Origin of the sequence: Bacillus sp. N12A5 (assembly GCF_026790125.1) — a bacterium.
In the GTDB taxonomy this organism is placed as follows: domain Bacteria; phylum Bacillota; class Bacilli; order Bacillales; family Bacillaceae; genus Bacillus.
Genome location: NZ_JALAMR010000005.1, coordinates 1 through 111,143 on the forward strand (window position 1 = coordinate 1; position 111,143 = coordinate 111,143).

130 protein-coding genes, 1 other RNA gene, 1 pseudogene and 1 riboswitch (1 of these 133 running past the window's edge) are annotated in these 111,143 nt (G+C 43.1%); of the genes and pseudogenes, 34 read left to right on the forward strand and 98 right to left on the reverse strand.

All coding sequences use genetic code 11. The annotated features are described in order from the left end of the window. Positions 1–40: 40 nt before the first annotated feature. Positions 41–1,378, reverse strand: coding sequence for a sodium-dependent transporter (locus MOC09_RS05870; RefSeq protein ID WP_268362944.1), 1,338 nt, complete (start codon positions 1,376–1,378; stop codon positions 41–43). 217 nt (positions 1,379–1,595) lie between these two features. Here MOC09_RS05870 and MOC09_RS05875 point away from each other — a divergent pair, with 217 nt between their 5' ends. Next, positions 1,596–2,561, forward strand: coding sequence for a bile acid:sodium symporter family transporter (locus tag MOC09_RS05875; protein WP_268362945.1), 966 nt, complete (start codon positions 1,596–1,598; stop codon positions 2,559–2,561). A gap of 50 nt (positions 2,562–2,611) precedes the next feature. Here the strand turns inward: MOC09_RS05875 and odhB are convergent, their stop codons facing one another. The 8 genes from odhB to cdaS all read right to left on the reverse strand — a co-directional run bounded on the left by odhB (position 2,612) and on the right by cdaS (position 14,212). After that, positions 2,612–3,868 carry a 2-oxoglutarate dehydrogenase complex dihydrolipoyllysine-residue succinyltransferase gene (odhB, locus tag MOC09_RS05880; protein ID WP_268362947.1) on the reverse strand — a complete coding sequence of 419 codons (1,257 nt, stop codon included), beginning with the start codon at positions 3,866–3,868 and terminating at the stop codon, positions 2,612–2,614. 15 nt (positions 3,869–3,883) lie between these two features. Beyond that, the gene (gene sucA, locus MOC09_RS05885; RefSeq protein ID WP_268362948.1) at positions 3,884–6,718 is read right to left on the reverse strand and encodes a 2-oxoglutarate dehydrogenase E1 component; all 2,835 of its coding nucleotides are present in this window, start codon (positions 6,716–6,718) and stop codon (positions 3,884–3,886) included. 228 nt (positions 6,719–6,946) lie between these two features. Further along, positions 6,947–8,863 carry a nitric oxide reductase activation protein NorD gene (locus MOC09_RS05890; RefSeq protein WP_268369898.1) on the reverse strand — a complete coding sequence of 639 codons (1,917 nt, stop codon included), beginning with the start codon at positions 8,861–8,863 and terminating at the stop codon, positions 6,947–6,949. A gap of 10 nt (positions 8,864–8,873) precedes the next feature. Further along, positions 8,874–9,764 carry an AAA family ATPase gene (locus tag MOC09_RS05895; RefSeq protein ID WP_268367266.1) on the reverse strand — a complete coding sequence of 297 codons (891 nt, stop codon included), beginning with the start codon at positions 9,762–9,764 and terminating at the stop codon, positions 8,874–8,876. 87 nt (positions 9,765–9,851) lie between these two features. Next, positions 9,852–10,439 (reverse strand): superoxide dismutase family protein, encoded by a 588-nt coding sequence (locus MOC09_RS05900; RefSeq protein WP_268369900.1) that lies wholly within the window; start codon positions 10,437–10,439, stop codon positions 9,852–9,854. A 94-nt stretch (positions 10,440–10,533) separates the two neighbouring features. After that, positions 10,534–11,766: a D-gamma-glutamyl-meso-diaminopimelic acid endopeptidase CwlS gene (gene cwlS / locus MOC09_RS05905; RefSeq protein WP_268369901.1), complete on the reverse strand. Its 1,233-nt coding sequence runs from the start codon at positions 11,764–11,766 to the stop codon at positions 10,534–10,536. A 379-nt stretch (positions 11,767–12,145) separates the two neighbouring features. After that, entirely contained in the window at positions 12,146–13,363 is a 1,218-nt protein-coding gene (locus MOC09_RS05910) for a macrolide family glycosyltransferase (RefSeq protein ID WP_268369902.1), read from the reverse strand. Positions 13,364–13,597: 234 nt separating this feature from the next. After that, a complete protein-coding gene (cdaS, locus tag MOC09_RS05915; RefSeq protein WP_268361062.1) occupies positions 13,598–14,212 on the reverse strand; it encodes a cyclic di-AMP synthase CdaS in 615 nt (204 codons plus the stop codon). A gap of 274 nt (positions 14,213–14,486) precedes the next feature. Between cdaS and MOC09_RS05920 the strand changes: the two genes are divergently transcribed. Beyond that, a complete protein-coding gene (locus MOC09_RS05920) occupies positions 14,487–15,845 on the forward strand; it encodes an MATE family efflux transporter (RefSeq protein ID WP_268361060.1) in 1,359 nt (452 codons plus the stop codon). 15 nt (positions 15,846–15,860) lie between these two features. Then, positions 15,861–16,709: an RsbT co-antagonist RsbRC gene (rsbRC, locus tag MOC09_RS05925; protein ID WP_268361059.1), complete on the forward strand. Its 849-nt coding sequence runs from the start codon at positions 15,861–15,863 to the stop codon at positions 16,707–16,709. A gap of 26 nt (positions 16,710–16,735) precedes the next feature. On the opposite strand, the gene bshB2 is transcribed toward rsbRC, so the two are convergent. The 4 genes from bshB2 to rarD form a co-directional block, all read right to left on the reverse strand. Continuing rightward, positions 16,736–17,401, reverse strand: coding sequence for a bacillithiol biosynthesis deacetylase BshB2 (gene bshB2 / locus MOC09_RS05930; RefSeq protein WP_003220099.1), 666 nt, complete (start codon positions 17,399–17,401; stop codon positions 16,736–16,738). An 18-nt stretch (positions 17,402–17,419) separates the two neighbouring features. Next, entirely contained in the window at positions 17,420–17,770 is a 351-nt protein-coding gene (locus MOC09_RS05935) for a YojF family protein (RefSeq protein ID WP_268361058.1), read from the reverse strand. Next, the gene (locus MOC09_RS05940) at positions 17,767–18,045 is read right to left on the reverse strand and encodes a hypothetical protein (RefSeq protein WP_268361057.1); all 279 of its coding nucleotides are present in this window, start codon (positions 18,043–18,045) and stop codon (positions 17,767–17,769) included. The genes MOC09_RS05935 and MOC09_RS05940 overlap by 4 nt, the downstream gene beginning before the upstream one ends. Positions 18,046–18,120: 75 nt before the next feature. Then, entirely contained in the window at positions 18,121–19,020 is a 900-nt protein-coding gene (gene rarD / locus MOC09_RS05945; RefSeq protein WP_268361056.1) for an EamA family transporter RarD, read from the reverse strand. 98 nt (positions 19,021–19,118) lie between these two features. Between rarD and MOC09_RS05950 the strand changes: the two genes are divergently transcribed. Next, on the forward strand, positions 19,119–19,577 hold the full coding sequence (locus tag MOC09_RS05950) for an Hsp20/alpha crystallin family protein (protein WP_268361054.1): 459 nt from the start codon (positions 19,119–19,121) through the stop codon (positions 19,575–19,577). Here the strand turns inward: MOC09_RS05950 and MOC09_RS05955 are convergent. Together MOC09_RS05955 and MOC09_RS05960 are read right to left on the reverse strand one after the other, a co-directional pair. Further along, positions 19,544–19,810, reverse strand: coding sequence for a hypothetical protein (locus tag MOC09_RS05955; RefSeq protein WP_268369904.1), 267 nt, complete (start codon positions 19,808–19,810; stop codon positions 19,544–19,546). The two genes, MOC09_RS05950 and MOC09_RS05955, sit on opposite strands and share 34 nt — an antisense overlap. An 85-nt stretch (positions 19,811–19,895) precedes the next feature. Then, entirely contained in the window at positions 19,896–21,230 is a 1,335-nt protein-coding gene (locus MOC09_RS05960; RefSeq protein WP_268369906.1) for a gluconate:H+ symporter, read from the reverse strand. A 353-nt stretch (positions 21,231–21,583) separates the two neighbouring features. Here MOC09_RS05960 and MOC09_RS05965 point away from each other — a divergent pair, with 353 nt between their 5' ends. Further along, the gene (locus tag MOC09_RS05965; RefSeq protein WP_268361050.1) at positions 21,584–21,973 is read left to right on the forward strand and encodes a tautomerase family protein; all 390 of its coding nucleotides are present in this window, start codon (positions 21,584–21,586) and stop codon (positions 21,971–21,973) included. Between the two features lie 445 nt (positions 21,974–22,418). Here MOC09_RS05965 and yodB read toward each other — a convergent pair whose 3' ends face one another. Beyond that, the gene (yodB, locus tag MOC09_RS05970) at positions 22,419–22,757 is read right to left on the reverse strand and encodes a transcriptional regulator YodB (protein WP_268361049.1); all 339 of its coding nucleotides are present in this window, start codon (positions 22,755–22,757) and stop codon (positions 22,419–22,421) included. Between the two features lie 129 nt (positions 22,758–22,886). Between yodB and MOC09_RS05975 the strand changes: the two genes are divergently transcribed. Next, positions 22,887–23,495, forward strand: coding sequence for a nitroreductase family protein (locus tag MOC09_RS05975; protein ID WP_268361048.1), 609 nt, complete (start codon positions 22,887–22,889; stop codon positions 23,493–23,495). A 42-nt stretch (positions 23,496–23,537) separates the two neighbouring features. On the opposite strand, the gene MOC09_RS05980 is transcribed toward MOC09_RS05975, so the two are convergent. Both MOC09_RS05980 and MOC09_RS05985 read right to left on the reverse strand, forming a co-directional pair. Beyond that, positions 23,538–24,140, reverse strand: coding sequence for an alpha/beta hydrolase (locus tag MOC09_RS05980; protein WP_268369908.1), 603 nt, complete (start codon positions 24,138–24,140; stop codon positions 23,538–23,540). Positions 24,141–24,156: 16 nt separating this feature from the next. Further along, on the reverse strand, positions 24,157–25,068 hold the full coding sequence (locus MOC09_RS05985) for a ring-cleaving dioxygenase (protein ID WP_268361046.1): 912 nt from the start codon (positions 25,066–25,068) through the stop codon (positions 24,157–24,159). 184 nt (positions 25,069–25,252) lie between these two features. Here MOC09_RS05985 and MOC09_RS05990 point away from each other — a divergent pair, with 184 nt between their 5' ends. Next, positions 25,253–25,453: a DUF3311 domain-containing protein gene (locus MOC09_RS05990; RefSeq protein WP_268361045.1), complete on the forward strand. Its 201-nt coding sequence runs from the start codon at positions 25,253–25,255 to the stop codon at positions 25,451–25,453. Further along, complete coding sequence (locus MOC09_RS05995; protein ID WP_268367268.1) at positions 25,453–26,943, forward strand: sodium:solute symporter family protein; 1,491 nt, start codon at positions 25,453–25,455, stop codon at positions 26,941–26,943. The genes MOC09_RS05990 and MOC09_RS05995 overlap by 1 nt, the downstream gene beginning before the upstream one ends. A 33-nt stretch (positions 26,944–26,976) precedes the next feature. Here the strand turns inward: MOC09_RS05995 and ctpA are convergent, their stop codons facing one another. Beyond that, positions 26,977–28,377 carry a carboxy-terminal processing protease CtpA gene (gene ctpA / locus MOC09_RS06000; RefSeq protein ID WP_268369910.1) on the reverse strand — a complete coding sequence of 467 codons (1,401 nt, stop codon included), beginning with the start codon at positions 28,375–28,377 and terminating at the stop codon, positions 26,977–26,979. Positions 28,378–28,529: 152 nt separating this feature from the next. On the opposite strand from ctpA, the gene MOC09_RS06005 reads away from it, so the two are divergent. Together MOC09_RS06005 and MOC09_RS06010 are read left to right on the forward strand one after the other, a co-directional pair. Further along, the gene (locus tag MOC09_RS06005; RefSeq protein WP_268361042.1) at positions 28,530–29,231 is read left to right on the forward strand and encodes a class I SAM-dependent methyltransferase; all 702 of its coding nucleotides are present in this window, start codon (positions 28,530–28,532) and stop codon (positions 29,229–29,231) included. Between the two features lie 87 nt (positions 29,232–29,318). Then, a complete protein-coding gene (locus MOC09_RS06010) occupies positions 29,319–29,570 on the forward strand; it encodes a hypothetical protein (protein WP_268361041.1) in 252 nt (83 codons plus the stop codon). Positions 29,571–29,647: 77 nt separating this feature from the next. Here MOC09_RS06010 and ldcB read toward each other — a convergent pair whose 3' ends face one another. Beyond that, the gene (gene ldcB / locus MOC09_RS06015; protein ID WP_268361039.1) at positions 29,648–30,469 is read right to left on the reverse strand and encodes an LD-carboxypeptidase LdcB; all 822 of its coding nucleotides are present in this window, start codon (positions 30,467–30,469) and stop codon (positions 29,648–29,650) included. Positions 30,470–30,551: 82 nt separating this feature from the next. Continuing rightward, a complete protein-coding gene (gene deoD / locus MOC09_RS06020; RefSeq protein ID WP_268369912.1) occupies positions 30,552–31,253 on the reverse strand; it encodes a purine-nucleoside phosphorylase in 702 nt (233 codons plus the stop codon). Between the two features lie 200 nt (positions 31,254–31,453). Here deoD and MOC09_RS06025 point away from each other — a divergent pair, with 200 nt between their 5' ends. After that, entirely contained in the window at positions 31,454–31,579 is a 126-nt protein-coding gene (locus tag MOC09_RS06025) for a hypothetical protein (RefSeq protein ID WP_003241588.1), read from the forward strand. A 35-nt stretch (positions 31,580–31,614) separates the two neighbouring features. Here MOC09_RS06025 and yodL read toward each other — a convergent pair whose 3' ends face one another. From yodL to MOC09_RS06040, 3 genes are all read right to left on the reverse strand, one after another. After that, positions 31,615–31,932, reverse strand: coding sequence for a shape determination protein YodL (gene yodL / locus MOC09_RS06030; RefSeq protein ID WP_268361037.1), 318 nt, complete (start codon positions 31,930–31,932; stop codon positions 31,615–31,617). A gap of 60 nt (positions 31,933–31,992) precedes the next feature. Then, the gene (locus MOC09_RS06035) at positions 31,993–32,604 is read right to left on the reverse strand and encodes a phosphatase PAP2 family protein (protein ID WP_268361036.1); all 612 of its coding nucleotides are present in this window, start codon (positions 32,602–32,604) and stop codon (positions 31,993–31,995) included. Between the two features lie 79 nt (positions 32,605–32,683). After that, positions 32,684–32,860, reverse strand: a complete 177-nt coding sequence (locus tag MOC09_RS06040) for a YozD family protein (RefSeq protein WP_003218148.1) — start codon at positions 32,858–32,860, stop codon at positions 32,684–32,686. Between the two features lie 120 nt (positions 32,861–32,980). On the opposite strand from MOC09_RS06040, the gene MOC09_RS06045 reads away from it, so the two are divergent. Next, entirely contained in the window at positions 32,981–33,124 is a 144-nt protein-coding gene (locus tag MOC09_RS06045) for a hypothetical protein (protein ID WP_268361035.1), read from the forward strand. On the opposite strand, the gene MOC09_RS06050 is transcribed toward MOC09_RS06045, so the two are convergent. The 13 genes from MOC09_RS06050 to cgeC all read right to left on the reverse strand — a co-directional run bounded on the left by MOC09_RS06050 (position 33,121) and on the right by cgeC (position 43,553). Beyond that, on the reverse strand, positions 33,121–33,801 hold the full coding sequence (locus MOC09_RS06050) for a hypothetical protein (protein ID WP_268361033.1): 681 nt from the start codon (positions 33,799–33,801) through the stop codon (positions 33,121–33,123). The genes MOC09_RS06045 and MOC09_RS06050 overlap by 4 nt on opposite strands. A gap of 150 nt (positions 33,802–33,951) precedes the next feature. Then, positions 33,952–34,176 carry a YozE family protein gene (locus MOC09_RS06055; RefSeq protein ID WP_003241575.1) on the reverse strand — a complete coding sequence of 75 codons (225 nt, stop codon included), beginning with the start codon at positions 34,174–34,176 and terminating at the stop codon, positions 33,952–33,954. Between the two features lie 85 nt (positions 34,177–34,261). Then, positions 34,262–34,540: a YokU family protein gene (locus tag MOC09_RS06060; RefSeq protein WP_268361031.1), complete on the reverse strand. Its 279-nt coding sequence runs from the start codon at positions 34,538–34,540 to the stop codon at positions 34,262–34,264. After that, positions 34,537–35,952: a lysine 2,3-aminomutase gene (gene ablA / locus MOC09_RS06065; RefSeq protein ID WP_268361029.1), complete on the reverse strand. Its 1,416-nt coding sequence runs from the start codon at positions 35,950–35,952 to the stop codon at positions 34,537–34,539. The genes MOC09_RS06060 and ablA overlap by 4 nt, the downstream gene beginning before the upstream one ends. Positions 35,953–35,981: 29 nt before the next feature. Then, positions 35,982–36,806 (reverse strand): putative beta-lysine N-acetyltransferase, encoded by an 825-nt coding sequence (gene ablB, locus MOC09_RS06070; RefSeq protein WP_268361028.1) that lies wholly within the window; start codon positions 36,804–36,806, stop codon positions 35,982–35,984. Next, positions 36,784–38,094 carry a peptidase gene (locus tag MOC09_RS06075; RefSeq protein ID WP_268369913.1) on the reverse strand — a complete coding sequence of 437 codons (1,311 nt, stop codon included), beginning with the start codon at positions 38,092–38,094 and terminating at the stop codon, positions 36,784–36,786. The genes ablB and MOC09_RS06075 overlap by 23 nt, the downstream gene beginning before the upstream one ends. Positions 38,095–38,102: 8 nt before the next feature. Next, on the reverse strand, positions 38,103–38,756 hold the full coding sequence (locus tag MOC09_RS06080) for a 3-oxoacid CoA-transferase subunit B (RefSeq protein WP_268361025.1): 654 nt from the start codon (positions 38,754–38,756) through the stop codon (positions 38,103–38,105). Next, complete coding sequence (locus tag MOC09_RS06085) at positions 38,741–39,430, reverse strand: CoA transferase subunit A (RefSeq protein WP_268361024.1); 690 nt, start codon at positions 39,428–39,430, stop codon at positions 38,741–38,743. Before MOC09_RS06085 ends, MOC09_RS06080 begins: the two co-directional genes overlap by 16 nt. Positions 39,431–39,436: 6 nt before the next feature. Then, on the reverse strand, positions 39,437–40,771 hold the full coding sequence (locus MOC09_RS06090) for an aspartate aminotransferase family protein (protein WP_268361023.1): 1,335 nt from the start codon (positions 40,769–40,771) through the stop codon (positions 39,437–39,439). A gap of 130 nt (positions 40,772–40,901) precedes the next feature. Beyond that, positions 40,902–41,135 (reverse strand): YjcZ family sporulation protein, encoded by a 234-nt coding sequence (locus MOC09_RS20220; protein ID WP_419900999.1) that lies wholly within the window; start codon positions 41,133–41,135, stop codon positions 40,902–40,904. Further along, positions 41,095–41,874 carry a GNAT family N-acetyltransferase gene (locus MOC09_RS06100; protein WP_268361022.1) on the reverse strand — a complete coding sequence of 260 codons (780 nt, stop codon included), beginning with the start codon at positions 41,872–41,874 and terminating at the stop codon, positions 41,095–41,097. The genes MOC09_RS20220 and MOC09_RS06100 overlap by 41 nt, the downstream gene beginning before the upstream one ends. 28 nt (positions 41,875–41,902) lie before the next feature. Next, entirely contained in the window at positions 41,903–43,183 is a 1,281-nt protein-coding gene (locus tag MOC09_RS06105; protein WP_268367218.1) for a glycosyltransferase family 2 protein, read from the reverse strand. A gap of 64 nt (positions 43,184–43,247) precedes the next feature. Further along, positions 43,248–43,553, reverse strand: a complete 306-nt coding sequence (gene cgeC, locus MOC09_RS06110) for a spore maturation protein CgeC (RefSeq protein ID WP_268367217.1) — start codon at positions 43,551–43,553, stop codon at positions 43,248–43,250. A gap of 208 nt (positions 43,554–43,761) precedes the next feature. Here cgeC and cgeA point away from each other — a divergent pair, with 208 nt between their 5' ends. Together cgeA and MOC09_RS06120 are read left to right on the forward strand one after the other, a co-directional pair. Next, positions 43,762–44,163, forward strand: coding sequence for a spore crust protein CgeA (cgeA, locus tag MOC09_RS06115; RefSeq protein ID WP_268360556.1), 402 nt, complete (start codon positions 43,762–43,764; stop codon positions 44,161–44,163). Positions 44,164–44,169: 6 nt separating this feature from the next. Next, complete coding sequence (locus tag MOC09_RS06120) at positions 44,170–45,123, forward strand: CgeB family protein (protein ID WP_268360554.1); 954 nt, start codon at positions 44,170–44,172, stop codon at positions 45,121–45,123. A gap of 8 nt (positions 45,124–45,131) precedes the next feature. Here MOC09_RS06120 and MOC09_RS06125 read toward each other — a convergent pair whose 3' ends face one another. Next, on the reverse strand, positions 45,132–46,337 hold the full coding sequence (locus tag MOC09_RS06125; protein ID WP_268369914.1) for a phytase: 1,206 nt from the start codon (positions 46,335–46,337) through the stop codon (positions 45,132–45,134). A gap of 350 nt (positions 46,338–46,687) precedes the next feature. Here MOC09_RS06125 and MOC09_RS20225 point away from each other — a divergent pair. Beyond that, positions 46,688–47,711: pseudogene (locus MOC09_RS20225) on the forward strand (polysaccharide biosynthesis protein). A 43-nt stretch (positions 47,712–47,754) separates the two neighbouring features. Here the strand turns inward: MOC09_RS20225 and msrB are convergent. After that, a complete protein-coding gene (msrB, locus tag MOC09_RS06135) occupies positions 47,755–48,189 on the reverse strand; it encodes a peptide-methionine (R)-S-oxide reductase MsrB (protein WP_268360551.1) in 435 nt (144 codons plus the stop codon). After that, the gene (msrA, locus tag MOC09_RS06140) at positions 48,190–48,723 is read right to left on the reverse strand and encodes a peptide-methionine (S)-S-oxide reductase MsrA (RefSeq protein WP_268369916.1); all 534 of its coding nucleotides are present in this window, start codon (positions 48,721–48,723) and stop codon (positions 48,190–48,192) included. Positions 48,724–48,853: 130 nt separating this feature from the next. On the opposite strand from msrA, the gene MOC09_RS06145 reads away from it, so the two are divergent. Next, on the forward strand, positions 48,854–49,279 hold the full coding sequence (locus MOC09_RS06145; protein WP_004398634.1) for a MarR family transcriptional regulator: 426 nt from the start codon (positions 48,854–48,856) through the stop codon (positions 49,277–49,279). A gap of 51 nt (positions 49,280–49,330) precedes the next feature. On the opposite strand, the gene MOC09_RS06150 is transcribed toward MOC09_RS06145, so the two are convergent. From MOC09_RS06150 to ilvA, 7 genes are all read right to left on the reverse strand, one after another. Continuing rightward, positions 49,331–50,668 (reverse strand): MATE family efflux transporter, encoded by a 1,338-nt coding sequence (locus MOC09_RS06150; protein WP_268369918.1) that lies wholly within the window; start codon positions 50,666–50,668, stop codon positions 49,331–49,333. 71 nt (positions 50,669–50,739) lie between these two features. Continuing rightward, positions 50,740–50,934: a protein YpmT gene (ypmT, locus tag MOC09_RS06155; RefSeq protein WP_003230808.1), complete on the reverse strand. Its 195-nt coding sequence runs from the start codon at positions 50,932–50,934 to the stop codon at positions 50,740–50,742. A 12-nt stretch (positions 50,935–50,946) separates the two neighbouring features. Further along, positions 50,947–51,510, reverse strand: coding sequence for a YpmS family protein (locus MOC09_RS06160; protein WP_268369920.1), 564 nt, complete (start codon positions 51,508–51,510; stop codon positions 50,947–50,949). Positions 51,511–51,519: 9 nt separating this feature from the next. Next, positions 51,520–52,287 carry an SGNH/GDSL hydrolase family protein gene (locus MOC09_RS06165; RefSeq protein ID WP_268369922.1) on the reverse strand — a complete coding sequence of 256 codons (768 nt, stop codon included), beginning with the start codon at positions 52,285–52,287 and terminating at the stop codon, positions 51,520–51,522. 77 nt (positions 52,288–52,364) lie between these two features. Next, on the reverse strand, positions 52,365–52,946 hold the full coding sequence (gene scuA / locus MOC09_RS06170; RefSeq protein WP_268360543.1) for a cytochrome c oxidase assembly accessory protein ScuA: 582 nt from the start codon (positions 52,944–52,946) through the stop codon (positions 52,365–52,367). 142 nt (positions 52,947–53,088) lie between these two features. Next, positions 53,089–53,340, reverse strand: a complete 252-nt coding sequence (locus tag MOC09_RS06175) for a YpmP family protein (protein ID WP_003218212.1) — start codon at positions 53,338–53,340, stop codon at positions 53,089–53,091. An 86-nt stretch (positions 53,341–53,426) separates the two neighbouring features. After that, positions 53,427–54,695, reverse strand: a complete 1,269-nt coding sequence (ilvA, locus tag MOC09_RS06180) for a threonine ammonia-lyase IlvA (RefSeq protein WP_268360542.1) — start codon at positions 54,693–54,695, stop codon at positions 53,427–53,429. Between the two features lie 248 nt (positions 54,696–54,943). Between ilvA and MOC09_RS06185 the strand changes: the two genes are divergently transcribed. Both MOC09_RS06185 and trhA read left to right on the forward strand, forming a co-directional pair. Further along, positions 54,944–55,939, forward strand: a complete 996-nt coding sequence (locus MOC09_RS06185; RefSeq protein WP_268360541.1) for a sigma 54-interacting transcriptional regulator — start codon at positions 54,944–54,946, stop codon at positions 55,937–55,939. 20 nt (positions 55,940–55,959) lie between these two features. Beyond that, positions 55,960–56,601: a PAQR family membrane homeostasis protein TrhA gene (gene trhA, locus MOC09_RS06190; RefSeq protein ID WP_268360539.1), complete on the forward strand. Its 642-nt coding sequence runs from the start codon at positions 55,960–55,962 to the stop codon at positions 56,599–56,601. Between the two features lie 32 nt (positions 56,602–56,633). Here the strand turns inward: trhA and MOC09_RS06195 are convergent, their stop codons facing one another. From MOC09_RS06195 to MOC09_RS06245, 11 genes are all read right to left on the reverse strand, one after another. Next, positions 56,634–57,254, reverse strand: coding sequence for a lysophospholipid acyltransferase family protein (locus MOC09_RS06195; RefSeq protein WP_268360536.1), 621 nt, complete (start codon positions 57,252–57,254; stop codon positions 56,634–56,636). Beyond that, positions 57,255–57,761 carry a dihydrofolate reductase DfrA gene (dfrA, locus tag MOC09_RS06200; RefSeq protein ID WP_268369924.1) on the reverse strand — a complete coding sequence of 169 codons (507 nt, stop codon included), beginning with the start codon at positions 57,759–57,761 and terminating at the stop codon, positions 57,255–57,257. Further along, positions 57,758–58,552 (reverse strand): thymidylate synthase, encoded by a 795-nt coding sequence (locus tag MOC09_RS06205; RefSeq protein ID WP_268360533.1) that lies wholly within the window; start codon positions 58,550–58,552, stop codon positions 57,758–57,760. Before MOC09_RS06205 ends, dfrA begins: the two co-directional genes overlap by 4 nt. Positions 58,553–58,634: 82 nt before the next feature. Then, a complete protein-coding gene (locus MOC09_RS06210) occupies positions 58,635–59,168 on the reverse strand; it encodes a phosphatidylglycerophosphatase A (protein ID WP_268360532.1) in 534 nt (177 codons plus the stop codon). Between the two features lie 17 nt (positions 59,169–59,185). Beyond that, entirely contained in the window at positions 59,186–59,800 is a 615-nt protein-coding gene (locus tag MOC09_RS06215; RefSeq protein ID WP_268369925.1) for a YpjP family protein, read from the reverse strand. 276 nt (positions 59,801–60,076) lie between these two features. Next, a complete protein-coding gene (locus MOC09_RS06220) occupies positions 60,077–60,844 on the reverse strand; it encodes a class I SAM-dependent methyltransferase (RefSeq protein ID WP_268360530.1) in 768 nt (255 codons plus the stop codon). Positions 60,845–60,884: 40 nt separating this feature from the next. Further along, positions 60,885–61,319, reverse strand: coding sequence for a bacilliredoxin BrxA (gene brxA, locus MOC09_RS06225; RefSeq protein ID WP_268360529.1), 435 nt, complete (start codon positions 61,317–61,319; stop codon positions 60,885–60,887). Positions 61,320–61,425: 106 nt separating this feature from the next. Beyond that, positions 61,426–63,102 carry a dihydroxy-acid dehydratase gene (gene ilvD, locus MOC09_RS06230; protein WP_268369927.1) on the reverse strand — a complete coding sequence of 559 codons (1,677 nt, stop codon included), beginning with the start codon at positions 63,100–63,102 and terminating at the stop codon, positions 61,426–61,428. Between the two features lie 293 nt (positions 63,103–63,395). Further along, the gene (locus MOC09_RS06235; protein ID WP_268367216.1) at positions 63,396–64,529 is read right to left on the reverse strand and encodes a conserved virulence factor C family protein; all 1,134 of its coding nucleotides are present in this window, start codon (positions 64,527–64,529) and stop codon (positions 63,396–63,398) included. Positions 64,530–64,588: 59 nt separating this feature from the next. Beyond that, entirely contained in the window at positions 64,589–65,197 is a 609-nt protein-coding gene (locus MOC09_RS06240; protein ID WP_268362335.1) for an HD domain-containing protein, read from the reverse strand. A gap of 13 nt (positions 65,198–65,210) precedes the next feature. Then, on the reverse strand, positions 65,211–65,693 hold the full coding sequence (locus MOC09_RS06245) for a glutathione peroxidase (RefSeq protein WP_268362337.1): 483 nt from the start codon (positions 65,691–65,693) through the stop codon (positions 65,211–65,213). A 359-nt stretch (positions 65,694–66,052) separates the two neighbouring features. Between MOC09_RS06245 and metA the strand changes: the two genes are divergently transcribed. The 4 genes from metA to cspD all read left to right on the forward strand — a co-directional run bounded on the left by metA (position 66,053) and on the right by cspD (position 68,782). Continuing rightward, positions 66,053–66,958: a homoserine O-acetyltransferase MetA gene (metA, locus tag MOC09_RS06250; RefSeq protein ID WP_268362339.1), complete on the forward strand. Its 906-nt coding sequence runs from the start codon at positions 66,053–66,055 to the stop codon at positions 66,956–66,958. Between the two features lie 230 nt (positions 66,959–67,188). After that, positions 67,189–68,337, forward strand: a complete 1,149-nt coding sequence (locus MOC09_RS06255) for a diglucosyl diacylglycerol synthase (protein ID WP_268362342.1) — start codon at positions 67,189–67,191, stop codon at positions 68,335–68,337. Positions 68,338–68,419: 82 nt separating this feature from the next. Next, positions 68,420–68,566 carry a hypothetical protein gene (locus tag MOC09_RS06260; RefSeq protein WP_268369929.1) on the forward strand — a complete coding sequence of 49 codons (147 nt, stop codon included), beginning with the start codon at positions 68,420–68,422 and terminating at the stop codon, positions 68,564–68,566. A gap of 15 nt (positions 68,567–68,581) precedes the next feature. Next, complete coding sequence (gene cspD, locus MOC09_RS06265; protein WP_003153604.1) at positions 68,582–68,782, forward strand: cold-shock protein CspD; 201 nt, start codon at positions 68,582–68,584, stop codon at positions 68,780–68,782. 51 nt (positions 68,783–68,833) lie between these two features. Here the strand turns inward: cspD and degR are convergent, their stop codons facing one another. Then, positions 68,834–69,016: a transcriptional regulator DegR gene (gene degR / locus MOC09_RS06270; RefSeq protein ID WP_268362343.1), complete on the reverse strand. Its 183-nt coding sequence runs from the start codon at positions 69,014–69,016 to the stop codon at positions 68,834–68,836. Positions 69,017–69,173: 157 nt separating this feature from the next. Between degR and MOC09_RS06275 the strand changes: the two genes are divergently transcribed. Next, positions 69,174–69,443 carry a DUF2564 family protein gene (locus tag MOC09_RS06275; RefSeq protein ID WP_268362345.1) on the forward strand — a complete coding sequence of 90 codons (270 nt, stop codon included), beginning with the start codon at positions 69,174–69,176 and terminating at the stop codon, positions 69,441–69,443. A gap of 28 nt (positions 69,444–69,471) precedes the next feature. Here the strand turns inward: MOC09_RS06275 and MOC09_RS06280 are convergent, their stop codons facing one another. Together MOC09_RS06280 and MOC09_RS06285 are read right to left on the reverse strand one after the other, a co-directional pair. Continuing rightward, positions 69,472–69,654, reverse strand: a complete 183-nt coding sequence (locus tag MOC09_RS06280) for a zinc-finger domain-containing protein (protein WP_268369931.1) — start codon at positions 69,652–69,654, stop codon at positions 69,472–69,474. Then, a complete protein-coding gene (locus MOC09_RS06285; RefSeq protein WP_268362350.1) occupies positions 69,647–70,327 on the reverse strand; it encodes a ribonuclease H family protein in 681 nt (226 codons plus the stop codon). Before MOC09_RS06285 ends, MOC09_RS06280 begins: the two co-directional genes overlap by 8 nt. Before the next feature lie 82 nt (positions 70,328–70,409). Between MOC09_RS06285 and MOC09_RS06290 the strand changes: the two genes are divergently transcribed. From MOC09_RS06290 to sspL, 3 genes are read left to right on the forward strand one after another with little or no spacing between them, the layout of a single operon-like run. Further along, complete coding sequence (locus MOC09_RS06290; RefSeq protein WP_268369933.1) at positions 70,410–71,099, forward strand: queuosine precursor transporter; 690 nt, start codon at positions 70,410–70,412, stop codon at positions 71,097–71,099. Beyond that, positions 71,099–71,497: a reverse transcriptase-like protein gene (locus MOC09_RS06295; protein ID WP_268362351.1), complete on the forward strand. Its 399-nt coding sequence runs from the start codon at positions 71,099–71,101 to the stop codon at positions 71,495–71,497. The genes MOC09_RS06290 and MOC09_RS06295 overlap by 1 nt, the downstream gene beginning before the upstream one ends. Before the next feature lie 41 nt (positions 71,498–71,538). Then, entirely contained in the window at positions 71,539–71,667 is a 129-nt protein-coding gene (gene sspL, locus MOC09_RS06300; protein ID WP_004397949.1) for a small, acid-soluble spore protein L, read from the forward strand. Positions 71,668–71,675: 8 nt separating this feature from the next. Here sspL and exnP read toward each other — a convergent pair whose 3' ends face one another. The 14 genes from exnP to kdgR all read right to left on the reverse strand — a co-directional run bounded on the left by exnP (position 71,676) and on the right by kdgR (position 86,308). After that, positions 71,676–72,566 (reverse strand): 5'-3' exonuclease ExnP, encoded by an 891-nt coding sequence (exnP, locus tag MOC09_RS06305; protein WP_268367214.1) that lies wholly within the window; start codon positions 72,564–72,566, stop codon positions 71,676–71,678. Positions 72,567–72,661: 95 nt separating this feature from the next. Next, positions 72,662–72,808, reverse strand: coding sequence for a hypothetical protein (locus MOC09_RS06310; RefSeq protein WP_003230761.1), 147 nt, complete (start codon positions 72,806–72,808; stop codon positions 72,662–72,664). A gap of 74 nt (positions 72,809–72,882) precedes the next feature. After that, complete coding sequence (locus tag MOC09_RS06315; protein WP_268362356.1) at positions 72,883–73,140, reverse strand: YpbS family protein; 258 nt, start codon at positions 73,138–73,140, stop codon at positions 72,883–72,885. Between the two features lie 64 nt (positions 73,141–73,204). Continuing rightward, positions 73,205–76,789, reverse strand: a complete 3,585-nt coding sequence (locus MOC09_RS06320) for a dynamin family protein (RefSeq protein WP_268369935.1) — start codon at positions 76,787–76,789, stop codon at positions 73,205–73,207. A gap of 175 nt (positions 76,790–76,964) precedes the next feature. Further along, positions 76,965–77,054: a Fur-regulated basic protein FbpC gene (fbpC, locus tag MOC09_RS06325; protein WP_100069434.1), complete on the reverse strand. Its 90-nt coding sequence runs from the start codon at positions 77,052–77,054 to the stop codon at positions 76,965–76,967. A gap of 70 nt (positions 77,055–77,124) precedes the next feature. Then, a complete protein-coding gene (locus MOC09_RS06330) occupies positions 77,125–77,631 on the reverse strand; it encodes an isoprenylcysteine carboxyl methyltransferase family protein (protein ID WP_268369936.1) in 507 nt (168 codons plus the stop codon). 3 nt (positions 77,632–77,634) lie between these two features. Further along, positions 77,635–78,732 (reverse strand): type III polyketide synthase, encoded by a 1,098-nt coding sequence (locus MOC09_RS06335; protein ID WP_268369938.1) that lies wholly within the window; start codon positions 78,730–78,732, stop codon positions 77,635–77,637. A gap of 71 nt (positions 78,733–78,803) precedes the next feature. Beyond that, the gene (gene pbuX, locus MOC09_RS06340; RefSeq protein ID WP_268362367.1) at positions 78,804–80,120 is read right to left on the reverse strand and encodes a xanthine permease PbuX; all 1,317 of its coding nucleotides are present in this window, start codon (positions 80,118–80,120) and stop codon (positions 78,804–78,806) included. Continuing rightward, complete coding sequence (gene xpt / locus MOC09_RS06345; RefSeq protein ID WP_268362369.1) at positions 80,117–80,701, reverse strand: xanthine phosphoribosyltransferase; 585 nt, start codon at positions 80,699–80,701, stop codon at positions 80,117–80,119. Before xpt ends, pbuX begins: the two co-directional genes overlap by 4 nt. Before the next feature lie 89 nt (positions 80,702–80,790). Continuing rightward, positions 80,791–80,890, reverse strand: a riboswitch (purine riboswitch). Positions 80,891–81,030: 140 nt separating this feature from the next. Further along, positions 81,031–82,536 carry a carboxypeptidase gene (gene ypwA / locus MOC09_RS06350; protein ID WP_268362372.1) on the reverse strand — a complete coding sequence of 502 codons (1,506 nt, stop codon included), beginning with the start codon at positions 82,534–82,536 and terminating at the stop codon, positions 81,031–81,033. A gap of 112 nt (positions 82,537–82,648) precedes the next feature. After that, on the reverse strand, positions 82,649–83,641 hold the full coding sequence (gene kdgT, locus MOC09_RS06355; RefSeq protein WP_014477146.1) for a 2-keto-3-deoxygluconate transporter: 993 nt from the start codon (positions 83,639–83,641) through the stop codon (positions 82,649–82,651). 43 nt (positions 83,642–83,684) lie between these two features. Next, positions 83,685–84,275, reverse strand: a complete 591-nt coding sequence (gene eda / locus MOC09_RS06360; RefSeq protein ID WP_268362374.1) for a bifunctional 4-hydroxy-2-oxoglutarate aldolase/2-dehydro-3-deoxy-phosphogluconate aldolase — start codon at positions 84,273–84,275, stop codon at positions 83,685–83,687. Position 84,276: 1 nt separating this feature from the next. Then, the gene (gene kdgK / locus MOC09_RS06365; protein ID WP_268369940.1) at positions 84,277–85,251 is read right to left on the reverse strand and encodes a 2-dehydro-3-deoxygluconokinase; all 975 of its coding nucleotides are present in this window, start codon (positions 85,249–85,251) and stop codon (positions 84,277–84,279) included. A 37-nt stretch (positions 85,252–85,288) separates the two neighbouring features. Beyond that, complete coding sequence (gene kdgR / locus MOC09_RS06370) at positions 85,289–86,308, reverse strand: pectin utilization transcriptional regulator KdgR (RefSeq protein ID WP_268369942.1); 1,020 nt, start codon at positions 86,306–86,308, stop codon at positions 85,289–85,291. Between the two features lie 221 nt (positions 86,309–86,529). Here kdgR and kduI point away from each other — a divergent pair, with 221 nt between their 5' ends. Next, entirely contained in the window at positions 86,530–87,357 is an 828-nt protein-coding gene (kduI, locus tag MOC09_RS06375) for a 5-dehydro-4-deoxy-D-glucuronate isomerase (protein ID WP_268369944.1), read from the forward strand. A gap of 1 nt (position 87,358) precedes the next feature. After that, positions 87,359–88,123, forward strand: a complete 765-nt coding sequence (kduD, locus tag MOC09_RS06380) for a 2-dehydro-3-deoxy-D-gluconate 5-dehydrogenase KduD (RefSeq protein ID WP_268362381.1) — start codon at positions 87,359–87,361, stop codon at positions 88,121–88,123. 42 nt (positions 88,124–88,165) lie between these two features. On the opposite strand, the gene MOC09_RS06385 is transcribed toward kduD, so the two are convergent. Together MOC09_RS06385 and MOC09_RS06390 are read right to left on the reverse strand one after the other, a co-directional pair. Further along, the gene (locus tag MOC09_RS06385) at positions 88,166–90,091 is read right to left on the reverse strand and encodes an ATP-dependent DNA helicase (RefSeq protein ID WP_268362383.1); all 1,926 of its coding nucleotides are present in this window, start codon (positions 90,089–90,091) and stop codon (positions 88,166–88,168) included. A gap of 102 nt (positions 90,092–90,193) precedes the next feature. Beyond that, the gene (locus MOC09_RS06390; protein WP_268362402.1) at positions 90,194–90,385 is read right to left on the reverse strand and encodes a hypothetical protein; all 192 of its coding nucleotides are present in this window, start codon (positions 90,383–90,385) and stop codon (positions 90,194–90,196) included. Positions 90,386–90,548: 163 nt separating this feature from the next. Here MOC09_RS06390 and MOC09_RS06395 point away from each other — a divergent pair, with 163 nt between their 5' ends. Continuing rightward, positions 90,549–90,701, forward strand: coding sequence for a YpzG family protein (locus MOC09_RS06395; protein WP_010327933.1), 153 nt, complete (start codon positions 90,549–90,551; stop codon positions 90,699–90,701). Between the two features lie 52 nt (positions 90,702–90,753). Here the strand turns inward: MOC09_RS06395 and MOC09_RS06400 are convergent, their stop codons facing one another. The 9 genes from MOC09_RS06400 to MOC09_RS06440 form a co-directional block, all read right to left on the reverse strand. Then, a complete protein-coding gene (locus MOC09_RS06400; RefSeq protein WP_268369946.1) occupies positions 90,754–91,911 on the reverse strand; it encodes a THUMP domain-containing class I SAM-dependent RNA methyltransferase in 1,158 nt (385 codons plus the stop codon). A 101-nt stretch (positions 91,912–92,012) separates the two neighbouring features. Continuing rightward, positions 92,013–92,395, reverse strand: an RNA gene (gene rnpB / locus MOC09_RS06405) — RNase P RNA component class B. Positions 92,396–92,460: 65 nt separating this feature from the next. Continuing rightward, positions 92,461–92,757 carry a cell division regulator GpsB gene (gpsB, locus tag MOC09_RS06410; RefSeq protein ID WP_003225629.1) on the reverse strand — a complete coding sequence of 99 codons (297 nt, stop codon included), beginning with the start codon at positions 92,755–92,757 and terminating at the stop codon, positions 92,461–92,463. A gap of 78 nt (positions 92,758–92,835) precedes the next feature. Then, on the reverse strand, positions 92,836–93,378 hold the full coding sequence (locus MOC09_RS06415) for a DUF1273 domain-containing protein (protein WP_268362386.1): 543 nt from the start codon (positions 93,376–93,378) through the stop codon (positions 92,836–92,838). Positions 93,379–93,466: 88 nt separating this feature from the next. Continuing rightward, positions 93,467–93,694, reverse strand: coding sequence for a spore coat protein CotD (gene cotD / locus MOC09_RS06420; protein WP_080010830.1), 228 nt, complete (start codon positions 93,692–93,694; stop codon positions 93,467–93,469). An 83-nt stretch (positions 93,695–93,777) separates the two neighbouring features. After that, on the reverse strand, positions 93,778–93,906 hold the full coding sequence (locus MOC09_RS06425; RefSeq protein ID WP_268362388.1) for a hypothetical protein: 129 nt from the start codon (positions 93,904–93,906) through the stop codon (positions 93,778–93,780). Positions 93,907–94,006: 100 nt separating this feature from the next. Continuing rightward, entirely contained in the window at positions 94,007–95,260 is a 1,254-nt protein-coding gene (locus MOC09_RS06430) for a ribonuclease H-like domain-containing protein (RefSeq protein WP_268369948.1), read from the reverse strand. A 15-nt stretch (positions 95,261–95,275) separates the two neighbouring features. Beyond that, the gene (mrfA, locus tag MOC09_RS06435) at positions 95,276–97,525 is read right to left on the reverse strand and encodes an ATP-dependent helicase MrfA (protein WP_268369950.1); all 2,250 of its coding nucleotides are present in this window, start codon (positions 97,523–97,525) and stop codon (positions 95,276–95,278) included. A 102-nt stretch (positions 97,526–97,627) separates the two neighbouring features. Next, the gene (locus MOC09_RS06440) at positions 97,628–98,134 is read right to left on the reverse strand and encodes a PTS sugar transporter subunit IIA (protein ID WP_268369952.1); all 507 of its coding nucleotides are present in this window, start codon (positions 98,132–98,134) and stop codon (positions 97,628–97,630) included. Positions 98,135–98,271: 137 nt separating this feature from the next. Between MOC09_RS06440 and MOC09_RS06445 the strand changes: the two genes are divergently transcribed. After that, the gene (locus tag MOC09_RS06445; protein WP_268362393.1) at positions 98,272–98,691 is read left to right on the forward strand and encodes an Hsp20/alpha crystallin family protein; all 420 of its coding nucleotides are present in this window, start codon (positions 98,272–98,274) and stop codon (positions 98,689–98,691) included. A gap of 17 nt (positions 98,692–98,708) precedes the next feature. Here the strand turns inward: MOC09_RS06445 and MOC09_RS06450 are convergent, their stop codons facing one another. Then, complete coding sequence (locus tag MOC09_RS06450) at positions 98,709–99,080, reverse strand: YppG family protein (protein ID WP_268369953.1); 372 nt, start codon at positions 99,078–99,080, stop codon at positions 98,709–98,711. Between the two features lie 184 nt (positions 99,081–99,264). Here MOC09_RS06450 and MOC09_RS06455 point away from each other — a divergent pair, with 184 nt between their 5' ends. Continuing rightward, positions 99,265–99,453 (forward strand): YppF family protein, encoded by a 189-nt coding sequence (locus MOC09_RS06455; protein WP_003225611.1) that lies wholly within the window; start codon positions 99,265–99,267, stop codon positions 99,451–99,453. A gap of 36 nt (positions 99,454–99,489) precedes the next feature. On the opposite strand, the gene MOC09_RS06460 is transcribed toward MOC09_RS06455, so the two are convergent. Both MOC09_RS06460 and MOC09_RS06465 read right to left on the reverse strand, forming a co-directional pair. After that, the gene (locus MOC09_RS06460; protein WP_268369954.1) at positions 99,490–99,861 is read right to left on the reverse strand and encodes a YppE family protein; all 372 of its coding nucleotides are present in this window, start codon (positions 99,859–99,861) and stop codon (positions 99,490–99,492) included. A gap of 44 nt (positions 99,862–99,905) precedes the next feature. After that, positions 99,906–100,151: a DUF5446 family protein gene (locus MOC09_RS06465; protein ID WP_268369955.1), complete on the reverse strand. Its 246-nt coding sequence runs from the start codon at positions 100,149–100,151 to the stop codon at positions 99,906–99,908. 197 nt (positions 100,152–100,348) lie between these two features. Here MOC09_RS06465 and sspM point away from each other — a divergent pair, with 197 nt between their 5' ends. After that, on the forward strand, positions 100,349–100,453 hold the full coding sequence (sspM, locus tag MOC09_RS06470; RefSeq protein WP_003225606.1) for an acid-soluble spore protein SspM: 105 nt from the start codon (positions 100,349–100,351) through the stop codon (positions 100,451–100,453). Between the two features lie 24 nt (positions 100,454–100,477). On the opposite strand, the gene MOC09_RS06475 is transcribed toward sspM, so the two are convergent. Then, positions 100,478–101,437: a DUF2515 domain-containing protein gene (locus MOC09_RS06475; protein WP_268369957.1), complete on the reverse strand. Its 960-nt coding sequence runs from the start codon at positions 101,435–101,437 to the stop codon at positions 100,478–100,480. 41 nt (positions 101,438–101,478) lie between these two features. Here MOC09_RS06475 and recU point away from each other — a divergent pair, with 41 nt between their 5' ends. Together recU and MOC09_RS06485 are read left to right on the forward strand one after the other, a co-directional pair. Then, positions 101,479–102,099, forward strand: a complete 621-nt coding sequence (gene recU, locus MOC09_RS06480) for a Holliday junction resolvase RecU (RefSeq protein WP_268362409.1) — start codon at positions 101,479–101,481, stop codon at positions 102,097–102,099. Positions 102,100–102,120: 21 nt separating this feature from the next. Continuing rightward, entirely contained in the window at positions 102,121–104,877 is a 2,757-nt protein-coding gene (locus tag MOC09_RS06485; protein WP_268369959.1) for a PBP1A family penicillin-binding protein, read from the forward strand. A 75-nt stretch (positions 104,878–104,952) separates the two neighbouring features. Here the strand turns inward: MOC09_RS06485 and MOC09_RS06490 are convergent, their stop codons facing one another. From MOC09_RS06490 to dinG, 8 genes are all read right to left on the reverse strand, one after another. Further along, positions 104,953–105,447 carry a YpoC family protein gene (locus MOC09_RS06490; protein WP_268360341.1) on the reverse strand — a complete coding sequence of 165 codons (495 nt, stop codon included), beginning with the start codon at positions 105,445–105,447 and terminating at the stop codon, positions 104,953–104,955. Continuing rightward, positions 105,444–106,103: an endonuclease III gene (gene nth, locus MOC09_RS06495; RefSeq protein WP_003225594.1), complete on the reverse strand. Its 660-nt coding sequence runs from the start codon at positions 106,101–106,103 to the stop codon at positions 105,444–105,446. The genes MOC09_RS06490 and nth overlap by 4 nt, the downstream gene beginning before the upstream one ends. 18 nt (positions 106,104–106,121) lie before the next feature. Further along, positions 106,122–106,820 (reverse strand): DNA replication protein DnaD, encoded by a 699-nt coding sequence (gene dnaD, locus MOC09_RS06500; RefSeq protein ID WP_268367309.1) that lies wholly within the window; start codon positions 106,818–106,820, stop codon positions 106,122–106,124. A gap of 94 nt (positions 106,821–106,914) precedes the next feature. Then, positions 106,915–108,207, reverse strand: coding sequence for an asparagine--tRNA ligase (asnS, locus tag MOC09_RS06505; RefSeq protein ID WP_268360339.1), 1,293 nt, complete (start codon positions 108,205–108,207; stop codon positions 106,915–106,917). Positions 108,208–108,350: 143 nt separating this feature from the next. Further along, on the reverse strand, positions 108,351–109,532 hold the full coding sequence (aspB, locus tag MOC09_RS06510; RefSeq protein ID WP_268360338.1) for an aspartate transaminase AspB: 1,182 nt from the start codon (positions 109,530–109,532) through the stop codon (positions 108,351–108,353). A gap of 22 nt (positions 109,533–109,554) precedes the next feature. Continuing rightward, the gene (gene tseB, locus MOC09_RS06515) at positions 109,555–110,040 is read right to left on the reverse strand and encodes a cell wall elongation/penicillin-binding protein regulator TseB (RefSeq protein ID WP_268360337.1); all 486 of its coding nucleotides are present in this window, start codon (positions 110,038–110,040) and stop codon (positions 109,555–109,557) included. A gap of 8 nt (positions 110,041–110,048) precedes the next feature. After that, positions 110,049–110,219, reverse strand: coding sequence for a YpmA family protein (locus MOC09_RS06520; RefSeq protein ID WP_003225588.1), 171 nt, complete (start codon positions 110,217–110,219; stop codon positions 110,049–110,051). Positions 110,220–110,362: 143 nt separating this feature from the next. Beyond that, on the reverse strand, positions 110,363–111,143 hold the end of the coding sequence (gene dinG, locus MOC09_RS06525; protein ID WP_268369961.1) for an ATP-dependent DNA helicase DinG. It continues 2,015 nt past the right edge of the window; only the last 781 of its 2,796 coding nucleotides appear in the window; its start codon lies beyond the right edge, outside the window; the stop codon is at positions 110,363–110,365.

Sequence of the window (111,143 nt, forward strand, 5' to 3'; positions counted from 1 at the left end):
TACTTGACAGGGATAAGACCATTCCCGGGGGCTTCTTGTTTTAAAAAATGCCTAACACATGCAAAAAGACGATAATGATGGCAACAGGAGACAGATAACGAATGAGCAGCAGCCAAACCGCAAACCACTTTCGTCTGAGGCTGGAACCGCTTTTCAGCTCGTCGAACAAATCCTGTTTCGGTATTTTTAACGGAACAAAAATAGAAATCAATAATGCGCCTAACGGCATTAAAATATTGCTTACAAGATAGTCTGCCGCATCAAAAATGGACAAATGAAATATAGAGACGTCACTTAAGACACCGTATGATAATGCAGACGGCACTCCGACAATAAAAATAGCAATTCCGCCTAACCAAGCGAATCGTTTTCTTTTATTGACATCGCCTTTTGAAAGCACTGCGACCAAAATTTCCAGCATAGAAAAAGCGGATGTCAGTGCTGCAAATAAAAATAGAAGTAAAAATGCTAATAAAAAGATAATTCCGAACGGCATTTGATTAAACACAGTCGGCAGCACGTTAAATAACAGGACAGGTCCTTGGTCTGGTTTGAGACCGAATGAAAAGACAGCTGGAAAAATCGCAATTCCGGCCATTACAGCAACCAGCACGTTCATTACAGTTACAGATACAGCAGACTGCACCAGATTTTCCCGTTTCTCTAAATAAGCGCTATACGTTACCATGACCGATACACCGACACTCAGTAAGAAAAAGGATTGTCCCATTGCATATAAAATCGTATTGGCATCAATTGCGGTTAAATCAGGCATGAGGAAAAACTTGATTCCTTCCATCGCGCCATCAAGTGTAACTGAACGCACCATTAAAATGATGAATAATAGAAAAAGCGCCGGCATTAAAACTTGGCTTGCTTTTTCAATTCCGCTGCTAACTCCTTTTGCAACAACTAAAATTGTCACCACCATAAAGAGCAGCTGGCCTCCTACAGCCAAATAAGGGTTTGAAATCGTACTTGCAAATATCGTATCAAAGCCAGATGTTTGCGATAAACCGCCGGTGAAGCCTTTTATAATATAAATTAAAATCCATCCGCCGACGACACTGTAGAAAGATAGAAGAATAAAGCACGTTACCATGCCTAAATAACCGATCCAATGCCACTTCGTTCCCGGAGCAAGTGTTTTATAGGACTGAACGGCATCTTTCTGTGTTTTTCTGCCTATGATGAATTCACCTACCAATAAAGGCAGTCCGATTAAAACCGTAAATAAAATAAAAATAAGTAAAAATGCGCCTCCTCCACTGGTTCCAGCAACGTATGGAAATTTCCATATCGCGCCAAGCCCGATAGCTGATCCTGCCGCGGCTAAAATAAAGCCGAGCTTCGAAGACCATTGATTCGCTTCCTTCACTCTATCACTCCTATTTGATCTAACCATTATAAAGATTCATTGTAAGAATATCTTCCTATATAGTCAAGAACATTTTGATTGGTTTACATCATATATCTATAGTCATCTGCTAAAATCAAATATTGAATTATTCAGAAAATTAATTATAATAAGAGAATATTTAAAAATTTGTGAGAATTTCTGCTGAAGTTCTTGATACTGTATAAGGAGTGTTTTTATGGACAGCATTAGAAAAATAAGTCATTTTGCGGGACAAACCTTCGGCATATGGGTCATTGTTTTTGCAGTGCTCGGATTTTCTTTCCCGTCTTTTTTTACGTGGATCAGTTCTTATATTACAATTTTTCTTGGCATTATCATGTTTGGAATGGGTCTTACACTGCAAGCCGATGATTTCAAAGAGCTGCTCAGAAAACCTTGGCATGTCATTATTGGGGTGATTGGTCAATATACCATCATGCCGCTTATAGCTTTTGGATTGGCGTTTGGACTGCATCTTCCAGCTGAAATTGCAGTAGGTGTTATTCTTGTCGGCTGCTGCCCTGGGGGAACTTCATCAAATGTCATGACATTTTTAGCAAAAGGAAATACAGCCCTTTCTGTTGCGGTTACCACCATTTCTACCTTATTGGCACCTGTTGTGACACCGTTGTTGATTATGCTGTTTGCCAAGGAATGGCTTCCTGTCTCGCCGGGGTCTTTGTTTATCTCAATCTTACAGGCTGTTTTATTTCCGATCATTGCAGGCCTGATCGTCAAAATGTTTTTCAGAAAACAGGTCGAAAAAGCTGTACATGCCCTTCCGCTTATTTCTGTCATTGGCATCGTTGCGATCGTCTCAGCTGTCGTCAGCGGCAACCGGGAAAATCTGCTTCAATCAGGGTTGCTCATTTTTTCTGTTGTCATCCTTCATAACGGTATCGGTTATATGCTTGGATTTCTTTGCGCAAAGATTTTTAAGATGGACTATCCGTCTCAAAAAGCCATTGCTATCGAAGTCGGCATGCAAAATTCAGGACTCGGAGCCGCACTTGCCACAGCTCATTTCTCCCCGCTATCCGCCGTACCAAGCGCAATTTTCAGTGTGTGGCATAACCTTTCAGGTTCTATGCTTGCAACATACTGGTCAAAACAAGTAAAAAAGAAACAAGCAGCATCCAACAGCAGCAAACTGTCTCTGTAAATTGGCAAGCAAAAAAGGTACATCACTTTATCGTGATGTACCTTTTTTTATTATCCCTCTAATAAAAGCTGTTCAGGATCTTCAAGTAAATTTTTAATTGTCACGAGGAAGCCAACCGCTTCTTTACCGTCTACAATACGGTGATCATAAGATAAAGCGATGTACATCATCGGACGGTTTTCGAAACGCTCTTCATCAATTGCTACAGGACGCAGCTGAATCTTATGCATGCCCAGAATACCGACTTGAGGGCTGTTTAAAATCGGAGTTGACATCAGTGAACCGAAAGTCCCTCCGTTTGTAATCGTGAAGGAGCCCCCCTGAAGCTCGCTAAGGGTTAATTTATTGTTTCTTGCTTTTTTCGCAAGCTCGCCAATTTCTTTTTCGATACCTGCAAATGTCAGACGATCCGCATCCCGTACTACCGGAACGACAAGACCTTCATCCGCTGCAACAGCAATCCCGATATCGTAGAATTTCTTAACGATAAGCTCATCGCCTTGAATTTCCGCATTCAGCAGCGGATATTTCTTCAATGCAGCAACGACCGCTTTCGTAAAGAAAGACATAAAGCCAAGCTTCACTTCGTTTTGCTCAAAGAATTGATCTTTGCGGCGTTTTCTAAGATTCATGACAGCCGTCATGTCAACTTCATTAAATGTAGTCAGCATCGCTGATGTTTGCTGAACCTCTACAAGGCGTTTGGCAATCGTTTGTCTGCGGCGAGACATTTTTTGCACTTCGACAGGCTTGTCAAAGCTTTGTTGTGCTTTTTGAGCCTGAGGCTGCTGCTGTTTTTGCTGAGGAGACGGTTTTGACGCTGGTTTTTCGTACGCTTCGACATCCTGCTTGCGCACTCTTCCTAACGGATCTCCCGTTGGAACCTGAGACAGGTCAATTCCTTTTTCTCTCGCCAGCTTACGAGCTGAAGGAGAAGCGATCGTTCTTGATTTTGATTCAGTTTGTGCTCCCTCGCTTACCTCTTGTGCCGCTGGTTCCGCTTGCTGCTCTTCTTTTTTGCTTTCCTTGGTGTCAGCTTTCTCTGAAGGAGCAGGGGCAGAACTTTCACCCGCGCCTTCTGAAATCGTACCGATAATTTCTCCGACTTGGACGGTATCACCCGAATCTTTCAATACCTCTTGAAGTACACCCGATTCTTCTGCTGTCAATTCAACATTTACTTTATCCGTTTCTAGTTCAAGCAGATATTCACCCTGTTCTACATAATCACCAGGCTGCTTTAACCATTGGGCTATTGTTCCTTCTGAGATTGATTCTGCTAATTCAGGTACCTTAATTTCCGCCATTTTTTCATTTCCCCCTTAGTTTTTGCGAGTCAAGCTATCAGATACAATACGTTCCTGTTCTTTTTTGTGAACTGTCGGATCTCCCTCTGCAGGGCTGGATCGTCTTCTTCGCCCAATATATTGAACACTTACTCCTTCTGGTGCAATTTCAGTCAAATACGGGCTGATATAACCCCAAGCCCCCATGTTCTGCGGCTCTTCCTGCACCCAAACGATTTCTTTCAGGTTCGGAAGTTTTGCAAATAATTTTTTGACTCCTTTTGCCGGGAATGGATACAGCTGTTCAATTCTCGCAATGTGAAGCCACTCTTTACCGTCTTCTAGTTTATTAAAATGATCGCTGATGTCTATGGACACTTTACCGCTGGATAATACAAGTCTGGTTACCTTTTCATAGTCATGAGAAAGTCCGGATTGTTCGTAAACAGGCTGGAAGCGGCTTTCGCTAAGCTCTTGCACTTCTGAAACCGTATTTGGGTTGCGAAGAAGGCTCTTCGGCGTCATAATGACGAGCGGTCTGATCTCTTCACGAAGCAGCATTTTAGCCTGCCTTCTCAATATATGGAAATACTGTGCGGCGCTTGTCAGGTTGGCAACCGTCCAGTTGTTCTCCGCGGCAAGCTGCAGGAACCGCTCGATTCTTCCGCTTGAGTGCTCAGGCCCCTGTCCCTCGTAACCGTGCGGAAGAAGCATGACTAATCCCGATTTTTGGCCCCATTTTGCGCGTCCGGCAGAAATAAATTGGTCAAAGTACACTTGCGCAGCGTTTGCAAAATCTCCGTACTGTGCTTCCCACAATACAAGCGTTTCCGGTGAATGCACGTTATAGCCGTATTCAAAGCCGAGAACGGATCCTTCAGACAACGGGCTGTTATGAACAGCGAACGATGTGCTGCAGTCTGATAAGTGATGAAGCGGCACAAATTCTTCGCCTGTCTCACTGTCATGAAGCACAAGGTTTCTTTGGGCGAACGTTCCGCGCTCAGAATCCTGTCCTGTTAAACGAATTGGTGTACCGTCTTTCAAAATCGAAGCAAACGCGAGTGATTCTGCCAAAGACCATTCCACTTTTCTGTCATCATCAAACGCCTTTGCACGTCTTTCTAAAATGCGCTTTAGTTTTCCGAAAACGTTAAATGATTCCGGCCAGTTGATCAATTCGCCATTCAGCTTGCGGAGCACGTCAAAATCAATGGATGTGTCTACATCAGGGAAACCGTTTGATACAGGCTCTGGAAGTTCAATTTCACAGGCGGTATGTTCCTTTTTAGACGGCACTTTCTGATAAGCATCCTCAATGCGCTTCGTTACAGATTTTTCGATGTTTTCAACAACTTCCTCGGTAAGCACGCCTTCCTTTACGAGCTTTTCAGCGAAAATTTGTTTGACGGTCGGGTGCTTTCTGACAGCATCATACAGCATCGGCTGAGTGGTTGACGGCTCATCCATTTCATTGTGCCCGTAGCGTCTGTACCCGATCAAGTCAATCAGAAAGTCCTTGTTGAACGTTTTTCGGTATTCAACCGCAAACTTAACAGCTGAAAGACAGGCTTCAGGATCGTCCGCATTCACGTGAACAATCGGAATTTCATAGCCCTTCGCCAGGTCGCTGGCATACTTTGTTGATCTTGATTCAGCGCTTTCTGTTGTGAATCCGATCATATTATTGGCGATAATATGAATCGCACCGCCTACTTGATACCCTTTTAAAGAGCTTAAATTCAATGTTTCAGCAACAATTCCTTCCCCTGGGAATGCAGCGTCTCCATGAATTAAAATGGCAAGCGATTTTGTTTCATCCTGTACCGGGTATCCGCTTTGTGTTCGTGTTTCCTGTGCCGCTCTTGTGCTGCCTTCAACAATCGGATTGATAAATTCCAAGTGGCTTGGGTTGTTTGCTAACGTAATGCGCGCTGATTTTGTTTCAGCATCTTGAAGCTCACGATTCGCCCCCAGGTGGTATTTGACATCCCCTGTCCATCCGTAGCTGATTCCAATTGATCCCTCAGACGGGACAAGGTCTTTGTTCGGCGCATGCTGAAATTCAGAGAAAATAATTTCATAAGGTTTGCCGAGCACGTGAGCCAATACATTCAGGCGCCCCCTGTGCGCCATCCCGATGTTTACACTGGTCGTACCTGATTTGACAGATTGTGCAATAATGTCATCCAACACTGGCACAAGTGCGTCCAATCCCTCAATGGAAAAGCGCTTCTGTCCGACAAATGTGCGGTGCAAAAACTGCTCGAAGCCCTCTACTTCTGTCAGTCTTTCCAGCACAGCCGACAGTTTTTCAGCTGAATTCTTCTGGAACAGCTCACCAGATTCAATCTTTCTCGTCAGCCACTCACGCTCTTTGAAGTCATGCACATGGTCAAATTCAAATGAGATCGTTCTTTTATAGGTATTTCGTAAATACTGAATGGCTTCTAGACCGTTCGTAATGTTTTTAGGAGCGTCTTTACAAATCACTGACGCAGGTATTGCTTTGATTTCCTCTTCTGTTAGCCCGTAATCGGATAATGGAAAGAGTTCGCTCTTTTTCCCATCCTTTCTGAGCGGATTGACGGAAGCGTTTAAATGGCCATAGGTTCGAATATCTTCTGCAAGTCTGACTGCGGATGCGATCTTTTGAATCAGATCGGCTGTAACACGTCCCTTTTCTTTTGTTCCCGAGGCCTCTTTTATATCGCTTGGCGGAGCACCGAGCTCGTCGAACATGTCCTTTAGATCCGGATCAATGCTGTTCGGATCCTGGTTATACTGATCGTAAAGCTCCAGCGCATAGCCGAGGTTCGGACCGTAAAAATCTTCCCAATTCATTCGTTGTTTCATACTATTTTGAAACATTTGAATATTACCCCCAACTTAGATAATCAAGTGAATGATTCACTATCTTAAAATAACTTTCGAACGCTGTGTCCAAAATTATGTAATAAAAACGCTTCCAACGATATTTTACCACTGTTTGCAATTTGATTCTACCTTGATTGTTCACAAAATAGTAAAAAACCTTTATAAAAAACAAAAAATTTAATCATTCGAAAAAAGAAAAGCCAAAAAGCATAGGATAACGGGCTATCCTATGCTTTTATGGAGCAGTTTTTTCAGCAGCGGATACAGAACATCCGGGAGCTGATCAACATCCGGGACAAATATACTGAATTTTCCGTACATATCCTGAATGGTCTTCATTTGCGATTCTTCTATTTCTGAGTTGGAGAGAAAAACATTTATTACTTCAATTCGCCTTTTTCGAGCTTCAATAACCGCTTCACTTGTATCGACAATCCCGTTTTGTTCATAGCCAAACGCGGCCGGCTCTCCATCAGAGAAAACAATTAAGAACTTTTGCGCCTCGCTGCGCTGCAGCATTTTTTTCGTCATCTGCCGGATCGCATAGCCGTCACGGTTATCTTCCTCAGGCTCGAGCTGCATAATTGCAGGCCCAGCATCTTGTCTTAATGACGATTGGAAAGGAATAACCGTATTGAAATAGTTTGGTTGGCTTGTTTCGGTCGCATCGTTTGTGTCTTCCCAGAAACCGACAATCTGATGCGGAACCGCTACCGATTTCAGCGCTTCGTGAAACAATACAATTCCCCGTTTTGTTTCGTCCATTTTGTCGAACATGCTGGCTGAGCAGTCGACCAGCAATGTAAAAACTGCGTCAATTTCTGAAGACGGTTCTTGCTTTTTGTAGAACAGACGCGGATTTCGTTCAGTGAAGTAACGGAGGAGCTTATTGTTCAGCCGGCCGGCATGAAGATCTGTTCTTGGCAGTGTTTTTTTATGCTCCAGCGTTTTTTGAATCATTTGTTTCAAACGCTTTTGATATGATTCGATCGTTTTTGCCTGCTGTTTATAAGAAAGCTCTTCTTCACTTGTAGCCGGCTTCGGTTCTTTGTAAATCGGAAATGCGTATTTATTTTCTTTTCCGTCAGCCATACCTGCTCCGTTTGGCTGGTCTTTCTGGGACTCCAGCGCTTCCAGCTTGGAATAGTCTTTCCGTTTTGTTTGTCTGGCTGATCCTTGGACTGAACCAAGGGCTTGATCTCCATCGTCGCCTTCCCTTGAAGCGTCTTTTCCTAAATCTGATTTCGCGCCGTGTTCAATATCAAATTGAAGGAAGCTTTTCGACGGTGCTTCTGTTTCCCGGTGCCATGTCGGCATTTCTTCTTCATGAATATCCTCATCACCGTCTGATTTTTTCGGAAGCGTGATGTCATCACTCAGCTTCGGCGCTTTTTTCTCTTCTTCAAACAACGGCTGTTCTGCAGCCTTTGCGTAATCAAGCTCAGGCAAAAAGAAGTAGGTATTCAGCATGTCTTTGTCGAGCACTTCTTCAAGCCCGTCCATGAGGTCTTCAACAATTTTCAGAACCTGCCGTGTCGAGTCTGCCTCATACACACGCAAGAGCTGCTGTTCAATAAACGGGTGCATCAAATCGATATCTTCACTTATAGATGGAAGGGTCTCGAGCGGCGACTCCGCTGTTAGCTTGACATAGATCGCGCAAAAGAGCGCATCCGTAAAAATGCTTCGTTCCAAATTTAAGGTCAGCTGGGTGGAAAAGTGTTTTCTGTACATGTCTTTTCGCTTCGCAAATACATGTTTCGTACCCGGACGCTCGTGTTTGATGCACTCTTCGATTCTGATGTCCTCAAGCAGCATAAACAGCTGCTTGGCAAAACTTTTAAACGTAAGATGCCGATGGATATCATCCAAAAAATTCGCAAACTCCTGCAGCGAGCTATATCTCGTTCCGATCGAGCGCAGATAGACATCGCTCTTCAGACCCGCTTCCATGTCCTCAGCTGCCCTGTCTTTCCAAAAGTGGCTCATATAGATTTTCTTTTCAAATGGATTGTAATAGGACTGAACGCCATACTCCACTTCTACCGCTTCACTCTTTGTGAGTGTTTTGGCCAAATCAGTCAGCATCATAAATAAAAACGAATCAATTGTGCTGTCGTTAAATTTGATAAATTTCATCGCAGCTCCCTCATTCAAACAGAGTTTCTGCGATATTTCGGACGGCCGCTTTTTCCCGGTCATCATCAAGCTTCTCTACAATTCCCCGCTCGATGGCACGACGCGGCGGAATATAAGCGGCTAAATCACATGTATCGATTAAAGCTCTGATGGATGCCGCTTCTTCAGACACCTGTCCGTTATTGGCCTGAACGATCAGGTCAGAGGAAAGCGTGATAAACCGGTCAATCAATTTCTCATCTTGCAGGGCTGATTGAGACATGAGCACTTGTTTCAGCAGCCCGCCTTTAATATATGGCACATCGATGATAACAAAACGGTTTTTCAATGCTTCATTAAGCGGAACAGTTCCAACGTAGCCTTCATTGATGGCTGCAATGACTCCGAAGCCGTCTTTGGCCCGAATAACCTCGCCTGTAAACGGATTTGTCATCATTTTTCTGTAATCTAATACACCGTTTAAAATCGGCAGTGTTTCCGGCTTTGCCATATTGATTTCATCTATATAAAGAAAATGGCCTTCTTTCATGGCTTTTGTGACAGGTCCTGATACAAACTCGATCGTCGCCTGGCCAGATTGATTTTCAATTGTTTTATAGCCGACCAAAGCTTCAGCATCCAAGTCGACTGAACAGTTGACACTGTGCATCGGTTTATGAAAATAGCTGGACAATGTTTCTGCAAGCTTTGTTTTTCCTGAGCCTGTAGGCCCTTTTAGCAGGACATTTTTCCCCATAGCTAATGCGATGATGGCGTCGAATAAAATGGTTTCGTCCTCCGCCTCATAGCCTGACGTCCCGATGAGCGACTGAAACTCTGGGGAAATCGGCTGATCTTTATATGATAAAAGTTTTTTTTGTATATCTTCCGGCAATGTTAAGTGCTGTAATTGAGTTGTCATAGACAGGTTCCCTTTCCTATTCGTATTCCATTAACGAGTATACTAAAAAAGCCCCTGTATGCTCAATACAAAAGGGCTTGGATGATATTACTGCTTCTCATTATTGCCGGAAAGGGCTCCGCAGACGATACGCGCACCTGAATTCCCGCTGGGATTTGTCAAATAATCGTCGGCATGCTCATGAATAATAAACGCACTCCCGTCCTGGTCGAGAATATTTAGTTTACTTCCTTTTTTTAATGAGGTGTCCGGCGCATTCATAATGACATCTACCTTTCCGTCAGCACCGACTTCAAGGTTCGGCAGATCTCCGGCATGATGCCCCATCGGATTGTTGAAACCGTGTTCTTTGTTCAGCGGATTAAAGGGGCCTCCCGCTGATTCAAAATCCGGCCTGACACATGAACCTTTTTCATAAATGTGAAATCCGAGGGAAGCGCCGGGGCGCAGGCTGTTTGCGGAAATGTGAATATCAAGGCCTTCGTCATCTGATTCTTTGATTTCTATAAAACCGACTGCTTTGCCTTCACGATTGACCAACTGGACATGATGACCAAATGCTGACGTTTCAACCACTTTTTTTTCCGGAACCCGCTTAGGAGGGTCAGGAGGTTTTTGTCCGCATCCCGCAACTCCCAGTGCCGTTGCCATCATCAACAGCAAGAGACGGTACATACTGTCTCCCCCTTGTTTTTTCTAACAGTGTGGTCAATCACTGCCTGATATAAACAAAAAAGCCTATAAAAAGGCTTTTTTGTCATACTCCGTTTTAAAAATAGCTTCTTGCGCCCAAGTAGCGCTGTTTCCAATATGAATTGCTGAGGTTGGAAATATCTACGCCCGATGAGCTTGCATGAATAAAGTCTCCCCCGCCCAGGTAAATCCCCATATGAGACGGACCGGATTTATATGTGGTAAAGAAGACAAAATCTCCGACTGAGGGCTGGCTGACTTTTTGCATGACATTCCAATACCCTGCCGTACTTAATCTTGATATAGATGATACTTTATTAATGAGGTAATAAATGTAGCCGCTGCAATCGAAGCCGGCAGGCGTGTTTCCGCCCCAGCGGTACGGCACCCCGACATATTTTTTCGCTTCTGTTATCATTCTGTCAATCTTCGTCCCTATTTGAATGTTTGACCCAGAGTTGTCTTTTGGTTTTGTCTGATTTGAATTGTTAGATTTTGATGTTCCCGAAATCGTGAGAACCTGTCCGATTTGCAGTACATCAGATGATAAATTGTTTTTATCACGGATGCTTTGCACAGTGACTCCGAGCTGATTCGCGATTTTCCACAGCGAATCGCCTGCTTTCACCTTGTATGTAGTTGTTTTTGAGGAATTGGAATTTGACGGCTTCTTGGAACCGCTGTTTCCGCGCTTCGGCGAGCTGCCTTTTATTTTGAGCACTTGTTTAGGATAGAGCGTATCTGATGTTAAGCCATTTAAGGTTTTCAATTCAGCTACTGTCATATTTAAGCTGTTTGCGATTTTCCACAGTGAGTCACCAAGCTTAACTGTATATGTACTTTTTGACGAGCCTGAAGAATTGGAACCGCTGTTTTTTTTCGATCCATTTGATCCGCTTGAACTGCTTGTCCCTTTGATCTTAAGCTTTTGCCCCGGACGAATCAGGTCACTGGTCAGGCTGTTTAAACTTTTAAGCTCTGAAACACTCATTTTATGATTTTTAGCAATCATCCATAGCGAATCACCGTAGGCAACAGTGTATGTTGACGTTTTGCTTGTGTTGGATGAGGATGTTGTGCTTTTTTTGCTGCTCTCAGGGATCTTAAGGCTTTGTCCGACATAAAGCACGGACGATTTCAATTTGTTTTCAGATTTCAGTTTTGATATAGTCGTATCATATTGGCGGGAAAGTTTCCAAAGAGAGTCACCGCTTTTTACCTTTATCGTTTTTGCTTCCGCGGGTGCTGCTGCCATCGAAGACCCAACAACTGCGGAAACAGCCAAGCCGGCTACAATCTTCCTTTTCATTCATTCAACCTCCTAAACTGTTTATATTGCAAAAAACAGCTAGTATTTTGTCCCAAAAATGGCATACAACCGTTTTATCGTCACTTTTTCAATAAGTTAAAACCCTTTTCAAACATTCAACAGCAGTTTCAGCATCGTTCGACCTTTAAACCTTCAAATAAACACCTAACATTTTACATAAGCTGCAATTTTTTTCGAAAGTCTAAGGAACTATATAAGCGGGGGTAAAATGATGGCTTTCTATTGATGAATGGAGCAGATTTTCCTCCTTTCTTGTCTGTTTTTCTTATCAATTCTCTATTGGCGTGTCAAATCCCTTCCTCTGTATGCTTACGAATGGCTAAAAAGCCTGTTCTTTTGACAAGAACAGGCTTTTATACTATGCGTTGGCTGATTGAGTTTTGTGTTTCACAAATTCAAGAATGCTGTCAGCCGCTTTTTTAGAACCGCCTGCCGCTTTCAGTGATTGACCAATTTCTTTTGCTTTTTCAGCATAAACTGGATTGTTCATCACTTCTTCAATCGTTTCTTTCAAAAGGCTTTCAGATAATTCTTCTTTTTTCAGCACTTTTCCCGCGCCGATTTTTTCCACTTGATTTCCGACGGCAAATTGGTCAGCGCCCATCGGAATGACAACGAGCGGGGTTTCAAAATACAGCCCTTCACTTGTGCTGTTCATTCCGCCGTGGGTCACAAATAAACTGGCTCTTTTGAGGATCTCAAGCTGAGGGACATACGGACGCACAATGAAATTCTCCGGAATGTCGTTTAACTCATTTGCTTTGATATGCTTGCCGATGGAAAGCACTACTTTACCGTCAAAGTCTTTACACACCTCAAGACATTGATTAAAAAACTGCTTTTGATTGTTAAATATGGTTCCCATTGAAATAAACAGCACGTTTTCATTGTCAATCTGCTCAAATGGGAAATCATTGTTTCCCGCTCTTTCCGTAATTGAAGGGCCGACAAATACATACCGATCGCCGAATTGCTCAGCCATTGGCTGAAATTCCCTTGATGTGAAGACGATTGTCAAATCTCCATCTGAAGAAAAAACGTCAAACGGCTTCTTGATTTCTGCTTGAAATTCAGTATTTAATGTTTCTGCAAGCTGGAGATACGTTTTATAATGAGGCGAATTTTCAAATGATCCTTTAATATAAGACCCCATCATTTCCTTTAGAAATTCCTCATTCATCGCAAAGGTTGTACACAGTGAAAATCTCGGCAGCTTCAGCAGGTTGGCAATAATTTTACCGGCCAGCAGATGGTGATCATATATGACATAATCATACGATTCATGTTTGACTTCCTCATAAATATGAGTCGCGATATCCTTACAACCTTGCAAAAAAGCGCAGATCATTTCTGTGAAATCTCTTTCTTCATCTCCGGTTGCGTTCTTTCCGAAGTAATCTTCCCGGAAATCATGATACTCGCGAAACTCAATATCAAGAGCTGCAATTTTTTCTTTGTATTCTTTTACTGCGTAGTAGGTAATATGCTCTCCCCTGGATTTCAGCTCCTTCATTACACCGATAGACGGATTAATATGCCCTTCACCGGGAAAACCGATCATTAATACATTAGCCATGCGGCAGCACCTTCCTTTTAAAATTTATGTAATATTTTATACGGTACTATAAATACATAAATAGGTAAAGTATTTAACTTAATTAACATTCATTAGATATAACTTTTCTACCAGTTTATATTTCCTGTCTTCAAGACAAAAAGCATTCAGCTTGAAGTGAATGCTTTAAAAAAGATCTGAATTCAGTCATTTTGTCTCATGATAGGATTCATTATCAGGCCCTTTTATTTATTTTTACGTTCTTGGCGAAATTAAAGGATACAATACACCGTCTTTTGCAAACGACATCTTCCCTGTCTCCTCTGAAACAACGAGCACAAGCGCATCCGTATACCCCGACATTCCAAGGGCTGCGCGATGCCGGGTTCCCAGATGGATATCCACTTCCTTTGTTGTCAGCGGGAGTACATTGGCTGCTGATACGAGTTTATTTTCCCTCACCAATAATGCGCCGTCATGAAGAGGGTTTCCGGGGAAAAAGATGCTCTCAATTAATGAAGCGCTGATTTCCGCATGAAGGGAGGTTCCTTTCTGAATAAAATGCTCAACCGGATCCGCTCTTTCAATCACAATCAAAGCACCATGCTTATGTTCCGATAAGGCTTTAATCGCCTTGGCCAGCTCAATAAATGCCGGTGTAAATTCCTCAATGTATGATTGCAAATAAAAGGATGATGCGATCCCCTGCATGTCCTGAAAAATGTGCCCCAATTCATCTAATTCACAAAGGAGACACTGGTCTTTTTCGTGAAGCGCTTTTAAGATTAGTGACGTATCACCTAATATTTGCTCTAAGTATACTTGTATTTTCCCCTTGAATGCATTTTCTGACATCTGCTCATAACGCATAGACCTTCAACTCCTTTTCAAATTTCCAACTTTTCCGCATGCTTCTCTTATTGATGCACATTCTATTGGTAAAGGAGGGATGTAAAGAATGGAAATCGAAAGAATCATTCAATATATTTGCACCTTTTTAGGCGTGATTTCGCTTTCTTTTATTTATGCCCAAATGTTTAGAAAAACGAAACCGACAAAAAAAGAATAGGTCTGGCGTTCATTGCTTTTTATACATAAAATGTTATAATTTCTCTCGTTATGAAAAAGAAACGGAGATCAATGTATGAAAGAAACTCGAAACGCCCGTCAAAAGATCAAACAGCTTTTGCACATTTTAATTCCGATATTCATTACCCAGGCGGGGCTGTCTCTTATGACGTTTTTAGATACGGTGATGTCAGGAAAAGTCAGCCCCGCTGATTTAGCCGGTGTCGCCATTGGCTCAAGTCTTTGGACCCCAGTTTATACAGGACTTGCAGGCATATTAATGGCGGTCACCCCGATTGTCGCTCAGCTATTAGGCGCTGAAAAAAAACAGAAAATTCCCTTTACTGTTTTACAGGCTGTATACGTGGCCGCGCTTCTTAGCATCGCCGTTTTAGCGATCGGATATGCTGCAGTGGACCTTATTCTTGGCCGATTACACCTTGAGGCTCACGTGCATCAGATCGCCAAACACTTTTTAGGCTTTTTATCGCTGGGAATTTTCCCTTTATTTGTTTACACAGTTTTAAGATCATTCATTGACTCATTAGGGAAAACAAAAGTCACAATGATGATTACACTCAGTTCTCTGCCAATCAATTTTGTATTGAATTACGTATTCATCTTCGGAAAATTCGGAATGCCTGCACTTGGCGGAGTTGGTGCAGGGCTTGCGTCCGGGCTTACATATTGGTGTATCTGCATCATCAGTTTTTTCATCATTCATAAAGCCGCGCCGTTTTCCGAATACGGAATTTTCCTTACCATGTATAAGTTCTCTTGGAAAGCATGCAAAAATATGCTCAAAATCGGCCTTCCTATTGGGTTTGCCGTGTTTTTTGAAACGAGCATTTTCGCAGCTGTCACGCTTCTGATGAGCCATTTTGATACAGTGACCATCGCGTCCCACCAGGCAGCCATGAACTTTGCATCACTTTTATATATGCTGCCGCTTAGCGTGTCTATGGCTTTAACAATTGTTGTCGGTTTTGAAGCCGGTGCAGCCCGATTTAAGGATGCACGCTCATATAGCTTGATCGGCATCATGATGGCAATCGGCTTTTCTTTGTTAACTGCAGCCTGTATCCTCTTATTCAGAGAGCAAATTGCCGGCATGTACACTTCTGACCCCGATGTGCTCCGGCTGACACAGCACTTTTTAATTTATGCGCTGTTTTTTCAGCTTTCCGATGCTGTGGCTGCACCGATCCAGGGAGCGCTCAGAGGATACAAAGATGTGAACTATACGCTTGCGGCCGCTTTTGTCTCTTACTGGGTCATTGGCCTTCCGGTCGGTTATGCGGTCGGTACGTTTACAAGCCTCGGCGCGTTTGGCTATTGGATCGGATTAATTACAGGACTCGCCGCAGGAGCAGTTGGACTGTTTTTCAGGCTGGCTAAACTGCAAAAACGTTATTCGCAAAAACAATACATTTAAAAGAGGTGATCCTATATGGCAAAAAATAAGAAATTATACGAATATCTTTCTCAGCATGCAGAGACCATCAGTTCAACATGGTATGAAACCATTGAGGAAACTGATCCAAATTCCATTTATGCATCAACAGACCCTGATGTCATTCACAATTTAAAGAGCCAGAATCTTGCCTTTAACTATAAAATAAACCGTATTTTTATAGATGATGAAGATGTATACCTGCCTATCCTGAAAGAATGGGCTTTTGAAGTCACACAGGATCAAGAGCATTTAAAGACTCCCATCCATTATATTATTCGGGAGTTTGTCAGAGTCAGAGATTTATATGTTTCCTATGTGAAAGAATTTGTCCATCTCAATCAGGACACTGTGAAAGGCGAAGAAGCCGAAGACCTTTATCATTCCCTTATAAAAGCGTTTGATCTAGTGATTCATATTTTTATAGAAGAAATGTACAAAAACACTAGCCTTCAGCTTCAGGCCCAAAAAGATATGATTACTGAATTGAGCGCGCCGGTCATCGTGCTGTTTCACAGCGTCGGGCTGCTGCCTTTAATCGGAGATATTGATACAGTCCGCGCCAAACTGATTATGGAAAACACACTGCATCAATGTGCGGAGAAAAAGGTGACACAGCTGTATATCGATTTGTCAGGAGTAGCTGTGATTGATACGATGGTTGCCCACCAGCTGTTCAGTTTGATTGAGGCGCTTCGTTTAATCGGCGTTTCTTCAACTTTGTCGGGAATCCGTCCGGAAATAGCGCAAACAGCGGTTCAGCTAGGGTTGTCTTTCGAAGATATTTCCTTGAGATCCACCCTCGCTTCAGCGATTGCATCTGACTTGAAATTAAAAAAGGTATAAGGCTTAAAGGCCTTATACCTTTTTGATTAATCATTCCATTGATATGTCCAATATACTTCTTCCTCAAACCATGTTGCCATAACAGGTTCATTGTTTTTCAATTTTTCTTCAAGCTCTCTGAGCATGCCTTCTGTTTGAGTGCGGTGCGCTCTTAACGCATTCATTTTAATATCGGCTACTTCTTTAATATCAAGCACTACATCAGCTTCGCCGAGAACCTCTTCTCTATTGCGTGTGATCGCCATGCAGAGCGTGCGCGGACGGTCTTCTTTCTTTTTGCGGTACAATGCACGGATTACCGCTTCCCCGCATGCATCATGGTCAGGGTGCACACCGTGTCCAGGATAAAATGTGACAATTAAACTTGGTTTTACATCATCTATGATCTCTTCCATAATATCAGCCAAATACTCATCGTCTTCAAATTCGAGTGTTTTGTCACGGAGCCCAAGCATTCTAAGATCATTGATATCCATTTCTTTGCAAGCGTTAATGAGCTCTTGTTTTCTTAATAGCGGCAACGTTTCCCGGTTCGCGAAAAATGGATCGCCCATATTTCTTCCCATTTCGCCTAAAGTAGCGCATGCGTACGTAACGGGAATGTCTTTTTTTCTGTTTAAGGCAATCAAGCCTGCCACTCCATATGATTCGTCATCAGGGTGAGGCAGGATTACTAATACGTGTTCTTTCATTATTTTTCACCCTTTTCTTTAAACTGTGAACGGTTTTTCACTGATTTGCAGAGAAATAGCCAGTTTACCGCCCGGCAGGTGTCCCGCCATTAATAAACGGTTTTCTTCATCTACCGTGTATTCAGTCAAGCCTTCAGCATAAATCCAGCCTTCTTCTGTTTTTAAGCCAACCCGGTAAGGGCCGTTGCCTTTAATTTTCGCCTGATGATAAGTAACTTTTGCATTGCGGATGTATGCAACAACCGTCATGTTTTTTTCGTTTAAGTGTGCTGAATAAGAACCTGTTGTGGTTTCTAAATGGATATATACAGGGCGGTCCGCATATCGTTCTAAAGATGTTTGCACATCTTCTTTTATGATTGCTTTCATAATTGCTCCCCTCTTTCTTCTTTTAAATGCGCTACACGTTCTGTATGTAATTTGACCAGCTGATATTTTACAGCTGGTTCGAGCTGCGAATTCACAATGCGCTGAATCGCGGAAACATATTTTTCCAGCATCAGTTTCCGGAGTCTCGGATGTGTTCGTTTATCCAAAAGCTCAAGATCAATCGCCTCTGTTACCGCCTCTGCGTCATCACTTGCGAAAGATCGGTTGTTCCAAAGTGAAGCGTAGGCTTTCACTATCTCTTTATCATTGTCCATCGTCTTGCTCCTTTATGTCTTACATACATGAAATGATTATACATAATATATGGTTCAGCTGAAAAGCCAAAGGCCTCAATGGCTTTTTGACGCCCGTTTCCACTTTACTTGTGAAAACGTAAACAAGAGCAATGCAGCCCATATACAGCTGAATGTAAAAGCCTTCGAGCTCGAAAATGGCTCATGGTAAACAAACAGCCCGATCAGCAAAGTAATGGTCGGTGCAATATATTGTAAGATACCGACTTGGTACAGCGGCAGCCGTTTCGCTCCTTCCGCAAACAATAAAAGCGGCAGCGCCGTAAATACACCGGCAAAAAAGAGAAGCATCCACGTCCCCCCGCTTTCTGCACCTGCAGGCTGGGTGGTGTGGCCGCTCAGCAGCAAATAGCCCAAAGCAATCGGCAAAATCATGAATGTTTCCAGCGTTAAACCGACGGCGCTCGACAGGCTTGTTCTTTTTTTGCTTAACCCGTACAGCCCGAAGCTGAATGCGAGCAGAAGCGCAACATAAGGAATGGAACCGTATTGGAATGCCGAGATAATGACGCCGGCCGCCGCAATTGAAACCGCCACTAATTGCAGGCGGTTCAGTTTTTCCTTTAAAAATAAAATACCAAGGAGGACTGATACAAGCGGATTAATGTAATAGCCAAGACTGGCCTCAAGCAAAAACCCATGGTTGACCGCCCATATGTAAACAAACCAGTTAATCGAAATCAGGATAGAAGCGAGAAATAAAGATAGGATGCCGCCGTTCTTTTTTAAAGAGCGCAGCTCCTGCCACCCTGCTTTCCATTGCCGCAAGAAAAATAGCACGATACACATAAAAACAAAAGACCATATAATACGGTGAGCCAAAATATCAAGAGCCGGCAGCTGTTCGAGAAGCTTCCAATAAAGCGGAAACAGCCCCCACATGATAAAAGAAACGGCTGTATAAAAAACGCCTTTTTTTGTTTCTGAGTATTGCATTTATATCCCCGCCTTTCTTTAGAGCATCTTATATTATATCACGTGAAAGATCGGGCGGGCATATACTATTTTGTCCGTGAAGAAAGGGTGTGGCGACGATGTTTGAGTGGAACAAGTACTTTCCTTTCCACAATCAGTTTTCAAAGGAAGCATTAAAAAAAGCAGATCCAAAAGACGTTGAAACGTATGTAAATCGTGTAATGGAAAGTGTGTTCGGCAGTGACTATGCGGCTCAATTTCCCTTCCGCGATCCTCTCCCCCCAAAAGAACGGCCCGCGAAATCTGCTAAACCTGACATAGATATATTTGAAACAACAGACCATGTGTTTGTTAAGGTGCCAATCAGCGAAAGCCAGCTGGAACAGTTAAAAATCAAACACACTTCCCACGCATTAATGATAGAAAATTTCCCGAATTTGGATCATATCAAAAAAATAAACCTCCCTTGTTTAGTTAAACGCAAAGGAACAAAAGCTGTTTATAAGGATGGCCTTCTGGAAGTCATGTTTCAGAAGCAGCAAGACTACAATATGTCCGAGGTAGAAATCATCCGATAAAAAACGGCGGGATATCCGCCGTATGGCACGCCGGCACCAAAACCGTACGGTGCACCTCCGTAACCATACGGCACAGGCGGATAAGCATAGGGACGAGGAGCGTTAAACAGAGCACTCCCGAGAAAACCGCCTAATAAACCGCCGACTAAAGGAGCGCCAAACAAGAAAGGATTGCGCGCCGGATATCCGGCTGGATCTAGGTTCCCGCGATAATATGAATGTTGAGGGTACATGATTTTTCCTCCTTTTGTCTGCCTATACGTAAGGTATTCAGAAAGGAAGAAAAACGATTGGGCTATGAAATAAATCTAGGTATTGTTACATCACAAGCCCAGCCAATAACACACAGCCGAGCCCTGTTACTGAGAGAACTGTCGTAAGCAGCGTCCACGTTTGAAATGTTTCTTTCATGCTCAAGCCGAAAAATTCCTTTACCATCCAAAATCCTGCATCGTTTACATGACACGCGATGACACTGCCTGCTCCTGTTGCCAGCACCATTAATGCCGGGTTTACACTGCCCGCCTCCATGAGCGGAGCTGCCATTCCCGCAGTGGTAAGCGCAGCCACGGTAGCTGAGCCCAAACATAGGCGCAGAACCGCAGCGATGATCCATGCCACAAGCAGCGGGGACATATTTGTTTGACTGAAAAGATCAGCGACATAATCACCGCCCCTGCCATCAATAAGCACCTGTTTAAACGCCCCTCCCCCTCCTATGATGAGCAGCATCATCGCGATTTGTGATATCGATTCTGATAGTGATTTGCTGGCCTCCTTCATAGGTATTTTACGAGCATATCCCATTGTATAGAGCGCAAGCAAAAGTGAAATGAGCATTGCCGTCCCTGGAGTGCCGATAAATTCTATGATTTCTTTTCCTTTTGAGTGTTCATTGAGTATTAAAGAAAAAATTGTTGCAATCGCCATAAAGATAACTGGAAATAAAGACGTGACAACACTGATTGAAAAGCCTGGTGTTTCATCCAGCTGAAATTCTTTCCGCGGCCCTAACGCCGATAAATTTCCGCTCTTTTGGTACGCACTGGGAAACAGCTTCATTGCAAATTTATTAAATAAGGGCCCGGCAACCACAGTGGTCGGCACTGCGATGATGATTCCAAAAAGCAGCACTTGACCAATGTTTGCGCCGTATGCAACTGAGATGGCAGTCGGCGCAGGATGCGGGGGCAAAAATCCATGGGTGACATTTAAAGCAGCAGCCATCGGAATTCCCAGATAGAGAAAAGGCATTTTTAATTCTTTCGCAATCGCATAAACAATCGGAATCAACAGAACAAGCCCCACTTCAAAAAACAGGGCAATGCCGATGATAAATGAGGCAACCACCACCGCCGCCTGTATTCGTTTCCTTCCAAATTTGTCAATCAGCGTAATGGCAATGCGATAGCCTCCCCCAGCATCTGAGACAAGCCTTCCGAGCATCGCGCCAAGCCCAAACACTAAAGCTAAATGCCCGAGCTGCCCGCCTATACCCGCTTCAATTGAAAGAACGATTTTATTGGTATCCATCCCTAGTCCGACAGCTACTAAAAATGACACGACAATAAGTGAAACAAAAGTATTTAATTTCACTTTAATAATAAGAAATAACAAAACCAGCACTCCAACAGCAACAATCAAAATCGGCATGGTACCCCTCCATATGTGTTTCTAAAAATGATTTCGGCACTATTTAAACCCCGCAGTCAGAAACCGCTTTCACTAATGACGAAAAAAGTTGGTTATGTGTTTGTTATCTTTTGGTCAACAAGTATATTCATACTAATCTCCTAACCAAAAGCTGTCAATGGTTTTTATGGCGTTTTTCTCAATTACCTATCGATTATCTTGATTATTTAATAGTTATATATTGATTAACTATTGGTTATATGTTATGTTTTTTATCAAGTTATCAGCGAATCTTTATATTTATCCACTATCTGGAAATGAGTAAAATAATGTGAAAACAGACGGATAACAACTTCACATGAGGAGGAATTCACATGCCATTGTTACGTTTTGATGTAATTGAAGGCCGTGACGAAAAATCACTGCAATTGTTATTGGATACCGCTCACCAAGCGATGGTCCAAGCATTTGCTGTTCCGGAAAGAGACCGTTATCAAATTGTCCATCAGCATCCGGCAAACGAGCTTGTGATCCAAGATACAGGATTAGGATTTCAAAGAAGCAAGGATCTGGTCATCATCAGTATAACGAGCAAAACAAGAACAGAAAGCCAAAAAGAAAAATTGTATGCCCTGCTGGCTGAAAAGCTAGAAGCAGTATGCGGCATTTCTCCAGAAGACCTCATGGTTTCTATTACCGAGAATGGCAACGCAGACTGGAGTTTCGGTCTTGGTGAAGCGCAATTTTTGAACGGGAAACTATAAAATAATGAAAATGCAGTAAAAAAAGAGGGTTTCATCAGAGACCCTCCCTCTTCTTTGATTTCTTTTTACGAAATAATCAGTACGAAAGTTGCCAGCAAAACGGGGTAATTCAATATTGGTGGATAGAATCTGGATCTCCCTTTTTAAATCCAGTTTCGATACCATTGTAATTCCAATGGAAGGTGACTGGGTTGTGATTGTAAATATAAAATTCATGCGGATAGATTCCGCCTTGCTGATTTGCGCGACAAGATAAATAATCTTCTCCATTCACAACAGGTTTGATCTAATAACTTTTTCACAGATGCCCCTTTCCTATTTTTATATTCCTTTCGTATGAACATTGCTTTTGGCAAATATAAAAAAGTCATGTAAACGGTATGAATCACCACCCATTACATGACTTTATTATTGAAATAAAGACCTTTTCCGAAGGCCTCTTTCCTTATTTCTCTTCGTCACACACGGTTTCACCGGGCTCGCAAAATTGATCGGCCCATGCCTGCATCTCTTGAAACACAGCTTGCAGCGCTGTTCCTTTTTCAGTGAGCGTGTAGATGACTTTGACCGGCGTTTCAGGGAGAACCTGGCGCTCGACGATCTCGTTTTGTTCAAGCTCCTTAAGGCGCTCCGCCAGCATTTTTTGGCTGATCATCGGTATTGTTTCCGTTATCTCTTTAAACCGTTTCGGCCCATCCATTAGCACATGGATGATCAGACCGTTCCATCGTTTTCCCAGCAATGAAAAAGCGGATTCCATTTTAGGGCACATCGTATTTCCCACAAGTCTTCATCCCTTCATCTATTGATTGACATGTATTCAATGATCCATTACAATATTCTTTCAAGTTACATTTAGTAAGCTTCTAACTTTTCTATTATCATACCACGTTTATCCGAAGGAGGAAACACTATGACGAATACTCTGGATGTTTTAAAAGCACGTGCATCTGTAAAGGAATATGATACAAATGCCCCGATCTCTAAAGAAGAGCTGACTGAGCTGTTGGACCTTGCCGCTAAGGCGCCTTCAGCTTGGAACCTTCAGCATTGGCATTTTACAGTATTCCACAGCGATGAATCAAAAGCGGCGCTTCTTCCTGTAGCGTATAATCAAAAACAAATCGTTGAGTCTTCTGCGGTTGTTGCCATTTTAGGTGATTTAAAGGCAAATGAAAATGGTGAAGAAGTTTACGCCGAATTGGCAAGCCAAGGCTATATTACAGATGAAATCAAACAAACGTTGCTCGGCCAAATTAACGGTGCATACCAAAGCGAACAGTTCGCACGTGATTCTGCATTCTTAAATGCTTCTTTAGCCGCTATGCAGCTTATGATTGCCGCAAAAGCAAAAGGTTATGACACATGCGCAATCGGCGGATTTAACAAAGAGCAGTTCCAAAAGCAATTTGATATCAGTGAGCGCTATGTTCCGGTTATGCTTATTTCCATCGGCAAAGCAGCGAAACCTGCCCATCAAAGCAACCGCTTGCCGCTTTCAAAAGTGTCGACTTGGCTGTAAGGATATGAAAAACCTTAGTCCGAACTACGGACTAAGGTTTTTTTATACAATCGCATCTTTATACCATTCACGAGCCTGTTCAGCTTCATGCTGCGTCAGCTGATGGCCCCCATCCTGCCAGAAAACAGAGGCTGATGCCCCGTTGTTCCGTAAATAACGGTGAAGTTCTTCTGATTCTTCCTTCGTGCAGAGAGGATCGTATTTCCCGGCACCAATAAAAACAGGTAGTCCCGTCATATCAGGCAGTTTGATACCGCGAATCGGAACCATCGGATGATGCAGAATAGCCCCTTTTAAGACATCTTTATAATGGAAAAGCAGGCTTGCCGCAATATTAGCTCCATTTGAATAACCGACTGCAATCACTCTGCCGCGGTCAAATTGATGCATTTCTGCAGCCTCGTCGATAAAATCTTTCAATTCTCTTGTCCGCTCTACAAGATCCTTTTCATCAAATACACCTTCACTTAAGCGTTTGAAAAATCTCGGCATTCCATTTTCAAGCACCGAACCTCTGACACCAAGCAAATGGGCATGAGGATCTATAAACCGCCCCAATGAAAGCAGGTCGTGTTCGTTTCCACCAGTGCCATGCAAGAGCAAAAGTACGTTGTCAGATGTCCCTTTTTCATAAATATGCTTCATCGTAAAAATCCCCCTTTTAAAGTTCAGGCAACATGTCTGTAATTTGTTGTCTATGTTTCTCCAGCCATTCAGGCAGTTTTAATGAAGTTCCCAGCTCATCAAACGTTTCATCTGTCATAAAGCCCGGCTCATCTGTGGCGATTTCAAATAAGATACCGCCTTTCTCCCTGAAATAAACGGATGTAAAGTATTCTCTGTCTAGGATTTCGGACGAAGGAAGATGGTTTTTCGCAATAATCGGAAGCCAGCTCGCCTGTTCCTCTTTCGATGTCCGAAACGCTACATGGTGCACCGTGCCGTAACCTCCCACGCCTCTTTTATCAGGGTGTAAATGTACGTCAATGATGCCGCCGATGGCCGCTGAGGATGTCAGCCTGACAATCTGATCTTCTGACGCCGCTTTGGTGTATCCGAAGCTTTCTGTTAACAATTGAATGGTCGCCTGCGGGTCGTAGGAATACAGGAGCACGCCTTTCATTCCCGTAATCGCTTCGTGTTCCGAAATGCCGTCAGGCGTCCACTCGCTATTGCCGCTTTTCTCGTCCTCTATGATCGCTAACGGAAGATCTTCTGTATCATTAAAAATAAGGCTCTTTTCACCGAATAACGTTTTCTCCTCTAGATTCAGGCCGTCTTTTTCAAGACGTTCCTTCCAAAAAGACAGAGAGCCTTTTGGAACGGAAAAGTACACCCGGCCTGCTTGGCCTTTGCCTACCGTTCCCTGTCCGCTCCCTTGGAACGGGAAAAAGGTCATGATTGTTCCGGGATCTCCGTTTTGATTCCCAAAGTAAAAATGATACGTTCCGGGATCATCAAAGTTTACTGTTTTTTTAACAAGCCTGAGCCCAAGCACTTCTGTATAAAACCGCAAGTTTTCCTGCGGATCTCTGGCGAATGCTGTGATATGGTGCAATCCTTCTGTTTTCATTTTTCCACTCCTACTTTATCTCGATTTCAAGATATTTATTATTTTAAACCTTTATTGAGCTGGATGCAAACCATGTGTTTTGATTAAATAATTGAAAAAATCATTTTTTTCTAATAATTATCTTGTGATCTTTTCTTACAACTGCTATTATAGTGAGCATTATCATGTTTCAGGAGGAAAGTAAATGGTTAAAAAAGCACTTATTGTTATTCTTATTCTTTTGCCATTCATTCAGCTCACGCTTTTGCCGCTTGTGAATCGAATAGAACCGATTATCTTCGGCCTGCCGTTTTTCCACTTTTGGCTGCTGTTGTGGATTATCATCACGCCGTTATGCTCGTTTGGCATTTACCAGATGCAAAAAAAAGATGGAGGACTTGAATAATGCAAGGGAATCTCACTGCACTTCTCATTACAGCTATTATCGTATTAACCGTTGTCTGTATCGGATTTCTAGCCGGAAGAGACAAATCGTCACGAACCTCGGTGGAAGAATGGTCTGTCGGCGGCAGACGCTTCGGGGGCCTTCTCGTCTGGTTTTTAGTAGGCGCTGACCTTTATACGGCATATACTTTCTTAGGATTAACAAGTACTGCTTTTACGGGCGGAAGTGTTGCTTTTTTCGCCATTCCTTATTCTGTATTGGCTTACTTTATCGCCTACTTCTTCCTGCCGAAACTTTGGAAAGTTGCGAAAATTCACAAATTAACAACACTTGCGGATTATGCCCGGGAACGTTTTGACAGCAAGCTTTTAGCAAGCCTTGTTGCCATCGTCGGTGTGCTGATGCTTATTCCGTACATATGCCTTCAGCTGAGCGGGATTCAGGATACACTCCAGGTTGCCGGCACCGGATATATCAACGTAAAATTGGTTGTCATCATCTCATTTATTCTTGTAGCTCTTTACACGTTTTTCAGCGGGATTAAAGGGCCTACTTTTACAGCCATTATAAAAGATATTTTAGTATGGGTCATTATGCTGTTTATGGTGGTGTCACTTCCTCTTATCCATTTTAACGGCTGGACACCGATGATTGATACGTTAGTAAAGGAAGCGCCGCAAATGCTGGCGATACCGGCAGAAGGGCCAAAAGGCATTCCTTGGTTTATCACAGCATCAATTGTTTCCGCCCTGGCACTTTTTATGTGGGCTCATGCCGCTACGGGAGTTTTCACAGCGAAAAGCGCTGATGCAGTAAGAAAAAACAGCATGTTTTTACCGCTTTATAATATTGTTTTAATTTTGGTTATCTTTCTTGGCTTTATCGCCTTTCTTGTGTTGCCGGAAGATACAAATCCAAGACTGGCGCTGCTGCATTTGATTCAAACGTCTTACGGCGGCGTGGCACAAGGTTTTGCCTATGCTACGATTGCCCTTGCTTCATTGATTCCTTGTTCCATTATGGCAATCGGGGCATCAAATTTATTCGCCAATAACCTATATCGGGATTTGATTCATCCGAATGTATCTCAAAGCAGGCTGACCCTTGTCACACGTTCAATGGTGTTTGTTGTTATCGGCCTTGCGCTTCTGTTTGGCATGCTGTTCCCGACTGCCTTAGTCACGCTTCAGCTATTAGGCGTATCCGGCATGGTGCAAATCTTCCCGGCGATTGCTGTCAGCCTATTCTGGAAAAACCAAACAAGAGAAGCAACGGTTATTGGATTGCTAGTCGGTCTTGCGGTGACGTTTATGGTGTATATCACTCAATCCGCACACGGCATTTATGAAGGGTTTTGGGGATTGGCTGCCAATATCATAACTGTAGTCGTTCTTAATCCGCTGTTCATTAAAAAGGCTGGATCTAATCCTGTCATTGAAGGGTTATTTAATAAAAAACAAGACACTAACCCGAATCAAAAGGGTGCATAAAAAAACCATACGCGGCTGCCGCGTATGGTTTTTTTACATTTCTTTTTTCAGGGTTTCAATTGCTTTTTTCATTTGCGTATCATTATTTGACAGCTTCTTTTGAAGTTCTGTCATTAATTTTGTCGTTGTATCGCCAGTCAGTACGCCTGTTTCTTTCAGCTTCTCTTTTTTCTGGAACTGTTTGACCAGAGAAACAAAATCCTGGTCATACGTACTGTTTACTTTCACTTGATAGCCAAGTGCTTTAAACATTTGCTGAGCTACTTTGACATTTGTGCCTGAATCCCCTGATTTGTACGTTTTATCTGCGTCCAAATACGGCAGCTTCGCGTAATCAGGCAGCTCCGCTTTCACTTGTGGCTTGATGCCTTTTTTATGAATCCATTCACCGTCTGCAGTCAGCCATTTGGCGACAGTCAGTTTGACGGTAGACCCATCATCATATTCCTTCGCAGTCTGCACTGTGCCTTTGCCAAATGTCGTTTCGCCGATTAACGGTATGCCCGACGATTCGTGAAGGGCGGCGGCCATAATTTCCGCGGCGCTCGCTGTGCCGTCATTTACTAAAACGACGGTCGGCTTGGTCACTGTCCGGTCTTTTTCAGCCTTCATGACTTCTTTTGAACCGTTTTTGTATTCAACCTGCATGATATTTTTCCCTTTATCTATGAACAGGTTGCTCATTGTAATTGCCTGATCCATTAAACCGCCTGGGTTGCCCCGTAAGTCTAAAATATAGCCTTTGGCGCCTTTTTTCTCTAAACTGTTTATCGCATCAGTCAGTTCTTTAGCCGTTGTTTCAGAGAAAGAAGTAATTTGGATTTCGCCAATGTTGCTGTCCTTCATCTCAGAATAGACAGTCTCTACAGGAATGGTATCGCGCTTAATGGAAAGATCGATATTTCCGACCCCCGCTCTGTTGAGCTCAAGCTTCACTTTTGTGCCCTTTTTGCCTCGTATTAAAGCGACGGCTTGATTTACATTCATGCCTTTGACGCTTTTCCCATTCACCTTAAGGATTTGGTCCCTCGGTTTGATTCCTGCTTTTTCTGCAGGTGATCCTTTAATTGGGGACACTATAAGGATTTCACCGTCTTTCTCCTCTACTTGGGCTCCAATGCCTTCAAAGGATGCAGAAATCGTCTCATCAAATGATTTTGCTTCCTCTTGATCCATGTATGTGGAATACGGATCATCCAGAGATTCAATCATTCCTTTAATTGCTCCGTCTACTAATTTGTCATCATCTGTCTTTTGGTAGTAATCACTTTTGATTTGCTCATACGCTTTATTTAATTTGTCGAACTCGCTGTCTCCCGCGCTGATTGATTTTTGGCCCAGGATGCTGGAATTGCCCGTAATAAATAAAGTAAGCGCTGAAGCGACAACCGCAGTGATCAGCACAATAAAAAACAGTTTTAATTGCCGTTTCAATTAAACACCACCTTTTTCTTCTTACATTATTATCATGGACGAATTCTTATTCGTCAACTCGGAGCAAAAATGAAAGAGAAACGCCCTTCTTTTGCTTTTCATAAACCTATGTCTCTATACGACATATGATAAAGAAAAAGGAGGATTTGATATTGAGCCGATATTTAGAAATGCTGTCCTTATTCGGTGTCGCGGGGGCGCATCCAGGCGGGCTGGCTTTTACAAAAGCGGTCCTGCAAAAAGCGGCCCCCTCCCCGGATCAGCCGATTCTCGATGCCGGATGCGGAACAGGCCAAACTGCGGCTTACTTAGGACATTTACTATATCCTGTAACAGTCGTTGATAAAGACCCTATCATGCTAGAGAAAGCGAAAAAAAGATTTGCAGCTGAAGGGCTCGCCATTCCTGCATACCAGGGAGAGCTGGAACATCTCCCATTTTCTTCTGATTCCTTTTCCTGCGTCCTGTCAGAATCGGTCCTCAGCTTTTCCAATCTGACATCCTCTCTTCAGGAAATTTCAAGAGTTTTGAAGCCAGGCGGAATGCTGATTGGCATTGAAGCAGCTTTAAAAAAACCGATGCCGCCTGCAGAAAAAAAACGCATGATGGACTTCTACGGTTTTACTAGTTTACATGAAGAAGCCGAGTGGCATAAAACCCTGAAATCTTATGGCTTTCAAAGGACGAAAGCGATAACACTTCTTCCTGATGACATGGAATTTGAGCCAACCACAGAAATGGATTTATCAGAAACAATTGCCCCTATCTATTACGATACGCTTCAAACACATTATGAACTCATGCAGATATATAGCGAATACATGGGACATTGTATTTTTATCGCGCATAAGTAAAACGGCGTATCGCCCCCTCTTTTCGTCCAACCTTTTTTTCCTATCTCTCATATGCTGATAGAAAGTCAGTATAGGAGGGGAATAATATTGGAAAGATATTACCATCTTTGCCGAAACCATCAAGGTAAAGTCGTCAGAATTACTGAGAGAGGCGGAAGAGTTCACGTCGGCAGAATTACCCGTGTAACAAGAGACAAAGTTTATATTGCTCCTGCCGGCGCAGGGCCAAGAGGTTTCGGTTACGGCTATTGGGGCGGTTATTGGGGATATGGAGCAGCTTACGGCATTTCCCTCGGTTTAATTGCAGGAGTGGCTCTAGCAGGTTTATTCTTCTGGTAAAAATAATATTTTGACCAAAATGCTAGATTCACTAAGCACGATGAAGCCCGCTTACAATTGGTAAGCGGGCCTACAGTTTATATTTTCTTCACTTTTTCAAAGTACTCTTCCAGCGTTAAATCATTATCATGCATAACTTTCGCGGCCTTCTTGCCTACATAGCGCAGGTGCCATGGCTCATATTCATATTTCGTGATATCTTCTTTATTTTTCGGATAGCGAATGATAAAGCCATATTTATAAGCATTGTCCTGCACCCATTTTCCGTCTGCCGTGCTTCCGAACGCTTCATTTAGCTCAAAGCCATTGCTCCGGCTCGAAATGTCCATTGCAAGGCCTGTTTGGTGCTCGCTTTCACCGGGATAAGCGACCGCTTCCTTTGCCTTCTTTTCCCCTTTTAGGCTTACTTCATTATCAAAAATGACTTTCTGTCTGTCATAAGAACGGTATCCTGAGACAGCTGCCAGTTCATAGCCTTCCTTTTTCGCAGCATCGAACATCGTTTTTAATGCGTCGGCCGCTTCCTTTCTGATGTAACGTTTTTGGATCTTTTCTTCGAAAGAAAATTCTACATCAGGTATGACTAGATCGCTAGGTTCATAGTTTCCGGGCAGTGCGTATTGTTTATTGACAAGCGCCAGTATATTTTCTGGATTTTGAATGGTTTCCAGACCATCCACTTTTTTAATATCATTGAAATACTCGCTTTCCAATGAAAACTCACTGTCCTGAGTGTTTGTCTTTTTGCTGTCAGCTGTTTTTTGTTCTGTTTGCTTTGTTTCTGCTGTGGTTTTCGCATCCTTTTGAGCATCTCCGTTCGACATGCTGCAGCCGGCTCCGACTATTGCCGTTACACTCAGAGCGGCAGCCAGTGAGAACCATTTACCGGACTTTTTCATATTACATTACCTTCCTTTTATCAATCGTTTCCGCATTCATAAAGAAGAGGCTGCCGGCACCCAGCACGCCTCTTGATGTATTTTATTGTGATACGGAATGTAAAGCCACTTCTATCATATCATGAAATGTCGTTTGACGCTCTTCCGCTGTCGTTTCTTCTCCCGTTAATACGTGATCGCTCACGGTGAGAATTGACAGCGCTTTTCTTCCGTGCTTCGCTGCTAATGTATACAATGCAGTGGTTTCCATTTCTACGCCCAGCACACCGTACTTTGCAAGTTTTTCAATTTGCGAATCGTCGTTGTAGAACTGGTCAGCTGTAAATACGCTTCCTACAGTCACCGGCACGCCTTTATCCTTTGCGGCATCATAGGCCTTTTTTAAAAGCTCGAAATCTGCGCTAGGCGCAAAATCAATGCTTCCGAAAGCGACTCTGTTCATTTGTGAATCAGTTGAGGAGGTCATAGCCAAAATGACGTCCCGCACTTTGACATCTTTACGGATAGCACCGCAAGAACCTACTCTTATTAAATTTTGCACATCATAGCTTTGAATTAATTCATTCACATAAATTGAAATCGACGGAACGCCCATTCCCGTACCTTGCACGGAGATTTTTTTGCCTTTATATGTACCCGTAAATCCATACATGCCTCTGACTTCATTGTAGCACTCTACATTTTCGAGATACGTTTCAGCAATAAATTTTGCTCTGAGAGGATCTCCCGGCAAAAGCACTGTATCCGCAATCTGTCCTTTTTCAGCACCTATATGTACACTCATCTCATATCCTCCTGTAAATCTAAATTATCTTCCAGCCCGTTCATTTTACAACGAATGTCACGATGAGACAAACTTCAGCATTGATTATAAAGGAATATGGAAAAAAAAAGAAATGATCCGGGGCCGATTGGACGCTTCCTGATAAAACGGATAATTGAGGTCTTTATTTGAAAACCTAACCCAGGAAGGAGGGATGGGACATGGGTAAAAAACAGCGTAACCGAATCACCGGCCAAAAAAAGAACAACCACATACCTGCAAAAGACGTCATTGCAGCTGAAGAAGCGCACGAAAAAGAGTATTCCGCTGCCAAACGCAAGCCTTAAACTGCAGAAAACTGCGGACATCCGCAGTTTTCTTTTCATTTGGCCGTTTGGACAATCAGCCGATTGATTTTCCTCCATCCGGCGGGAAGCAGCTTGTAATATGTTTTCCCTTTTCTGCCTTCATCAATCAAAATCACGTCCCCCGTGGCCATAAATCTCGCATCATAATCACTTGGAACGGTATCAAATACATTAAACAAAGAGAATGCTCTTTTCAGCACGTCTTGATGATTGCTCCCGCTCAGTTCAGTTCGATAGACGGGCCTATAGCCCTTTTTTTCGCCAAACCGGGGTGTTTGAAATATTGTCACGTCATAGGAACAAGACTTCTTTTTAAACACGGATAACATCATCAAGATCCCCTCCCTTTTATTTCTTTAACATATTAGCGTTTTTGCCCGGTTTTCCTCTCTCTATTTTTGTCGAAACCGCTTAATCTTTTCGTCAAACCCTTTTACGAGGAAAAACAGAAGCAGGCCGAGACTAAAGCCTCCCAGCACGTCGGTTACAAAATGCACACCCAGATAGACTCTGCTTATGCCGACCAAAACCGTGACCACGCCGGCTATGGTGTATACCATTTTTTTATGTTTGGACAAAAACGGGAGGTGTTTTACTAAAAAGTAGGCAATAACAGGGTAGACATAGGCTGCGTTCATTGCGTGACCGCTCGGAAAGCTGAAGGATGATTCATGAACAAGCGGTGAAAAATCAGGCCTCACTCGTTCGATCCATTCTTTTAACACTTTGTTTAATAGCCGGTCTGCACCGAATACCAGGAGCATCAAAAGCCCGTCCCATGTTTTTCTGTAAAACAACAGGCCCGCTCCAATGATCAGGAGAAGAGGGAACAGGAAAAAAGAAGCACCCAGATGCGTGATCCCTGTCATGACATCATTAAGCCACGGCTGGCGAATCAAAACAGCTGCCCTGCTTATTGCTTCATCTGCAGATTGAACAGCGTTTATATGGATGGCGGCAGCTAGAAGAAGAAAGAAAAGTAACAGGCTAACGGGCTTGTACAACATTTTAACCACCTCGATTTTCACAGAAGTCATAGAACATGAATAATAAAACCGGAGCTGGCCGCTCCGGTTTCAAGCCTCAATCATCTTCATCCAGCTCTTCATCTATCATACATTTTTCTATCAAATAATCAAAGGTAATATCAGCGATTTCAAACAGCTCATCCTCACTCGGTATGTAGCCCCGTCTTGCGAGCTCTTTGTAAAAAAATTCAGCGATTTCTTCCGTATCAATCACAAGATCTATTTCTTTCATTTCCGTACCGCCTCCTTTTTTATGTTTTATGAAAAAACAGGCTGAATTATACCCGGTGTTCTAAACAATTCTTTCATTCATATACATTGAATAAAAACAAGCCATAGGAGGCTGACGAGAATGATTGATAAAATGATGGAAGCACTGGACGGAGAAAGATTTGATGCCATAATGGAAAAAACGCTCAAAGGAATGACGCATGTGATGATTTGGGGCTGTCTGCCTTATTTTTTATATGTTTTGATCCGCATGTTCACAAACTAACTGAAGTGCTCTTTTAAACTTTCCAGAACAAACTTCATCATATCTCTATATTCTTCATCATGAAACATTTCATACAAAATTTTGTAGTCATTATAAATATCCAGAAGCTCATCAACAATTGATACAGCAAGGATGTGAAGGGTATCTTGATCTTCATCATCGCCTTCAAACTGAAGAAGAGCAGACGATGCGATATCTTCGCCAATCTCATGGCCAGTTTCTCCGACATAGTGGACAAACAAAAGCTGATGTACAAACTGGTCCATTTCATATTTTCTCAGCACCAGTGTGAGATCCTCTTCCTCCGTTTCAAGCCACTCTCCATCCTTTAAACGGGTCAGCTCATAAATGATATCTTCCCAGCCATCTTCTAAATATCTCCAAATTTCTGTTCTGTGGCCGATAATGCGAAAGAGTTCTTTCCCATAATCTTTTACATAAACGACGTCCCCAATAAGGAATTCATACTCAATATCAAGCTTCTCCATGTCGACAATGACACCCTCATAATCTTTGTAAAGCTGAATGGACGATTCAAAGTATAAGACTTCATTATGATTGACTTCATAAAGATAGTGTTTATCAATTTGGTGCACTTTTGTGATGGTGCCGACTGTTCCATACATAATGACGACTACGATATCCCCTACTTGGAATTTCGGTTTATTTTGCTTCATGGTGTCTCCCCCTCGCCGCAACATTTCTCATACGCTATCGTATGCCGGGTGACGCCAATTCGCATGGGCATGAAAACCAAAGGAAATATCCAATTCTGGTATGGTTATAAGCATAAAAAAATCCGCAGTGATCTGCGGATGAACCAGCTATTATCTCCCGTGCACTTCAGCCTCGTATTGATCCCAGGCTTCATCAAACGTCGCCATCGTGTGAAGGTAGTCGGCATTCAGCTCTAAATATGAACTGATTTCATGATAATCGGTTGATGTTTTCGGAAAGCTGTGATCCTCATACGCCTGATTGGCAAATTCACTGATGCTGTCCTTCGGTTTAGGATGTCTGTATTTCAATAAATAATGATAAAAGGATTTCATGGGTTTCCCCTCCTGGTGTCTGTCTTTTGTTGTTCTATTATACAGTTCAAGTGTAAAATTACAACAAAAGAATATCGAAACGTCGTCAGGAGAAGTCAAAATAGTTGCGTTTCAGAATCCTTTCTGTCTCCATGAGCTGCTGATACGTCAAGCTTTCAGGCAGTTTTTTGGTTTGAATCAAAAGCAGCTGATCCTCAATCTCCTTTATTGTGGATTCCTCTTGATAAGTCATTCCGCAGGAAGCACACACCATAGCGGGAGTGTCTGTCAGTTCTATGGCTCTTGTTCCGTCAGGGAGCTCCCAGTACACCGTGTTTTTGCCGGGTACTGCTTCAAGCTCGCCGCACCAGTCGCATGTTTTCATGATGAATCCCCTCCGCTTTCAGCCTCTTTCTGTTTTTTCTGCTGCGCCAAAAATTTCTTTTCTTTTAGCTGGTCTCTTTTCTCACGCCGGTCTTTTAATGTTTCATGCTCCGGATTCGCCGTGTACGCCTCTCTTCTTTTGATTCTGGCTACATTTTCCGGTGTAAAAGAAACCTCCTTGTCAGCAAAAATGGCACTCAGCCCGATCGGCTCCTTTTTGTCAGCGATTTCAGGATAAACGGACTCAAAATAGGCGTCGGCCTGGTTAGGGATATAATTCTCCGGTTCCGGATATGACGTAATCACCCCTTCAAAATTTCTTAAAATGACTTTTTCAGGGCTTTGCGACAGGACATAGTTTGGCTGCAGAGCGATTTTCCCTCCTCCGCCTGGCGCGTCAACGACAAAGGTAGGAACCGCATAGCCTGAGGTATGGCCTCTCAGCCCTTCAATGATCTCCAAACCTTTGGAAACGGGAGCTCTGAAATGCCCAATGCCCTCTGACAGATCACATTGGTAAATATAATACGGACGGACTCTGATTTTTACCAAGTCGTGCATGAGCTTTTTCATGATTGGAACCGAATCATTAATACCCGCTAACACGACGGCTTGATTTCCGACCGGCACGCCTGCGTTCACCAGCTTTTCACAGGCTTCAACCGATTCCTCTGTCATTTCGATGCTAGTATTGAAATGGGTGTTTAGCCAAACTGGATGATATTTTTTCAAAATCTCGCACAGATGGTCGGTAATGCGCTGCGGAAAGACGACCGGCGCCCTTGTTCCGATTCTGATTACTTCCAGGTGCGGAATGCTTCTCAGCTCTTTTAGAATGTATTCCAAAATTTGGTCATTGATGAGCAGCCCGTCACCGCCAGAAATTAAACAATCGCGGATCTCGGGGGTTTCCCGGATATAAGCAATCGCAGCATCAAGCTGTTTTTTAGGGACTCCCATTCCGATTTGTCCGGAAAAACGCCTTCTTGTGCAGTAGCGGCAGTACATGGAACATTGATTCGTGACAAGGAACAGCACACGGTCGGGATAGCGGTGTGTCAGACCGGGTACCGGTGAATCTTCATCCTCATGGAGCGGGTCTTCCAGATCGTATTTTGTTTTGTGCATTTCTTCAGAAAGCGGTACAGACTGCATTCGGATCGGACATCTCGGATTATCGGGGTCCATTAAAGAAGCATAGTAAGGTGTAATATTTAAGGGGATCGTTTTGGTAGAAATTCTGACGCCTTCCTCTTCATCCTCTGTCAGATTGATGACTTTTTTTAAATCATCTACCGTTCTTACCGTATGTGTCAGCTGCCAAAGCCAATCGTTCCATTTCTCTTCTGGAACATCCTTCCATAACTCTATTTCCTTCCAATGCCGTTTCGGTTTGTACCATTTGCTTGTCAAATGAATTCCTCCTCGCGCATCGTTTTGACTTACAGGTGCTTGCACCAAATATTCATATTTTCAAGACCTTCGGCTATATAGCAATTATTAATCAGCCTTCCGCCGTATTGGTAACCGGAATGGTACAACACAGCATTCATCCCAAAAGACGCAGCTCGGGCGAGTGAAAATACATGGAAGATTTCTTTCTCAGCCATTTCTTTTTCTAATGCTTCGATTAAAAAGCTTGTCAGCGAATGGCCCCGATATTCCGGAAGCACAGCGCAGTCGGTTATTTCGGCATGCCCCAGCTCTGGATTGATATCTGCACTTGCTGCACTAATCAGGCGGTCATGATCAAACATGACATAATATGTTGTATTTTCATTCATTGTTTTTTCAATATAAGCGGGATCAAATACCGGTGTCGGGTACGTACGGAATACTTTTTTATACAGCATCGATAGCTGGTACATGTCGTTTGTTTCTGCTTTTCTCATCGTAAAAACGGGTGTATCGCTGCGGGGATGAGGCGCTGTATGATATAAGGCCTCGATCATCTCCTGTTCCTTCATATATGAATCTGTTTGTCTCCGTTTCTCAGTGAGATAACAAACCATGACACAAGCCGGGTGGCCAAGATAATAGCCTTTGAGAAACCCCTCCGGCTCAAACAAGTGTTTGGCTAGCACTTCCTCATCTTGCTGTTTCGTATAGACAATGATTTTTTCCGCATCCTCTTCTTTTGCCGCAGCCACAATATCGGGCAGAGCCTTCTCAATGGCTCCGTCATAACGTATGACTCTGATCCGTTTATTAAATCCGTCAAGGTCCAGAACTGCAGTAACGCCGTTATTCTTTATCGACTTGAGCATCCGTATCCTCCCCATCTGAATGAAGCCCGCACCAATCCATAACAAACAGTGCAATAATTTTAGCAGAGTCTATCATAGCTTCAACCTCAATGTATTCATTTGCCTGATGAGCTGTTTTTGTTTCTCCTGGCCCGAAGACGATGACTGGCGTATCTCCTGCATGGTATAAAAGCCCTCCGTCCGTTCCCCATGGCGAGGCTTCGATGATTGGCTCTGTCTGTTTCATTTTTTGATAGGCTGATTGCAGCACTGAAATTAAAGGGTGGCCATCAGGCAAATCGTTCGGCAGCCATTGAGCGCCGAACCATTCTACTTGAATCGGATGGCGTTTAAACCATTCGTCACGGTATTCTAAATCTCTCAGCCAGTTTTCTAATTCCGTTTTTACGTCCTCAGGCTTTTCATGGGGAGCAATTCCGCATCTCCCTTCAATGACGACACGGTCTGCAACTGATGATGGCCAGGAACCGCCTGAGATGGTGCCGATATTTACCGGTACCGGTATTGGGACATTGTCGTACAGCGGATCAGAAATTCTGGCATTGCGCACTTTCTCCAGCTCCTGTATGGCTATGATTACGTGCATGCTTTTTTCAATTGCGCTTACCCCCTCATAGCGTGTGCCTCCATGTGCCGCTAATCCCTTCACTGTGATTCGAAACCACATTGAGCCCTGCTGCTTTATAAAAAGCTTCATATTCGTCGGCTCTGGGATCAGCGCGCCGTCAGCACGATACCCTCTCATGATGGCAGACAATGTTCCCGCGCCGCCGCACTCCTCATCTACAACACTTTGAAACAATACATCTCCCTTCAATTTGACACCGCAGGCGTGCAGAGCTTCTAAAGCAAAAAGAAGGGCTGTATTGCCTCCCTTCATATCCGTTGAACCGCGGCCATATATTTTACCGTTTTCTTCGACAGCTTGAAACGGCTCATACTTCCAATCCTTTAGGCTTCCTTCCGGGACAACATCGATATGACCGTTTAAAATCAGCGACCGGCCCCCGCCTGCTCCTGTTTTTTTGGCGACAATGTTCGGGCTCTCATGAAAATCGGAACGGTCTGATTTAAAGTAGGGATGCTGTTTTAATTGCTTTAGGCTTGGCTCCCACACGTCAATGTCCATATGAAATTGCCGCAGCTTTTCAAGTACAACGGCTTGAGCGTTAAATTCTGACCCCAATGTGCTTTTTTCTCCAATCAGCCTTTTGAGAAGACGAATGGCTTTGGCCGAATGCTGATCGAGCCACTCGATTACTTTTCTCTCAATGTCCTGCATCCTCATTCCCCCTTTTAAGAAAAAGGCATATCTATTTTGATTTCAGCTTCAGTAAGCCTCATCACCTCGTCGATTGTCGAGCCATTCATCAGTTCCTTTAAAACGAAATGATGGCCGTCAACTTCAAGAACCGCTTTTTCAGTAATGATCATATCTACACAGCCTGCTGCAGTTAATGGAAGCGTGCATGTTTCTGTTAATTTAGGCCTTCCCTTTTGATCTGTATGACTCATGACAACAACCACTTTTTTCGCTTTTTGGGCCAGTTCCATCGCACCGCCCATGCCCGGCACCTTTTTTCCCGGGACCAGCCAATTTGCCAAATCGCCTGACTGGCTCACTTGCAGGGCGCCTAAGATCGTAATGTCAATTTTGCCTCTTCTGATCATCGCAAAAGACATCGTTGTATCAAAATAAGACGTTCCATTTACCGCGCGGACAGGAAATCCCGCAGCATTGCATAAATTTTCATCCTCTTCTCCCTTTTGAGGGCTCTCGCCAATGCCAAGCACGCCGTTTTCCGCCTGCAGCATGACCTGCATATCAGGCGGCAAAAAGTTCGGCACCAAGGATGGAATGCCGATACCGAGATTCACAATCATGCCCGGCTTGATTTCGGAAGCGGCCCGTTTTGCGATTTGTTCTCTTTCTGCTACTCCCAAGCCCATTTCCACTTCACTCCTTCACTTCTCACAACCCCCTCGACAAATACCCCCGGTGTGACTATCATTTCTTCAGAAATTTCCCCCATCGGGACGATGCGCTCAGCTTCGGCAAAGGTTCTCCTCGCGGCCATTGCCATAAGCGGATTCATATTGCGCGCTGTTTTATCATACGTTAAATTGCCGAATTCATCGGCTATGTGTGCATTGATAAAAGCAAAATCAGCCGTCAGCGCCTCTTCAACCAAATATCGCTTTCCAGCTACAGACACGATGTCCTTATTCTTACAAACGCTTTGATTATCAATGCCGACATCAGTTAAAATGCCGCCGAGTCCCGCTCCACCGGCTCGAATCCTTTCCGCAAGCGTTCCCTGCGGTGAAAATTGAACTTCTAGCGTCCCGTCTGTCATCTGTTTACCGGCTACAGGATTGGAACCGATATGCGATGCGATCAGGGTTTTAACTCGTTGATTGACAATTAGCGGGCCGATTCCTATTTCCGGGAACCCGGCATCATTGCAAATGACAGTTAAATCTGTTACACCGCTGTCCAATATAGCTTCAATCAATGAAGGCGGTGATCCGACTCCGCCAAAACCCCCAAACATCAGAACCGACCCGTCCTGAACATCTGCAATTGCTGTTTCGATGCTGATTGTTTTTTGAAATGGCGCCATTTGTTTTCAATCCTTTTTCAGTTTTTTTTCGACTGCTGCAACTGTTTCCGAAAAAATTGACATGAGTTCTTCAGCTTCACCGTCTGAAATGGTAAAAGGAGGAGCAATTATGACAGCATCACCTTCCCCGCTGTCTATCCCCGCCTTGGCAGGATACACAATCAGCCCGCGTTTTTTCGCCTCGCCGATCATGCGCTGAGTAACCGCCTGCTCTGGCGGAAAAACGTTCTTCGTATTCTTGTCTGTAACAAATTCAACGCCTAATAGCAGTCCTTTTCCGCGCACATCGCCAATGATCTTGCTTTGAGACGCTGCCTCAACAAGCTTCTTTTTCAGAACAGCGCCCTTTTTCTCTGATTGCTTGATCAAGTCATGTTTTAGCACATACCGCAAAACTTCAAGAGCTGCCTTTGCTGAATAGGGATGTGCACTATATGTGTGACCGCTCATAATCACACCTGAACCTTGTTTTATCGTTTCAATAATAGAATCAGATACGACGGCAGCGGCAATAGGCGCATATCCGGCACCGAGGCCCTTTCCCAGTACAGCAATATCTGGAACAGCGTGCCAATGCTCTGTCGCGAGCATTCTGCCTGTTCTTCCAAGACCTGTCATCACTTCGTCTGCAATAAAGAGCACATCGTGTGTGCGGCATATCTCACTTAATCTTTCATAATATCCCGGAGGCGGAGTAATTGCTGCTCCTGCGGCTCCGATAATAGGCTCTGCCACAAAGCCAGCGATAAATTGGCTTCCGATTCTTTTGATGGCCGTTTCCAGTTCATCTGCTGCAGCCTGAACAAAGTTTTCCTCCGTCCCATGATTCCGCCGATAAATATGAGGAGCCGAAATAGCCGGATATCGCTCAATCAGATGGGTGAACCGGTATCTCCTTTCATAAAAACCAGATAATGAAAGCGCTCCCAAAGTTATTCCGTGGTAACTGCTCCATCGCGACAAAAAGATGGATTTTTGCGTATGCTTTTTTTCCTGCCAGTATTGAATGGCGATTTTCATAGCGGTTTCTATCGCTTCTGATCCGCTGTTGACAAAAAAAGACCAATTCACATCTCCCGGCAGCTCCTTCGCCAAGAGAGCGGCTAGTTGCTCGGCGGGCTCACTCGTAAACTGTGAGCGGTAAGCAAAAGACACCTGATCCAGCTGTTCTTTCAGCTTCTCAGTCACATCAGGAACTCCGTGGCCGATGTTGCATGTCACTGCACCAGATGACCCGTCGAGATACCTTTTTCCGGTCTGATCGTAAACATATGAACCCTTGGCATAACTGACAACCGGATAGGCCGAACTAAGCTCCGGCTTAATCAAATAACTGCTCATGCTCCCACCTCAAAAACCCATTTGCTATATTGTATGAGTGTTCAATTTACGGCATGACGTTCCCCGGAAAAACTTTTTCACACAAAAAAGAGCCTTTCCTAACGGAAAGACTCCTTTTGAAGTTCACCATCTAGCAAATAAAAGCGGCTCCGACAATAATTAATAAAATGAACAAGACAACAATCAATACAAACGTATTTGTCCCGCAGCCAAACCCGTAACCGTATCCAGGGTATCTATACATGCTGTTTTCATCCTTTCTTATCACGATATACGGCATTTTATGCGGGCCAAGTCCCAAACGGTTTGTGCAAATGCCTATTTCATGTAAGGAAATAATGAAAAACTGTATGCACCCGCTCATATTTTTTAAACGACAGCTTTTCATAAAAGCGGGTTGCGCCATCAATGCTTGTAGCCACTAAATAGGCCGCTTCCATTCCTAATGATTTGGCGATAGACAGCATTTCTTTCACTAAAATACTGCCATAGCCTTTCCTTTGAAACTGATCCAAAATGGCCACTTCTTCGATTTTAGCCGTTTTGTCTTGCGGATGTATAAACAGTTCACCGCATCCAATAGGAATTTTTTGGGCCTGATCGCTGTAACAAACAACAAGGATGATCGTACCCGCTTCGTAAAAGGGATATTTTCTTTTTAATTTTTGTTCAGCGATCGCTTCCCCAATATAAATGGAATCATAAATTTTCATAATAGAAGATCCGTCGCTGAGGCTTTTTGCTGTCCCCCAAGCCGTTAACGGATGGCCCATCTGCCCCTTCCAGCCATCAAGCTTCATGTCATAAAACAGCTCATCTTCGACGACAAAACCGCTCTTTACAAGCGATTGCTTCAAACCGAGCGGAAAAACATGCTGCGGCGACGCTTTTAAATGAAGATAATTCGCATCAAGCAGCTTTGGTACGGATGGCAAAAAGCCCAGTAACCGCTCCAATGGAAACGTATCATGGAGCTGAACAAAGTTGTGAGAAAAAATGTGCGGAAGCTTCGGATCCCTATATACGCTGTAATGATCAAACGATTCCGATTCAGACGTTAACAATATATACTGATGTTCCGTTTTTGAATAATGTCCTGTCATGAACGTCTCCTTTTTTTGACCTATACCTTTACTCAAAAGCAATATTTAATTTCTTTATAATCTCATCGTACACCGGATAAAACGGCTTTCCAATTGGAAATTGTTGAATATTTCGGAAAGAAGCGGATATTGGCTTCTGATGTAAAAAGAACTTCCTTGCTACTTGCTCACTAATCGGGTGAAAAGCAGCGTTTAAAAACAAAAATGGCGCGCGCTCTATAAAAAAAAGCCTTCGCCCAGGCGGATGTTCGATCAATCCAGATCGGTCCCGCGTAATTGGCAGCCCTTCAGGCAGCGCCTCCAGTTCTTCTTTTTCAATTGTTACTATGTCTTTTCTTTTAAATTGATAAAACTGAAAAGCATACTGATCCACAATCCGTCTTTTTTTTCCGGCTTCGATATAAAATATTGCAGGGTGGTCAGCTTTCTTTACTAAAATATAATTCGGAATGTTTAAAATTTTCCCAATCCTATATTGGAATAAATACGGGTCCGGAACGGCTACAGTCCGATTTAGATACAAAGAATCCCACCTTTCCCCGACAGGACGCCTTACACCCTGATCAAGAAAATACACGTTTTGATCAGTACCCTTTACAAAGGAGCCGTCAATCAAATCGGCGGGCAGAAACCGATATGCATTTTGGAAAGAATCGGGAGTTTTATAGGTTGTATCTAATACTTCATTTATCGGCAGAAATGGGGCAAAGTTGTTGATTCGGGCCCAAAAAATTGAGTCTCCATGATTCCAATGCTGCATATCATCATCCCAATAGCTCCCATATTTATGATGAATACGATCAAGTAATGAACGTCGATGCATAACTGAGCAATGATCTACTTGAAAAGCAGCCTGTTCAAGCACTGCATTGGCATTTCTATAGAAATAGGAGATTTCCTCTCCCCTTTCATTAACATGTACAACTTTTTGTTTCGAATATACAACCTGTGCCTCAGGCTTTTGTGAAAACATCTGCACCATGCGGCTCAGCCGCTCGGGATGATAAACAGTGTCATCGGTGAGATAGGAAATGTAATCGCCGTCGGCAAATGGGAGCGCGGTGTTAATTAATGTGGCGTAACGGGTTGTTGTTAATCGTTCTGCGGGATGCACGAAACTGTTTTGATAACGAATGCGCTGGTCATGAAGATATCTATGAATCACTGCAATTGTTTCTTCATTAGAATGATCATCCATGATAAAAAGCTCCCAGAGATCATGAGTTTGCTTCATGACGCTTTCGATCGCTTTTTGCAGATAATCAGGTTTGTTGTAACTTGTTAAAATAATCGATACTTTCTCTCCCATCTATTCAACCTCCTATCGTCAAACATAAAAACGGCTCCGCAGCAAGCAGAGCCTCTGTCATCATTTAAAAAGCACCCCAGCTTACAATACTTGAGAGTGCGACATGAGATCTCGTGTTATTTAAAGGGTTTTGAAAAATAACCAAATCAGTCAGAACTTCTTTTACGATGACGTTTTGAAGCGTATTCCCATTCACCAGATGAACTGTTGAGACTGGTACGCTAAGCTCTTTTGCAAATACGAGCTGACGTCTGAGATCAGATGGATTTCCTTCAGAAGACGATTGACGTATGAGCAAAATCAACAAAAGCAGAATAAAATGCAGTTCATCTTGATTTTCTTCTTGATTTACGTGTTTTTCTAGATCCAAACAGTCCCTCTCCCTTTATCCTTATACTCTGTTTCACAATATGAACTGACTTTGATTGATGGTATAGGCAATGTCCGCTTATTTAAAAAATCAGCATTTTCCTTAAAATATATGAAAAATAGATCAGGTACGGCGTTCGACTCATACCAAATGGCAGCCAGAGGAATATGATTAACGTGAGTTCACTATTGAATAGGAGGTGTGTGTAATGAGCTCAGAAAACGCGCAGTTAAAAAAGGATTTGATTAAAACCCTTTTAAGCCCTTTATTTCCAGCTACAACAGAAGGAGGAGAAAACATGGATAGTAATCTTAAAGCCTTGCTTGAAGCTGCCATCGATCAAAAAGTAGATGAAAGTGAAACAGTGACGGCAGAATCTCTTTTAGACCCTTCCCTTCCGGCAAGATGGATTTTTGCCAGAGTTACGCCAGGCACTACAATCAGCATTGTGACTGATTCAGGTGATATGATCGGGCCGGTTGTCTTTGTTGCTTTCGATCAAGTTCACGGTATCGTATTTGTAACACAGGAAAGCTCCGTCACTCCAGCAGGTCAAGCCACAACTTTAATTGATGTAGACAAAGTAGAAAGCGTCACGTTCTTTTCATAGCATCTGATGAAAGTTTTGTATATCCAGTCGGGATACGGAGGAATATACAGCTATTTTGACCGCTGGGCTGAAGAATGTTTTCAGCACACTCATACAGAGTATATGGCTGCAGACGCACCGGAAGCAGAATCTCTGATGAAAATCGAAACATTTCAGCCGGACTTCGCACTTATGATGGTTGGAGACCGCGTTCCTCACGACTGGCTGACCTGGTTAAAGGGTAAGGGTATCCCCGTGTATGTTTGGCTGACCGAAGACCCATTTTATATTGATACCAGTCTTCAGGTGATTAAGCACGCTGACGCCATATTAACGATTGAACAAAATGCCGCTCTCTATTATCGGGAGCTTGGCTATCAGCACGTCTATTATGTTCCGATCCCAGTTAATCATCGGCTGTTTAAAAAAATGGACACAGAACATTCTTTTCATTCAAATCTGCTTATCATCGGCTATCCTTACCCTAATCGGGTTCAGCTTATGAAAGAAGCGGTGCAGCTGCCTTTTACGGTCCGAGTCATCGGGAAGGAATGGAGAAAATATCTGCCTAAAAAAGTACTCAAACAGCCGCATATCGATGTCGTCAGCACATGGGTTCCGCCCGAACAGGCGGCTCATTATTATAATGGGGCAGACATCGTAATCAATGCGCATCGGCCCTATCATTTTGCTTTTAACAAAAATAATAGCCGGATCAAAAATGCGAGTTTTAATAACCGAACGTTTGATATCGCTGCATGCGAAGCATTTCAATTAACAGATTTACCCGCGGCACATCCTTTTTCATCCTTTATTTCTTATCACAGCATCAACGACTTTAAGGAAAAAGCCGCCTTCTATATCAACCACCCTGAGGAACGGCAAAAAGCTGCAGCTTCCAATTACAGAGAGACCGTACCCGCTAATACGTATGATGAGCTTCCTGCAAAACTAAAGACGATTCATCTGGCGCTTTCTTGAAAAATCGTTCATTGGTATGAACGATTTTTTCGTCCACAGAAAAAAGCAGCTTGATCAGCTGCTTTCTTTTTTAGCCTCCGGTCCTTCAGCTTCCTCGGATTCACCTGTTTATGAAGATCAGGCTTTCCGCCGAGATGCTGTGCAATCTGTTCCCACGGCACAATTTTGAAGTTTTGATTGACAGCTTGTCCATTTTCAATATTTTCACCGTCCTGCGCCACAAAAATCCCGTACGGATATTTTTGGCCTAGTCCGAAACCGAGAACATCAATTCCATCCGTATCACTAGTTCCATCTATCTTCTCGCCATCTGTAATATCAAAGCTGGCAACATAGCGATTGCTTCCCTGCCGTTCATACATTGCATAGGTGTTATTGCCTTGACTTGAGGCCATAAGATATCCTTTGCCGTCTGGCGCATAATAAATCGTCAGTCCCTCAATATCTGCTGCCAAATGTTCCCCAGTTGCACGATCGACAACCTGCCCCTTTGATCCTCCGCCGGGTTCAGCATTAAATTTCCAGATGGCCTCATCTTCCTCTGCAATGTACAGGTTCCCATACTCATCATCTGCAACAAGGCCTTCAGTCTGAGAATTCAATTGAAATTCACGCACTTTTTTCCCCGTCACATAACCGTTTCCGTTATCCACAATTTCATACTGTTCAAATTCACCTTGTTTGCCTGTGACTAAAGCGTAAAATGCCCCTGTTTTCTGGCTGTGATACAGGCTGAATCCGTAAACCTCAGAAATATCTGTGGAAATAGGATGTTTCGGATCTGTTATGCTTTTCAATTTTCCTTTATCTCCGTCAATCTCATATACTTCGATTGTATTCTTCCCTTCAGACCGATTAGAGGCGGCAGCAATGTCAATCTTTTTGCCGTTTAGCGGAAAATCATAGCGTAGATCGACATTATTAAGCTTCCCAAACTCGAAAGAATGAATCTGTTTGCCATCCAAATCATACACAACAAGTCCGGACTTCTTATTTGTCGTGATCAACTTGCTTTTTTCCGGATGCTTTTCATGAACCCAAATGGCCGGATCATCCGCAGCGTCATCGCCAGAGGCGACCGGCTCTGTCTCCGTTTGCGCCGTCACTTTAAAATGATGTGCCGCATGCACATCATGAGCCGACACCGGGTTTGCTGTCAGGCTAAGCAATAAACCCGTGACAGTGCTCAGCAGCACTTTTTTTGAAACTTTCATTTGATATCCTCCTTTTTATCACTATCACTTCCTATTGTAAAATATATACAGAATTTAACTGTGAGGTTTTTATAGTGTTTCTGACTCATAAACCACTTTCCTTACGATGCACGTGAAATGTTTCCATCCGTTTTCCTTTTGCGGTGCGAAATAAGCTATTATAAATATTTAGTACATTGTGTATTTAGTTAGAAAATTTACTGTGACGTCTATTTTCATTTTCTATTAAAAAAGAACACTTTATGACATGATCATCCCCCTAAATTTTATTTTATTAGTGCTTTCATTATCTCGATGAAAAAGTTGAACATATGATACATGGTAGAGAAACGAGAGTTGAGGGATAAGCCATACCTAAACAGCAGACAGCAGAACTAAAATCATTTTTCCATAACAAAACAGTTTTAGTCACTGGCGGGACGGGTTCAATCGGGAGCCAAATTATCAAACGCCTTTTGCAGTTAACACCGAAACAGGTGATTGTATTCAGCAAAGACGACAGTAAACAGTATGTCACGAGTCAAAAGTATGCGGAGGATAAGCGGCTTTCATTTGTACTCGGAGATGTGGGTGATCACAGGAGGGTGAATCAGGTAATGAAAGGCATTGACATCGCTTTCACGCTGCTGCGCTGAAACAGGTTCCGACATGTGAGAACCATCCATTTGAAGCGATCCAGACCATCTCATCGGTGGACAGAATGTGGTGGAGGCCGCTCTTTCACATCAAGTACAGCATGTTTTTAATATTAGTACAGATAAAGCTGTATCTCCTGTGAACACAATGGGTGCCACCAAGCTGTTATCTGAACAGCTGTTTCATCAAGCAAACCGCCACGTTCAAAACAGAGGAACCGTTTTTTGTTCGGTCCGCTTCGGAAATGTTTTCAGCTCAAGGGGTTCTGTGATCCCTATTTTATTGAACAAATGATGAAGGGCGAACCGCTGACCATTACAGACAAGAACATGACCCGATTTTTCATGTCAATAGACGATGCGGCGGCACTGACATTGCAATCAGCTGCTATTACATAAGGCGGAGAAACCTTTATTTTTAAAATAAGATCACTGAATCTTGAAGAACTGATTCATGGATTTGAAGAGTATGCATCCAGCACGGGCTCCCGCAGCCGGTTGCAGTAGAGGTCGGTAAGCGTTCAGGTGAAAAACTTCACGTAGAATTAACGTCTCCTCATGAAATTCGAGTCACTGTATGAATGGGGGCAACCTTTATGCGATTCATCCAGATCCGGAAAAACATCCTGATTTTAGCAAAGCCAATCTGCCTGGGTATCAATCGGTTCAAGCCCCTCTTATTACGAAAGACAGAATTGCCCAGTTTATAGAAGATTGGCATCAAGAAAAAAAGGCATAAAAACAAACCTGTCTATCCATTAGGCAGGCTTGTTTTTTGTGTTTTATTTATCAAACAGATGCAGATAGCTTTCGTATCCTTCTTCTTTCAGCTTATCCTTCGGCACAAACCGAAGCGCCGCTGAATTTATGCAGTAACGAAGCCCGCTTGGCCCCGGTCCGTCATTAAATACATGACCAAGATGAGAGTCAGCAGTACGGCTTCTCACTTCTGTGCGAATCATGCCGTGGCTCGTGTCCAGTTTTTCTTCCACTTCATCTTCTTCAATCGGCTTTGTAAAGCTTGGCCAGCCGCAATGGGAATCAAATTTATCCTTGGATGTAAACAATGGCTTGCCTGATACAATGTCTACATACAGCCCTTCTTCCTTATGATTCCAATATTCATTTTGAAATGGCGGCTCTGTGCCGTTATTTTGCGTCACCTCATATTGCATGCGGTTTAGTGATTTAATTTTTTCTTCTTTGTTGTACGCCATTTATTTCGCCCCCCAATGCTCGCTGATAAATCCTGCTCGTCCAGAACCCGTCCGGTAGCGCTGATAGTGTCCAGGATTCTTTTTATAAAAATGCTGATGATAGTCTTCCGCTTCATAGAAAGGTTCAGCTTTTAAAATGTCCGTTACAATCGGATCTTTAAAGATGCCGCTTTCCGCCAAGCGCTGCTTGGAAGCTTCTGCAAGCTCCTTTTGTTTGTCATTATGATAAAAAATGGCTGTACGGTAGGAACTGCCGCGATCAGCAAACTGGCCGCCGGCATCTGTCGGATCGATTTGCTGCCAAAATAATTCAAGCAGCTTTTCATAAGGGAACACATCAGGTTGAAACGTGATTTGAACCGCTTCACGATGTCCTGTCGTTTCACTGCATACCTCTTCATACGTAGGGTTTTCAGTATGGCCGCCTGTATACCCGGACACCACTTTTTCAATTCCCGGCTGTTCGTCAAAAGGTTTGACCATACACCAAAAACAGCCTCCTGCAAATGTGGCGATTTCTTTTTTTTCAGACATACTGGTGCCTCCTTTGTTAATACGTGGTATTATTATATTATAGCATGTAAAAATAGAATGAAAATGATTCTGCTTTTCAATAAAATCTATAGGTTTTAAGCAATATGCTTAGTAATGGAGGTTCACAAATTTGAAAGTAAGAACACAGATGATGTACGATATGGAAACTTTACTCCGTAAAGTCTTTAAACAAATACGCAACGAAATCAATGAAATTCTAGATAAAGAGCTGTCACGGAATGAATTTACCATTCTGCGGATCCTCAGTGAACAAGGGCCTAAAAAAGTCACTGAATTTGCGCCTATTTTAGAGGTATCGGCAAGCCACATTACGGCTGTGACTGATGCGCTGGTAGAAAAGGAATGGATTACAAGAATCAGATCGAAGGAAGACAGACGCATCATCCGCATTCATATCACTGAAGCGGGCGAAAAAGTCCTTCAGCACTTCAACGAGAAAAAAACGGAATATTTCTTTAAACGTTTTGACTGCTACACTGATGCTGAACTCGCTACATTAATCGAGCTCTTCAGCAAACTTGATAAAAAACGGTGAAAAAAAGCACATACCCTATATATGGGTATGTGCTTTTCGCAGCGCTTCACTTTATTTTGCAGAGAACAGTTTCATTGTTTTCCAACGGCCGTACCTATAATACAAAAACGCTGCACAACTGCTAAATAAAAAACTCATTCCGATTCCGAGCCCGATTCCTTTCTGTCCGAGCCAAGCTGAAAATAGAGCCGTGAAAGGATATCTCAAAACCCAAAACGATATCAGGTTTAGAACCAGTACCTGCAGCATCGCTCCTGCGGCTCTGACAATTCCATTCAACACGAAATTAATCCCGATAAAAGGATAGAAAAACGCGATCCACCGCAAATATTGTTCCCCAAACGCGACCGCATCAGGCTCGCTGATAAATAACCTCACGAGATATTTACTACATGCCCAAATGATCACTGCAATTACAAGCATGCAAGAAATAACAGCCATCACACCTAGACGTGCAATCGTGCCCACTCGTTTATAGTTTCCAATTCCGATATTTTGCCCTGCCATACTGTTGACCGCCGTACCTGCAGCCATCGCGGGAAGCGTAATGATGCTATCGAGCCTTTGTACCGCACCGAAACCTGACACCACGTGCTCCCCGTATGAGTTGACAACACTCATAATCGCCATCATGCCGCCTGTAATCACCATCATCTGCAGACCGGCTGGAATACCGAGTTTCAAAATCAGCGCGGATTCTTCCCATTTGGGCACTCGCGGAATAGAGAACGGCACAAGCTTGTGTTTGATGACATAAAACAACCCATACAGAAACGCAATGCCCTGTGACAAAATCGTCGAATAAGCTGCTCCTGCTATTCCCATGCGGAACACAGAAATAAAGAGCGGAGCCAAAGCTGTATTCAGCACAACGGCAAATGCAATAAACCGGAGAGGTGTCTTGCTGTCACCTAGCGCCCGAAGGACAGTACTGATAAAGTTATAACCAAACAAAAATAAAATGCCGATAAATTGAATCTGCAAATAAATCTCAGCAAGCGGTATCATCGACTCCGGCGTTTTGAGAAGACGAAGCAAAAGCTCTGATAGAAAAAAACCGGCCGCGCCGAAGCCGATGCTTAGGCCTGTTAATAACACAACAAAAGCATTAATATATGACGACATTCCTTTTTCATCATCTTTTCCCTTTTGCTGTGACAAAATCGTTAATGTCGCATTGTTAAGGCCCAAAATAAAAGACAGCACAGTTAAAACAATCGTGCTTGATACTGCAGCTGCACCAAGGGCCTTTGCCCCCAGTAAATTGCCGATCCACAAACTGTCTATAAGTTGAAAGGAAACCTGCAACGCGTTTCCGAGCATAATCGGAGTTGAAAACAGCAGAAGCTGTTTCAGCACGTTCCCCTGTGTAAAATCGTATGCTTTCATTTTTTCTCCTTGTACTCTCAAATTTTTTTACAACCGCACGAAAAAAGAGACCTTGTTTCATGTCTCTTTTTTCATGATTTATCGGTTTTTTTCCGGTCTCTCATACCGAACGTAAACACCATCACACTTAGGAACAAGGCACAATAGGAAACATTCAAATACATTTGATCCATATCTTCAGCAGCAAGATGATGATAAGCAAGCCAGCCGAAATACAGGGAAAATGTAAAGGATAATAAACTGAAATACTGGTAAATCCGTTTCATTTTCAGTCACCTCTATTGTTTAGGATGGTAATAGGAAAATTCAATTTCATCTTTTTCTAAATTTATTTTGTCCGCTTTGACATACATTCCATTCGTTAAAGGCATTTCTGACAGACGCACTTCAATGCTTTTATCGCCGGGATGAACGTGGACAAATGATGGCAATTCGTAAAAGCTGTCCATATAATTTAACACAAAGCTAATTGGTATACTCAATTTCCCTAACGAAAATTTCGTGACATTCAGCTCCACATCGCCATTTTTTTTCACAGTCGGTTCAAAAGCGATAAACGCGTCAATGGACGTGGAAAAAGCTTTGATTTCCCCTGCGACATGAACATCATCATCAATCTCTACTTTATAATCAAGCTGGTTTGATGCTTTGTCGTTTAAATATGAGTTGACAAACGCAGCCAATGATTCTTTTGTGCTTGTCACTTGAAATCCATACTCGCACTCAGCTGGATCCTTCACCTGAGCTTGTTCTCCCGGCAGCATAATAAGTGTCACAAACCCAGCGGCGAGGACAAGATTAATTGCAAGCAATATAAAAAACAGTCGTTTCCACTTGTTCATGATGTCACCCTACTCTTTCGGTAATCCTTCTTTTTTTATGGCTTGATAGACGCGCTTGGCAATAAGAGAATAACCCGTACCGTTGGGATGAAAATCATCTTCCTCAGAAATTCGGCTGCTGTCACTTTTTTGATTGAACAAGTCTGCTATGTGAATGATTTTTGCATGTTTATCTTTTTTCAGCTCTTTTTCAGCAATATGGTTCCAATCAGTGACGACTCCGTTTATTTCATTTAATTCAGATAACGTAAATGTAAACGGATTATACATGCTGACATAAATCAGCTCAGCGTGATCATTCAGCTCCCGGATTTCCGAAATGATTTTTTCAAAACGCTCTTCGTACGGCTTTTCCGCTTCCTGAAACGGTTCAACGGTTAATTGCAGAAAGTTTTGGCGAAGGATTTTCATCAAATCATTACCGCCAATTGTAAAAAAGACATAATCTGCGTCCTTTATGCCTTTTTGAACCTTTTTATCTTTTAGTTTCTTTAATAAATCATCCGAACGGTTTCCTTTTACGGCATAGTTTTTTACGTCTACCGTTTTCACTTGTTTGTCTGACCGGATAGAATCCGCCACCTTGCCGACGTATCCCTTTCCGTCAGGATCTCCGACACCTTCTGTCAGCGAATCTCCGACAGCCGCAATGACAATGTGCTCTTTCGTTTTCGGTTCATGGGCTTTTTGTTTTCCCTCAGATGCTGTACGAATACTGGTACAAGCAGTAAGAAGCAAAATCAAACTGGCCATGAGTGAAAAAATGCGCAGCTTCAATCTTGTTGCTCCTTCCCATTCTACTAGTGGAAAGTGTATCATGTTTTAGAAGATTTGCAAATGCCTAGTCTCCGAGCTTACTTGAGTGTCCTGGCTGCCTTTACATCGGCGATGATATCCTCGTACGGTGTATTTTCCACTCCATTGTAATCTTTCAGCACCTTGCCGTCAGGGCCTACCAAATAAAAAGAAGATTGATGAATGACTTGGTCCTCTCCCTCCGGTTTCTTCACAATGGCTTTGAAGCTCTTAACCGCGAACTCCTCAATGTCACTCTGGCTGTATCCCGTGAGGAAATCCCAGTTGTCAAAAGATAATGGATAATTTGCGGCGAATTTTTTCAGCTGTTTTGGCTTATCGTTTTCCGGGTCAACACTAAAGGATATGATGCGGACATCTATATTTTCGGCTTTCAGTTTTTTTTGCAGTTCCGTCATATGAGCGGTCATTGGAGGACATATGGTTTCACAATTGGTAAAAATAAAATCCGCCAGCCAGACTTCTCCTTTTAAACTCTCTAAAGAAACATTCTTGCCGTCTTGGTTTTGAAATGTAAAAGGCTCCACTTCGTAATTGAGCGGATCTTTAATCTGTTGTCCTCCGCAGGCACACAAAAGCAGAAGAAACAGCCCTGCCGTTAACCCCTTGATACCCTTCATGACATTCACCCTTTCCAGCGAGCATACAAACCCATTCTTACCTGATGCGTCCATGCTTGTATTCGATACCTGGCAAAAAAAATCCTGCATGCCTCCCAATCCTACAAATACAAAGGGAGGACACACAGGTATCAACGGCCAATCACGCGTTGTGCTTTAACACCTCTTGATGAAAAACAGCCTGGTAATCTGCCCATTTCATCCGGCGCTTCATATAATGTCGGAAAGAATACACTTTTGCCCTGCTGTTTGATGAAAACACTTCTTTTAAGTAGAACTGCAAATGGTGATGTAACATAAAGAAATAGTGTTCATCTTCCTTTAAAACAGGTATTTCTGTCACTTTCACCTGAATCCCGTCACTGCGTTTGAACTCTAGGCTTTTGAGTAACAAGCTATCAATCCTCTTTTTTTGTTTTTCTTCTATTATATACAATGCCAGCAAGGCTGTCTGTCATTTTGCGCGATTGTGTGAAAAAATTAGATCAGTAAATGGAACAAGTCCTCATCCTTATTCACTTCTACATAATGAAACGCTTTTTTGTTCATCCGTTCGATCAGCGGCCCATAGTCAGCCTTGTTCTGCAGCTCGATGCCCACAAGAGCAGGCCCGTTGCTTTTATTATTTTTCTTCGTGTATTCAAACCTTGTAATATCATCAGTAGGTCCGAGGACTTCGTCAAGAAATTCGCGGAGCGCACCAGCTCTTTGGGGAAAATTGACGATAAAATAATGCTGAAGTCCCTCAAAAATCATGGACCGCTCCTTCATTTCCTGCATTCTTCCAATATCGTTATTTCCCCCGCTGACCACACACACTACGTTTTTGCCTTTAATTTCATCCTTGTACAAATCGAGCGCCGCGACAGATAGAGCACCAGCTGGTTCAGCAACAATCGCACATTGGTTATATAATTCAAGAATGGATGTACATACTTTCCCTTCAGGCACTAGAAGAATGTCATCCACGACCGCTTCCAGCGTCTGGAATGTTTCTTCCCCGATTTTTTTAACAGCTGCTCCGTCAACAAATTTATCAATTTTATCAAGTGTGACGACATGCCCGGCTTTGTTTGATTCAAAATAGGATGCCGCACCAGCCGGCTCAACAGCAATTACCTTTGTATCAGGAGACACATTTTTCATATATGTCCCTACCCCTGAGAGAAGCCCTCCGCCTCCGACACTTGCAAAAAGAAAATGCGGCTCTGTATCAATATCGTTTAAAATCTCGACTGCCAGCGTTCCCTGTCCGGCCATCACATCCGAATCATCAAACGGATGGATAAACGTCCGGGATTCTGCCTCACAGCATTCAACTGCGCTATTATACGCATCATCAAACGTATCACCTGTCAAAATAATATCAATAAATCCTTTTCCGAACAGTTCAACTTGAGACACTTTTTGTCTCGGTGTTGTAGACGGCATAAAAATTTTTCCGTGAATGCCAAGATGTTTACACGAGAACGCTACACCCTGAGCATGGTTTCCGGCACTTGCACATACAACTCCATTCTCAGTCTGCTCGCCGGAAAGCTGTTTCATTTTATGATAAGCCCCTCTGAGCTTAAAAGATCTGACAACTTGCAAGTCTTCACGTTTCAAATAAATATTGCATTCATATCTCTCAGAAAGTCTGTCATTTCTTTGCAAAGGTGTGTGAATCACAACATCCTTCACGTTTTGATGAGCCTTCAAAATGTCTTTCACTTGGATGAGAGAGTTTTCTTTAAGCAACGGTTTCATGTACAGATTCCTTTCTTGTTTTAAATCCCTATTTAATATGCCATTATAACACGAATATTCAAAAAATAAGACAATTATTTTTATTTAATAATTAAAAAAATACAGACTATGTCCATCACTTCTTGTGGTAACTTCTGTTCAACCATTATCCTGCAGCACCAAGAAAAAAGATGATCATAAAATAAAGGGTGTTTTCAACCAAAAGGCATGCTATAATGAAACCAATTAGAACCAAAAGGAGCCAATTGATGAATAGAGCACCAAAACTCAATACATTTCAACAACTAATCGGAGAACATCAAACTTTCCTGGAAGCGAAGCGAATCGCCAAGCAGTTCTCGTTATCGGAGCTCCCTGTCTTAATAACAGGAAAAATCGGAACAGGCAAAAATCACTTCGCACATGCCATACACTTGGAATCTTCGAGAAGCAATGAACCGTTTATAAGCGTCAATTGCAGCACCCATTCGGAAGAAACCCTTAATCATGAGCTTTTTGGCCCTAACGGAGACACAGGTGTTTTTCAAAAAGCGGTACGAGGAACCCTTTTTCTTGATGATGTATGGCGCATGCCTTCTTCTGTACAAGCTCAGCTGTTAAAAGCGCTTGATTCAGACACGGAGAAGCCGCGAATGATCTGTGCTTCTGCAGACGGGTGTGCGGAACATACATTCAGGCAAGACTTATATTACAGACTGAACATTTTAACGCTCACCCTTCCCGAATTATCGGAACGAAAAAGCGATATACCGCTTTTGACACAGCATTTTCTCTCACATTCCGGCCGGCTATTGTTAATCGATCCCTCCGTTTTTCCGGTGCTTGAGAAGCATACATTTGCAGGCAATGTCAGGGAATTAAAAAATGCTACAGATTATATGGCGGCAGTAACAAGCGGAGGAACGATTTATCCATATGACCTACCGCCGTATATTAGGGGCGCGATAGACGGAAAAGCGTCGAAGAAAAAAGCGAAGCTGCTGACTTTAATGGAAAAAGCCGAGTTTTTGTTTATTTTGGAAACCATAAAAGTGTTAAACGAAAAAGGAGAACCAGCCAGCAGACGGATCATTTCTGAACACAGCAAAAATACCCAAACCTCCTTGACTCCGCAGCAGGTCAGAAGCCGTCTCGATTATTTGGAGAAAAAAGATTATGTCACAAAAAGCCGAGGACGCGCCGGCACTAAAATTACGTTAGAGGGCTTGAGCTTTTTAGATACGCTGAAAAATCAAATGATCTAGCGATCGAAAGGAGAATGCACTTGTTTACTATCAAAGAAGAGATCGCCAATGCAATTACACATGGCATTGGTGTGCTCTTATCTATACCTGCACTAGTGTTTCTGATCATATTTGCGGCTCATTACGGCTCCGCATGGGATATTGTCAGTTTTACGATATTCGGTGTCTCTATGCTGCTGCTTTATCTAAGCTCTACACTGCTCCACAGCATCACACATAAAAAGACGAAGGATATTTTAGAGATTATTGATCATAGCGCCATTTACGTTCTGATCGCCGGAACCTATACGCCTTTTTTGCTTGGGCCGCTGAAAGGCACACTCGGCTTTACCCTGCTGGTTATCGTATGGTCTCTTGCCCTGGGGGGAATCGTATTTAAGATTTTCTTCGTGAAACGCTTTATCCTTTTGTCAACTTTCGTGTATTTGATCATGGGGTGGCTGATGATTATCGCCGTTAAACCTTTATATGCTTCGCTGAGCGGAGCAGGATTCAGTCTTCTTTTTCTCGGCGGCATTTTATACTCTGTCGGAACCATTTTTTATATTTGGAAAAAGATCCCCTTCCATCACGCCATTTGGCACAGTTTTGTATTAGGCGGAAGCGCTGCGATGTTCTTCTGTGTGTTGTTTTATTGTGTGAATGTGCCGTTCATTTCGTAACAGAAAAGCGCAGTCTAAAAGACTGCGCTTTTTTATGCACGTAATTGTTTTTCATTTGCAGGTATATAGGCTTTTGAAAATGACAATTCAATATCTGCCGGTTTTAAACGTTTAATTAACGATCCCTTTTGCAGATCATCCGTTCCTTTCGTTTCCACCATCACCAACGGAAGATGATAACGGGCCGCAAGTTCTGCAGGATCTATAGAACCATCTAATGACAGAATCAGGCTTTGCCCTTTTTCCAGCTGTTTTGTCGCTTCTTCATATACCTTCTCTGAACTGCCGTCTGCAATTATATCCATCCGACTTAGCCATTGCCCGATCAAAGGCAAGCGAAATACTTTAGGATTTGCGATAAAGCCCGCCGGTTCCTCAATATATCCAGCAATTAAAGCCAATTCAGGTAAGCGCAAATGAGGATGCACATATAAAACGGGACCGCTCGGAATGGGCTCAGGCTGATGGATCATCACAACTGAACCGGTGATGCCGATACAGCCCTCAAAAAACGCCTTTGGCTGCTCGTAGACAAGAGTCATCTGCTTTTTGTATGAAAGACGAGGATCAAGCATCGTATGATTAAATAATTGTTTTATATTTTTTAACAGCATATATACAATATAAATCACTAACCAGCTGTAGCGAATCAATTAAAATCCTCCCGCTTCAGAAGAATTCTTTTTTTCATATATTAAAAATTCGTAATCGTACGGGTTTTTCTCGTCCTTTACCCCCTGCTCAGAAGAAACCAGTTTCCAATTGCTTCCATCAAATTCGGGGAAGTGACGGTCACCCTCAAACTTGTGATGAATTTTCGTCATATACAATCTGTCTGCATAAGGGAACAGCGCTGTATAAAGCTGAGCCCCTCCGATGACAAAGCACTCCTCAGAGCCTGAACAAATGTCCAGCACATCCTTTAACGAACTGACAACCGTACATCCCGGAAATTCTGAAGCCGGCGCTGATGTGACGACAATATTTTTCCGGTTTGGAAGCGGACGTCCAATCGATTCATATGTTTTCCGGCCCATTATAATTGAATGGCCTGATGTTACTTTTTTAAAGTATGCAAGATCATTGGGCAAATGCCACGGCAAATCATTGTCTTTGCCGATAAGCCTGTTGGCATCCATTGCAAAAATGAACGAAATCATACGCTGACAGCCCCTTTAATATGAGGATGCGGATCATAATCCTCAATGATAAAGTCCTCAAATGTAAAGTTAAAAATAGAATCAACCTCTCTGGCGAAACGAAGCTTCGGAAGCGGGCGAACGTCCCTTGCCAGCTGCAAATTGACCTGTTCAATATGATTTTGGTAAATATGTACATCACCAAATGTATGAATAAATTCGCCCGGTTCAAGTCCAGCCACATGTGCAATCATCATGGTTAGCAGGGCATAAGAAGCAATGTTAAACGGCACACCAAGGAAAACATCGGCAGAGCGCTGATACAGCTGACAGGACAGCTTGCCGTCAGATATGTAGAATTGGAACAGGCAATGACACGGCGGCAATGCCATTTTATCAATTTCAGCAACATTCCAGGCGCTGACGATTAAGCGTCGGGAGTTCGGATTTGTCTTAATATCTTCAATAAGACGGGAAATTTGATCAACGGTTTCCCCATCGGCTCCCCGCCAAGAACGCCATTGCGAGCCATATACAGGTCCAAGTTCACCGTTTTCATCAGCCCACTCATTCCAAATCCGCACTCCGTTTTCCTGCAGATAGCGTACATTGGTGTCCCCTTTTAAGAACCACAGCAGTTCATGCGCAATTGATTTAAAGTGGAGTTTTTTAGTGGTGAGCATCGGAAAGCCTTCCTGTAAATCAAATCTCATTTGATACCCGAAAGTGCTGATTGTTCCGGTCCCTGTCCGGTCTCCCTTTTTCTCACCATGCTCTAAAACATGTCTGCATAAATCCTTATACTGTTTCATTTTTTTCATCCTTTAAAAGTAGTCTTCTAGTAGTGTAACACAATAAAAAATCATTTCTGAACCCAGAAATGATTTTTTTTAGTTAGCTGATGACAGGCTTTTCAACCTGTTCCTTTTCTTCATCCTGCAGATCCTGATGCGTATGCGCAATTCTGCTCGCAGCTGCTGCCGCTAGTGCTGCCACAATATCATCCAAAAAGGTATGGATACCGTCTGCACTTTCATCAAGCTCCTTAATAATTCCAATCTTCTCTTTATCAAGATAACCGAAGTTGGTCAAGCCGATCGACCCGTACACATTAACGATTGAAAGAGGGATAATTTCATCTATGCCATAAAGCGGTTCATCTGTTTCAACAAGGTGCTGCAGCGGTTCAGGAAGCAGTTTCTGCTCAGCAAGCTGATCAAGTGCAAGGCCTGTTAGGACAGCATGAATAATTTCACGTTTGTTCAGCACTTTTTCTACATTTTCCATACAAACACTGAGCGGCAGATTTGGGTTGTATTTTTCCTGAAGTTTTTGAACAATCCGCGCAATATCTTCTATCATAACGCCCCGTTTGTTCAGCATATCTTTTGTTATATCAACCATTTCATTCATTGTGTACTTTTTCATGTCTAGTGGCATCTCCTTTACGCACTCATCCAGTTGGGAGGCGTGTTGCGGTCCCAGTAAATGCTCCCAAGCTCATGATGTGATTGAAATCCATCTTCTGCTGTATGATAGTGAAAATTAAACCAGTAGCCGTCATGAGGCGGGTGGTCTCTTCGTACGTGGAATCTGAGTAGATCCTCTCCAGTCGTCCGATTGTAAACGTTGAAAATTTTTTCCGTTTTGCCAGCTGAAGGCTTGCTTGAGATCACCACGTCTTGATATGCCTCATCATCTTGCAATGCAGCTAAATAATCACTAATCACATTTTCGATTTTCGGCAGGATCTCTTTCCGATAGTCATCCTCAATGACAGGAGCGATTTTGCTGCCGAATTTTAAAAAGGACTGATCCTCAGCGCTGTCAAGCAGCTGTTCCTTGTACGATTGAAAAAGCAGTTTAGGGTCTCGCCTGTCTTCCGACTCAAAATCATCGTACAGGTCATGCTCATCATAAAAAGCGGTGTAATCATTCTGCTCTAGACTGCTCGGCTGTCCGGAGGGCTTGTCCGCCATCAGAGCAGCCGGAGGAGATACGAGCCCGAACGTTACAATGGTAAATAAAACCACAAGGGTCTTTCTCATCCACAATTTCATGACTGCTTATTCCTCTCTATTTTATTGTCAAGTTTCTTTTATTTTAACACACCCGAAACATGCAAGTCATATACAATACGAAACTGATTTGCAAATTAGGAGATTCGTTGCTTTGCTGATTGTGTAAAAACGCTTACAATATTCTGTGAAAGGAGGCTTTCTGCATGATTGACGCTCTGTTTGCCACAGTTTCACTTTTAACATTGCTATACTTTGTCGTCATGGAAGTCACCGATTAACACAAAGCCCGTGATTCATCTCACGGGCTGGATTTATTTAAAGCTGAATGACGCCATAATGAAACAGCGCTGTTTTTCTTTTTATAACATTAAATCCAAGCTGTTCAAATCGCGGGCTTTTCCAATGATCTTTTAGCACAACACTTTTTCTGGCTGCGCGCACTGCTTCTTTGATACACACTTCATGCAAAACTGAATCCTCTGCCAAATCCCGTAAAGGCGCGATGCCGTCAGACGTCTCTACAGGCTCATGAAACATTGGATCGAAATAAATCACATCAACAGAGTTGTCAGGAAGCTGCTTCATATATTCAAGGCTATCCCCATTCTTCACTTGGATTCTTCTCATTGCGGCTTGAAGCTCTTCTATGCCTGTTTCCCATGAATGCAGTCCCGCCCTCACCAAAACGGACACAAGGAGGTTTTTTTCAATCCCAATCACAGAACCCGTTTTACCTACTGCCATACTTGCAATAATGGCATCCGAACCCAGCCCGAGTGTGCAATCTAAAAACGTATCCCCTTCCGATAAACCAGCTGCCCGAAGCATCGGCTCTTGTTCACCCCGTAAGAATCGTTTAGCCCTGAACATCGCTGTATTCGGATGAAAAAAGAATTTGCCACCTTGTTTCGTATAAAGTTCAAACCGCTCTTTGCCGACAACAAGCAAATCATGTTCAGCTGACTTCAGGAGGTTTTCAACAGTTTGTTTATTTCGGACGCAGTATGGCATGCCCAGCTCTTTAGAAAGCTGCTTTGCGATTGTTATGGTGTATTCAGTCGGTCTATAGCTTGTTGTTATCATCTTCTGTCTCCAAAAAAGAAAATGCCCGGAAAACGGGCATTTAGCAGTGTGCATCGAAGGCATCGGTCAAATTTTTCATAATCTCTTCCATGTCGTGTCCTTCAATTTCATGACGTGGTATAAAATGTACGACTTCCTTGCCTTTCAAAAGAGCCATTGACGGTGAAGAAGGCTCCTGGCCAGTAAAATACTCACGCATTTTTGCTGTAGCTTCTTTATCTTGTCCCGCAAATACTGTAACCGTATTGTCAGGTGTTTTGTCATGCTGGAGAACTGCCTGTGTTGCCGCAGGACGCGCAAGGCCTGCCGCACAGCCGCACACAGAGTTAACCACTACAAGAGTTGTGCCCTCTGCCTTTTCCATATAGTTTTCTACTTCTTCAGCTGTTGTTAATTCTTCAAAACCCGCTCCTGTCAGCTCGCGGCGCATCGGTACGACAAGCTGGCGCATGTATTCTTCATAAGCCATTGACATAAAAAAAGCCCCCTCTATTATCCTTCATCTGAAGTAAAGGATACTATAGAGAGGGCCGGATTTCAAATGTTCACGCCTTAAAATAGGAGAAAGTGTTTCCCGCCGTCTAGATTTTCATGATACCGCCGGTGTTGGCGCTTGTCACCAGTTTAGAATAACGGGCCAAGTAGCCGGTTTTCACCTTTGGTTCAAAGCCTTTCCAGTTCGCTTTTCGTTTTTCCCATTCTTCCTCTGACAATTGGACATCCAAGATGCGTTTTTCAATATCAACGATGATATGGTCTCCGTTTTCAACAAAGGCAAGCGGTCCGCCCTCTGCCGCCTCCGGTGATACGTGGCCGATTGAGAGGCCTCTGGAGGCTCCGGAAAAACGTCCGTCCGTAATCAAAGCCACTTTCGGCCCGAGTCCCATTCCAACGATTTGAGATGTAGGCGCAAGCATTTCCGGCATGCCAGGTCCGCCTTTTGGCCCTTCGTATCGGATGATGACGACATCGCCTTCTTTTACTTTCCGGTTGATAATGCCGTCAAGCGCCTCATCCTGAGAATCAAATACGACAGCCGGCCCTTCATGTCTCGTAATTCCGTTCTGCACGCCGCCCGTTTTAATGATAGCGCCGTCTGGAGCAAGATTGCCGAATAAAACAGCAAGGCCGCCCTTTTCAGTAAATGGTTTATCCAGCGGATGGATGACGTCATAATCCTTTACTTCATGTCCGGCAATGGTTTCTCCTAGTGTTTTTCCTGTAACAGTCAGTGCGTCTAAATGAAGCGCCCCTTCTTTCTTGGAAAGCTCATTCAGCGCCGCTGACACGCCGCCCGCTTCATGAAGATCTTCAATAAACACATCTGAAGCAGGCGCCAGCTTGGCCAAATGCGGAACGCGCTCAGCGACTTCGTTAATGCGTTCTAAAGAGTATTCAACACCGGCTTCGTTTGCCAGAGCGAGTGTATGCAGAACGGTATTTGTTGAACCGCCGAGCGCCATATCGAGCGCAAACGCGTTATCAATTGCTTTTACTGTAACGATGTCACGCGGTTTGATATCTTTGCGAATGGTTTCCATTAATTGCGCTGCCGATTTTCTGACAAACTCTTTTCGTTCCGGTGATGTCGCGAGAATGGTTCCGTTGCCCGGCAAAGCAAGGCCAAGTGCTTCGGAAAGACAGTTCATTGAGTTCGCCGTAAACATTCCAGAGCAAGACCCGCACGTTGGGCATCCGAACTGCTCTAGTTCTTGTAGTTCGTTTTCATTGATTTTTCCGGCTTGGTAAGCGCCTACCCCTTCGAATACTGAGGAAAGGGAGATTTTTCTCCCGTCGCTTGTTCTTCCCGCCGCCATCGGTCCGCCACTGACAAAAATCGTTGGAATGTTGATGCGCATTGCCGCCATAAGCATTCCCGGTGTGATTTTGTCACAGTTTGGAATACAGACCATTCCGTCAAACCAGTGTGCGGATACGACTGTTTCCACAGAGTCCGCGATGATTTCACGGCTCGGCAGCGAATATCTCATGCCGATATGCCCCATCGCGATGCCATCATCTACTCCGATTGTATTAAATTCAAACGGTACGCCCCCAGCTTCTCTGATTGCTTCTTTTACGATTTTCCCAAACTCCTGCAAGTGAACATGACCGGGAACGATATCAATGTATGAATTACAAACGGCAATAAACGGTTTGCCGAAATCCTCTTCTTTTACACCTGCTGCACGGAGCAAACTGCGGTGCGGTGCTCTATCGATTCCTTGTGTGATCATGTTACTGCGTAATTCTGCCATGGTGATCCTCCTAAATAATTTGAATTGTTGGATTGGATTTTATTTTAACAATTTTCAGTTTATTTTTGGGCTGTTTTTACAAAATGATCAAATTCAGGCCGCCCTCCCTGGATTATTTTTTCCTTATGTTTTTTTATATTTATATAACATTCTGTCGATCTGAACCCTCCAACTATTAATATTGTTACTTACTATATATAGTTTTTGCTCATTTTTCAACAATATTCGAAATAATTTTTATAAAAAGTGAATTCACACAAAAAAGGTGCATGATCTGCACCTTTTTCATTTATTTATTCGCCTTTTTTTCTGCTCTCCGTCATTTGTTTCCAAACGGAGCCTTTTGCTTCTTCTCCATGCTCTATGCGCTCAAGCGCCATTTTCACTTGAAGGCTGACCTCAAATTCAGGATCATCTTCGGCAGCGCGCAAAGCTTCGATTGCACTTTCATCGCCGACTTCGTACAGGAACATAGCCGCACGCCAGCGGACAAGCTTGCTGGAGTCGCTTAACGATTTAATCATAGCAGGAATCGCTTGAGGGTCACCGATATCAGACAGGCAGTCTCCGGCCGTTCTTCTCACTGAGACAGCTTTGTCCTCAAGTGCCTTATACAATAAAGGAAGAACATCAGGTGTTTCAATCATTCCTAAATATACAACAGCCTGTCTTCTGATGGACACCTTAGGATCATCCAATGCTTTCTGTAAAACCGGAATATCCTCTTCTTTCGGATCCATCTGCTCTAAATGTGCATAACGCTTTTTCCAGTCCTCATCATCCAGCATGTCAAGCGTTACTTTATACGCTTTGCGCTGTACAGCTTGTTTTGCTTCGCCCTTTCCTTGAGCAGCTGCTTCTGTCAGCCGTTTCAGCCGTTCATCACTGTAAGCGGCCTGAAGCTCTTCTGTCACATCATGACCAATTTCATTGAAGTCGCCGAATCTTACTCCTTGTTCTTTCCAGGCCCGCTCAAACACAACATTTGAGGCTTCAGATCTGAGTTTTAAGATCGCCTGCTGAAAGCGTTCAGGTAACCCGAAGCGCTCTTCCCGCTCCCCATCCGTCAATTTGACCTGCATAGGAATGCCGCTGAACATCTGCACAAAAACTTTCACCTCACCAAAAGACTCCTGGTCAGAGCGGTTTTCTTCAGCACTTTCAGCACTTTCCATCCCAAATGCAGAGCGGACTTGCGGTAAAATGTCTTTCCAGTCGTATCTTGCGTTCCGTTCAACAGCAAGAAAATCAGCGACGTGGTATACACCTTTAACCCCTTCTATTTTAAGGATTTCCGCTATAACAGGCGGTGCACCTTCTGCTTGATCCGGTTTATAGTTATTACTTTTGCCCGCCGGAAGCTCTTCCGTTAAAATAACCTTCATTGTATTCGGGCTTGGCGTAGGTTCAATTGATTTTATCTTCATGATCGTCCTCCTATAGCATATCTGTGACTTATTTTATCATAGTCGCACTAAGCCTTCTATTACGATGTTTCGGCGTCAATCCCTGGAATGTCTTTTTCCAATTGGCGGACAAAATGAAGCATAAAATCATGTCTTTCTTCTGCCAGTTCTCGTGCGGTGTCTGTATTCATCATATCTTTCAGGCGCAGCAGCTTATGAAAAAAATGAGCGTAGGCACTTTGCTCATCCCCATAAAGGCCGTGTCCTTTTGCCCCCGCAAACATGAAAGCTCTCGCAATGCCCACAGCACCGATCGCATCAAGTCTGTCAGCATCCTGTACGGCTTTTCCTTCAATTGAAAACGGCTCCTCCGCCAGCTTTTCCCTGTCTCGAAAGGACATCCTTGTGATAATATCAATCACTCTGTCAGCAGCCTCTCTTCCAACGCCGAAAAAAACGAGCTGATCATATACTTCGCGCACTGAAAGCCTGACCGTGTCAGGCAGCTTGACATCAATTAAATCATGAACCAAAGCCGCCGTTTCAACAATGACCAAATCCGCATTTTCCTGTTTTCCAATATACAAAGCCAGATCGGCAACTCTTGATACATGATGCCAATCATGTCCTGAACTTTCGCCGGTTAGGACAGTTTTAACCCATGCCCTGATCTGCTTCAATTCCTTCACAAAAACACCCTCTTTATTGCTCTAATAGCTTCACAATAGCGTCTTCCAGCTCTTTCGGATTTGTATTTGGGGAATATCGGCCAACGGTTTTTCCATTTCTATCCACTATAAATTTTGTGAAATTCCATTTGATCGCCTTAGTTCCCAGCATCCCTTTCGCATGCTCTGTCAAATACACAAACAGCGGGTGGGCGTTTTTCCCGTTTACCTCTACTTTTGAAAACATAGGGAACGTGACACCAAAATTGGTTTCGCAAAATTCCTGTATGTCTGCCTCATCACCAGGCTCTTGGTTCATAAATTGATTGCAGGGGAACCCTAAGATCTCCAGCCCCTCCTGCTGATATGTATCATATAACTCCTGAAGCTGCTTCAATTGCGGCGTAAAGCCGCATTTACTTGCTGTATTCACGATCATCAATACCTTTCCGGCGAAAGGCTGAAGTGTCATGTCTTTTCCTGTTATTGTACGTACCTTCATATGATATATAGACATGTAAGTCCCTCCTATGTCTCTGCTGCTGATTATTTTACCTTTATTATATCTCAATTCAAAATGTAAACATCAATGATCAGAACCCATAAGAGCAGAGTGTCAAAGGAACCTTACGATATGAGCGGCTGGCCATGCTAAGTTTGGATCAATTTTGTTATCTTAGTCATTCTATATCACTGCGCAATCCCCTTCCCAAGAGATAGGAAAAGCATTTTTAGTGAAACCAAGAGGCCAATCTATGCGTTTTATTTAAAGAGTTTTCTGTTGTTTCCCCATCAACCCTTATAGATAGATTGAAAATTGGCGTGAAAATTTCTATAATGAAGAAAATTAAACGGGGAAATAATGGAGGTGGCACGTTGCCTATTAATATACCAACACACCTGCCGGCAAAACAGGTGCTTGAGAGTGAACATATATTTGTAATGGATGAAAGCAGAGCATTTCATCAGGATATCCGGCCGCAAAAAATTATCATATTGAATTTGATGCCGAAGAAAATCCAAACAGAGACTCAGCTTCTCAGATTGCTTGGAAATTCGCCTTTACAGGTTCATTTTACATTTTTAATCCCAAGCACACATACGCCGAAAAATACTGCACGAGAACACCTTGACGAATTTTATACGACTTTTTCCAATATCCGTCACAAGAAGTTTGACGGCATGATTATCACCGGTGCGCCGATCGAGCATTTGGCGTTTGAGGATGTTTCTTATTGGGAAGAGCTCAAAGAGATTATGGAGTGGAGCAAAACAAATGTCACTTCAACCTTGCATATTTGCTGGGGCGCTCAAGCAGGTTTGTATTACCATTACGGTGTGGAAAAAATTCAATTGCCGAAAAAAATCTTCGGTGTGTTTGAACATAAAGTTCTTTCCAAACATGAAAGATTGGTAAGAGGTTTTGACGAGCTATACTACGTGCCGCATTCCCGGCATACAGATATAAATATGGAGCAGCTGCAAGCAGTGCCCGAGTTAAATATTCTTACAGCATCAAAGGAAGCCGGGGTTTGCTTAATTGTGTCAAAAGACGAAAAACAAGTCTTTTTAACAGGGCACCCTGAATATGATACAAATACGCTTCTTCAAGAGTATGAAAGAGATCTGGAACGAAACCTTTCTACTGTTGAGGCGCCTAAACATTATTTCGCAAATGACAGCAAAGAGCCAGTGAATCGCTGGAAAGCGCATGCCACATTATTGTTTATGAACTGGCTGAATTATTACGTTTACCAAGAAACTCCTTATGAATGGGACTAATTTTTCTTTTTTTAGTGATACGCTGAGCAAAAAATATGATAAAATACATCTGATTCAGTCTGTGTATAACAAAAATTTAAAATACTGGAATCCAAATCTTTTAAAATTAGCTTAATTTTTTCACTGCATTAATAATTCGATTATGTATTTGTGTTATGTTTATGTATAGACAATAACTCCTTACGATGCATGAAGCTTGCTTGTTGTTGATTACATTGAGGTGAATTTACTTGAATACCAATAAAAGAGTATTAATTTTGACTGCAAATTACGGAAATGGACATGTACAGGTAGCCAAAACGCTTTATGAACAATGTGTACGTCTCGGCTTTCAGCATGTAACAGTTTCTAATTTGTACCAAGAGTCAAATCCGATTGTTTCAGAGGTAACTCAGTACCTTTATTTAAAAAGCTTCTCAATCGGGAAACAGTTTTATCGTTTGTTTTATTACGGAGTTGACAAAATCTATAATAAACGTAAATTCAATATTTACTTTAAAATGGGTAATAAACGATTGGGCGAACTTGTTGAGGAACATCAGCCCGATATTATTATTAATACATTTCCGATGATCGTCGTGCCAGAATACAGGCGCCGAACAGGAAGAGTCATCCCTACTTTCAACGTTATGACTGATTTTTGCCTTCATAAAATTTGGGTTCACGAAAACGTGGATAAATATTATGTGGCGACAGATTATGTGAAGGAAAAACTGCTGGAGATCGGCACTCATCCAAGCAACGTAAAAATCACCGGAATTCCAATCAGACCGCAATTTGAAGAATCTTTGCCGGTGGAACCAATATATAAAAAGTACAATCTTTCACCAAACAAAAAAGTGCTTCTGATCATGGCAGGCGCACATGGTGTATTAAAGAATGTAAAAGAGCTGTGCGAAAATCTTGTCAAAGATGATCATGTGCAAGTGGTTGTCGTGTGCGGGAAAAATTTGTCCTTAAAAGAATCTTTAAGTGCGCTTGAAGCAGAAAACGGTGACAAATTAAAAGTTCTTGGCTATGTGGAGCGCATTGATGAGCTGTTCCGGATCACAGATTGCATGATCACAAAACCTGGCGGCATTACGTTGACAGAAGCTACTGCCATCGGTGTGCCTGTCATTCTGTACAAACCCGTGCCTGGACAGGAAAAAGAAAATGCAAATTTCTTTGAAGATCGCGGAGCTGCCATCGTCGTGAACCGTCATGAAGAAATTCTCGAGTCAGTCACTTCCCTTCTTGCAGATGAAGACACTTTACAGCGTATGAAGAAAAACATTAAAGCTCTTCATTTAGCAAACTCCTCTGAAGTGATTTTAGAGGATATCCTGAAGGAAGCAGAAATGATGACAGCCAAACAAAAAGCCAAAGCGCTATCTTAATGATGTTCACAGAGAGCACACGAAAAACCGTGTGCTCTCTTTATTTATATTCACCCATTTATAAAAGCGGTTACATTTTTTTGTGAAACTTGCCCTTCTTTTAAAAAATAAGCAGTTTCGCAACTTGACGGGCGCTCCCAGATGGTGTATAGTTGAACCATCATTTAACAATGAATCAAAGTTAAATGGTGACAAAATTTTTTTTAGCACATGGGTGCTACAGTACTAGGAGGAATTAAGCAATATGCAAAACGGTAAAGTAAAATGGTTCAACAACGAAAAAGGATTCGGCTTCATTGAAGTTGAAGGCGGAGACGATGTATTTGTTCACTTCACAGCTATCGAAGGAGAAGGATACAAATCATTAGAAGAAGGACAAGAAGTTTCTTTTGAAATTGTCGAAGGTAATCGTGGACCTCAAGCTTCTAATGTTGTAAAACTCTAAACTCAATACATGATGATGAGATGACAAATAGAGGAGAGGCATTCGCCTCTCCTATTTGATTTTCATCTGGATTTCAATGGCCAAAATATTTTGTTTGCACCTCTGTTCAATCTCTTCAACACGCTTTTCCATTGACGGCTTCCCTTTTTTCGCAATATCCGCAAGCTCTTCTAAATCACTGTATATTTCTATAAATGTTTTGTGAAGGATCGACTTCAAGTCTTTATCATCCATAGCTGCGTTCCCCTTCTCTGCCAAGATACCTCAAATAGGAAAACAGACCTATTTATTCTGGTTCAATAGTTATATCGGCTTATCTTACATTTTATTTTCTATTTTGGCACATAAATTTCAAAAAAACTCTGCACAATAATTGCGGAGGTGTTTTTTTATGACATCAGAATTCCATCAAGAGGATCAGACTGGATTTACTGATAAGCGGCAACTGGAACTGGCGGTAGAAACAGCGCAGAAAACGACAGGTGCTGCGACGAGAGGCCAAAGCATGACATTGGTCGATTCCGCATACCAAGCCATTGAGGATGCAAGAGAACTGTCACATTCTGAAGAGCTGGCAGCTCTCGATGATCCTGAATTTATACAGCAGCAACAGCAGCTGCTTGACGATTGCCAGCATCAGCTGGATGAATTCAAAGAATAAAAACCGCAGCTTCTGCGGTTTTTATTCTTTAGTGATTAGTTAAGACATCGCCATATGCTTTCAGTTTTTCACCAACCGTACATTTATTAATACAAAATGAATGCGCATAGGTTTTGCCAAATTCTTTGCGAAACTGCTTCTTAATAAAACAGTCCTTGCAATATTCATCGTGAAGTTCTGTCAGTTCTTTAAAAATTGTTTTCTTATCCAATATCGTCATCTCCGTTACGGTCTAATTTCGTGTGGCTTTCTACGAATTGATGGGATAAAATTTTTTTGGCGAGGCCATCAGCTTCCTGATTGTCTTTCCGCTGTATGGTTTCGTAAGTAGGAGTGAGCTTCAGCGATTCAAGCAGTGCTTCTATTTTATCCAGCCATTCATTATGAGACGGATCATAGCAAGGCCAGCTCCCGTCAAGCTGATTCAGCACAACGAGCGAATCCCCTTTGATCGTAATTGAATTTCTGCTTGCCCCAAGCTCTCTTACTTCTCTTATTGCTTCATAAAGAGCCGCGTATTCAGCTTCATTATTTGTTTTCAGCCGGAAGCTTTTATTTTTTCTCAAGCGATGCCGGATTCCTCCCAATGAATAATAAATGACGATTCCGAGTCCAGCCAGTTCGCTCTCCTTATCGAAACTGCCGTCAAAATATACAGTAATGTCATCAGGCTCTTGAGCAAGCTCCTCAGTCAGCTTTTCTAATTCCTTCAGCGTCCAAGTTCCGCCTTTTTCGTCTTCAAACTCTAGTTCTTTCATGTATGGAAAACGGCCAAGTTCTCTGGCAAGCATACGTGCCTGCTGAGCAGTCAGCCAGTCTTCACCCAAAAATGAGACGGTTCCTGTTCCTTTTGCTTCTATCTTCATATGAGGTCTGAGCTTCATTACGATCACCTTACCATTCATTAGTTGCCGGGCTTGTGCTATAATCAAACCAAACTTACCCCGGAAAGGAAGCTTTTTCATTTTGTTTAACAATTCATTTTGGATCATTTTTGCGATCATTCATTTTATCATTGTTCTTTTATTTTATAAAGGATTTGGCAAAATGGGACTGTTTGTTTGGATCGGTTTTGCGACAGTCTGCGCCAACCTTCAAGTCGTCAAAACAGTCGAACTGTTTGGTTTAACAGCGATGCTTGGGAATGTGATGTATGGCACAATCTTTTTTGCGACAGATGTGCTGAATGAAAAATACGGTCCCGCTGAAGCCAGAAAAGCGGTTTGGCTTGGATTCTCAACGCTCCTGACCCTGACATTTGTCATGCAGGGCGTGCTGCTTTTCGAACCGGCTTCCAGCGACATATCTCAAACAGCGCTGGAAACGATTTTCGGATTTCTTCCGCGAGTTGCGTTAGGAAGTCTGCTTGCCTTTATCTTCAGCCAAACGCTGGATGTTTATGTATATTCGGCAATTAGAAGTATATTTCCTTCTGATCGGCTTTTATGGCTCCGAAACGGCGGCAGTACAGCAGTCAGCCAGCTGTTTGATACATTGATATTTACTGGTGTCGCTTTTTTCGGCATTTATCCGGCAGGGGTTTGGCTTCATATTTTTATTTCTACATATTTGATTAAATTTGCGGTATCTTTGATTTCAATGCCTTATGCTTATGCAGCCAAAAAAATGATACCGAATGATGAAAGGAGTTCATAATGCCTACAGAAATATATGTAGACGGCGCAAGCGCCGGCAATCCCGGGCCATCCGGTATCGGCATTTTTATCAAACATGAAGGAAAAGCGGAATCTTTCTCTATTCCTATTGGAATGCATACAAACCAGGAAGCGGAATTTCTTGCATTGATTGAAGGGATGAAGCTATGTGCAACGCGCGGGTATCAATCTGTTTCCTTCCGAACCGATTCAGATATTGTGGAACGCGCTGCTGAGCTTGAAATGGTAAAAAATAAAACGTTTCAACCATATGTTGAAGAAATTACCCAATTAAAAGCGGCCTTCCCTCTTTTTTTCATCAAATGGATTCCGGGCAAGCAAAACCAAAAAGCCGATCAGCTGGCAAAAGAAGCGATTCGGCTGAATGATAAGAATTAAATCTCAATCATTGGTTCATCCTAATGACGAGGTGAACAAACATGAAAAAGAAAGATAAAGGCCGGCTGACCGGCGGTGTAACTCCGCAGGGCGACCTGGAAGGCAATACACATGATGACCCTAAAACAGAGCTTGAGGAAAGAGCTAAAAAAAGCAATACAAAACGCTAGAGAAGATCTTACACGATCTCTCTAGCGTTCAGTTTTTCAAGCATACGCTCAATTCCTTTGATTTGGTGGCGGCGAAGCATGTGAGCCGCCTGTTCCATTTGCAGGGTAAATAAAGCGTCTTTCAGTGTGCAGACCAGCGGCACAGAACAATGAATTTCGGCAAGCTTTCTCGACATCTGCAAATCGTTCAGCCCTTGCTGAATTTTCCCCTGCTGCCCCTTCGGAAGAAGAGCAAGATTTTCTAAAAGACGGTCAATCGTTTCGTATTCCCGAATCAGTTTGTAGGCCGTTTTTTCTCCAATTCCTTTGACGCCGGGATAATTATCACTGGAATCACCCATAAGCGCTTTAATATCAATCAAAGCCTTCGGCAGGACACCTGTTTCTTGATAAAAAATCTCTTTTGTATAGACTTTATAATTTCCGATTCCTTTTTGGAGGAGAGCCACGCTTACTTTGTCCGTTAACAGCTGTAGTAAATCTCTGTCCCCTGTTACGATCGTAATATCAGCTTCATTTGCAAACAAAGCAGCAAGAGTTCCGATACAATCATCTGCTTCATACCCTGCAAAGCCGATATTCATGATCCCAAGCTCAGCTGCCGCTTCCTTTGCCAAATCAAACTGCGGGATCAGCTCCACAGGCGGTGCACTGCGGTTCGCCTTATAATCTTGGAACAGATCATTTCGGTACGTTTTACTCCCCATATCCCAGCAGCAGATGACGTGTGTCGGCTCAAAAGTTTCAACAGCTGAAATCAAATGCTTTAAAAAGCCGTTGACGCCGTTTGTTGGCACCCCGCTTTCATTTATCATGAAATTGCGATGCACAGCCGTGGCAAAAAACGCCCGGAATAAAAGAGCCATGCCATCAACTAGCAATAGTTTATTATTATTCATCAGATAACTCCCTTTTCTTTCATTCCTTCTATTTTACCATAAACGGCCCAAAAATAAAAAACAGCATCTCATTAGAGATACTGTTTTGTGAATTATTAGTCGTTGTGTCTTTTATTGCTGGCGATCAGCTTTTCGGCTTCGCGTCCTGCGTAAGAGTCAAAATGGGTTTGAAATCCGTTTTTCTTTTTGGCATTGTTATTCGCCTGTGCATTTCTGTTTCCCAGCTTTGTTCTGCCCAACATGAATCCCCCCTTACGTCGGATACACATAGTATATGCATCCGGCAGGAGATACACTCGCGACAGGATCATCCAGCTTACATACGGCTTACGTATTCTTTCACCATTTCTTTGGATACAAGGCGTCTTGTTGGTACGATGCCTTTTTTGGCAAGCTGATTCATTTGCTCGGTAATGACATTAATCGCCTCTGTAGTAAAAGGCTCATCGTTTTTGCATTTTGAAACGGCTTCTTCAATAGCCATTTCACGCATGTTTTCAAGACGCATAAATGCTTTGATATGCTCGTGCTGTTTTGATGAATGTGCTGAAATTGCTTTATGTACCTCTGACATGAATCGTTCATCTCGCTTTTTTCTATTTAGTCTATCATGACTTGAAATACAAGCCAACTGCATTTTACATTTTTATTGTATTGTCTGAATTCTTCCAAGAGATACACGCTTGATACGCCATTTCAAACTCTTTCGCATGTTCCCCTTCCGCATATCCACTTACATAAGTCTCTTTTTGATCTGTTATTTGCGCCATTGCTTTTTCAGCCATATCTTCCTGTAAGCGTCTGAGGTGACCTGTATAATGAGAGATCAGGCTTTCTTCTTCATTTTTTATCCATGCCTCTGTGATTTTTGCAAGTTTCATCCGTACAGCTTCGATAAAGGCCGATTTTCCTTTCTGCTCAAAAAAATGCTTTGGTGATTTGACCTCTTTTAGTTCCTGCTCAAAAGCACGTTCTTCTATTTCCGGTTCAACGTCCTTCAGCTGTATGCCTTTCGAATGCGGATCACCCTCATAAATGGAAAAATAACCGTCTTCGTTTAATGTTTTTTGAAAACTCTCCAGCCATTCTTCGGTGATATGCCGCTCAATAAAACCGCTCATACGGACATCAAGCGTCTTGATTTCCTGAACATATTCAAACTGATAATCATGTAAGGCCGTTTTCATCGCCTCACCGAGGTTCTTTTTCCACTCCCCATTCTGAAGCCCAGGATGAAATGCTGATTTTAATAAATCATTGGCAAAAAAGGATAATCTCTGTCTAATGTGATAAAGCTGTTCTTTTGTGTCTTTTTTTACTTTCTCAATGATGGTTTCTGAGTTGCGCCTTTTCTCGATTTCGGCGGCTGCCCGCTCAAATGACAGCATAAGGCGCTGTTTCTGCGCTTCCTTTTCTTCCTTTGACTGATTCTGGGATTGGTGAAGCTGGAACACAGTTTCGCATAGTTTGTCTGCTTCTAAACTGAGCTGTGCAGCTGACGCTTTTTTTACATCAACTTCTATAAAGCGGTCCAAGTGTGTTCTCACTTTCGGGAATTGGTTATAAAATGATTGCGGTTTCCCCAGCAGTTCCTCCTTACTTGATACAGTAAAGAGCTGCGGATCATGAATCCCTTCTTTTACAAGCTCTCCGCTGACATAATCGGTCACTGTTTCCAGCTCTGTTTTATCTTTCGCAAGGTCTGCTGCATTAATGACGAAAAACATTTTATCCATGCTGAACGATTCTTTCACCAGGCCGAGCTTTCGCAAAAATGAACGGTCTCCTTTTGAGAAGGAGTGCTGATAATAGGTCATATAAAAAAACGCATCGGCATCTTTAATATATTGGAACGCCAGCTCTGTATGCCGCTTATTCATGCTGCTCGCCCCGGGCGTATCAACGATCGTAATCCCTTTTTCAGTCAGCGCGCATGAATAATAGACCGTTACCTCTTTCACGGCGCAGGCCGTTGCCTCCTCCGCCACATACGGCTTTAATTCAGACAGCGGAATTGTTAATGTCTTTTGTTCCTGTATATACTGCCCAACCTTTTTGTAAGCTTGCAGATAGTTGCTGATTAATTTGATATGCTCTTCCTGCAGATGGTTTTTTTTGACTGCCTTTCCCCACTTCTCTGTGAAAGAACGGCCTGTTGGTTCTTCTTGTATTCCGGTGAGCTGCAAAATGTCAGCCGTTATGTCATCCTCCGTCTTAAACACTACATCCGCAGTTCTGTTTATATTGCCATTGGTTGGTTTTGTGATTTTGTTAATTGTCGCTGTAGTTGGCGTTGGTGAGGATGGCAGCACCCTTTCTCCGACAAGTGCATTGGCAAATGATGATTTCCCAGAGCTGAAGCCTCCAAAAAGCGCAAGTGTAAATTTCCGTTCCTCAAGTCTTTTAATCCTTTCCCGAAAGGCTGAGGTTTGTTTTGACAGCATGCTGTACTCGCCTAAACGGTCAGATAATGTGTAAAAATGTTTGATTTGATCTTGAAGCGGCAGTTCTCGCTCCAATTTGATTTCTGGTTTATGCATTGGCTGCTGCGTCTTTTGACTTTTACTTCGTTTTTGTTCTGGAACCGCCACTGTTTTTTTCCTCATTTTGAACCAGTTTGTGTCTATGTTGTGCTTTGGGCTTGCGGCCTCCTCTTCCCAAATGGCCCACATGCGATCAGCTTTCTCACGGGCCTTATTTTCTTTTCGGGCCTGTTCTTGGAGAAGGGCAAGTTGTTCTGATTCCTGGGCAAGCCGGTCATTGATCGTTTGCACATCTTTAGACACACGCTCTTTTACCATCGCGATAAGCGCCTTTATGATGTCTGCTGCTTCTCTTTTCGCCTCTTTGCGGATGAGCTCCGCCAGGTCTTTTGTGTATTGCAATACATATTCTGAGGAAAAAGCTGCCCCATGCTTGATGGCTCGTTCAATGATGTCTATTTCAAGCGGAGTGCGATAAGCCTGAATCAGCTGTTCACTTTCAGCCGTATGAACATCAAATGCCTTGGCGAGTTTATGGAACGTGTCTATTATGTGCCAATCCGCTTCAGCTTCTGTTCGTTTTATCACATCTGAGAAAAAAGCATCACGCCTTTTATCTCTTTCCTGTGCCGTTTTCGCTTTAGAAAAGAAAAAGCCTGTTTTAAAAGAAGGCTCTCGCGATTCTAGAAATGCGGCTGCCAGTTCACGCATTTCAAAAGGCGTCAGGTTGGCATTTTTTAAAATGCGATTGATTTCTTCCTGCATCCTGCTTTCTGCCTCAGTCGCTCGTATTGCCGCCTCATCCAACTGATCACGCAGCGATTGGACAAGCTCAGTTTGTGTATCAAGCTGTTCAGCAAAGCTTGGACCGTCGGTTTCGTCCTTCAAAAGCATTTCCGTATGCTCCTTCAGCAGATTGAGAACTTTTTGTTCAGTTAAAGCCTGCAAATTGTTTTTTGATTGCTGTTCTATTCTTTTTAATTCTTCTCTTAAGGTTCCAATCTGATTGAACGGGTGGTTTGGTGCTGTTACTGACGTAAAATAAAGCGATTCCTTTGAAATACCTTCATTGCAAAGCATCTCCTCAACTTGCGCTTTATAGTCATCAAACCGAGTCTCCGTCTCATCATGCCGGTCAATTTGATTGACGATAAAATACACATTTGGAATGCTCTCTTTTATCGACCTAAGGAACTTTACATTTTCTTCAGAGTGTACGTGATTATAGTGAACGACGTAAAACAGCGCATCCGCCTGATGGAGAATAGAAGCCGCTGACAGAAAATGTGCATCATCTGTTGAATCAATCCCAGGGGTATCAATATATGCAACCCCGGGATCGATTTCAGTATACTGATCAAAAATTTCAACGCTTTCAATTTGCTCGCCGTCTTTGCAGTATTGCTGTACCTTGTCTTTCTGATAAGCCCCCTCCAGCTCAGCGCATGCTCCGTCTGTTGTATGAAGCCGAACTCGTTTATCCCCGTTTCTGATCACAACAAGGTTAGCACTTGTCGGAATCGGGCTTGTCGGCAAAATATTCTCCATTAACAGGCAGTTCAGCAGTGATGATTTCCCTGCTGAATAATGCCCGGTAAACGAGATATAAATCTCTTGATCAGCTGCTTTGTTCATGACCGCGGCCAGTTTAGCAGCCCTTTGTTCATCTTGATTTTCGATGAATTGTTTATAAAGTTCCCCAGTTTTGTGCAAAAGCTCTTCTCTGTTATGTTCTGTCATAGATATGAACCCCTTTGTGCCGTTTCAATTGTGAATCTTTTTCGAAAGATCTGAATCCATTCCTCTCTCATTTTACACAAGAATGAGCAAAATTTCTTTAAGAGAATAGAAAAAAGCCGCCGATATGGCAGCTTCTATAAAAGAAAATCTGCAACTTTGACAAGTTCCAGATTCATTAAACAGATTTATTAGAGATTCCTTTTAATACAAAACCGATTAATACACTATATGTACATACCGCCCCAAGCAAAAACAGCATTGTCATTTGCTTCACCATCCTGATTGAGAATCTTTTTCAAATTCAGTTTATCATGGATGAGAATGATTTTCAATCTCTATTTAATGCTGTATTCCTCCAATGCTTTGTCTTCAGCACGAATTCTAATGGTTAACAATGCCGCATTTAAAACCGAAAACAGACTCATGGTGACGTACGCTTGATACAGCAGCGGAATCAATAAGATTTCTAATATCACAACGGTATAGTTTGGGTGCTTCATCCATCTATAAGGGCCTTTTTTTACAAGTTCCGCACCTGGAACGACAAGGATTTTCGTATTCCAATATGCTCCTAAAGAACAAAGCGCCCAATACCTCACTGCCTGTACGATTAAAATAGCCGCAGCGATACCGATCCACCAGCTTGAGGGCTGTTTGTTCAACAGCAGCACTTCCGCAATCAAAGACAGGAAAAAAAGAATGTGCATGATAATGATGTACGGATAGTGATTCTCACCGAATTCTATCGCCCCTTGTTTCTTCACCTTTTGCTCATTTTGTCTGGCTACTGCCATTTCAGCTGCTCTTTGAGCAATAAGAATGGCGATTAACAACCAAAACATCAGTCAAGCCCCCTTTTCCCAGCTGAATAATAGCAGCTCTGATGAAAATCCCGGCCCTAATGCGCCAATCAGTCCCTGTGCTGCTTCCTTTTTATGTCCGTTTTGCAGATGGTCTTTGATCACATACAATATTGTGGCTGAAGACATATTTCCGTGCTTTTTCAATATGCTTTGTGCAGATGCAAGCTTTTCTGGTGACAGCTCGAGGCTTTTGATGTATGCTTCAATCACCTTTTTTCCGCCAGGATGCGCCAAAAAAACACTGATATCACTGAATGACAGCTGATATTTGTCTAAAAAAACCTGTACATTTGTTTTAAGCCATTTTTCCACCAAGGTTGGGATATCTCTTGAGAAAATCACTTTAAATCCTTGATCAGTAAAGTCCCAGCCCATGACATCTTCTGATTGTTTCATCAAAACAGATTGGGAATCCCTTACCTTTGGCACTAGCTTTAGTTTTGACATTCCGCGGTCTGCCTTCTCCCCGCATAACAAGCAAGCGGCAATCCCATCGCCAAAAAGCGAGGTGCCAATAAGATTGCTTTTCGTTTTATCCTCCGGCTGGAAGGTCAGGCTGCATAGCTCAGCAGCGATGACAAGCACGAAAGACTCGGGATGCGCTTTGCAGTATTCGGCAGCACGCGCAAGTCCGCTGGCCCCTCCTGCACAGCCTAGGCCCCAAATCGGAATCCGCTTCGTATATGGAGAAAACGGAAGTTCATTCATGAGCCGCGCCTCAATGCTCGGTGTGGAAAGACCCGTGCTGGAGACGAAAAAAACAGCATCTACTTTCTCATAAGGGATGGCTTCTTGAAAAAACTCAGGATGAGAGAGGCACTGACGGACAGCCTCTATACTGTGCTTAAGTGTTTCTTCTATGTATATTTGATTCTTCTCTTCGAAGCTGTGATCTTCTTTATACCATTCAATCGGTTTGACAAATTGCCTCGATTGAATTTGCCCGTTTTTAAAGGAGGTTAACAGCCTGTTGATATCCTTAAAGGAGTGCTGAAACATATAGCGGGCGAACTCAGCCGCTTTCTCTTGGTTTACATTGTGCGCAGGAAGGCTTGTTCCGATGGATAAAATAAACGCCATGCGATCACCTCTTTGCATACATTGTGCCGCAACGAACTTTTTTATATACAAAAAACTCCGCCGCGGCGGAGTTAGACTGCTGTTTTTTGCTCAGAGATGCCAGCTGTTTGTTCAGTTTTTTTGGCTTTAGAAAATACGTTATATACAATATTCAAGACTACTGCAGTGAAGCTGCCGGCGACAATGCCGTTTGTTGTCAGGAGCGTTAAGGCACTCGGAAGCTGCTTAAAAATATCCGGCACAACTGTCACACCGAGACCCAGACCCACTGAGCAGGCAACGATCAGCAGGTTTTCTTGTTTTGCAAAATCAATGCGGCTGAGCATTTTGATGCCGTAAGCGATCACCATTCCAAACATCGCTACCATTGCCCCGCCTAAAACAGCAGATGGAATAATGGTCGTGAAAGCTGCGATCTTCGGAAACAGCCCGAATGCCATTAAGATCACACCGGTGACAACAATTACGGCATTTTTCTTGATTCCTGTCAGCTGGACCAGCCCGACATTTTGAGAGAATGCTGTGTAAGGAAAAGCGTTAAAAATACCGCCGAGCAGCACAGCCAGCCCTTCAGCGCGATAGCCCTTTGATAACTCTTTCTCTGTCAGACGGCGATTCGTCAGGTCACCCAAGGCAAAGTAAACACCAGTTGATTCGACAAGGCTGACAATTGCAACAATGGACATTGTAATGATGGGCGCTGCGTGAAAAGACGGCGCTCCGAAGTAAAACGGCTGAATCATTTGGACAACTGCCGCGTCCGACACATTATCAAATTGAACTTTTCCCATAAAATAAGCGATAAAGGTGCCAAACAAAATCCCAATCAAAATCGAGATGGACTTGATAAAGCCTTTTGTAAAACGGTATAGAAGCACAATGATGCTCAAAACGATAAAAGCAAGAGCAAGATTAGAGAGATCGCCGAAATCTGCACTTCCTTCTCCGCCGGCCATGTTATTCATGGCTACCGGCATAAGTGTAATCCCAATAATCGTAACAACTGAGCCTGTCACGACTGGCGGAAAAAATGATACGAGCTTTCCAAAGAAAAATGAAATAAGAATGACAAGAATACCTGAAGCGATAATACTTCCATAAACCGTTGAAACCCCGTATTCATATCCAATCGCAATCATCGGTGATACAGCTGTAAATGTACAGCCAAGCACAACCGGAAGGCCTATCCCGAAAAAGCGGTTGCTCCACACTTGCAGAAGTGTTGCCACACCGCACATGAAAATGTCAATCGATACCAAGTAGGTCAGCTGTTCGACAGTCAGCCCCATTGCTTTTCCGACAATCAGAGGAACAACAATGGCACCGGCATACATGGCGAGCACATGCTGAATCCCTAAAGACAGCGTTTTGCCGAATCCATTTCTCATGAGTGAACCTCCTGTACGAAGGACACTTTTCCCTCTTCTAAAGACTGGATTCTTGCCAAAGATTCCACCCGATAGCCCAGCTTCACAAGTTCATCTCTTCCCGGCTGAAAAGACTTTTCAATGACAATGCCAAGTCCCGCAATAGAAGCTCCCGCCTGCTTCACAATCGACAAAAGCCCGAGCGCCGCTTGTCCATTTGCCAAAAAATCATCGATAATCAGCACATGATCCTGATCGGACAGGTGGGTTCCTGACACTGCAATTTGGCTTTCCGTTTGCTTCGTAAAGGAATAAACGGACGCTGTCAGCAAGTTGTCGGTGAGTGTTAGTGACTTATGTTTTCTCGCGAAGACAACCGGCACACCTAGCTGTAAACCGGTCATCACAGCGGGAGCGATTCCGGATGATTCGATTGTTACAATTTTGGTAATACCGTCTTTTGCAAATCTTGCAGCAAATTCCCCACCAATTTTCTGCATAAGCAGCGGATCAATTTGATGATTCAAAAAGGCATCCACCTTCAGTACCTGGTCAGATAACACGACGCCTTCTTCCTCTATTTTTCGTTTCAGTGCTTCCATCCTGTCTTACCTCCGTTATGATAATAAAAAAAGCATTGCCCGCTCAAAAAAGAGCAAGCAATGCTGATATAACAAAAAACCGTACACGTGCGGTCTCATTGCTCACTCATAGTCGGACATTTACGGTGCCCGGTAGAAACTTGCGTGCCATATCCACGCGATTATATGAGTGTTCCTATGATATTGTAATAAATTATATCAAGATTCCAGCCTGTTGCATAGACAAAAAACAAAATTTCCGAACTTTATTTTTATTTTAATGGTAATCATTCGTCTTTTATGCATTTACTTTCTAAAAGAGCCTGGCAGTCTCAGCGCCAGGCTTTTGGTTACGATAGATAGAGATTTGAATATTTGTTTGTCAAATAGTCAATCAAATAGCGTACATTCAGCTCTTCTCCTGTTGCATCTTTAATAATCTCTAACGGCTTTTTCCGTTTTCCGTGAATGTGCACCTTTTCCGTCAGCCATTGCTTTATCGGATGAAATTCTCCTCTTTCCAAGAGAGTGTCAAACTCAGGCAGATCCCCGAGCATTTTTTGTTTCAGCTGAGCTGCATACATGTAGCCGAGTGCATAGGATGGGAAGTAGCCAAAATCTCCTCCTGCCCAATGGACATCCTGTAAAATCCCTTCTGCGTCCGTCTGCGGTGTAATCCCTAAATAATCTTGGTATTTTTGATTCCATAGCGACGGCAGTTCTTCTACAGACACTTCATTGCTGAAAATCGCTTTTTCAATTTCATAGCGGATAATGATATGAAGAGGATACGTCAATTCATCCGCTTCTACCCTGATAAAGGAAGGCTTTGATTCATTGATTGCCCGGACAAAATCATCCAGGGAGATATCTTTGAACTGATCAGGGGATGCTTCTTGAATTTTCTTATAGTACGGTGTCCAAAAATGCTTGTTGCGGCCGATAAAATTCTCGTAAAATAATGATTGAGATTCATGGATGCCCATTGATGCACCGTCCGACAAGTTTGTGCCGCTCAGTGCCTCGTCAATATTTTGCTCATATATCGCATGACCGCACTCATGAATGGTGCCAAAGATCGCCGTGCGGAAATCTTTTTCATCATACCTCGTCGTGACTCGAACGTCTCCGCGATTCATCGTGGTTGCAAACGGATGAACCGTTTCATCAAGCCGTCCGCCATCAAAATCGTAGCCAAGCTCCTGTAAAAAATACAAGCTGAGCTCCTTTTGCTTGTCTTTAGGGAACGTTTTTGTAATAAAGCTTGTATCCGGTTTATTTTCGGAAGCTGTCACTTGTTTAACGAGGGGAATAATCGCTTCTTTCAACTCAGCAAACAGCTGATCAAGCACCTTTACTGTGACACCCGGCTCAAACAAATCAAGCAATGCATCATATGGATGCTCTTGATAACCCCAATATGTGATAAAACGTTTATTGAATTCAATCAGCTGCTCTAAATAGGGGGAAAACAAGCTGAAATCAGATTTTCCTTTCGCTTCTTCCCACGCGGTTTCAGCCTTTGAACACAGGATCACATATTCCTTGTATTCAGCCTCAGGGATTTTTTTATTCTCTTCGTACTCTTTTTTCGCCAGCTCCACTGCCTTTTTTGTATCTTCAGATAAGTCATCAAATCGTTCATACAGGGCATCGATCAGTTCCTTCATCCGATCTGATGTTTGGATATTGAATATATCTGTTGAAAGCTGCCCGATGCTTTCGGCACGGTCCTCTGATCCGTTTTTGGGCGCGCCTGTTCTAGAGTCCCAGTGCATTAACGCAACTGCTTCGCTGTAATGTGAGATTCTTTTTAAAAGATCAAAAAATTCCTTTTCATATGTATGTATCTCCATATCCATTCCCTCCCTATTCTAGCCGTTCCATTACAGGCTAATGGAAGGGGGTATGAAAGTCAAATTGTTTGTATAAGAGGCTGCCGGTATTTTTGGCGGCAGCCTTTCTGGTTCAGTTAATCGTCATTTGATTTTTTGGCGGCGGTGTTCTCCGCTTTTTCTGTTTGATTTTTTTATCCACCCACACCGTTGCCAGCGGGGTTAACAGTGAGGTGACAATAACACTTGTCGCTATGATTGCCGTTGCTGATTCAGCAACTGGCGCAAATGAGGCATTCGCTTCCGCTAATGCGTAGGGCACGGCTACAGCCGCCCCCGCCGTAGAAGAAGCGGCCACGCCAGCGACACCGTCTCCCCGCGCAATAAAACGGTCAAGCAAAAACAACGAGCTGCCCGATAAAATGACGACAGAAACTCCGATAAAAATCCCAAGCAGCCCTGATTGAATCAGCATTCCAAAATTCAAGGTGTTGCCGAGCGAAAAGGCAAAAAACGGGATGATCGCCGGCACAACCTTACTGAATAAGTCTCTGAGATCATGATCAAGGTTTCCAAGTATACAGCCGAGTAAAAACGGGATGACTGTCGCTGCCAGCGTTTCCCACGGAAATGCGGCAAGTCCAGTTACACCAAATGTCACCATGGTCATAAAAGGCCCTGATTCTGTACTGATAAACGCAAAAGCGCCAGCATCTTCTTTTCTTCCCATATGGTTCATGAGCGCCAAATACAGGCCGCCATTCGTTTCATTCATCACTGCGACAATTGCTAAAACAGAAAGACCTGCAAAAAAGCCGGATTGTATGCCTTCATCAGGTATAAATTGCGCTGCGATCACGCCCAGCAGCGCTGCAAATCCGACCTTCCCCAATAATAATGTGATTCCCTTCCTTGCGATATAGCCTGAAGACCGAAAATCAATCGTCGCTCCTACGCAGAAAATAAAAACACCCAGTATCGGCAGCGTTCCGGTAATCAAAGCACCTGTAAACCCTCCAAAGAACTCCGCTGTTCCAGGCGCAAACGTATTGAGCGCCGCTCCCAGAAACAGCGGAATAATCATCATTCCGCCAGGTACCCGTTCAATTGTCGCTTTGATTTTCATATGTGGATTCTCCCATCCTCCGGTTATGAAAAAACATTCCCACTTACACTTGGAATACAGCCTGCAAATCTTCTTTTGAACAACTGCCCAACTGGCTTCCGACACCGACGGCGCCAGCTCCGGCTTTGAGCCAATCCGGCACGTCAGACGGATGGATACCGCCTGTCGGAATAAAGGTCACCTGAGGAAAAGGGCCAGCTAAATTTTTCATAAACGGAATCCCAAACACACCGCTTGGGAACAGCTTTAAAGTAGTGAAACCGCATGTCAGCGCTTCCATAATTTCGCTCGGAGTCAATACGCCGGGGATATAAAGTGTCTTCAAAAAAGAAAGATGTTCTGCAAGGTCAGCTGAAAATCCCGGACTGACAATAAACTGCGCTCCAGCCTCAGCAGCTTCTCCCGCTTGCTGCGCAGTGATGACGGTACCTGCGCCGATTAAGATATCTTTTCTATCACGGAAGGACTCGATAATATCCGATGCTCCAGGTGTCGTATACGTCACTTCAACGGCACGAATCCCTTTATCTAGTAAGCTTTCAATCTGCTGACAGGCCTCCTGTTTATCCTTTGTGCGAATGACTGCAATCAGCCTTGCTGCTTTCAAACGGTTTTCAACAGCTTTGGACTCCATATTAATCATCCCCTTTCTTTTGGCGAACCGTTCTTTGATCAGATAAAAACGCAGCTAATTTCTCCCTGGTCGGCATACCGTCCATATCCCCCGGTGCCTGCACTTGCAAAGCGCCAATCGCATTTCCCCTTTGCACCGCATCCTTGTACGACAAACCATCAAGGATGCCGCTGATCACACCGACTGCAAATCCGTCTCCGGCACCGACCGTATCAACCACCCGATCGACCCGATAGCCTTCTGCAAATCCTTCACCTTCCCGCGTTTTGAAGTAAGCGCCTTCTTTTCCGAGTTTAATGGCGACTAAGCTGACACCCTTTTTCAGATAAAAGTCGGCAATGCCTTCAGGTGTTTTTTCTCCGGTCAATAACTCGCCCTCAGCGATCCCCGGGAAAAACCAATCTGCAAGCCCAGCCAGATCATTAATCGTATGGGCCATCGTTGCTTGATCAGGCCAAAGCGAGGGCCTTAAATTGGGATCGAACGATACCGTTTTCCCGGCATGTTTCATATCCTTCATTACGTGGTAAGTAAAGTCTTTCATCTCAGCAGATAAGGCCGGCGGAATACCTGTCATATGCAAATGGCCTGCGCTTTGAAAATAATCTCTCGGATATTCAGCAGAAGTCAGTGTGCTTGCAGCTGAGTTTTTCCTGTAATAGGTAACTTGCGGATCGCCTTCTTTCACTTTTGACTTCAGCAGAAGACCGGTGGGATTTCCGTCCTGTGAACGGATCACGCGGGACACATCAACGCCCTCTTTTTTAAGCGACTCTAAAATAAATGTTCCGAGCTGATCATTGCCGACCTTGCTCATCCATCCCATCTGAAAACCGAGCCTGGCAAGGCCGCAGGCGACATTGCTTTCTGCCCCGGCCAAACCTTTAGAAAATGTGGATGCTTCATGAAGGCCTCCGTACTCATTAGCGTAAAACATGGCCATCGATTCCCCGAATGTCACCGCATCAAGCTTCATCTCTTCCCAACCTCCTCTTCGTTGAGGGCACCCAGGATTAAAGTGACTTTCTCATGATGACTTCTGCCTCTAATTCAATGGTTTGAGGCGCTCCCTTGTCACCTTCAATCCTTTTTAGTGCGCGTTCCATCGCCGTCCTGCCCATATCATGTGACGGCTGGGCGATTGTTGTAATGCCCGGACCGATCAGTTTATACCATTCTGTATCGTCGAACCCTGCAATCCCAATATCTTGGGGTATGCGCAGGCCGATCTCTTCCATACAGCTGATGATTTTCAACATAATTAAGCCGTTTAAAGCCAGAATCGCTTTTTTTTCCTCCGGCATCTCCTTGTAAAAAGAACGAAGTGCCGCCTTAAGCTGTTCCTTGTTTCTCACGTCAATTTCATACATTCTGACAAGCCCGTTCACATTATGAGCTGAAGCGATTTCCTGATACACAGCAGCTCTTTCTGCACGAGGGCTGATAGATGAAATTGGTTCGGTAAACAACGCGACATCAGTGTACCCTTTGCCGTAAATCTTCTGAAGAATCTCTTTTGTGATTCTTCTGTTGTCAGTCGTAACAGTATCCAGTTTTAGATCCGGAAGTTTCCGATCAATTAATATCGTTGGAATGTGCTGTTCTGCAAAGGCTTGGAGAACATCCTTGTTTTCTCCCGTTGCATTTAAAATCAGTCCTTCCACCGAATGGGCTTCAAGCTTTAAAAGCATTTCCCGCTCTTTTTCTGGACTGTTATCAGTGTTGCACACCATAATGCTGTAGCCATGTTGATCACAAACTTCTTCGACTCCCCTAAACGCGGCGACCGAAAATGGATTTGTAATGTCAGCTACTACAAATCCGATTAATTTGCTTTTTTTTATTTTCAAACCTTGTGCCATTTTGCTTGGCCGGTAATTCAATTCAGCGATTGCCTTTTTTATGTTTTTCACTTTTTCAGGAGAAATCGCATCTATTTTTCCGTTAATATAGCGGGAAACCGTTGATTTCGAAACTCCTGCACATTCTGCTACATCTTTGATGGTCGTATGGCCTGTTGTTTTCTTTTTCATTCAAGTGCTCCTGTATCTCATATATTTGAAACCGATTTCAAAACCGTTACAACACAAGAATACCATATTTTTAACATTTGGGAAGAGTTTTTTCAAAAATGTGTCTATTCACAATTTTAACGTTGACTCTTTTCACTATTTATCCTAAAATTTTCTTTGAAACCGTTACCAAAATATTTTCATTCAAGTGATGCCGAAATCCTAACCAAGGGGGAAATACAATGAAAAATCGTTATTCTGTACACCCTGAACAAGTAAAACGCTTTACGACAGAGGAGCTCCGCAGCCATTTCTTAATGGATACTTTATTTACGGAAAATAAACTAACGATGTACTACTCACATGAAGACCGGGTTGTCATCGGCGGAGCGGCTCCGGGCCAAAGTGAATTGAAGCTTGATGCCGGGGATTTCCTTAAAACAGACTTCTTTCTGGAACGGCGTGAAATCGGGATTATTAATGTCGGCCAGCCTGGTGCTGTCAGAGTTGGCGATGAGGAATATGTGCTTCAAACAAAGGATTTTCTCTATATCGGAATGGGCAATCAGGATGTAGCATTTACAAGCCTGGATGGAGAGAAAGCGAAGTTTTACTTTGTCTCCGCTTGTGCCCACCAAAACCATCCTACGCAAAAAGCTGCTATTTCTGAGCTGACACCAGACCGTCTTGGCGATGATGCAGCGTCTAATGTCAGAAGCCTGTACAAGGTCATTCATCAAGATGGCATTAAAAGCTGCCAGCTTATGATGGGCATTACGATGTTAGATCAAAACAACAACTGGAACACCATGCCGGCACACGTCCATGACCGCCGGATGGAGGCGTATCTTTACCTTGATCTCGAGAAGGATTCGAAGGTGTTTCACTTCATGGGCCAGCCGGATGAAACACGCCACCTTGTTGTCGGAAATGAGCAGGCTGTTCTTTCTCCTGCCTGGTCTATTCACTCTGGCGCAGGAACATCAAACTACAGCTTTGTGTGGGCGATGGCTGGAGAAAATTACACGTTTACAGACATGGATGCCGTTCCGATGGATGGGCTGAAATAAAATGAGTTATCTACATGATGCCTTTTCATTAGAAGGAAAAACAGCACTGGTGACAGGACCGGGAACGGGAATCGGCCAAGGCATTGCCAAAGCGCTGGCCGGTGCTGGCGCTGATATTATCGGGACCTCACATAAAAGCAGCCTGTCTGAAACACAGCAGCTAGTGGAACAGGAAGGCCGGACGTTTACGTCTTTTACATTGGACATGAGCAAACCGGAAACGATAAGAGATTCTGCAGCTGAGCTGTTTGAAAGCCGGCAGATCGACATTCTTGTCAATAATGCCGGTATTATTCACCGGGAAAAAGCAGAACATTTCGCAGAAGAAAACTGGCATCACGTATTGAATGTCAATCTAAACAGCTTGTTTGTTCTGACACAGCTGGCAGGCAGACACATGCTGAAAAGAGGTTATGGAAAAATTATTAATATCGCTTCTCTTCTATCTTTTCAAGGCGGTATCCTTGTTCCCGCTTATACGGCGAGCAAACATGCGGTTGCCGGTTTGACAAAATCGTTTGCCAATGAGTGGGCAGCTTCCGGCATTCAGGTCAACGCAATCGCTCCGGGTTATATTTCTACAGCGAATACACAGCCTATTCGCGATGATGAAAAGCGAAATGAGGATATTTTAAAGAGAATCCCTGCAGGCCGATGGGGCAAAGCGGATGATATCGGCGGGACTGCTGTCTTTTTGGCATCACGCGCTTCAGATTATGTAAATGGGCACATTTTAGCAGTAGACGGCGGCTGGCTATCTCGCTGACAAATAAAAAAGCTGACGAACACGATCGTCAGCTTTTTCCTATTACATTATATGCGGTTCAACAGGCAACACCTTTTTGACCTCATCAATGATGCGTTCATTCTCTCCGCCAGCATAAATGTGGATTGATCCACTGTCTTGATTCGAACGAATCAGACGCCCGATGCCCTGCCGGACGCGTAACAACATATACGGCAGATCAACTTCTTCGAACGGATCTTTTTTCGCCCCATTGCGTTTGGCTGTAAATACAGGATCATGCGGCGGGAACGGTAATGACCAAATGGTAACATTCTTCAACGCGTCACCAGGAATATCGAGTCCTTCCCATAGATGTACCGAACAAAGCACTGTTTCCTCTTCCTCTTGGAATTTCTCCACTAAGCTGCTGATTTCTTCATCACCTTCAAAGAAAATCGGATACGGCAGCTCCCAAGCCGCGGATAGCTGCTTGAACTCGTTTAATTCCTCAAAAGAAGGGAAAAGCACCAGCGTTCTGCCCTTATAACGTTTGATTGTTTCAATTGTTTCAGCTGTTTTTTGTTCAGCGGTCATCTCTGTTTTTGCATATAGATCAACTGTCATTTGTTCGTCATAATCATAAGGAGAATCAACAGTTAACGACAAATAATCATGAATCCCAAGACTGTCAGCTATATAATCAAATGAACCGCCTTCTGACAGCGTAGCAGACGAGAAGATATAAGGAATTTTCTTTGAAAATACTTTTTCGCCTAACACTTCTGCTACCGTTCTTGGCATTACAACAAAGGTAGAATCTGCTTCCTTTTTCTCCAGCCAGCTGATGGCATCCTTTTGATATAAAGATAATGAATACGCCATTTGTTCAACATATTCTTCTACAACTGACAGCTCGTATTGATCAATCGTGTACATCTCAGACTCGAACACGAGAGCCTCACCAATTTTATCAAGCAAACGGCAAAGCTCGTCCGCCGCCTTTTTAACACGCTGGTCATTTTTTATTTCTAAACGGTGTGAACCGGCTACTTCTTTTGATTCTTCAGAAAGAATATAGAAAAACTCGTCGTTCACAGCAAGCGCATCTTCAATCAGTTCAGCAAACTCTTCTCTGATGTCATTTTGAAGCAAACGTTCTAAAAACAATTCAAGAGTAGATTGCTTCACTCTGTAGGTTAGCGCTTTTTGCGCGGCAAACTCTAACAGATGCCCTTCATCGAAGACAACTGCACTATGATCAGGCAAGAGAGGCAGCTGGCCCTCTCGTTTGCGTGATTCTTCCGTCCACACATGCTCCATGTAAAAATCATGGGAACAAATGATTAAGTCTGTTGACTTGCGGTAGTAATCTCTGGAAAGCGTCAGACCGCATCTGTGTCTCATATCACAAGTCAGACAATCCTGAAACGAATCATAGCTTACTTCTGACCATTCTTCGTTCGATAGATTTGCATACTGCTTACGGTCGCCATACGGATAAAAGCGCTGCATCGCCTGTGATTCATGGACAAATGATGGTAATGACTCATAAAGATCCAGCCATTTATCATCATCGGAGCGCTGCATTGTTTTTTCAAGCTTCTTCAAGCATAGATATTGCTCATGTGACTTTGACAACCTTGTATCAATTTTCAGATCCAAATGCTCAGCAAGCTTCGAGATATCGCCCTCTTTTTTCACAAGCTGTTCGATTAATGTTTCATCAGCACAAGCAATAATAGCGGGTTTGCCGACATATCTTGCGTAGCTGATCGCAAAAAGAAGATAAACCAGCGTTTTCCCCGTTCCCACTCCAGCTTCGGCGAACATGACTTTTTTCTCTTTAAACGCCCGCTCCAGCTGAAAAGCCATAAACACCTGCTCATCCCGAAGGTCAAACCCTTTTTCGGGAAGGATATCGTAAAACACGTCACCAATCCAATTGTTCAATTCTTCATAAAAATTCTTTGTTTTCGTTAAAGAAAAAGGCAAACGTGATGTTGTCACCTAGTTCCAACCCCCAACTATTCGACATTCAGACCACCAATAATATCATTTTCCGCCGATGAATACAATAAAAAAACTTGGCAAGGCCAAGTTTTTTTGCGCTTACTTTCGATTGATCACATGCGACGATAAAAAAGGATGGTCTGTTGAATAAATATGTTCGACCGCTTTTTCTAAATCATTTTGCGCATGCGAAAGCACAGACGGAGACGAATCAGCCCCGAGCTCTTTTAGCTCGCTTGCTGTTGCGTCAAGCGCCCTTTGAATAAGATTAAAATGTTCGCTGTTTAGCATGAGATCACCTCTGATGGAAATAATCATCATTGTATGCGAACTTTTCATTTTATATACATGCTTTCCGCATGTTCTCACCGAAATATGCACAAACTACAATCGATATTCCGTACCCCGGATTATCCGTCTTATCAACAATATTCTATCAGGGAGTGATGTTGACATGAGTTATAGAAATCGGTTAGATCAGCATTCTGAACTGTTTCATCACAATTGGACGCGGCCTAAACGTTCTAAGTCTCAAGTAAACGGTCACACTGAAATGTCCCAAACCAACATTATATTGAGAAGTAACGCGAAAGCTCACCGTTGGTAACGATAGAATATGGCTGAAAGATGAAAGAAGACGCATGCAGAGCGTCTTCTTTTTATGCGTTTTCTGTTTTCTTGCGCTGCGGTCTTACTTTTGACCAGTATTGATAATAATCCGTTTTAATAAACCCGTTAAAGAGCTTTCTTTTCTTCGTCGCTTTTCTGCCGTATGCTTCCTCAAAATTCTCATTTGATGTCAGCATATACACAGACCAGGTATCAAGCGGTTCGAAAGCCTGTCCCATTTCTTTGTACATCTGCTCAACGGCTTTTTTCTCGCCGAGACGCTCCCCATATGGCGGGTTGCCGACAATGACGCCAAACTCCAGATTTGTCGTGAAGTCTTTAACCTGCATCTGCTTAAATTCGATTAAATCACCCAATCCCGCTTCCTCTGCATTTTCTTTTGCGATTTGAACCATGCGGTGGTCTATGTCGCTTGCGAAAATGGCAAGCGGCTGGTCATAGTTTGCTTTTTCCTCGACTTCAAGCCGCGCTTTGTCCCACAGGTCTTTACCAATCCATTCCCAATCCTCTGAAACAAAATCGCGGTTGAATCCCGGGGCGATGTTTTGGCCGATTAACGCCGCTTCAATCGCAATTGTTCCGGAACCGCAGAAAGGATCGACAAATGGACGATCCGGGGTCCAATTGGTTAATTGCACTAAAGCGGCAGCAAGTGTTTCTTTAATCGGGGCGCCGCCCTGATCGACACGGTATCCTCGTTTGTGGAGGCCCGTCCCTGACGAATCCAGCGTAAGAACAGCCTGATCTTTTAATAAAGAAACTTCCACCTTATACTCGGCACCGGTCTCTTCAATCCAGTCGTTGGCTTTGCCGGACTGCAGCTTGAGCTTTTCAACAATTGCTTTTTTGACGATCCGCTGACAGTCAGGAACGCTTGCAAGTGTTGATTTCACTGACTTCCCGATGACAGGGAATTTTCCGTTTTCAGGTATAAACGAGCGCCAGTTAATCGCTTTCGTTTTTTCAAACAGTTCATCAAATGTTTTCGCTTTAAAAGAAGCAACCTGGACCTTTATGCGGTCTGCTGTTCTAAGCCAAAGGTTCGCGCGGCAAATGGCAAGCGCATCGCCTTCAAAAATAACCTTTCCGTTATCAACCTTGCATTCGTATCCTAAATCTCGTACTTCCTTTGCGACAACAGCTTCAATGCCCATCGGCGCCGTTGCAATTAGTGTGTACTTCGTCATCGTATCACCCTGTCTTTTAAAACTTTTCTCTTTTCAAGATAAAAGCTCTCCTTATACGGGAGAGCTTGTTTTCATCATTTTAAATGTTAAGTGGTCTAACGTTCTGTAAGCCATGTTTTGTTCCGTCGTACTGCAAACGGCTCATCACCTCGTACTCAGGCGGCAATCATCTATCTACAGAAAGCATTCTGTCCTTCTCTCCGTTGAATTCCGTCAAGAAGGTTCCCCTACCAAAATTTGGGTTTCTCGCTCGAGGGGTTTACCGCGTTCCACTCTCACCATTTCTAGTGAGACTTCGTCACTGTGGCACTTTCAAGGATACTCAGCCATATCCAAAAGGACGTAGGCTTTTTTCCTGCCGTCAGCCTATCAAGGCTGCCCTAGCTTATGACTTCGCTAGGCACGAACACTACGGGCATCTCAGCACCGTGCGAGCATGGACTTTCCTCTACAGATTCAAGATCTGCAGCGATTACCCGAACGTTAAGAACATGAATTATTATATAACAACTGATTGCAATTGACAAGCGCCAATTTTTTCAAGCGCGATCAATCATAAAGCTTGCTGCCAAAAACGTGTTTTTCTAAGTTAGACAGCCGTTTTAAAATATCAAAGTTCGTTGTGTTAGATTGCACAGGCTGTTTTTTGCTGGCTTCTTCAAGCTGTTTTTTCAGCTGCAGATTTTCCTGCTGCAGTTCTTCGATTTCTTGATGGAAGGTTTCATAATCCTTAATAATCATATCTAAAAATTTGTCAACGTCTTCTTGCTTGTAGCCTCTAACGCCTGTTTTAAATTCTTTTTCCAAAATTTCTTTCGCAGAAAGCTTTACTTTATCAGCAAGCATCTTTTTCACCTCGTATCGTGAATCATCACCTTATATTTTTTCAGAAATCTGTACGGTTGTCAAATTTCCCTCTCTTTGTTAGTAGCTGTCTTCCTCTACCGTCACTCTGAGATCATCCATTGTAATAAAGTAGATGGGATAGCCATCCTGTTCGCGTCTTTTTTCCGCTGTCTCAAGCATATACTTAGGGGAACCTTCCATTTCCGGGTCATATAAAAGCATTAGCCCGTCGGACTTTTCAATGAAGAATTGATTTTTTTGTTTAAACTGAAGCGGGCTTTCATATGGGCGGTGAGTCAGGCTTGCTTCATAGTCTGCCTGAGCGAGAACTGCTCCATACAGTTCCTTGTTCGGTTCTTTCCAGTTCTTTTCCTGCTCATAAAATGGCGTGATGACAGCTACCTTTAAGTCAGGGTATTCTTCCTGCAAATCATATGCAGCTTCGGCCGCCCATAGCTCCGTACCAAGCTGGCCCGAAATTAAAATCCATTCTAACCCTTCATCCACAAAAGCAATCAGCCGGCTCTTAATGGCTTTTTTTATGTAATACAGCGCCTTGTCATCCTGTTTAAATATCCCAAGTTCAAATGGTTTATAACCCGTGATTGCCAATACTCTCATCATATCACCTGCTTTAAAAAATGGGGCTCCCACTGGGCCCCATTTGATGTGCTGCGTTTTTTACATCATCAAGCTGCACGTTTTCCTACTAGTAATCGCAGCAAGGTTTTCCTGCTTGAAAATGCTGATGCGTAGCCGGATCAACATTTGAGAAAGTGTGTGGAAAGTAATGAACGTGCTGAAAATGCTGGTGGTTTACGTTTGTTGTATGCTGTGGATGAATGTGCGGCACGATCGTTTTTGAAAACGTATGGTGTTCACAGCAATGTGTAGGATGGACAATTGGCGCCACCATATGCGGTCTGCAGTGATGCATGATAAAATCCCCTTTCCATAAACTTTATTACAATACTAAGCTATGAAAAATAAGGGGTACATGTTCTAATACAAAGACCTATTTTAAAAGTGTGCAAGTAAGCTGTCTTTAAAGTTAGAAAACACAAAAGCAATCAAAAAAACCACAACAAAGAACAAATAAAAAACACCCTTATACATACCAACTCTCCCTTTAAAAATAACTACCGTCATTTTACAGGATTCGCCGCTATTCTACAACAAAATCAATGTGAATTCAGCAAAAAAAATTCATGGCGAAACAAGTCGTCTTTTGCGCTTTCCGGGGAAATATTTAAGAGGAATATTTCCTCCTCAGCCGAGCAATTCTCACATGCAGTTTTTCTGTTTCACTTTCTGATAAGAATGCCGCATCGCCAAGTAATTGCTCTGCTATATGCAATGCTTTCCCAAACTCTTTTTTCTTGTGCTCAAAATATTTCGCAAGCTCTATCACAGCACCATATCTGCACTTATGATTTTGTGAACGGGACAGCTTTTCCCAAAGCGGCACTGCTTCTGCCAATCGGTTTTGTTTCTTGTACAGGAGCGATAAATCCAGCAGCGCTCTGTCCTGGTCCTCAAACGACTTTCCTTTAAGCGTTTCAAGCTGTTTGACCGCCTCATCCGTTTCTTTGTGAGCCATAAACCATTTCGCCATCGCATAAGCTTCACTGTGCTCTATTGGCGCATGGGATTCTGAAAGTATTTTTTTAGACATATGGATGTACAATGAAATGAGCGATAGCACGTCCATTTCATTATGATGCAGGACACCTTTTAGAAGATCCGGCTCTTGTGCCTTGATAAAATGGAAATAAAGCATTGGTGCCAAGTAACCCGGTGTATCTTCTTGTCTGTGGATGCCAAGTTCCTCTTTTTCAACCGTGCCAAGTGATACACGATCCATTTTGTGTTTCCACAGGCGTCTTGCTCCATGCAGAAGGTCGAAGTGGCCGAACTCCGGGAGCTTTGGAAGTCTGTCGCGGATCAATGTATGCCTTGTTTTCACCTGCGGCCAATCAAAGGCTTTTCCGTTGTAGGTCACAAGTGATGTAATGTCAACCTCGCTTAAAAAGCTTTGATACAAGGCAACTTCATTTCCAGGTTTGGGCAAAAGATGCTGTTTGACCACTACTTTGTCTTTATATACTCTCGCATGGCCGAGCAAAAAAATGGTGTTGCCGGCTCCGCCCCCAAGACCGGTTGTTTCCGTGTCAAAGAAAAAGAGACTGCTTTTGTTATACCCTTTTGCTGACAATGTATGTGACAGGCTGCTTTGATTCCACAAAGCGATCACTTCATCAAGCTCGGAAAAGCTGTATAACCCGTGGCGGTGAGAAAGCGGATATTCTACCTCCCTGATGAGGCAGTATTCATCTTCGAAGAAAAAAGGCTTCATGCCAAAAGCCTCCCATTCCTCTAAAAAAGGGATTTCAGCATGGTTTTGAGCGAAGTGGTTTTCTTGGTTGCCTGATTCTGTTTTCTGTTCCCCTTCATCAAGCACCATATGCTTTTTCATTCGCTGGAGTTTCCCTTTTAATGACATATCTAACCTCCCCCCTTACGACATTTGATCCAACAGGTGCAAAATTCTTTCCTTTGCTTTTATTCCTTCTATTTCGGTACCAATACAAGACGGACAGCCATCATGGCAAGGACATTGTTTAATGAGTTGCTTTGCCGCTTCATTAATGTCTGAAAAACGGTTGAAAACTTCCTCCGCCAAACCGATACCGCCCGGATAATGATCGTATAAAAAGATCGTCGGCAATCCGGTATGGGCTGCTTTGATTTGAGAAACGACATGAACATCGTTTCGGTCACACATGATATACACAGGGACAATATGCTGCAGCACATTCGAGATACCGAGAAGCAGCTGTTCCAGCGTTTTTTCCCCGATATCCTCGTCTACTGTTTTCATTTCAAGCCAAGCTGCACTTGTGTGCAGTTCTTCTTCCGGCAAATGAATAGGACCAGAACCAATATTTTCAAACGTCGTCATTTTTATCTTTTTAAAAATAGTCGGCAAAGCATTGACAGTGACGTCACCATAGTGCAATGACGTCCGGCTATTTTCTGTCGTTTTATCAATTTCTAACACTTTTAGCTGAACTGCCAGATTAGCATCCGTGTAATATTCAACATCAACTTTTCTGACATAAGCCTTTTTGTGGTCCCAATCGAGCTTCTCCACTTGATATTGAACCCCTTCATGCAAATAAATCGCTTCATCATGCAAAAGCGTCATCGCACTAAAACGATCCATTTCACCGATAATCCTTACATTTGCAATATCTGACTGATCAACAATAACGACATTTTCTTGTGACGCAGATCGCAAACTGATATTTGAAGCAGGGAACGATTCACTTGCCCAATGATACCGTTCGCCATTGCGGTGAAGAACAGCCTTTTCCTGAAGATACTCAAGAATGTCACTTACATCCATCGGCCCAAACTCTTCATCAGCGCTAAAAGGAAGCTCATAAGCCGCACACTTTAAGTGGTCTACTAAAATAATCAAATTCTCCGGATTGATTCTCGCAGATTCCGGCGAACGGTTGAAGAAGTATTCAGGATGCCGCACAATATATTGGTCGATCGGCGTTGAATTGGCGACCATGATAATCAAAGACTCACCGTGTCTTCTGCCGGCTCGTCCCGCCTGCTGCCATGCACTTGCCACACTTCCAGGATACCCTGTCATCACACACACTTGCAGCTGGCCGATATCAACACCAAGCTCTAAGGCATTCGTACTGACAACTCCTAAAATCTCTCCTTCTCTTAACCCTCTTTCGATTTCTCTTCGCTCTTTTGGAAGATAGCCTCCTCGATAGCCTCTGATTGACTTTGTTCCAATCTCTTTTTTCACAAGCTCCTGAATATGGCTTAAAATAATTTCCACCCGGACTCTGCTCCTGGCAAAAACAATGGTCTGCACTTTGTTTTTCAGAAACTCTTTCGCCAGTTCATTTACTTCTGCAGTTGCGCTTTTTCTGATATTCAGCGGTTTGTTCACAATTGGCGGATTATAAAAGACAAAGTGCTTCCGTCCGCTCGGGGCGCCGTTGTCATCGACCAGCCGCATCGGATTTCCCGTCAGCTGCTCACCCAATTCCTTCGGGTTGGCAATCGTTGCCGAAGTACAAATAAATACAGGATCGCTTCCGTAAAACCGGCAGATTCGCTTCAGCCGCCGGATTACATTCGCCACATGGCTCCCGAAAACACCGCGATACGTATGAAGTTCATCGATCACGATATACTTAAGGTTCTCAAACAAACTGACCCATTTCGTATGATGCGGAAGAATGGCAGAATGCAGCATATCGGGATTTGTAATGACAATGTGACCTGCTTTTCTCACTTTTTGTCTGATTGCCGGAGATGTATCCCCGTCATATGTAAAACTTTTAATATCTATGCCCATTTCATCAATGATTTCATTTAACTCGCTCTTTTGATCCTGTGCCAGCGCTTTAGTGGGAAATAAATACAGCGCCCGGTTTGTTTCGTCTTGGGCAATGGACTGCAGGACTGGGAGATTATAACATAATGTTTTTCCTGATGCTGTGGGCGTTACGGTAACGATGTTTTCTCCTTTTTGCACATATTGATAAGCAGAATATTGGTGAGTATATAATTCATCAATGCCCCTTTTCGAAAGGGCTGTCTTTATTCTCTCGTCTATACTTTCAGGCATCGGCCTTGTTCTTGCTCCACGAGGCTCAATTTCATGCCAATTCACAACGTTTTCATTTCCTTTTAACTCAGAAATGAGCTCAGTCAGTGATTTCTTTTTCATTCTTTACACCTCTTTGTCAAGTACAGTTTACCGAATATTTGTTTGCATGGCTAGGTGCAAATTTTATACAATCGAACAAAAAAAGCAAGGCATACGCCCTGCTCATTTCGCTTTTATTGTGAGGAGCTTTGTTTCTCCTTTGTGGGCAGCCTTTTCGCCTGCCGGCACAATTGATCCTACAGCCTCACCATTCATGATCACGATCGGAATGACTGTGCTGCTCGCTTTTTCTATTATTAATTCCAAATCACACGTAATCAGCGGGTCACCGACCTTCACTTTGTCCCCTTCTTTAATATGGGCAGTAAACCCTTCTCCGTTCATATTAACCGTTTCCAGCCCAACATGAATTAAGAGTTCAATTCCCGAACGGGTTCGAATGCCAACGGCGTGTTTGGTGTGGAATATCTGAATCACTTCGCCTTCAGCAGGTGAAACGATTTCGCCATTTGTAGGCTCAACCGCTATTCCTTCCCCCATCATCTTCTGTGAAAAAACTGGGTCCGGCACATCTGTCAGGTCCATTACCGTACCGTCTGCCGGAGAATAAATAACCTCTTCTGTCACTTTTTCCTGAGTTTTGCCCATTCCGAATAATTTTTTCAGCAATGTGTTTTCTCCCTTCTCATTCGCTTCAACCGCTATCCCTACATTCACCACTATTTAACCATACTTTCAATTTTGCTTCAATTTATAACAACATCCGGCATAGCCGCATAGTCTGGTTAAAAAAGGCGGTGGCAGAGTTGGAATTCGATGATGACAAAAAGAACGATCTGCAAAAGAAAGAAGAAATCATAACGGAGGCAATAGACGATCTTTTTCAATCCTCAGCGTTCGGCAACCTGATAAACGGATTTCAGAACCTGATCAACTCGAGTTTAAAGGATGTACAGACGACCATACATGTCAGAGAAAGAGATACCGGGCTGTATGTCGATATCACAATTCCATCGACGTTTCAAGACGGCGACATCGTCGTTGACATTAAATCCAGGTATCTTCATGTCACACTTCAAGAAAAACAGCAACAGCAGCATGAAGCTACTTTTACAAGCATGACGAGAACAGTGCAGCTGCCTTATGAAGTTCGCCAGGAAGATATGGAAACGTCTTGGAACGAACAAACCATGACACTTTTCTTTCCAAAAAATAAGCATGAATGAGCGTTTCATTCATGCTTCTATCCTTTAAAAAAGCTTGTAAATCCTTTTATTAAGGATCCGACCTGATTCATTGCACTCATCACTTGGCCTGTCGTATCCATCATTTTATTAAAATCAAACTGCCCGTTGGCTTTTTTGAACTGCGACATAATACTTTGAAATTGTGAGGGCTGCTGCTGGTTAGGCCTTGGGATTGGATAAGGATTGGAAAATACAGGCGGCTGCATAGGCATAGACTGGACCGGAGAATACGGCTGATAATAATCCTGCTGCCCATATGGCTGCTGCGGCAAATATTGCCCTGGTACAGGCTGCTGATAATATCCCTGCATTTGCTGGGGATAATAATAGCCCATTTGCCGAGGATAGCTTTGAAAACTTTTGTTCATTGCGATTCCCCCTAAAACTCAACATTCTCTTCTATATATGTATGAATAAAGTCTATTGTTTGTGTCACAGGACCCGGTTCTCATTTGTCAAATCGTGTCGAAAGTTTAAATTTTTTAAAAACAGAAAAAAGTCGAATCATTATGGTACCATATCTTCAATACAGATGAGAGGGGATGCACCATAATGAACGTATCATACTTAAGCAAACGTTTTGCAGAAATGAAGAAATATGAAACAGACTGTATGAATAAACTGATGGACTTTGCCAAGTTCCTCTATATTCAAGGACATCTAAGCACAACTGAATTTCGTAACAGTATGAAGGTTCTCGAAGCAAATGGAGCAGAAAGCCCGGCATATGAGCTAAATTAACGTCCGGCCCCCTATAACAAACGAAAAGAAGACAGCCTACAGGCTGTCTTCTCTAGCAATTTCATCTTTAACTGCGTGCAATGTGTACAGGACTGATTCAGTGATGTCCTTGAATCTTTTTTTATGAATATGATGAACATATGATTGAAGGATCAATTCCTGGAAATTATCCTTTGCGGTCTCAATTTGCCCTTTATGCACATATTTCGGGCGGCGTGCTTTTATTAATTCAAGCGCCCCTTTCGCCCAGCGATCAGCCAGATCATCATTCTCTTCAACTGCAGGCTTTATTGTCTCAAAAAAATCATAAGAAAGATCACTTTCTTTTCCTTCCTGATATCGATCAGCGCCATTTTCAGTAGCTTCAATCATTTGCTCGGTCATTTCCAGCAATGTTTGTGATAGCAACACCCTTCACCTCAATGCTATCGTACCAAATTCCGCCCGAAAATTCAGCCGATGCGGTATACCTTTTCAAAGGCATACCTATGTTCAGGCGATTGATACAGCTCATTTATACAAATATGAAGGTCCATAATTTCTTCTTCTAGCACACTCAGGCGCTCATTTTCCGTTTCCCGCATCTCAGCCTCAACTGCGTTTAAAGAATGATTCAGGTTTTGCTCAGCTCGGGTTAATTCATCTTCTATATCAGAAAGCATACGGAGAATATCTGTTTTACTTACGTAACCGGACATTCGTGTACCTCCTTTACTCGTCTCTCCTGGTTAAAATTCTTTGCTCTTTAAGCTCTTTCCTTCCACATGACAAAACTAGAAGCAAATCGCCAAACAAACAGGTATTCCACGAAAAGCTGAAGTTTTCGACAAAAACACCCGCAAAAATTGTATGATCCTTCCCCTTAATGCAAACGATACTTGTGAGGAGGTGCCGTATGAAAACAAGACCGAAGAAAGCCGGCCAGCAAAAAAAGACTGAATCAAAAGCAATCGATTCTTTAGATAAAAAACTAGGCGGCCCAAACCGCCCTTCTACGTAAGAAGCAAGGATATTCCTTGCTTCTTTATTTCTTCAGCCAATGTTCCACTGCAAAAAGCGCATGAAGCTGGCGTTTTTTATGTAAATACCAGTCTGTCAATTCAATCTGCTTGGGCAATTCTTCTCGCCTAAAGCATGTTTTCTTAATCTTTCCATGAAACCAATCTGTTTTCTTTCCGTCTAATGAGTGGATCAACTCAGGATAGCATGTCCTTAACATAGGAGATGTTCTTTTTGTGATCCCGATCATTTTTTCCATATCAAAACGGGAGCCGGTATGCGGCACTGTGTGCAAAAACTGATAGAAAGAGGGGAACAATTCCGGACTGAATAGCAATTGAGACAGCTGCTTTCCCAGCCTTACCCTTTCCTCTGTCTTTGAAAATCGTTTCACTGAAATGCCGTAAAGAACCCTGTCTGGAGAAGGAAAAATAACGGTATTGAAATGAAACCAGTCACTTAAATAAAAAGGAATCGTGTCAAAAACGTTCTTTTTAAACGAAGGATTTTGTATAATAGGTGTTTGGATAGTGTTTTGTTCATTTATAATGAGGGCATACATCAGCCGCTCCGTGTTTCGCTCATGCCAAAAACGGGTCCATTCTTCCGTCATAAATTGTGAGACGCCAAAAACATGGAGATGCTGAAACAGCGGTTTCCCGATTTTTTTTGACCAGTGATACAGTAGAAGCTGCGGATAGGCATCCGAAAAAATAAGCCAATTCGCTCTATCATAGGCTAAAAAGAACCACTTTTGCTGTCTCTCACGGAGTCCAAGCTGAAACAGACTGCCTTTTAAGTCAGTCATTGACCAGCCGGCATTGCGAGAAACGAAAGATGCCAAGAGCGACCATTTGATTTCCGGATGACGGTCATAAAATGCTTTATATGCGTTCGTTCTTGAAATGTTATCTGCGTTTTTTGTTTTTGTCTGCCGCTCAATCAGGCTCAAAAGTTCGATGGTCTGTTGTTCTTGCACATGCATTCACTTCCGTCATGAATAGTTTTAATAAGGAGGATGAGAAAGTGATTCGGTATCCTAACGGAAAAACGTTTCAGCCGAAACATGCCGTTTCATCCCAAAACAGTCAGAAAAGGGCCCCGTCTTACAGTAATCGCGGAATGACCCTCGAAGATGACTTAAACGAAACGAATAAGTATTATCTGACAAACCAAATTGCCGTCATACACAAAAAGCCGACACCTGTTCAAATTGTAAATGTCCATTATCCGAAAAGAAGCGCCGCAGTGATTAAAGAAGCTTACTTTAAACAATCATCGACAACAGATTACAACGGGATTTACAAAGGGCGATATATTGATTTTGAGGCGAAAGAAACGAAAAACAAAACCTCTTTCCCCCTGCAGAATTTCCATGACCATCAAATTGAGCATATGAAGCAGGTAAAGGCTCAAGACGGTATTTGTTTTGTTATTATATCCGCTTTCGACCAAGTTTATTTTTTGGAAGCCGATAAGCTGTTTTATTTCTGGGACAGAAAAGAAAAAAACGGCAGAAAATCAATTCGAAAAGATGAGTTAGAGGAAGCGGCGTATCCGATTTCTCTTGGATACGCACCTAGAATTGATTATATTAGTATTATTGAACAGCTTTATTTTTCGCCGTCATCTAGTGCGAAAGGTTGATTAATGAAAGGTTGAGATGTTATGTCAGATCAATTTACCAGCCGTGAAGCTCGACGAAAAGCAAACAGCAAATCGAGTCCTTCACCGAAAAAAGGCAAGAAACGAAAAAAAGGCGGGTTGTTTAAAAAGACCCTTTTCACTTTACTCATTCTGTTTGTATTAGGCGTAGTCGGCGGTGCCGTAACATTTGCCGTCATGGTTTCGGATGCGCCTTCACTAGACGAAAGCAAATTGAAGACGCCATATTCATCAACGATTTACGATAAAAACGGAAAAGAAATCGCTGAAGTCGGCGCCGAAAAACGGACCTACGTCTCTATAGATGAAATTCCCGATGTTGTAAAAGAAGCCTTTATCGCAACAGAAGATGCTCGCTTTTATGAGCACCACGGGATTGATCCTGTCCGTATCGGAGGCGCCTTAGTTGCCAACTTTAAAGACGGCTTCGGAGCTGAAGGCGGAAGTACGATCACTCAGCAGGTCGTCAAAAACTCCCTTCTTTCACATCAGAAGACGCTGAAACGGAAGGTGCAGGAAGTATGGCTTTCGATTCAGCTGGAGCGCAATTACTCTAAAGATGAAATTTTAGAAATGTATTTAAACCGGATTTATTTTTCTCCTAGAGCATACGGAATCGGAAAAGCGGCGGAAGAATTTTTCGGCGTTACAGATTTAAGCAAATTGACTGTCGAACAGGCTGCGACCCTTGCAGGTATGCCGCAAAGTCCGACAGCATACAATCCCGTTAAAAACCCAGATAAAGCGGAAAAACGCCGGAACATCGTACTCAGCCTGATGAAAAAGCAAGGATTTATTTCTGATTCTCAATATAACAAAGCCAAAAATGTGGCGATGAAAGATGAAGGCGTTGTATCACAGAAGGAATATGAAAAAGCAAGTACAAACAAATACAGCGCGTTTGTTGAAGAAGTCATGAAAGAAATTGATGAAAAATCTGATGTCGATCCATCTGCTGACGGATTAAAGATCTACACGACATTAGATACAAAAGCGCAAGACAAACTTGATGAATTAATGGACGGAGACACTGTAGGATTTACTGAAGGCATGCAGGGCGGCGTTACCCTTCTCGATACGAAAACCGGAGAAGTACGTGCGATTGGCGCCGGAAGAGATTCTGCTGTTGGGGGTTACAATTACGCGACCCAAGCTCAGCGACAGCCTGGATCTACCATTAAACCTATTCTCGACTACGGTCCAGTTATTGAAAATAAAAAGTGGTCCACTTACGAGCAAATTGATGACTCAGCTTACACATATTCTGACGGAACAGCCATTCGTGACTTTGACCGTTCCTATAAAGGGATTATGTCTATGCGTGAAGCTCTTGCCCAATCTCGTAACATCCCGGCTTTAAAAGCATTCCAAGCAGTTGGAAAAGACGCTGCAGTTGACTTCGCTAACGGATTGGGGCTTGGATTAAATAAAGAAAAAGTGTATGAATCATATTCTATTGGAGGATTCGGAGAAGGTAATCCGGGTGTTTCTTCTCTGACCATGGCTGGAGCATACAGTGCATTCGGAAATAACGGAACGTATAATGAACCGCACTTTGTGAAGTCAATTGAATTCAACGATGGAACAAAGCTTGATTTAACGCCTAAATCAAAATCAGCAATGAGCGATTATACAGCCTTTATGATTACAGATATGCTGAAAACAGCTGTTAAAACGGGTACTGGACAGCTTGCTCAAGTACCAGGAGTAGAGGTTGCAGGTAAAACTGGTACAACTAACTTCGATGAAACGACTATACAAAAATACAATATCGCATCAGGCGGTGTACCAGATTCATGGTTTGTAGGATATACACCTCAGTTTACTGCTGCTGTATGGACAGGTGTAGACTCTGAGAACAAGATAGGAAAAAAATCTTTAAATCAAACAGAACAGCAGGTCGCAAAACGTCTATTCGCACAACTCATCGCAGAAGTCGATGACGGAAGCGGATCATTTGAAAAGCCTGACAGCGTAGTGGAAGCCACCGTAGAAAAAGGTTCTAATCCGGCAAAACTGGCAGGGCCAAATACGCCAAGCGATAAGAAGCTCACAGAGTACTTTGTTAAAGGCACAGCTCCTTCTACTGTTTCTAAAACATATGAGAAAGAAGAAAAAGAGGAAACAGCTAAATTGTCTGGTTTAAACGTGAAATACGATAAAGACAATCAATCTTTAACGTTAAGCTGGAATTATGACGGAGATGCGACCTTTGCTGTAAAGCAATCTGTTGACGGCGGCAGCTACTCGGACATTCAAAACAGCTCTGCAAAAGAGGCAGTCATTTCAGGCGTGCAGCCAGGATCTGTATACAAATTCGAAGTGACAGCCGTCAGTGATGATGGCAAAAGTACAGCTTCTACATCCTATCAAGTGCCGAAGGCTGAAGATGAGGAAGATAAAGAAGATCAGCAACAAACGGATGATGAAAATCAAGATGATGAGAAGACTCAGGATGATACACAAACTGATGATTCTCAAACTGATGACAGTCAGACAGATCAAGATCAGACAGATGATGCAACAAACGATCAAGACAAAAAACAAGACAACACGAACACCAATCCGTCCGACAATAATAACCAAGACCAATCTAACGGCAACAACAGCAATAACAATGGCAACAATCAGGATACATCGGATGGTAATACGAACCCAGATACGAATGATTCATCAGGTTCTGATCCAAATAAAAACAAAACAGACAACACTGACAAAACACAAACGAACTCAACATCAACAACAGAAAAAACAAATTAAACAAAAAGCCATCACCTTATCGGTGATGGCTTTTTTCTTCATAATAAAAACCCTCCCCTTTTAAGGGGGAGGATTTTATCGATTCATCGCATGATATTTATAAAAATGCTTTTGCATTTCAGTAAACAGCTCATCAAGCTGAATAAAACAATGGTATTGGGTCGGCTTTAGAAGAATAAATTCCACTCGTTCAGCCCAATTGATCGGCTTTGCGGGAAATGTTTTCTTCGTCAGTTCTGGCCAATCAAGCGTTCTTACCCGTTCACCTGCTGTCCAGTGAAACGAAGCCAGCAAACATACAATGCCCTTTAGCATTTCGTTTTGGTCACATCTCGATTTTCGTGTTTGAAAGACTGGGAGAAGTGATGCTTTGATGTCATCCCACACTTCAAATAAAATCGGAACGTACTTGCCGCTTTCCTTCCATGGCAAAACGCCTTCAGATTTAGTGCAATAATCAAAATACAGGGGGTTGATCCGCAATGCCTCTTTCATATCCGAGAAGCTCAGCTGGCCGATACTGCGCAAGTCTTTTTCATAGGAAGCCAACACTTCTTTTGCTTGCATCATCGTTTCACCAGTCCTTTTTTATCTCTCTTCTGCCCTTCCCTGCACAGAGAAAGCAGCGGACATTCCGCACAGCGCGGAGATTGGGCTTTACAGTGATATCTGCCGAAGAAGATAAGCCGGTGATGGGTAACGGACCAGTCTTCTTTTGGAACTTTGCGCATCAGCGTCTTTTCCACTTCCAAGACTGAGTCCTTCCAACGGCAGATTCCTAAACGCTTGCTGACTCTCTCCACATGGGTATCTACGGCAATGGCCGGCACGCCAAAAGCAACAGACACCACGACGTTGGCTGTCTTTCTTCCGACACCTGGCAGTTTGACAAGCTCATCACGGTCTCTCGGTACTTCTCCACCGTAATCTTCAATAATCATTTTGCTCAGTTTTTGGATGTTTTTCGCTTTATTGCGATACAAACCGATTGATTTTATATCCTGCTGAAGCTCTTCCAGCGAAACAGCCAAATAGTCTTCCGGCCGTTTATATTTTTGAAATAATGTTTTGGTCACTCTGTTTACAAGTGCGTCTGTACATTGCGCAGATAAAGCGACTGCCACCACTAATTCAAAAGGATTGGAATGAACCAGTTCACACTCTGCGTGGGGAAACATGTCGCCTATCTTGTCTAAACAGAATTCAATTTGTTTTAGATTTAACACGATTGTCACCTTTTCACTTTATTGTTCAAGCCAATTGTAAAAAGGAACCTGCCTTTTATACTCTTTTTGCGGTTCATTCTGCTTTTGTTGTACCTTCCGGAATTTTTGGCTGTGAACTTTAGCTTGCTCTACAGTTTTCAGCCCGTTTTTCTTCCACTCAAATAAAATGCGGTCAATGTAACGGAAGCTGAGTTTCCCTGATAGTACAGCCTCTTTTAACGCGTGTTTGATCAGCTGCGCGTCATGCTGATCTTGGTCCTGCCAAATGGCCAGTGTTTCACACTCCAAAGGTGATAAGGGTCTGGCGAACTCTTCCTCAAAAATGGTATAAAGGCTTTTTTGTTCCCCTTCTGCTTTTCTTTCCTGTGTTTGAGTCTGTGCAAGCTGTATATACTCGTACAGCTTGCCCCATAAAGGCTGTAGAGAGTATTTCTCAAACTTGATGCCGTTTTGGTCTTCACATTCTTCAATAAACAGAAAGCCTTTCTGAATAAACATCCGCAGTCTGTTTGTGCATTCCTCAACAGAGATTGACATACCTTCCTGCAGCTGATTCGGTGTAGGAAAATAAGATCCTCTTTCTAAATGCATTTTGATTTTCAGCAGGAGAATAAGCTCTGTTTCATTCAGCCCGAGCTGTTTGTAATGCGTGAGCAGGAGATTAGGGATTGTTGACGTTCCCTGTTCCTGCATATCAATAAACTGATGTTTTTTCATCGTCACACCTCTTACTGTAAAGGATTGTGATTTCCCCTTTACTGTAAAAAGTCTCCCTTGCAGGAGACTCTTTTTCTTGTTTCATTTGAATGTATTACGGATATAGACGGTTTAACAGTCTTGGGAACGGAATGGTTTCACGAACGTGAGGCGCTCCGCTGATCCAAGCTACTGTCCGCTCTAATCCAAGGCCGAAGCCGGAATGAGGAACTGATCCATATTTTCTAAGTTCAGCATACCATTTATATGCGTCAGAATCCAGTCCGTGTTCTTTAAGACGCGCTTCCAAAAGTTCCATATCGTGAATTCGCTCAGATCCGCCGATGATTTCACCATAGCCTTCCGGCGCAATGAGATCTGCACAAAGCACGACATCTTCACGGTCAGAAGCAGGCTGCATATAGAACGGTTTTAAGGACGTTGGATAGCGGGTGATGAATACCGGTTTGTCATAGTGTTCAGCAATCGCTGTTTCATGAGGCGCCCCAAAGTCGTCCCCCCACTCGATATCGTCAAAGCCTTTTTCTTTCAGGAACTCAATCGCCTCATCATACGTAATTCTTGGGAAAGGAGCTTTGATTTGCTCGAGTTTTGACGTGTCTCTACCCAATGTGTTTAATTCAATCTTGCAATTCTTAAGAACCGATTGCACGATGAAAGAAACGTAATTTTCCTGTACTTGAAGGTTTTCTTCAAATTCGACAAACGCCATTTCCGGTTCGATCATCCAGAATTCGATCAAGTGGCGTTTTGTTTTAGATTTTTCCGCTCTGAAGGTCGGGCCGAAAGAAAATACTTTTCCTAACGCCATAGCTGCAGCCTCCATGTAGAGCTGGCCGCTTTGAGACAGGTAAGCATCTTCATCGAAGTACTTTGTCGCAAAGAGCTCTGTTGTCCCTTCAGGTGCGCTTCCAGTCAGAATTGGCGGATCAACTTTTACGAAGCCTTCGTTATTAAAGAATTCATACGTCGCGCGAATGATTTCATTACGGATTTTCATGATCGCATGCTGGCGTTTTGACCGAAGCCATAAATGTCTGTGATCCATCAAGAACTCCGTACCGTGTTCTTTTGGCGTAATTGGATAATCAGTCGCTTCGTGAATAACTTCAATATCTGTCACGGCTAGTTCATATCCAAGCGGAGAACGCTCGTCCTCTTTGACAATCCCTTTTATATAGAGTGACGTTTCCTGTGTCACTGATTTAGCTGTTTGGAAGATGCTTTCTTCCACTTCCGCTTTTACTACGACACCTTGAATAAAGCCGGTACCGTCCCGCAGCTGTAAAAACGCAATTTTCCCGCTTGAACGCTTATTAGCGACCCAAGCTCCGATCGTTACTTCCTCACCTACGTGCTTGTACACTTGGTTGATTGTTGTTTTCAACATATTTCCCTCCAAAACAAGAAAGACATTCGGAAGCTTATTGCCCCGCGAACTCTTTTATCATCACTTTATTATACCCGCTCTTAACTAACCGGGTCAATGCAGATAAAAAGCGGCTTTTTTGTCAGCCGCTTTTTGATCTGTTAGCTATGTTTTTCTACAAAACGCTTGATTCTTTCAATCGCTTTTTCAAGAAGATCTAACGAGGTTGCGTAAGAAAGACGGACATTTTCAGGAGAGCCGAATCCGGACCCTGGAACAATCGCAACTTTTTCCTCCTCGAGAAGCGCTTTAACAAATTCATCTACATCTTTAAAACCGCAAGATTGAGCTGCTTCTTTTGCATTCGGGAACAAGTAAAAAGCGCCTTCTGGTTTCACACAGCTGAATCCAGGGATTTCTACGAGCTTTGCATAGATTGTGTTCAATCTATGTTCAAATGCTTCTCTCATTTCTTCCAGCGGCTCAGAAGGCCCGTTATAAGCAGCAATTGCTCCGTACTGTGCGATGGATGTCGGATTTGACGTGCTGTGGCTTGCAAGGTTCGTCATCGCTTTTATAATGTCTTCTGCTCCAGCTGCATAGCCGATTCTCCAGCCCGTCATGCTGTGTGACTTTGATACGCCGTTTATAATGACCGTTTGCTCTTTCAGTCTGTCAGACAGCTGTGCAATAGAAACATGTTTCTTTCCGCCATATGTAAGTTTTTCATAAATTTCGTCAGACACAATCAGGATGTCATGTTGGAGGCACACCTCACCAAGCGCTGCCAGCTCTTCTTCAGTATACATGACACCAGTCGGGTTGCTTGGAGAGTTAATGACGATCGCTTTTGTTTTTTCTGTGATCGCATTTTTCAGCTGTTCAGGAGAAATTTTGAAATGATTTTCCTCAAGCCCTTCTACATAAACAGGCGTTCCGCCAGCGAGTTTCACCTGCTCAGGATAGCTTACCCAGTAAGGTGTTGGAATAATGACTTCATCTCCTTCATCCAAAATCACTTGGAAAAGGGTGTACAGAGCATGCTTGGCACCAGTGCAGACAATAATTTGAGACGGTTTGTATTCAATCTTCTGGTCGCGTTTAAATTTCTCTGCAATACTGTTTTTTAGTTCAGCGAGACCCCCTGAAGGCGTGTACTTTGTGTGGCCTTCATTCATTGAACGTACAGCGGCATCAATAATGTGCTGCGGTGTATTGAAGTCTGGTTCCCCTGCCCCTAGACCAATGACGTCATGGCCCGCTGCTTTCAGTTCTTTTGCTTTCGCTGTGATTGCCAGTGTAGTAGACGGTGTTAATGCGGATACTCTTTTTGCCAGTTTCAACTTGAACTCCCCCTAATTCGTCTTAAGGCGTGATATTTTTGAGAATCTTTCCAGTTGTAAAGTCCACATAACTTAAACTGTATTGGCCTTCTTTGTTTAAGTACGTTACTTCCCAAAGCAGGACGTTTCCTTCTCTTGCCAGGTGAACCTCTTTTTGCTTTGAAACCAGCCCTTCATCCTGTATGATTTTCGCCGCTTTGTCTTCCGATATTCCCTCTTTTGCTTCTTTTGAGAGAATTTTTGCTTTTTTATCAGCAGGAACCCAGACATATAATTTGCTGCCTTTTTTGTCTGTTCCCTTTACAACATAATATTTTTCTTTTCCGACAAATGTTTCGACTTGATCAACGCTGGTGAGATCGGTTTCTTTTTTAGCTTCAGCAGCTGCTGCTTCGTGCCCCTCTTCCTTTTGTGCCATGGCTGATTTATAAATGCTTGCCGAGACAAGAAGTACTGCTAAAAAAATAATACCAAAAATGACGGTAAATATTAATGCTTTTTTTCTCATCTTCTCACCTACGTACGATAAATGGTAAAAACGGCTTGGTTTTTGTTTTCCTCATCCAGCGCAAGGCCGAACATCAGATTGTCTCTTTTCAGTGTGCGATTCAGTGTGTCTACAATTTTATACAGATCATCAGAATGCTCTACATTAATTGTTGAAAGAATTTCGATTTTGCTTTCCATTTTTTCATCCTCCATTTTGAACAAATATTGTTAGTCATACTCCATTTCAGGACACGCCATACTAGTATCACAGAGCGGCAAAACCGCTTTTAAAATAAAACACCATCCTACTCCCACACCGCAAAAGCCGCTTTATGCGGCTTTTACTCTTTTTTCCCCGCAACGTAATCCTCAAGCTCACTGTCAGTCATTTCGGATACGGAGGTTGTCGGCAGGGCATCGAGAAACAGCCTGCCGTAACCAGCGGTTTTAATCCGTCTGTCCAATATGACAATCGTCCCTTTGTCACCTGCTGTCCGCAGCAAGCGGCCGATTCCTTGCCGGAAGGTCAGCACCGCTTCCGGAAGTGACACTGTTTGAAACGGATTCCGGCCTTTTTTGCGGGCAAGCTCACATTTCGCAGCATGAAGCGGGTGATCAGGAGACCGGAATGGAAGCCTCACGATCATGACTGTTGTCAGCTCATCACCAGGGAAATCAACGCCTTCCCAAAAATGATTTGTGCCAAGCAGGATTGCCTGATTGGATGTTTTAAAAGTTTTCATCAGTTTGCCGGGGCTTCCGCCTGTTATTCCTTGCGCTAATAGCTGAATGCCGGAAGCACTCATTCCGTGCTTAAGCTCCTGATGAACCTTTTTCAGCATATCATGCGATGTAAACAGCACAAGGATTTTGGGCTGTTTTTCTTTTGCCATCAGTTCAATATAACGGGCAGTATCCTGTATAAATTCAGTTTGCCCCGTATCTTGGATTGATTTCATTTCTTTTGGAATCATTACCCGCATGCGTTCATCGTAAGAAATAGGCGACTCAATTCTCATGGTTCGCGGGAAAAAGTCACCGAGCCCCAGCCGTTCGATCATATATTGAAAAGAATCTTCGACTGTAAGGGTTGCAGATGTTAACACCACACTGTTTTTGCGC

What these genes read in the sequence shown, in the direction of transcription:
- MOC09_RS05875 (WP_268362945.1), top strand. Translation starts at nt 1,596, where the DNA reads ATGGACAGCATTAGAAAAATAAGTCATTTTGCGGGACAAACCTTCGGC.
- odhB (WP_268362947.1), bottom strand. Translation starts at nt 3,868, where the DNA reads ATGGCGGAAATTAAGGTACCTGAATTAGCAGAATCAATCTCAGAAGGA.
- sucA (WP_268362948.1), bottom strand. Translation starts at nt 6,718, where the DNA reads ATGTTTCAAAATAGTATGAAACAACGAATGAATTGGGAAGATTTTTAC.
- MOC09_RS05890 (WP_268369898.1), bottom strand. Translation starts at nt 8,863, where the DNA reads ATGAAATTTATCAAATTTAACGACAGCACAATTGATTCGTTTTTATTT.
- MOC09_RS05895 (WP_268367266.1), bottom strand. Translation starts at nt 9,764, where the DNA reads ATGACAACTCAATTACAGCACTTAACATTGCCGGAAGATATACAAAAA.
- MOC09_RS05900 (WP_268369900.1), bottom strand. Translation starts at nt 10,439, where the DNA reads ATGTACCGTCTCTTGCTGTTGATGATGGCAACGGCACTGGGAGTTGCG.
- cwlS (WP_268369901.1), bottom strand. Translation starts at nt 11,766, where the DNA reads ATGAAAAGGAAGATTGTAGCCGGCTTGGCTGTTTCCGCAGTTGTTGGG.
- MOC09_RS05910 (WP_268369902.1), bottom strand. Translation starts at nt 13,363, where the DNA reads ATGGCTAATGTATTAATGATCGGTTTTCCCGGTGAAGGGCATATTAAT.
- cdaS (WP_268361062.1), bottom strand. Translation starts at nt 14,212, where the DNA reads ATGCGTTATGAGCAGATGTCAGAAAATGCATTCAAGGGGAAAATACAA.
- MOC09_RS05920 (WP_268361060.1), top strand. Translation starts at nt 14,487, where the DNA reads ATGAAAGAAACTCGAAACGCCCGTCAAAAGATCAAACAGCTTTTGCAC.
- rsbRC (WP_268361059.1), top strand. Translation starts at nt 15,861, where the DNA reads ATGGCAAAAAATAAGAAATTATACGAATATCTTTCTCAGCATGCAGAG.
- bshB2 (WP_003220099.1), bottom strand. Translation starts at nt 17,401, where the DNA reads ATGAAAGAACACGTATTAGTAATCCTGCCTCACCCTGATGACGAATCA.
- MOC09_RS05935 (WP_268361058.1), bottom strand. Translation starts at nt 17,770, where the DNA reads ATGAAAGCAATCATAAAAGAAGATGTGCAAACATCTTTAGAACGATAT.
- MOC09_RS05940 (WP_268361057.1), bottom strand. Translation starts at nt 18,045, where the DNA reads ATGGACAATGATAAAGAGATAGTGAAAGCCTACGCTTCACTTTGGAAC.
- rarD (WP_268361056.1), bottom strand. Translation starts at nt 19,020, where the DNA reads ATGCAATACTCAGAAACAAAAAAAGGCGTTTTTTATACAGCCGTTTCT.
- MOC09_RS05950 (WP_268361054.1), top strand. Translation starts at nt 19,119, where the DNA reads ATGTTTGAGTGGAACAAGTACTTTCCTTTCCACAATCAGTTTTCAAAG.
- MOC09_RS05955 (WP_268369904.1), bottom strand. Translation starts at nt 19,810, where the DNA reads ATGTACCCTCAACATTCATATTATCGCGGGAACCTAGATCCAGCCGGA.
- MOC09_RS05960 (WP_268369906.1), bottom strand. Translation starts at nt 21,230, where the DNA reads ATGCCGATTTTGATTGTTGCTGTTGGAGTGCTGGTTTTGTTATTTCTT.
- MOC09_RS05965 (WP_268361050.1), top strand. Translation starts at nt 21,584, where the DNA reads ATGCCATTGTTACGTTTTGATGTAATTGAAGGCCGTGACGAAAAATCA.
- MOC09_RS05975 (WP_268361048.1), top strand. Translation starts at nt 22,887, where the DNA reads ATGACGAATACTCTGGATGTTTTAAAAGCACGTGCATCTGTAAAGGAA.
- MOC09_RS05980 (WP_268369908.1), bottom strand. Translation starts at nt 24,140, where the DNA reads ATGAAGCATATTTATGAAAAAGGGACATCTGACAACGTACTTTTGCTC.
- MOC09_RS05985 (WP_268361046.1), bottom strand. Translation starts at nt 25,068, where the DNA reads ATGAAAACAGAAGGATTGCACCATATCACAGCATTCGCCAGAGATCCG.
- MOC09_RS05990 (WP_268361045.1), top strand. Translation starts at nt 25,253, where the DNA reads ATGGTTAAAAAAGCACTTATTGTTATTCTTATTCTTTTGCCATTCATT.
- MOC09_RS05995 (WP_268367268.1), top strand. Translation starts at nt 25,453, where the DNA reads ATGCAAGGGAATCTCACTGCACTTCTCATTACAGCTATTATCGTATTA.
- ldcB (WP_268361039.1), bottom strand. Translation starts at nt 30,469, where the DNA reads ATGAAAAAGTCCGGTAAATGGTTCTCACTGGCTGCCGCTCTGAGTGTA.
- deoD (WP_268369912.1), bottom strand. Translation starts at nt 31,253, where the DNA reads ATGAGTGTACATATAGGTGCTGAAAAAGGACAGATTGCGGATACAGTG.
- MOC09_RS06025 (WP_003241588.1), top strand. Translation starts at nt 31,454, where the DNA reads ATGGGTAAAAAACAGCGTAACCGAATCACCGGCCAAAAAAAGAACAAC.
- yodL (WP_268361037.1), bottom strand. Translation starts at nt 31,932, where the DNA reads ATGATGTTATCCGTGTTTAAAAAGAAGTCTTGTTCCTATGACGTGACA.
- MOC09_RS06040 (WP_003218148.1), bottom strand. Translation starts at nt 32,860, where the DNA reads ATGAAAGAAATAGATCTTGTGATTGATACGGAAGAAATCGCTGAATTT.
- MOC09_RS06045 (WP_268361035.1), top strand. Translation starts at nt 32,981, where the DNA reads ATGATTGATAAAATGATGGAAGCACTGGACGGAGAAAGATTTGATGCC.
- MOC09_RS06050 (WP_268361033.1), bottom strand. Translation starts at nt 33,801, where the DNA reads ATGAAGCAAAATAAACCGAAATTCCAAGTAGGGGATATCGTAGTCGTC.
- MOC09_RS06055 (WP_003241575.1), bottom strand. Translation starts at nt 34,176, where the DNA reads ATGAAATCCTTTTATCATTATTTATTGAAATACAGACATCCTAAACCG.
- MOC09_RS06060 (WP_268361031.1), bottom strand. Translation starts at nt 34,540, where the DNA reads ATGAAAACATGCGACTGGTGCGGCGAGCTTGAAGCAGTACCCGGCAAA.
- ablB (WP_268361028.1), bottom strand. Translation starts at nt 36,806, where the DNA reads ATGCTCAAGTCGATAAAGAATAACGGCGTTACTGCAGTTCTGGACCTT.
- MOC09_RS06075 (WP_268369913.1), bottom strand. Translation starts at nt 38,094, where the DNA reads ATGAGGATGCAGGACATTGAGAGAAAAGTAATCGAGTGGCTCGATCAG.
- MOC09_RS06080 (WP_268361025.1), bottom strand. Translation starts at nt 38,756, where the DNA reads ATGGGCTTGGGAGTAGCAGAAAGAGAACAAATCGCAAAACGGGCCGCT.
- MOC09_RS06085 (WP_268361024.1), bottom strand. Translation starts at nt 39,430, where the DNA reads ATGGCGCCATTTCAAAAAACAATCAGCATCGAAACAGCAATTGCAGAT.
- MOC09_RS06090 (WP_268361023.1), bottom strand. Translation starts at nt 40,771, where the DNA reads ATGAGCAGTTATTTGATTAAGCCGGAGCTTAGTTCGGCCTATCCGGTT.
- MOC09_RS20220 (WP_419900999.1), bottom strand. Translation starts at nt 41,135, where the DNA reads ATGAGCGGGTGCATACAGTTTTTCATTATTTCCTTACATGAAATAGGC.
- MOC09_RS06100 (WP_268361022.1), bottom strand. Translation starts at nt 41,874, where the DNA reads ATGACAGGACATTATTCAAAAACGGAACATCAGTATATATTGTTAACG.
- MOC09_RS06105 (WP_268367218.1), bottom strand. Translation starts at nt 43,183, where the DNA reads ATGGGAGAGAAAGTATCGATTATTTTAACAAGTTACAACAAACCTGAT.
- cgeA (WP_268360556.1), top strand. Translation starts at nt 43,762, where the DNA reads ATGAGCTCAGAAAACGCGCAGTTAAAAAAGGATTTGATTAAAACCCTT.
- MOC09_RS06120 (WP_268360554.1), top strand. Translation starts at nt 44,170, where the DNA reads ATGAAAGTTTTGTATATCCAGTCGGGATACGGAGGAATATACAGCTAT.
- MOC09_RS06125 (WP_268369914.1), bottom strand. Translation starts at nt 46,337, where the DNA reads ATGAAAGTTTCAAAAAAAGTGCTGCTGAGCACTGTCACGGGTTTATTG.
- msrB (WP_268360551.1), bottom strand. Translation starts at nt 48,189, where the DNA reads ATGGCGTACAACAAAGAAGAAAAAATTAAATCACTAAACCGCATGCAA.
- msrA (WP_268369916.1), bottom strand. Translation starts at nt 48,723, where the DNA reads ATGTCTGAAAAAAAAGAAATCGCCACATTTGCAGGAGGCTGTTTTTGG.
- MOC09_RS06150 (WP_268369918.1), bottom strand. Translation starts at nt 50,668, where the DNA reads ATGAAAGCATACGATTTTACACAGGGGAACGTGCTGAAACAGCTTCTG.
- ypmT (WP_003230808.1), bottom strand. Translation starts at nt 50,934, where the DNA reads ATGAAACGGATTTACCAGTATTTCAGTTTATTATCCTTTACATTTTCC.
- MOC09_RS06160 (WP_268369920.1), bottom strand. Translation starts at nt 51,510, where the DNA reads ATGAACAAGTGGAAACGACTGTTTTTTATATTGCTTGCAATTAATCTT.
- scuA (WP_268360543.1), bottom strand. Translation starts at nt 52,946, where the DNA reads ATGAAGGGTATCAAGGGGTTAACGGCAGGGCTGTTTCTTCTGCTTTTG.
- ilvA (WP_268360542.1), bottom strand. Translation starts at nt 54,695, where the DNA reads ATGAAACCGTTGCTTAAAGAAAACTCTCTCATCCAAGTGAAAGACATT.
- MOC09_RS06185 (WP_268360541.1), top strand. Translation starts at nt 54,944, where the DNA reads ATGAATAGAGCACCAAAACTCAATACATTTCAACAACTAATCGGAGAA.
- dfrA (WP_268369924.1), bottom strand. Translation starts at nt 57,761, where the DNA reads ATGATTTCGTTCATTTTTGCAATGGATGCCAACAGGCTTATCGGCAAA.
- MOC09_RS06205 (WP_268360533.1), bottom strand. Translation starts at nt 58,552, where the DNA reads ATGAAACAGTATAAGGATTTATGCAGACATGTTTTAGAGCATGGTGAG.
- MOC09_RS06210 (WP_268360532.1), bottom strand. Translation starts at nt 59,168, where the DNA reads ATGAAAAAGTACACAATGAATGAAATGGTTGATATAACAAAAGATATG.
- MOC09_RS06215 (WP_268369925.1), bottom strand. Translation starts at nt 59,800, where the DNA reads ATGAAATTGTGGATGAGAAAGACCCTTGTGGTTTTATTTACCATTGTA.
- MOC09_RS06220 (WP_268360530.1), bottom strand. Translation starts at nt 60,844, where the DNA reads ATGATAACAACAAGCTATAGACCGACTGAATACACCATAACAATCGCA.
- brxA (WP_268360529.1), bottom strand. Translation starts at nt 61,319, where the DNA reads ATGTCAATGGCTTATGAAGAATACATGCGCCAGCTTGTCGTACCGATG.
- ilvD (WP_268369927.1), bottom strand. Translation starts at nt 63,102, where the DNA reads ATGGCAGAATTACGCAGTAACATGATCACACAAGGAATCGATAGAGCA.
- MOC09_RS06235 (WP_268367216.1), bottom strand. Translation starts at nt 64,529, where the DNA reads ATGAAGATAAAATCAATTGAACCTACGCCAAGCCCGAATACAATGAAG.
- MOC09_RS06245 (WP_268362337.1), bottom strand. Translation starts at nt 65,693, where the DNA reads ATGTCTATATATCATATGAAGGTACGTACAATAACAGGAAAAGACATG.
- cspD (WP_003153604.1), top strand. Translation starts at nt 68,582, where the DNA reads ATGCAAAACGGTAAAGTAAAATGGTTCAACAACGAAAAAGGATTCGGC.
- degR (WP_268362343.1), bottom strand. Translation starts at nt 69,016, where the DNA reads ATGGATGATAAAGACTTGAAGTCGATCCTTCACAAAACATTTATAGAA.
- MOC09_RS06275 (WP_268362345.1), top strand. Translation starts at nt 69,174, where the DNA reads ATGACATCAGAATTCCATCAAGAGGATCAGACTGGATTTACTGATAAG.
- MOC09_RS06285 (WP_268362350.1), bottom strand. Translation starts at nt 70,327, where the DNA reads ATGAAGCTCAGACCTCATATGAAGATAGAAGCAAAAGGAACAGGAACC.
- MOC09_RS06295 (WP_268362351.1), top strand. Translation starts at nt 71,099, where the DNA reads ATGCCTACAGAAATATATGTAGACGGCGCAAGCGCCGGCAATCCCGGG.
- sspL (WP_004397949.1), top strand. Translation starts at nt 71,539, where the DNA reads ATGAAAAAGAAAGATAAAGGCCGGCTGACCGGCGGTGTAACTCCGCAG.
- exnP (WP_268367214.1), bottom strand. Translation starts at nt 72,566, where the DNA reads ATGAATAATAATAAACTATTGCTAGTTGATGGCATGGCTCTTTTATTC.
- MOC09_RS06310 (WP_003230761.1), bottom strand. Translation starts at nt 72,808, where the DNA reads ATGTTGGGCAGAACAAAGCTGGGAAACAGAAATGCACAGGCGAATAAC.
- MOC09_RS06315 (WP_268362356.1), bottom strand. Translation starts at nt 73,140, where the DNA reads ATGTCAGAGGTACATAAAGCAATTTCAGCACATTCATCAAAACAGCAC.
- MOC09_RS06320 (WP_268369935.1), bottom strand. Translation starts at nt 76,789, where the DNA reads ATGACAGAACATAACAGAGAAGAGCTTTTGCACAAAACTGGGGAACTT.
- fbpC (WP_100069434.1), bottom strand. Translation starts at nt 77,054, where the DNA reads ATGACAATGCTGTTTTTGCTTGGGGCGGTATGTACATATAGTGTATTA.
- MOC09_RS06330 (WP_268369936.1), bottom strand. Translation starts at nt 77,631, where the DNA reads ATGTTTTGGTTGTTAATCGCCATTCTTATTGCTCAAAGAGCAGCTGAA.
- MOC09_RS06335 (WP_268369938.1), bottom strand. Translation starts at nt 78,732, where the DNA reads ATGGCGTTTATTTTATCCATCGGAACAAGCCTTCCTGCGCACAATGTA.
- pbuX (WP_268362367.1), bottom strand. Translation starts at nt 80,120, where the DNA reads ATGAGAAATGGATTCGGCAAAACGCTGTCTTTAGGGATTCAGCATGTG.
- xpt (WP_268362369.1), bottom strand. Translation starts at nt 80,701, where the DNA reads ATGGAAGCACTGAAACGAAAAATAGAGGAAGAAGGCGTCGTGTTATCT.
- ypwA (WP_268362372.1), bottom strand. Translation starts at nt 82,536, where the DNA reads ATGGAGATACATACATATGAAAAGGAATTTTTTGATCTTTTAAAAAGA.
- kdgT (WP_014477146.1), bottom strand. Translation starts at nt 83,641, where the DNA reads ATGAAAATCAAAGCGACAATTGAACGGGTACCTGGCGGAATGATGATT.
- eda (WP_268362374.1), bottom strand. Translation starts at nt 84,275, where the DNA reads ATGGAGTCCAAAGCTGTTGAAAACCGTTTGAAAGCAGCAAGGCTGATT.
- kdgK (WP_268369940.1), bottom strand. Translation starts at nt 85,251, where the DNA reads ATGAAGCTTGATGCGGTGACATTCGGGGAATCGATGGCCATGTTTTAC.
- kdgR (WP_268369942.1), bottom strand. Translation starts at nt 86,308, where the DNA reads ATGAAAAAGAAAACAACAGGCCATACGACCATCAAAGATGTAGCAGAA.
- kduI (WP_268369944.1), top strand. Translation starts at nt 86,530, where the DNA reads ATGAAAAATCGTTATTCTGTACACCCTGAACAAGTAAAACGCTTTACG.
- kduD (WP_268362381.1), top strand. Translation starts at nt 87,359, where the DNA reads ATGAGTTATCTACATGATGCCTTTTCATTAGAAGGAAAAACAGCACTG.
- MOC09_RS06390 (WP_268362402.1), bottom strand. Translation starts at nt 90,385, where the DNA reads ATGCTAAACAGCGAACATTTTAATCTTATTCAAAGGGCGCTTGACGCA.
- MOC09_RS06395 (WP_010327933.1), top strand. Translation starts at nt 90,549, where the DNA reads ATGAGTTATAGAAATCGGTTAGATCAGCATTCTGAACTGTTTCATCAC.
- MOC09_RS06400 (WP_268369946.1), bottom strand. Translation starts at nt 91,911, where the DNA reads ATGACGAAGTACACACTAATTGCAACGGCGCCGATGGGCATTGAAGCT.
- gpsB (WP_003225629.1), bottom strand. Translation starts at nt 92,757, where the DNA reads ATGCTTGCTGATAAAGTAAAGCTTTCTGCGAAAGAAATTTTGGAAAAA.
- MOC09_RS06415 (WP_268362386.1), bottom strand. Translation starts at nt 93,378, where the DNA reads ATGAGAGTATTGGCAATCACGGGTTATAAACCATTTGAACTTGGGATA.
- cotD (WP_080010830.1), bottom strand. Translation starts at nt 93,694, where the DNA reads ATGCATCACTGCAGACCGCATATGGTGGCGCCAATTGTCCATCCTACA.
- MOC09_RS06425 (WP_268362388.1), bottom strand. Translation starts at nt 93,906, where the DNA reads ATGACGGTAGTTATTTTTAAAGGGAGAGTTGGTATGTATAAGGGTGTT.
- MOC09_RS06430 (WP_268369948.1), bottom strand. Translation starts at nt 95,260, where the DNA reads ATGTCATTAAAAGGGAAACTCCAGCGAATGAAAAAGCATATGGTGCTT.
- mrfA (WP_268369950.1), bottom strand. Translation starts at nt 97,525, where the DNA reads ATGAAAAAGAAATCACTGACTGAGCTCATTTCTGAGTTAAAAGGAAAT.
- MOC09_RS06450 (WP_268369953.1), bottom strand. Translation starts at nt 99,080, where the DNA reads ATGAACAAAAGTTTTCAAAGCTATCCTCGGCAAATGGGCTATTATTAT.
- MOC09_RS06455 (WP_003225611.1), top strand. Translation starts at nt 99,265, where the DNA reads ATGAACGTATCATACTTAAGCAAACGTTTTGCAGAAATGAAGAAATAT.
- MOC09_RS06465 (WP_268369955.1), bottom strand. Translation starts at nt 100,151, where the DNA reads ATGTCCGGTTACGTAAGTAAAACAGATATTCTCCGTATGCTTTCTGAT.
- sspM (WP_003225606.1), top strand. Translation starts at nt 100,349, where the DNA reads ATGAAAACAAGACCGAAGAAAGCCGGCCAGCAAAAAAAGACTGAATCA.
- MOC09_RS06475 (WP_268369957.1), bottom strand. Translation starts at nt 101,437, where the DNA reads ATGCATGTGCAAGAACAACAGACCATCGAACTTTTGAGCCTGATTGAG.
- MOC09_RS06485 (WP_268369959.1), top strand. Translation starts at nt 102,121, where the DNA reads ATGTCAGATCAATTTACCAGCCGTGAAGCTCGACGAAAAGCAAACAGC.
- MOC09_RS06490 (WP_268360341.1), bottom strand. Translation starts at nt 105,447, where the DNA reads ATGATGCAAGCAAAAGAAGTGTTGGCTTCCTATGAAAAAGACTTGCGC.
- dnaD (WP_268367309.1), bottom strand. Translation starts at nt 106,820, where the DNA reads ATGAAAAAACATCAGTTTATTGATATGCAGGAACAGGGAACGTCAACA.
- tseB (WP_268360337.1), bottom strand. Translation starts at nt 110,040, where the DNA reads ATGAGAAAAAAAGCATTAATATTTACCGTCATTTTTGGTATTATTTTT.
- MOC09_RS06520 (WP_003225588.1), bottom strand. Translation starts at nt 110,219, where the DNA reads ATGGAAAGCAAAATCGAAATTCTTTCAACAATTAATGTAGAGCATTCT.